106 protein-coding genes and 3 riboswitches (2 of these 109 running past the window's edge) are annotated in these 115,343 nt (G+C 53.8%); of the genes, 41 read left to right on the plus strand and 65 right to left on the minus strand.

All coding sequences use genetic code 11. The features are described 5' to 3' along the window. The 6 genes from NST23_RS23425 to NST23_RS23450 form a co-directional block, all read right to left on the minus strand. Positions 1-1,527: the 5' portion of an ABC transporter ATP-binding protein gene (locus tag NST23_RS23425; protein ID WP_122964427.1), read on the minus strand. 216 nt of this gene lie to the left of the window's left edge; the window shows 1,527 of its 1,743 coding nt (coding positions 1-1,527); its start codon is at positions 1,525-1,527; the stop codon falls past the left edge of the window. 97 nt (positions 1,528-1,624) lie between these two features. Next, positions 1,625-2,188, minus strand: a complete 564-nt coding sequence (locus tag NST23_RS23430; RefSeq protein ID WP_122964426.1) for a GNAT family N-acetyltransferase — start codon at positions 2,186-2,188, stop codon at positions 1,625-1,627. A gap of 153 nt (positions 2,189-2,341) precedes the next feature. Next, complete coding sequence (mtnA, locus tag NST23_RS23435) at positions 2,342-3,382, minus strand: S-methyl-5-thioribose-1-phosphate isomerase (protein ID WP_173596712.1); 1,041 nt, start codon at positions 3,380-3,382, stop codon at positions 2,342-2,344. Further along, positions 3,379-4,608 carry an S-methyl-5-thioribose kinase gene (gene mtnK, locus NST23_RS23440; RefSeq protein WP_122964424.1) on the minus strand — a complete coding sequence of 410 codons (1,230 nt, stop codon included), beginning with the start codon at positions 4,606-4,608 and terminating at the stop codon, positions 3,379-3,381. Before mtnK ends, mtnA begins: the two co-directional genes overlap by 4 nt. A 149-nt stretch (positions 4,609-4,757) precedes the next feature. Further along, positions 4,758-4,903, minus strand: a riboswitch (SAM riboswitch). A 92-nt stretch (positions 4,904-4,995) separates the two neighbouring features. Further along, entirely contained in the window at positions 4,996-6,213 is a 1,218-nt protein-coding gene (locus NST23_RS23445) for an anti-sigma factor (protein ID WP_328140083.1), read from the minus strand. Continuing rightward, positions 6,210-6,686, minus strand: coding sequence for a sigma-70 family RNA polymerase sigma factor (locus NST23_RS23450; protein ID WP_173596769.1), 477 nt, complete (start codon positions 6,684-6,686; stop codon positions 6,210-6,212). The genes NST23_RS23445 and NST23_RS23450 overlap by 4 nt, the downstream gene beginning before the upstream one ends. A 200-nt stretch (positions 6,687-6,886) precedes the next feature. Beyond that, a riboswitch (SAM riboswitch) is annotated at positions 6,887-6,987 on the plus strand. Between the two features lie 168 nt (positions 6,988-7,155). Here NST23_RS23450 and NST23_RS23455 point away from each other — a divergent pair. The 4 genes from NST23_RS23455 to NST23_RS23470 are packed head-to-tail and all read left to right on the plus strand — an operon-like array spanning position 7,156 to position 10,223. After that, a complete protein-coding gene (locus NST23_RS23455; protein ID WP_122964422.1) occupies positions 7,156-8,370 on the plus strand; it encodes a 2,3-diketo-5-methylthiopentyl-1-phosphate enolase in 1,215 nt (404 codons plus the stop codon). After that, positions 8,367-9,035: a 2-hydroxy-3-keto-5-methylthiopentenyl-1-phosphate phosphatase gene (locus NST23_RS23460; protein ID WP_122964421.1), complete on the plus strand. Its 669-nt coding sequence runs from the start codon at positions 8,367-8,369 to the stop codon at positions 9,033-9,035. Before NST23_RS23455 ends, NST23_RS23460 begins: the two co-directional genes overlap by 4 nt. Positions 9,036-9,038: 3 nt before the next feature. Continuing rightward, on the plus strand, positions 9,039-9,692 hold the full coding sequence (locus NST23_RS23465; protein WP_122964420.1) for a methylthioribulose 1-phosphate dehydratase: 654 nt from the start codon (positions 9,039-9,041) through the stop codon (positions 9,690-9,692). An 18-nt stretch (positions 9,693-9,710) separates the two neighbouring features. Beyond that, on the plus strand, positions 9,711-10,223 hold the full coding sequence (locus NST23_RS23470; protein WP_063227299.1) for a 1,2-dihydroxy-3-keto-5-methylthiopentene dioxygenase: 513 nt from the start codon (positions 9,711-9,713) through the stop codon (positions 10,221-10,223). A 72-nt stretch (positions 10,224-10,295) separates the two neighbouring features. On the opposite strand, the gene NST23_RS23475 is transcribed toward NST23_RS23470, so the two are convergent. The 3 genes from NST23_RS23475 to NST23_RS23485 are packed head-to-tail and all read right to left on the minus strand — an operon-like array spanning position 10,296 to position 14,052. After that, complete coding sequence (locus tag NST23_RS23475; RefSeq protein ID WP_122964419.1) at positions 10,296-11,411, minus strand: Ger(x)C family spore germination protein; 1,116 nt, start codon at positions 11,409-11,411, stop codon at positions 10,296-10,298. Continuing rightward, positions 11,408-12,508 carry a GerAB/ArcD/ProY family transporter gene (locus NST23_RS23480; RefSeq protein ID WP_173598513.1) on the minus strand — a complete coding sequence of 367 codons (1,101 nt, stop codon included), beginning with the start codon at positions 12,506-12,508 and terminating at the stop codon, positions 11,408-11,410. Before NST23_RS23480 ends, NST23_RS23475 begins: the two co-directional genes overlap by 4 nt. Then, positions 12,505-14,052 (minus strand): spore germination protein, encoded by a 1,548-nt coding sequence (locus tag NST23_RS23485; RefSeq protein WP_122964417.1) that lies wholly within the window; start codon positions 14,050-14,052, stop codon positions 12,505-12,507. The genes NST23_RS23480 and NST23_RS23485 overlap by 4 nt, the downstream gene beginning before the upstream one ends. Before the next feature lie 160 nt (positions 14,053-14,212). Between NST23_RS23485 and NST23_RS23490 the strand changes: the two genes are divergently transcribed. Genes NST23_RS23490 through NST23_RS23500 form a run of 3 tightly spaced genes read left to right on the plus strand, consistent with a single transcriptional unit; the run spans position 14,213 to position 17,965 of the window. Further along, positions 14,213-15,301, plus strand: coding sequence for an endospore germination permease (locus tag NST23_RS23490; protein ID WP_122964416.1), 1,089 nt, complete (start codon positions 14,213-14,215; stop codon positions 15,299-15,301). After that, positions 15,288-16,814: a spore germination protein gene (locus NST23_RS23495; protein WP_173596708.1), complete on the plus strand. Its 1,527-nt coding sequence runs from the start codon at positions 15,288-15,290 to the stop codon at positions 16,812-16,814. Before NST23_RS23490 ends, NST23_RS23495 begins: the two co-directional genes overlap by 14 nt. Next, positions 16,811-17,965, plus strand: a complete 1,155-nt coding sequence (locus NST23_RS23500; protein ID WP_229049748.1) for a Ger(x)C family spore germination protein — start codon at positions 16,811-16,813, stop codon at positions 17,963-17,965. Before NST23_RS23495 ends, NST23_RS23500 begins: the two co-directional genes overlap by 4 nt. Positions 17,966-18,081: 116 nt before the next feature. On the opposite strand, the gene NST23_RS23505 is transcribed toward NST23_RS23500, so the two are convergent. From NST23_RS23505 to NST23_RS23535, 7 genes are all read right to left on the minus strand, one after another. Beyond that, positions 18,082-19,860, minus strand: a complete 1,779-nt coding sequence (locus NST23_RS23505; RefSeq protein WP_173596707.1) for an acyl-CoA dehydrogenase family protein — start codon at positions 19,858-19,860, stop codon at positions 18,082-18,084. Positions 19,861-19,893: 33 nt separating this feature from the next. Continuing rightward, positions 19,894-21,078 carry an acetyl-CoA C-acetyltransferase gene (locus NST23_RS23510; protein ID WP_122964413.1) on the minus strand — a complete coding sequence of 395 codons (1,185 nt, stop codon included), beginning with the start codon at positions 21,076-21,078 and terminating at the stop codon, positions 19,894-19,896. A gap of 19 nt (positions 21,079-21,097) precedes the next feature. Then, the gene (locus NST23_RS23515) at positions 21,098-23,506 is read right to left on the minus strand and encodes a 3-hydroxyacyl-CoA dehydrogenase/enoyl-CoA hydratase family protein (RefSeq protein ID WP_173598515.1); all 2,409 of its coding nucleotides are present in this window, start codon (positions 23,504-23,506) and stop codon (positions 21,098-21,100) included. A 352-nt stretch (positions 23,507-23,858) separates the two neighbouring features. Beyond that, positions 23,859-24,974 (minus strand): S-layer homology domain-containing protein, encoded by a 1,116-nt coding sequence (locus tag NST23_RS23520; RefSeq protein WP_173598516.1) that lies wholly within the window; start codon positions 24,972-24,974, stop codon positions 23,859-23,861. 237 nt (positions 24,975-25,211) lie between these two features. Continuing rightward, entirely contained in the window at positions 25,212-26,873 is a 1,662-nt protein-coding gene (locus NST23_RS23525) for a putative ABC transporter permease subunit (RefSeq protein ID WP_122964410.1), read from the minus strand. Further along, on the minus strand, positions 26,866-27,591 hold the full coding sequence (locus NST23_RS23530) for an ABC transporter ATP-binding protein (RefSeq protein ID WP_122964409.1): 726 nt from the start codon (positions 27,589-27,591) through the stop codon (positions 26,866-26,868). Before NST23_RS23530 ends, NST23_RS23525 begins: the two co-directional genes overlap by 8 nt. 175 nt (positions 27,592-27,766) lie before the next feature. Beyond that, positions 27,767-28,183: a hypothetical protein gene (locus NST23_RS23535; RefSeq protein ID WP_122964408.1), complete on the minus strand. Its 417-nt coding sequence runs from the start codon at positions 28,181-28,183 to the stop codon at positions 27,767-27,769. A 198-nt stretch (positions 28,184-28,381) separates the two neighbouring features. Between NST23_RS23535 and NST23_RS23540 the strand changes: the two genes are divergently transcribed. The 7 genes from NST23_RS23540 (at position 28,382) to NST23_RS23570 (ending at position 34,291) form a co-directional block, all read left to right on the plus strand. Beyond that, positions 28,382-29,002 (plus strand): hypothetical protein, encoded by a 621-nt coding sequence (locus NST23_RS23540; RefSeq protein WP_122964407.1) that lies wholly within the window; start codon positions 28,382-28,384, stop codon positions 29,000-29,002. 350 nt (positions 29,003-29,352) lie between these two features. Continuing rightward, positions 29,353-30,453, plus strand: coding sequence for a glutamate 5-kinase (gene proB / locus NST23_RS23545; RefSeq protein WP_173596702.1), 1,101 nt, complete (start codon positions 29,353-29,355; stop codon positions 30,451-30,453). Between the two features lie 58 nt (positions 30,454-30,511). Continuing rightward, positions 30,512-31,780, plus strand: coding sequence for a glutamate-5-semialdehyde dehydrogenase (locus NST23_RS23550; protein WP_280648584.1), 1,269 nt, complete (start codon positions 30,512-30,514; stop codon positions 31,778-31,780). A gap of 21 nt (positions 31,781-31,801) precedes the next feature. Further along, complete coding sequence (proC, locus tag NST23_RS23555) at positions 31,802-32,644, plus strand: pyrroline-5-carboxylate reductase (RefSeq protein ID WP_122964404.1); 843 nt, start codon at positions 31,802-31,804, stop codon at positions 32,642-32,644. A gap of 59 nt (positions 32,645-32,703) precedes the next feature. Continuing rightward, complete coding sequence (locus tag NST23_RS23560) at positions 32,704-33,516, plus strand: hypothetical protein (RefSeq protein WP_122964403.1); 813 nt, start codon at positions 32,704-32,706, stop codon at positions 33,514-33,516. Positions 33,517-33,633: 117 nt separating this feature from the next. Continuing rightward, the gene (locus NST23_RS23565) at positions 33,634-33,942 is read left to right on the plus strand and encodes a ferritin-like domain-containing protein (RefSeq protein WP_122964402.1); all 309 of its coding nucleotides are present in this window, start codon (positions 33,634-33,636) and stop codon (positions 33,940-33,942) included. A gap of 16 nt (positions 33,943-33,958) precedes the next feature. Further along, positions 33,959-34,291: a spore coat protein gene (locus NST23_RS23570; RefSeq protein ID WP_122964733.1), complete on the plus strand. Its 333-nt coding sequence runs from the start codon at positions 33,959-33,961 to the stop codon at positions 34,289-34,291. Between the two features lie 108 nt (positions 34,292-34,399). Here the strand turns inward: NST23_RS23570 and NST23_RS23575 are convergent, their stop codons facing one another. Continuing rightward, positions 34,400-35,848: an aminotransferase-like domain-containing protein gene (locus NST23_RS23575; protein ID WP_340964684.1), complete on the minus strand. Its 1,449-nt coding sequence runs from the start codon at positions 35,846-35,848 to the stop codon at positions 34,400-34,402. Positions 35,849-35,992: 144 nt separating this feature from the next. Between NST23_RS23575 and NST23_RS23580 the strand changes: the two genes are divergently transcribed. The 4 genes from NST23_RS23580 to NST23_RS23595 all read left to right on the plus strand — a co-directional run bounded on the left by NST23_RS23580 (position 35,993) and on the right by NST23_RS23595 (position 38,959). Beyond that, complete coding sequence (locus NST23_RS23580) at positions 35,993-36,607, plus strand: LysE/ArgO family amino acid transporter (protein ID WP_340964686.1); 615 nt, start codon at positions 35,993-35,995, stop codon at positions 36,605-36,607. Positions 36,608-36,683: 76 nt separating this feature from the next. Continuing rightward, entirely contained in the window at positions 36,684-37,301 is a 618-nt protein-coding gene (locus tag NST23_RS23585; protein ID WP_173596698.1) for a DUF47 domain-containing protein, read from the plus strand. 18 nt (positions 37,302-37,319) lie between these two features. Beyond that, positions 37,320-38,327 (plus strand): inorganic phosphate transporter, encoded by a 1,008-nt coding sequence (locus NST23_RS23590; protein WP_173596697.1) that lies wholly within the window; start codon positions 37,320-37,322, stop codon positions 38,325-38,327. 104 nt (positions 38,328-38,431) lie between these two features. Next, on the plus strand, positions 38,432-38,959 hold the full coding sequence (locus NST23_RS23595; protein ID WP_340964687.1) for a GNAT family N-acetyltransferase: 528 nt from the start codon (positions 38,432-38,434) through the stop codon (positions 38,957-38,959). Here the strand turns inward: NST23_RS23595 and NST23_RS23600 are convergent. The 3 genes from NST23_RS23600 to NST23_RS23610 are packed head-to-tail and all read right to left on the minus strand — an operon-like array spanning position 38,880 to position 40,646. Further along, positions 38,880-39,620 carry a DUF4825 domain-containing protein gene (locus tag NST23_RS23600; RefSeq protein ID WP_340964688.1) on the minus strand — a complete coding sequence of 247 codons (741 nt, stop codon included), beginning with the start codon at positions 39,618-39,620 and terminating at the stop codon, positions 38,880-38,882. The two genes, NST23_RS23595 and NST23_RS23600, sit on opposite strands and share 80 nt — an antisense overlap. A gap of 1 nt (position 39,621) precedes the next feature. Next, positions 39,622-40,299 (minus strand): permease prefix domain 1-containing protein, encoded by a 678-nt coding sequence (locus NST23_RS23605; RefSeq protein WP_173598523.1) that lies wholly within the window; start codon positions 40,297-40,299, stop codon positions 39,622-39,624. Then, positions 40,299-40,646 carry a PadR family transcriptional regulator gene (locus NST23_RS23610; RefSeq protein ID WP_122964394.1) on the minus strand — a complete coding sequence of 116 codons (348 nt, stop codon included), beginning with the start codon at positions 40,644-40,646 and terminating at the stop codon, positions 40,299-40,301. The genes NST23_RS23605 and NST23_RS23610 overlap by 1 nt, the downstream gene beginning before the upstream one ends. A gap of 286 nt (positions 40,647-40,932) precedes the next feature. Here NST23_RS23610 and NST23_RS23615 point away from each other — a divergent pair, with 286 nt between their 5' ends. Then, the gene (locus tag NST23_RS23615) at positions 40,933-41,322 is read left to right on the plus strand and encodes a cupredoxin domain-containing protein (RefSeq protein WP_122964393.1); all 390 of its coding nucleotides are present in this window, start codon (positions 40,933-40,935) and stop codon (positions 41,320-41,322) included. Here the strand turns inward: NST23_RS23615 and NST23_RS23620 are convergent. From NST23_RS23620 to panE, 3 genes are read right to left on the minus strand one after another with little or no spacing between them, the layout of a single operon-like run. After that, a complete protein-coding gene (locus tag NST23_RS23620) occupies positions 41,312-42,532 on the minus strand; it encodes an MFS transporter (RefSeq protein ID WP_242774416.1) in 1,221 nt (406 codons plus the stop codon). The genes NST23_RS23615 and NST23_RS23620 overlap by 11 nt on opposite strands. A gap of 9 nt (positions 42,533-42,541) precedes the next feature. Beyond that, complete coding sequence (locus NST23_RS23625) at positions 42,542-43,477, minus strand: 4-hydroxy-3-methylbut-2-enyl diphosphate reductase (protein WP_173598525.1); 936 nt, start codon at positions 43,475-43,477, stop codon at positions 42,542-42,544. Positions 43,478-43,524: 47 nt separating this feature from the next. Next, the gene (panE, locus tag NST23_RS23630) at positions 43,525-44,454 is read right to left on the minus strand and encodes a 2-dehydropantoate 2-reductase (RefSeq protein WP_217022212.1); all 930 of its coding nucleotides are present in this window, start codon (positions 44,452-44,454) and stop codon (positions 43,525-43,527) included. 224 nt (positions 44,455-44,678) lie between these two features. On the opposite strand from panE, the gene glnA reads away from it, so the two are divergent. Further along, a complete protein-coding gene (gene glnA / locus NST23_RS23635; protein ID WP_063227267.1) occupies positions 44,679-46,097 on the plus strand; it encodes a type I glutamate--ammonia ligase in 1,419 nt (472 codons plus the stop codon). 487 nt (positions 46,098-46,584) lie between these two features. Here the strand turns inward: glnA and NST23_RS23640 are convergent, their stop codons facing one another. Then, positions 46,585-47,280: a hypothetical protein gene (locus NST23_RS23640; protein ID WP_173596693.1), complete on the minus strand. Its 696-nt coding sequence runs from the start codon at positions 47,278-47,280 to the stop codon at positions 46,585-46,587. A gap of 350 nt (positions 47,281-47,630) precedes the next feature. Here NST23_RS23640 and NST23_RS23645 point away from each other — a divergent pair, with 350 nt between their 5' ends. Next, entirely contained in the window at positions 47,631-47,831 is a 201-nt protein-coding gene (locus tag NST23_RS23645; protein WP_122964387.1) for a hypothetical protein, read from the plus strand. Between the two features lie 424 nt (positions 47,832-48,255). On the opposite strand, the gene NST23_RS23650 is transcribed toward NST23_RS23645, so the two are convergent. Further along, on the minus strand, positions 48,256-48,432 hold the full coding sequence (locus tag NST23_RS23650) for a hypothetical protein (RefSeq protein ID WP_217022211.1): 177 nt from the start codon (positions 48,430-48,432) through the stop codon (positions 48,256-48,258). An 18-nt stretch (positions 48,433-48,450) separates the two neighbouring features. Next, the gene (locus NST23_RS23655; RefSeq protein WP_173596691.1) at positions 48,451-48,945 is read right to left on the minus strand and encodes a hypothetical protein; all 495 of its coding nucleotides are present in this window, start codon (positions 48,943-48,945) and stop codon (positions 48,451-48,453) included. A 183-nt stretch (positions 48,946-49,128) separates the two neighbouring features. On the opposite strand from NST23_RS23655, the gene NST23_RS23660 reads away from it, so the two are divergent. Further along, positions 49,129-49,266: a hypothetical protein gene (locus NST23_RS23660; RefSeq protein ID WP_217022210.1), complete on the plus strand. Its 138-nt coding sequence runs from the start codon at positions 49,129-49,131 to the stop codon at positions 49,264-49,266. A gap of 52 nt (positions 49,267-49,318) precedes the next feature. Here NST23_RS23660 and NST23_RS23665 read toward each other — a convergent pair whose 3' ends face one another. The 6 genes from NST23_RS23665 to NST23_RS23690 all read right to left on the minus strand — a co-directional run bounded on the left by NST23_RS23665 (position 49,319) and on the right by NST23_RS23690 (position 53,877). Next, positions 49,319-49,483 carry a hypothetical protein gene (locus NST23_RS23665; protein WP_167470292.1) on the minus strand — a complete coding sequence of 55 codons (165 nt, stop codon included), beginning with the start codon at positions 49,481-49,483 and terminating at the stop codon, positions 49,319-49,321. A gap of 114 nt (positions 49,484-49,597) precedes the next feature. Further along, complete coding sequence (locus tag NST23_RS23670) at positions 49,598-50,452, minus strand: energy-coupling factor ABC transporter ATP-binding protein (protein WP_122964385.1); 855 nt, start codon at positions 50,450-50,452, stop codon at positions 49,598-49,600. A gap of 4 nt (positions 50,453-50,456) precedes the next feature. Beyond that, a complete protein-coding gene (gene cbiQ / locus NST23_RS23675) occupies positions 50,457-51,248 on the minus strand; it encodes a cobalt ECF transporter T component CbiQ (protein ID WP_173596690.1) in 792 nt (263 codons plus the stop codon). Then, positions 51,245-51,529 (minus strand): energy-coupling factor ABC transporter substrate-binding protein, encoded by a 285-nt coding sequence (locus tag NST23_RS23680; RefSeq protein ID WP_063230912.1) that lies wholly within the window; start codon positions 51,527-51,529, stop codon positions 51,245-51,247. Before NST23_RS23680 ends, cbiQ begins: the two co-directional genes overlap by 4 nt. Next, entirely contained in the window at positions 51,526-52,290 is a 765-nt protein-coding gene (locus NST23_RS23685) for an energy-coupling factor ABC transporter permease (RefSeq protein WP_063230911.1), read from the minus strand. Before NST23_RS23685 ends, NST23_RS23680 begins: the two co-directional genes overlap by 4 nt. Positions 52,291-52,438: 148 nt before the next feature. After that, positions 52,439-52,634, minus strand: a riboswitch (cobalamin riboswitch). A 151-nt stretch (positions 52,635-52,785) separates the two neighbouring features. Continuing rightward, positions 52,786-53,877 carry a quinone-dependent dihydroorotate dehydrogenase gene (locus tag NST23_RS23690; protein ID WP_122964383.1) on the minus strand — a complete coding sequence of 364 codons (1,092 nt, stop codon included), beginning with the start codon at positions 53,875-53,877 and terminating at the stop codon, positions 52,786-52,788. A 147-nt stretch (positions 53,878-54,024) separates the two neighbouring features. On the opposite strand from NST23_RS23690, the gene NST23_RS23695 reads away from it, so the two are divergent. From NST23_RS23695 to NST23_RS23705, 3 genes are read left to right on the plus strand one after another with little or no spacing between them, the layout of a single operon-like run. Beyond that, positions 54,025-55,125, plus strand: a complete 1,101-nt coding sequence (locus NST23_RS23695; RefSeq protein ID WP_340964690.1) for a GerAB/ArcD/ProY family transporter — start codon at positions 54,025-54,027, stop codon at positions 55,123-55,125. Further along, positions 55,115-56,497: a spore germination protein gene (locus NST23_RS23700; protein WP_173596687.1), complete on the plus strand. Its 1,383-nt coding sequence runs from the start codon at positions 55,115-55,117 to the stop codon at positions 56,495-56,497. Before NST23_RS23695 ends, NST23_RS23700 begins: the two co-directional genes overlap by 11 nt. Further along, positions 56,494-57,669 (plus strand): Ger(x)C family spore germination protein, encoded by a 1,176-nt coding sequence (locus NST23_RS23705; RefSeq protein WP_122964380.1) that lies wholly within the window; start codon positions 56,494-56,496, stop codon positions 57,667-57,669. Before NST23_RS23700 ends, NST23_RS23705 begins: the two co-directional genes overlap by 4 nt. 70 nt (positions 57,670-57,739) lie before the next feature. Here the strand turns inward: NST23_RS23705 and ald are convergent, their stop codons facing one another. The 3 genes from ald to NST23_RS23720 all read right to left on the minus strand — a co-directional run bounded on the left by ald (position 57,740) and on the right by NST23_RS23720 (position 60,887). Beyond that, positions 57,740-58,864, minus strand: coding sequence for an alanine dehydrogenase (gene ald / locus NST23_RS23710; RefSeq protein ID WP_173596686.1), 1,125 nt, complete (start codon positions 58,862-58,864; stop codon positions 57,740-57,742). Between the two features lie 129 nt (positions 58,865-58,993). Continuing rightward, positions 58,994-60,238, minus strand: a complete 1,245-nt coding sequence (locus tag NST23_RS23715; RefSeq protein WP_173596685.1) for a PucR family transcriptional regulator — start codon at positions 60,236-60,238, stop codon at positions 58,994-58,996. A 94-nt stretch (positions 60,239-60,332) separates the two neighbouring features. Next, positions 60,333-60,887: a helix-turn-helix domain-containing protein gene (locus NST23_RS23720; protein WP_173596684.1), complete on the minus strand. Its 555-nt coding sequence runs from the start codon at positions 60,885-60,887 to the stop codon at positions 60,333-60,335. Between the two features lie 505 nt (positions 60,888-61,392). Here NST23_RS23720 and NST23_RS23725 point away from each other — a divergent pair. Then, positions 61,393-62,379: an ornithine cyclodeaminase family protein gene (locus NST23_RS23725; protein WP_122964376.1), complete on the plus strand. Its 987-nt coding sequence runs from the start codon at positions 61,393-61,395 to the stop codon at positions 62,377-62,379. Between the two features lie 48 nt (positions 62,380-62,427). Here the strand turns inward: NST23_RS23725 and NST23_RS23730 are convergent, their stop codons facing one another. Beyond that, complete coding sequence (locus NST23_RS23730) at positions 62,428-62,781, minus strand: response regulator (RefSeq protein ID WP_122964375.1); 354 nt, start codon at positions 62,779-62,781, stop codon at positions 62,428-62,430. Between the two features lie 122 nt (positions 62,782-62,903). Then, positions 62,904-63,098, minus strand: a complete 195-nt coding sequence (locus NST23_RS23735) for a hypothetical protein (protein WP_122964374.1) — start codon at positions 63,096-63,098, stop codon at positions 62,904-62,906. A gap of 189 nt (positions 63,099-63,287) precedes the next feature. On the opposite strand from NST23_RS23735, the gene NST23_RS23740 reads away from it, so the two are divergent. Then, complete coding sequence (locus NST23_RS23740) at positions 63,288-64,298, plus strand: BMP family ABC transporter substrate-binding protein (protein ID WP_173596683.1); 1,011 nt, start codon at positions 63,288-63,290, stop codon at positions 64,296-64,298. A gap of 5 nt (positions 64,299-64,303) precedes the next feature. Beyond that, entirely contained in the window at positions 64,304-66,127 is a 1,824-nt protein-coding gene (locus NST23_RS23745) for a sensor histidine kinase (protein ID WP_122964372.1), read from the plus strand. Between the two features lie 10 nt (positions 66,128-66,137). Here the strand turns inward: NST23_RS23745 and NST23_RS23750 are convergent, their stop codons facing one another. Next, positions 66,138-66,965, minus strand: a complete 828-nt coding sequence (locus NST23_RS23750; RefSeq protein WP_122964371.1) for an alpha/beta hydrolase family protein — start codon at positions 66,963-66,965, stop codon at positions 66,138-66,140. A 5-nt stretch (positions 66,966-66,970) separates the two neighbouring features. After that, positions 66,971-67,861, minus strand: a complete 891-nt coding sequence (locus tag NST23_RS23755) for a LysR family transcriptional regulator (RefSeq protein WP_122964370.1) — start codon at positions 67,859-67,861, stop codon at positions 66,971-66,973. A 118-nt stretch (positions 67,862-67,979) separates the two neighbouring features. On the opposite strand from NST23_RS23755, the gene NST23_RS23760 reads away from it, so the two are divergent. Continuing rightward, positions 67,980-68,414, plus strand: coding sequence for a rhodanese-like domain-containing protein (locus tag NST23_RS23760; protein WP_122964369.1), 435 nt, complete (start codon positions 67,980-67,982; stop codon positions 68,412-68,414). A gap of 155 nt (positions 68,415-68,569) precedes the next feature. Here the strand turns inward: NST23_RS23760 and ssuE are convergent, their stop codons facing one another. From ssuE to NST23_RS23785, 5 genes are read right to left on the minus strand one after another with little or no spacing between them, the layout of a single operon-like run. Beyond that, a complete protein-coding gene (gene ssuE / locus NST23_RS23765; RefSeq protein WP_173598530.1) occupies positions 68,570-69,142 on the minus strand; it encodes an NADPH-dependent FMN reductase in 573 nt (190 codons plus the stop codon). Beyond that, complete coding sequence (locus NST23_RS23770) at positions 69,127-69,285, minus strand: hypothetical protein (RefSeq protein WP_173596679.1); 159 nt, start codon at positions 69,283-69,285, stop codon at positions 69,127-69,129. The genes ssuE and NST23_RS23770 overlap by 16 nt, the downstream gene beginning before the upstream one ends. 17 nt (positions 69,286-69,302) lie before the next feature. Then, positions 69,303-70,157, minus strand: a complete 855-nt coding sequence (locus NST23_RS23775) for an ABC transporter permease (protein WP_122964366.1) — start codon at positions 70,155-70,157, stop codon at positions 69,303-69,305. A gap of 15 nt (positions 70,158-70,172) precedes the next feature. Beyond that, complete coding sequence (locus NST23_RS23780; protein ID WP_217022202.1) at positions 70,173-70,946, minus strand: ABC transporter ATP-binding protein; 774 nt, start codon at positions 70,944-70,946, stop codon at positions 70,173-70,175. Next, positions 70,943-72,121 (minus strand): LLM class flavin-dependent oxidoreductase, encoded by a 1,179-nt coding sequence (locus tag NST23_RS23785; protein ID WP_217022201.1) that lies wholly within the window; start codon positions 72,119-72,121, stop codon positions 70,943-70,945. The genes NST23_RS23780 and NST23_RS23785 overlap by 4 nt, the downstream gene beginning before the upstream one ends. Before the next feature lie 391 nt (positions 72,122-72,512). Here NST23_RS23785 and NST23_RS23790 point away from each other — a divergent pair, with 391 nt between their 5' ends. Both NST23_RS23790 and NST23_RS23795 read left to right on the plus strand, forming a co-directional pair. Beyond that, on the plus strand, positions 72,513-73,856 hold the full coding sequence (locus tag NST23_RS23790) for an LLM class flavin-dependent oxidoreductase (RefSeq protein WP_287102206.1): 1,344 nt from the start codon (positions 72,513-72,515) through the stop codon (positions 73,854-73,856). A 41-nt stretch (positions 73,857-73,897) separates the two neighbouring features. Continuing rightward, on the plus strand, positions 73,898-74,932 hold the full coding sequence (locus tag NST23_RS23795; RefSeq protein ID WP_340964692.1) for an aliphatic sulfonate ABC transporter substrate-binding protein: 1,035 nt from the start codon (positions 73,898-73,900) through the stop codon (positions 74,930-74,932). A gap of 264 nt (positions 74,933-75,196) precedes the next feature. On the opposite strand, the gene NST23_RS23800 is transcribed toward NST23_RS23795, so the two are convergent. The 5 genes from NST23_RS23800 to NST23_RS23820 form a co-directional block, all read right to left on the minus strand. Next, positions 75,197-75,610: a S1 RNA-binding domain-containing protein gene (locus NST23_RS23800; RefSeq protein ID WP_063230894.1), complete on the minus strand. Its 414-nt coding sequence runs from the start codon at positions 75,608-75,610 to the stop codon at positions 75,197-75,199. Between the two features lie 128 nt (positions 75,611-75,738). Beyond that, positions 75,739-76,857 carry an acetate/propionate family kinase gene (locus NST23_RS23805; protein WP_122964361.1) on the minus strand — a complete coding sequence of 373 codons (1,119 nt, stop codon included), beginning with the start codon at positions 76,855-76,857 and terminating at the stop codon, positions 75,739-75,741. Between the two features lie 60 nt (positions 76,858-76,917). Further along, positions 76,918-77,424, minus strand: coding sequence for a VanZ family protein (locus NST23_RS23810; RefSeq protein WP_122964360.1), 507 nt, complete (start codon positions 77,422-77,424; stop codon positions 76,918-76,920). Positions 77,425-77,720: 296 nt separating this feature from the next. Beyond that, positions 77,721-80,978 (minus strand): efflux RND transporter permease subunit, encoded by a 3,258-nt coding sequence (locus NST23_RS23815; RefSeq protein ID WP_340964694.1) that lies wholly within the window; start codon positions 80,976-80,978, stop codon positions 77,721-77,723. Continuing rightward, positions 80,971-82,209 (minus strand): efflux RND transporter periplasmic adaptor subunit, encoded by a 1,239-nt coding sequence (locus tag NST23_RS23820; RefSeq protein WP_280648595.1) that lies wholly within the window; start codon positions 82,207-82,209, stop codon positions 80,971-80,973. Before NST23_RS23820 ends, NST23_RS23815 begins: the two co-directional genes overlap by 8 nt. Positions 82,210-82,535: 326 nt before the next feature. Between NST23_RS23820 and NST23_RS23825 the strand changes: the two genes are divergently transcribed. From NST23_RS23825 to NST23_RS23835, 3 genes are all read left to right on the plus strand, one after another. Beyond that, a complete protein-coding gene (locus NST23_RS23825; RefSeq protein ID WP_122964357.1) occupies positions 82,536-83,228 on the plus strand; it encodes a CoA transferase subunit A in 693 nt (230 codons plus the stop codon). Between the two features lie 48 nt (positions 83,229-83,276). Further along, a complete protein-coding gene (locus tag NST23_RS23830; protein WP_063230888.1) occupies positions 83,277-83,933 on the plus strand; it encodes a CoA transferase subunit B in 657 nt (218 codons plus the stop codon). A 190-nt stretch (positions 83,934-84,123) separates the two neighbouring features. Further along, positions 84,124-84,819, plus strand: coding sequence for an alpha/beta hydrolase (locus NST23_RS23835; RefSeq protein ID WP_122964356.1), 696 nt, complete (start codon positions 84,124-84,126; stop codon positions 84,817-84,819). On the opposite strand, the gene NST23_RS23840 is transcribed toward NST23_RS23835, so the two are convergent. Continuing rightward, the gene (locus tag NST23_RS23840; protein ID WP_340964695.1) at positions 84,782-86,002 is read right to left on the minus strand and encodes an MFS transporter; all 1,221 of its coding nucleotides are present in this window, start codon (positions 86,000-86,002) and stop codon (positions 84,782-84,784) included. The two genes, NST23_RS23835 and NST23_RS23840, sit on opposite strands and share 38 nt — an antisense overlap. Positions 86,003-86,127: 125 nt before the next feature. Here NST23_RS23840 and NST23_RS23845 point away from each other — a divergent pair, with 125 nt between their 5' ends. From NST23_RS23845 to NST23_RS23870, 6 genes are all read left to right on the plus strand, one after another. Next, positions 86,128-87,039: a LysR family transcriptional regulator gene (locus NST23_RS23845; RefSeq protein ID WP_340964697.1), complete on the plus strand. Its 912-nt coding sequence runs from the start codon at positions 86,128-86,130 to the stop codon at positions 87,037-87,039. Positions 87,040-87,162: 123 nt separating this feature from the next. Next, on the plus strand, positions 87,163-87,786 hold the full coding sequence (locus NST23_RS23850) for a hypothetical protein (RefSeq protein WP_340964699.1): 624 nt from the start codon (positions 87,163-87,165) through the stop codon (positions 87,784-87,786). Next, positions 87,786-88,346, plus strand: coding sequence for a hypothetical protein (locus tag NST23_RS23855; protein ID WP_254456824.1), 561 nt, complete (start codon positions 87,786-87,788; stop codon positions 88,344-88,346). The genes NST23_RS23850 and NST23_RS23855 overlap by 1 nt, the downstream gene beginning before the upstream one ends. Positions 88,347-88,560: 214 nt before the next feature. Continuing rightward, complete coding sequence (locus NST23_RS23860; protein WP_281868641.1) at positions 88,561-89,130, plus strand: TetR family transcriptional regulator; 570 nt, start codon at positions 88,561-88,563, stop codon at positions 89,128-89,130. A gap of 61 nt (positions 89,131-89,191) precedes the next feature. Then, positions 89,192-89,530 (plus strand): DMT family transporter, encoded by a 339-nt coding sequence (locus NST23_RS23865; RefSeq protein WP_063230881.1) that lies wholly within the window; start codon positions 89,192-89,194, stop codon positions 89,528-89,530. After that, a complete protein-coding gene (locus NST23_RS23870) occupies positions 89,530-89,844 on the plus strand; it encodes a DMT family transporter (RefSeq protein WP_122964350.1) in 315 nt (104 codons plus the stop codon). Before NST23_RS23865 ends, NST23_RS23870 begins: the two co-directional genes overlap by 1 nt. Before the next feature lie 149 nt (positions 89,845-89,993). Here the strand turns inward: NST23_RS23870 and purU are convergent, their stop codons facing one another. The 14 genes from purU to NST23_RS23940 form a co-directional block, all read right to left on the minus strand. Further along, positions 89,994-90,890: a formyltetrahydrofolate deformylase gene (gene purU / locus NST23_RS23875; protein ID WP_173596667.1), complete on the minus strand. Its 897-nt coding sequence runs from the start codon at positions 90,888-90,890 to the stop codon at positions 89,994-89,996. Between the two features lie 112 nt (positions 90,891-91,002). After that, positions 91,003-91,674 carry a TetR/AcrR family transcriptional regulator gene (locus tag NST23_RS23880; protein ID WP_173596666.1) on the minus strand — a complete coding sequence of 224 codons (672 nt, stop codon included), beginning with the start codon at positions 91,672-91,674 and terminating at the stop codon, positions 91,003-91,005. A 17-nt stretch (positions 91,675-91,691) separates the two neighbouring features. Next, positions 91,692-92,831, minus strand: coding sequence for an ABC transporter permease (locus tag NST23_RS23885; RefSeq protein WP_122964347.1), 1,140 nt, complete (start codon positions 92,829-92,831; stop codon positions 91,692-91,694). Next, a complete protein-coding gene (locus tag NST23_RS23890) occupies positions 92,828-93,586 on the minus strand; it encodes an ABC transporter ATP-binding protein (RefSeq protein ID WP_173596665.1) in 759 nt (252 codons plus the stop codon). The genes NST23_RS23885 and NST23_RS23890 overlap by 4 nt, the downstream gene beginning before the upstream one ends. Continuing rightward, positions 93,583-94,773 (minus strand): HlyD family secretion protein, encoded by a 1,191-nt coding sequence (locus tag NST23_RS23895; RefSeq protein WP_122964345.1) that lies wholly within the window; start codon positions 94,771-94,773, stop codon positions 93,583-93,585. The genes NST23_RS23890 and NST23_RS23895 overlap by 4 nt, the downstream gene beginning before the upstream one ends. A 277-nt stretch (positions 94,774-95,050) precedes the next feature. After that, complete coding sequence (locus NST23_RS23900) at positions 95,051-97,249, minus strand: DNA topoisomerase III (protein WP_242774339.1); 2,199 nt, start codon at positions 97,247-97,249, stop codon at positions 95,051-95,053. 286 nt (positions 97,250-97,535) lie between these two features. Further along, on the minus strand, positions 97,536-98,270 hold the full coding sequence (gene pyrH, locus NST23_RS23905) for a UMP kinase (protein WP_122964343.1): 735 nt from the start codon (positions 98,268-98,270) through the stop codon (positions 97,536-97,538). A 249-nt stretch (positions 98,271-98,519) separates the two neighbouring features. After that, positions 98,520-99,038 carry a DUF402 domain-containing protein gene (locus tag NST23_RS23910; RefSeq protein WP_122964342.1) on the minus strand — a complete coding sequence of 173 codons (519 nt, stop codon included), beginning with the start codon at positions 99,036-99,038 and terminating at the stop codon, positions 98,520-98,522. Positions 99,039-99,145: 107 nt separating this feature from the next. Then, a complete protein-coding gene (locus NST23_RS23915) occupies positions 99,146-100,552 on the minus strand; it encodes an amino acid permease (RefSeq protein ID WP_122964341.1) in 1,407 nt (468 codons plus the stop codon). Between the two features lie 110 nt (positions 100,553-100,662). Then, positions 100,663-101,136: a DinB family protein gene (locus NST23_RS23920; RefSeq protein WP_340964701.1), complete on the minus strand. Its 474-nt coding sequence runs from the start codon at positions 101,134-101,136 to the stop codon at positions 100,663-100,665. A 169-nt stretch (positions 101,137-101,305) separates the two neighbouring features. After that, positions 101,306-105,118 carry a helicase-exonuclease AddAB subunit AddA gene (gene addA, locus NST23_RS23925; RefSeq protein ID WP_340964703.1) on the minus strand — a complete coding sequence of 1,271 codons (3,813 nt, stop codon included), beginning with the start codon at positions 105,116-105,118 and terminating at the stop codon, positions 101,306-101,308. Then, positions 105,087-108,584 carry a helicase-exonuclease AddAB subunit AddB gene (gene addB / locus NST23_RS23930; RefSeq protein WP_340964705.1) on the minus strand — a complete coding sequence of 1,166 codons (3,498 nt, stop codon included), beginning with the start codon at positions 108,582-108,584 and terminating at the stop codon, positions 105,087-105,089. Before addB ends, addA begins: the two co-directional genes overlap by 32 nt. A 15-nt stretch (positions 108,585-108,599) precedes the next feature. Continuing rightward, positions 108,600-112,250 (minus strand): SMC family ATPase, encoded by a 3,651-nt coding sequence (locus NST23_RS23935; RefSeq protein WP_340964706.1) that lies wholly within the window; start codon positions 112,248-112,250, stop codon positions 108,600-108,602. Further along, a complete protein-coding gene (locus NST23_RS23940; RefSeq protein WP_173598547.1) occupies positions 112,247-113,488 on the minus strand; it encodes an exonuclease SbcCD subunit D in 1,242 nt (413 codons plus the stop codon). Before NST23_RS23940 ends, NST23_RS23935 begins: the two co-directional genes overlap by 4 nt. 169 nt (positions 113,489-113,657) lie before the next feature. Between NST23_RS23940 and NST23_RS23945 the strand changes: the two genes are divergently transcribed. Continuing rightward, positions 113,658-114,389 (plus strand): hypothetical protein, encoded by a 732-nt coding sequence (locus tag NST23_RS23945; protein WP_340964709.1) that lies wholly within the window; start codon positions 113,658-113,660, stop codon positions 114,387-114,389. 77 nt (positions 114,390-114,466) lie between these two features. On the opposite strand, the gene NST23_RS23950 is transcribed toward NST23_RS23945, so the two are convergent. Continuing rightward, positions 114,467-115,343, minus strand: the 3' portion of a protein-coding gene (locus NST23_RS23950; protein ID WP_122964334.1) for a COX15/CtaA family protein. It continues 38 nt past the right edge of the window; 877 of the gene's 915 nt are visible here — the last part of the coding sequence; the start codon falls outside the window, past its right edge; the stop codon is at positions 114,467-114,469.

A 115,343-nucleotide genomic window follows, 5' to 3' on the forward strand; every position in this document is an offset into this window, starting at 1 on the left:
CTCCGTGCGTGCGTCAACCGCCGACAAGGAATCGTCCAAGACGAGGATGCCCGCATCGAGCAGCAGGGCGCGGGCAATCGAGATTCGTTGCTTTTGTCCCCCGGAGAGCGTCACGCCTTTTTCTCCGACCATCGTTTTCAATCCTTCGCGGAATTGCATCAGGTCGCTCTCCATTTCCGCCAGCCGCATCGCGTGCAGCACTTCCGCCTCGCTCGCACCCGGCTTGCCGAACGAGACGTTTTCCGCAATCGTGCGGGAGAACAGCAAGTGCTCCTGGGGCACATACGCGATCTTTTGCCGCAGCGTATCAAAAGACAGCTCCTCAATCGGCACGCCTCCGACGAACAGCGTCTGACTTTTCATTTCATACTGGTGCAAAAGAGCGCGGCACAAGGTCGACTTCCCGCTCCCTGTCCGGCCGACAATGCCCAGCGTCTCCCCTTCGCGCAAAAAAAACGTAATGTCGGACAGCGCCAGCTTGTCACTGCCCGGGTAGGCGAACGAAAAGTGGCGAGCTTCTACTGTATGGGGTGTCTCTGCCGCAATCGGATGGTCAACCTCGTGCACATCGGGCTGCTCCACAAGCAGCTCGGACAGACGCTTGTGGGACGCGCCGCCACGCTGCAACACATTGACTAGCCAGCCAAAAGCGAACATCGGCCAGATCAACAGCCCGAGGTACAGGTTGAAGGCGACCAGTTCCCCCAAAGAAATCGCGCTCGTAAAGACAAGGTATGTTCCATAGCCAAGCCCGATCAAAAAGCTGAAACCTATAATGATGGCAATTGTCGGCTCGAACAGGGCGTCGATCCGCGACACGCTGACGTTTCGCTCCAGCGTTTTCTCGCTGACTCTTCTGTAGGCTTCAATATCTTCCTTTTCCTGCACAAACGCCCGCAGTACCCGCACGCCGGAAATCGACTGCTGGACGTGATCGTTCATCTCGCCGAACGCTTCCTGCGCCAAGTAAAAGCGCTCATGCAGCAAGCGGCCGTAATAGGCAGTCGACCAGGCCAAAAAAGGCATCGGAATCAAAGCGGCGAGCGTCAGCTTCCAGTCGATCGCGGTCACCATGACTCCGAGCGTCAAAAGCGTCATGAACAACGAATCGACCAGCGTGAGCACTCCGGTACTCGCCGTCTGCTCGATGGCGGGAATGTCGTTGGTTGCCACAGCCATCAAATCACCGCTACGCTTGCGATGGTAAAAAGACGGCGTCATCCGGGTCAAATGCCCGAAAAGCCGCTCTCGCAAAGTTCGCTCCAAAATCAACGCGCCGCCGTTCAGCAAATACCTCCAGGCAAAGCGCATCGCGTACAGCCCGACCCCAAGCGCGAGCAAAATCGTGACTGTCCGCGTCAAGTCTTGGGCAGTCAAAGAGCTGTTGCGCATCGCGTCGACAGTCTCGCCGATCAGCCGCGGCGGCCAGAGCATCAAAATGTCGATGAAAAACAAAAAGGCTATGCCGATCGTGTACCGCTTCCAGTGGGCACGAAAAAACCAGGATAGCTCCTTGAGTGTCTTCAAGCTAATCACCTCTTTTTATCGAGCAAAAAAGGGCGTGCGAATCGCGCAGCCCCTTTTTGCTTCCTTCATCGTAATTGACTGAATTTTCTTTGTCAATCTACCTTTTTTGTCTGGCTCTTTCCTGCCATTCTTCCTTCAACATGCTGTACACGGCATGGTCGACAAAATGGTCATACAAAAACTCATTGCGCCGCAGGATTCCCTCCAGTTGAAAGCCGAGTCTCTCGGGGATCGCTCTGCTTTTCGAATTGCCTGTCGCCGCCTGAATCGTGATTTTCTCCAAGTTCCATGAACCGAAAACAAGGTGATCCATATACGCCGCCACTGCTTTGGTCATCAGCCCCTTGCCCTGAAAGCCGGCGCCAAGCCAATAGCCCAGTGATGTCTTCTTGTTGATCCAGTCCAGATTGTGCACACCGAGAGTCCCGGCCATCCGACCGTTATACCAGATTCCGTAGTGAATCCCTTGATTGTCGTCATACTGTTGAATCGTTCTTTGGATGAAATAGCTCGTGTCATCCTCGCACTTCGTGTAATTCAGCCAAGGCAGCCACTCTTTGAGGTAGGATCGGTTCGTATCGGTGAGCCAAAACATTTCGCTGGCATCCGACAACTCCAACTGTTTGAGAAATGCTTCTTCGGAAATCGGGATCGTTCTCATGATAACCGCTCCTCCTTCTCATTCGCTTTCAACGGGCAAGCAACTTCTTACGCTCGATTATGCGGCTGGTTCCATAATTTAGCAAGAATCAGACGATCTATTCCTGAAAAAAAGCGCCCGCCATAAAAAGGCAGACGCTCCTGATACGACGGACTATTGTTTGCTTTTCGCGATCTCTTCCGGCTTGAAAATGCCCGTCTCTGTCACAATTGCGGTAATGTACTGGGCTGGCGTCACGTCAAACGCCGGATTGTACACCTTGATATCATCCGGTGCTACCTGTTTGCCCAAGCCGTGTGTGATCTCTTCTGCCGGACGTTCCTCAATCGGAATTTCCGCACCTGTCGCCGTCGCCAGATCGACAGAGGACAGCGGCGCCGCTACATAGAAAGGAATGCCATGCGCTTTTGCCAAAACGGCTACTCCATACGTGCCGATTTTGTTGGCGACGTCGCCGTTGGCCGCTACACGGTCTGTTCCCACGACAACGGCCTGCACTTTGCCTTGCGACATGACCATAGCTGCCATGTTGTCGCAAATCAAGGTGACGTCAATCCCAGCCTGCTGCAATTCATAGGCGGTCAGGCGAGCGCCTTGCAATACGGGGCGCGTCTCGTCGGCGTATACTTTCAAATCCCACCCGCGTTCTTTTGCCAAATAGAAAGGAGCGGTAGCCGTACCGTATGCAGCAGTAGCCAGCGCACCCGGATTACAGTGTGTAAGCACGCCCATGCCGTCTTGCAACAGCGTCAGCAAATGTTCGCCGATCGTGCGACATACTTCTGCGTCTTCTTTTTGAATCGCCAGTGCTTCGTCGAGCACAGCTTTTTTCAGCTCGTCAACGGGCAAGGCGGAGTTTTGTTGCACGCGTGCTTTGATCCGGTCAAGCGCCCAGAACAGATTCACAGCAGTTGGCCGGGACGTTCCCAAATAGTCTGCCTGGCTGTTCAGCTCTTGCCAAAACTGTTCATACGTTTGCGCTTCGCTGCCGCGGATTCCCAAATACAGTCCGTAGGCGGCGGCCATGCCGATTGCCGGTGCTCCGCGCACTTCCAGGCGGCGAATCGAGCCCCATACTTGTTCGGCGGTCGTCAGCTGCAAATAAATCGTTTCTACTGGCAAACGCGTCTGATCAAGCAAGACGAGTACGTCGTCTTCCCACTTGACTGGCGTTGTTTGTGTACTGGTTGTCATACTGTCGTTGCCTCCTGATAGTAGCGTGCGGTTACGTTGCGGACGATGTCCGTGATGTCTGTCGATTCCTCAATGTCGTTGCGTCCGAGAATCAGCGCTTCCCCGATCGCCAGCGCCAGTCGTTCTGCTTCGGCGCGTTTTTCGGCGTCTGCGATGGCATTCAGATCAGCCACTCCTGCCAGGCCGATCACACGGCGCAAAATTTTGCATCCGGCATAGCCTGCCGTATCCTGAATCAGTCGTTTCACGTAGCTTTGCCACAAGCCCTCGACATGAGCGCTGCGTTCTTTAGCCTGCTTGTGCCAGAGCTGGACAAACTGGGAAACAAATTCGTTCCAGACATCTTCAACCGTTTCCAGTAAGTATTCGCGGTAGGAGTCGCGTTCTCCTTGGTCATTTTGCAAGCCGTGCTGACCAGCGTAGTTGAGCAGCAGATTGGCGATAACGGCACCGATGTCAAAACCGATCGGCCCGTAGTAGGCAAATTCGGGGTCGATCGCTTTCAGGCTGCTCTCGGTGATGAAGATGCTGCCTGTGTGCAAATCGCCGTGCAAAAGTGCTTCTGCGCGAGTCAGGAAATCGAATTTCAGCTTGGCGATTTCCAGCTTGAGCGGCTTGTTGTTCCAGATGGCCTCTACTTCTTTGCGGATCAGCGGGTTAAAGTCGTTGGTCGGCGCATTTTCATACGGGTCGGTAAAGACGAGATCTTCTGTGATTTTGCATAATTCCGGATTTATGAATGTTCCGACTAGCGCTTTTTTGTCGTACGGATGCGCCCCCAAATCGGATGTGTAGAACAAGGTTTGCGCGAGAAAACGTCCGATCTGCTTCGGAAAAAGCGGGTAGCGCTTGCCCTCAATCAAGCCTTTGCGCATGATGACGTGGTCGCCTACGTTCTCCATCACCGTCAGCGCCAGCTCCTGATCGAAGTGGTATACTTCCGGCACCAGGTCAGGCACGTATTTGTGCTGGATGCGGAGCGCTTCACTCTCGATGCGGGCACGGTCAATCGTCAGCGGCCATGATTCTCCCACGACTCTCGCAAACGGCAACGCTTGCTTCACGATGACTTTTTTTCCGGTAGCCGGCTCCTGGATATCGAACACGAGGTTCAGATTCCCGTCACCGATTTCGCGGCTGGTCAGCTCTGCTCCTTCTGTAAACAGACCCGGCAAGCCTTTTACGTACTCTACTGCTTCCTGCTCAGTCAATGCGCGGTATGCCATGATTGATTACTCCCCTCACAAATCGTTTTTTTCTCTATCTCGAACGGAATGACAAAATGGTCAGGAATCCGTGTCCAAACGCACAAAAAAGACCTCTTTCCCGAAGAAAAGAGGTCGCTGTCGCCACGTATAATAAACGTGTCATGTCCCCCTTATCTTCCAGACCACTTTTGTTTCTGCAGGAATTAGCACCGTGCACGTCGCTTTTTGTTTCAGCCGCTGCTCGCGTTGAAATAGCGTCGTGTCGGTTGCCGGGTATCATCGGGCCAGTCCCTCCACCTTCTCTGGATAAGGTATCCAAACGTATGCGGTTTTGATTTAGTTTGAATCATACAACCTGCCGTTCCACGATGTCAACACCCTTTTTTCGCAAACCGCGCTTCTCTCCTACCAGACGTGCTGAGTGCCGGAAGCAGCCGGGCGATCCCAGTTCCACCAGTCAATTTGGCCGACAAAGGCAGCGGTAATCGACTTCTCATCCTTGAGTTTGAGCAGTTCCTTCGTCGGTCCGGTCAGGACTGCTCCGTAGAGGCGAACGCCTTTTTCCTGCAAGTAGCGATAGCGCTCCTCGACTTGCGGATCGCTTCGCGAGACCAAATATTGTCCCATGTCGCGCGCGAGGCTTTTTTGCTCGACAAGGTAGGCCATTTCCCCCAAAAAGGCTGCCATCCGTCGGCTTCCCTCTCCGTTGACCTGAATCGGAGCCGCTCCGTAATTCAGCTCGTGCTCCGCAAATCCCCATGCTTCTCCCGGCCCCAAGAGCAGGTAGCCGTCTTTTTGGTCTTCGTGCCTGGCTTCCACTCCGGTGTCCACTGCCAACCAGACCGTATCCTGGTTGGCGGAGCTGATGTAGCGGGAGATTCGCTCATAATACTGCTCGTACGTCAAAAAATCAGCAAAAGAGACAGCCAGCTGGGCAACGGTTCCTTCGGGGAGCTTCTCCAAAGTCGTCCAGGCTGGCGTGCGCCAATGCGCCAGTTCGTCTGCGTCCGGTTTTTGCCCGCTTTGAAGCGGATAGCGGAAAAACAGCTTTTGCTCCCTGACTCCGTTGGTCCATTGCGGCTTGGCGTTGACGTTCCACAACACGTTGGTGCTTTCAAAGCGGCCCGCGTTTTTGATGTCCGCCCCTACTCGCTCGCGAAGTTCCATCCGGATGCTGCCGTACAGCAGTCCCACCTGCGAGCCGCTGCTGCCCACGCTGACACCCGGCTGCGTAAAATTGACCATGTCCTTCGCTACCCGGTGCAGATCATCGTGCATCGACGACCCTACCCATCCGTTGACGCCCAGAAATACCACGCCAATTACAAACGGGATGGCAAAAGCGTACACGGAACTGAGCAAGCGATTTTTCCATTTTCCCCGCCGGACAATCGCCCTCTGCTTCGCTTCGGAAAGCTGGCTGTGCCCGCCCTCGTCCAGCGCGTCGAGTTCCCGTGGTTGCTGCTCTCCTTCTTCGCCCAGCAAAAGCCGCTCCAGCCGCTCTGCGCATGCCTCATCGGCTGCCAGCTCCTCGCCAAGCCGCTTTGCTTCTTCCCCTGTCAGTTCCCCTCTCAAATAAGCGAGCAGCTTTTGCTCGCGATCATGACCGTTTTGGTGCGTCATGGCCCTTCCTCCTTCCACAGCTTTCGCATCTTTTGCCGACCGCGAAACAGCGAGCGTTTGACGTCCGCCAGTTCGATCTCCAACACCTCTGCCATTTCCGCGTAGGAAAATTGCATGGCTGACAGCAAAATGACCTGTCGTTGCTTGGGCGGCAATTGCTCCAGATGCGCATATGCCTCTTTCCACAATTCCTGAGCGACCAACAGTTCCGCCGGGTCGCTCGCGGATGCGTCCGGTCGTTCCGGCATCTTTTCCATGTAGTCGACTGGCCGCCGCTTTTGCTTGCGGTGCCAATCGATAAAAGCGTGGTAAGCGACCTTGAACAGCCATGGCCTGACCTTTTCGCCGCGGTAGTCTTCCAGGGAGGCATACGCCCGGAAAAAAACCTCCTGCGTCAAGTCCTCCGCATGCCTGGTATCGCGTGTCAGCCGGAAAAGGTAGCGGTATATGTCGTTTACATGCATCTGGTACACATACTCCAAGCCTACTTTCCCAATGCCTCCACATCCCTTCTTTACGTACCACGCCCTCTAGCGAAAAAAGTTTCACTTCCGGCCACTTTTTCCCTCTCTACAGAGAGCACATTCCGGCAAAAAACAAAGATTGACTACGGACAACAGAAGTCATATCATGGGTGTAGCACACACGGCTGACTGGCCTGTGAACCACATAACTCTTATCGCGAGCTGGCTGAGGGACTGGCCCTATGATGCCCGGCAACCGGCGCTATTTTTTCTTGAATAGCGAAACGGTGCTAATTCCAACGGATAAGAGTCGGTACGAGAAGCGGCATTGCTGCGTCTTCTGTCCCGACTACTGACCCGAGAGATGAGAGGAGACGAGACGTTTTTATAGTCGACAACCGCCTCCCCGCTCTGGGGAGGCTTTTTTACATGCCCGAAAGCTTCACGAAACTTTTCAAGCTGCCCAAGGAGGACTAGCATGAGTGATCAACGCATCCTCGTCACTTATTTGACGCAAGCCAAAGACTTACACAAAAAAGCAGCCGCCATCGCCGTTGGCATGACGGTCGGCTCCTGGACGGATTTGCCCGCAGCGAAGCAAGCTGAGCTGGCTCCTTATCTCGGGGAAGCCGTGAGCGCTACGCCGCTTGAGACATTGGAAAACGGCGAGACGCGCGGACTGATCACCGTCAGCTACCCGACGCGCAATTTTACGCACGACATTCCTTCGCTTTTGACCGGAATCTTCGGGAAACTGTCCATGGACGGAAAAATCAAGCTGGTGGACATCACTTTCCCTGAGTCGTTTCTACAAGCTTTTCCCGGACCAAAGTTCGGCATTGACGGACTGCGCGGACGTTTGGATGCACAAAACCGCCCGCTGTTGATGAGCATTTTCAAATCTTGCCTCGGTCTTCCCTTCGAAGATTTGAAGACGCAATTCCGGGCACAGGCGCTCGGTGGCGTCGATCTGGTCAAAGATGACGAAATCTTCTTCGCAGACGATCGCGCGCCGTTTTTGGAGCGTATCCGCGCCTTCAAGGAGATCGCGCAGGAGACAGAAGCGCAAACTGGCAAGCCTGTCCTCTACGCGGCCAACCTGACTGGCCCGATCAACGAGCTGAACGAAAAAGCAAAGCGTGCCGTGGAAGCTGGCGCAGATTGCCTGCTGTTCAACGTCCTCGCTTTTGGCTTCGATGCCTTGCACCGCCTGGCAGCCGATCCGGACGTCAACATCCCGATCATGGCCCACCCCGCTCTCGCTGGCGCTTACTATCCGTCGCCTGATTACGGGATCGCCACTCCGCTTTTGCTCGGCACCCTGATGCGAATTGCCGGAGCAGACCTGGTGCTGTTCCCGTCGCCATATGGCAACGTCGCCCTGGACAAAACAGAAGCGCTGCAACTGGCGACCAACTTGACCACTCCGTTGGAAGGCGTGCGCCGCTCGTTCCCGGTTCCATCAGCCGGCATCCATCCGGGACTCGTCCCGCAGCTTTATGCGGATTTCGGTCTGGACCAAATCGTCAATGCTGGCGGCGGCATTCACGGACATCCGGGCGGCGCTACCGCAGGGGCCAAAGCGTTCGTCGATGCAATCGCAGCAGTCACGGCTGGACACACCCTGGGAGAAGCGGCGAACCAATCGCCTGAACTGGCGGCAGCCCTGGAGAAATGGGGTGGCGCACGATGAGCAAAAAGCTCGTGCTGTTCTGCGATTTTGACGGAACCATTACGGAAAAAGACAACATCGTCGCGATTGTAAAAAAATTCGCTCCCCCTGAGTGGGAAGCTCTTACCGAACAAATTTTGTCGCAAAAAATCAGCGTACAGGAAGGCGTCGGCAAGCTGTTTCAGCTCTTGCCCTCCTCCCTGCGCCAGAACATTGTGGACTACATCGTGAACGAAGCGACCATTCGCCCCGGCTTTGCCGATTTTGTCCGCTTTTGCCGCGAGGAAGGCATCGAACTGCTGATCACGAGCGGCGGCATCGACTTTTTCGTAAAGCCGATCCTCGCTCCGTTTGATTTGGATCATGTCCCGATTTACTGCAACGGCAGCGACTTCTCCGGAGAGAACATCACGATTACGTGGCCGCATTCCTGCGACGAGCATTGCACAAACGGCTGTGGCATGTGCAAGACAACCATTATTCGCCGCTACGATCCCGCCACTCACTATCGTGTCGTCATTGGTGATTCCATCACTGACCTGGCTGGCGCCAAAATTGCCGATTTCGTGATCGCCCGCTCCTTCCTCGCGCAAAAAGCCGAGGAACTACAGCTGTCACACAGCACTTTCGCCACCTTCCACGACGTGATCGCCACACTTACGCAACTGAAACAGGAGGTTGTCTGACACATGACCGCAACACTCGAACAGCGTCTGGACGCGTTTCGTCGTCTCGATGACGCCAAGCTGACATTTGCCCGCCGGGACTGGTTTCCCGGCACAAGCGGCAATCTCTCCATCAAGATTCAAGACGAGCCGCTGCAATTTGCCGTGACGGCAAGCGGCAAGGACAAGACGAAGCTGTCGCCGGAAGACTATCTGGTGGTCGATCAAGACTCCCGTCCCGTGGAGGCAACCTCGCTCAAGCCGTCCGCCGAAACGTTGATCCACGCAGTCGTCTATCAAAAGTTTGCCAAAGCAGGTGCCTGCTTCCACGTCCATACGGTCTGGAACAATCTCATCTCCGAGCTGTACTTCGGCCAACGGGCTTTCACCATTCAAGGCCAGGAGCTGATCAAGGGCCTTGGGATTTGGGAGGAAAATGCGCGGATCACTGTTCCGATTGTTGAGAACTTTGCCGATATTCCGACCCTCGCAGCCGCGATCGAAAAAGTCATCACCCCGGAAATTCCGGGTGTTCTGATCCGTAACCACGGCATTTACGCCTGGGGCGGCAACGACTTTGAAGCGAAGCGCCACCTGGAAGCATTTGAATTTCTGTTTGAGTACCACGCCCGCTGGCTGCAACTGCGCCAAGCTGTCGTGTCCACTACATCCAACTAATCAAGGGAGGCAAGCATCATGGCACAAATTCGTTTCCACGACAACAACGAGTACATTTCCGCTCCGGAGGAAGTCATTTCCTTCCTGGACACCCAAGAAATCATTTATGAAAAATGGGATGTAGCTCGCCTCGATCCGAAGCACCGCGACAACTACAGCCCGACAGACGAAGAAAAGCAAGAAATTCTCGACACCTTCAAGCCGGAAATCGATGCGATCAGCCAACGCCGCGGCTACTTGACTGCCGATATTATCGTCCTCTCCGACAAAACGCCGAACCTCGACGAGCTGTTGGTAAAATTCAAAGGCGAGCATCACCACACAGATGATGAGTGCCGCTTCTGCGTAGACGGGCACGGCATTTTCGCGATCAAAGGAAAAGACGGACGTTACTTCGACGTTGAGCTTTCCCCTGGCGATCTGATTTCGGTACCGCCGAACTTCCGCCACTACTTCACGCTGATGGATGACCGCAAAATCAAAGCGATCCGCCTGTTTGTCACACCTGCTGGCTGGGAAGCTATCTACTAATACAAAGTGCGGAATGCGAAACACCCTGGAGCGAATGCTGCACCAGGGTGTTCTTGTTTCTTTTAACGTATTTTAGCGAATGACGCCGTTGCCCTTGATCGACAGCTCCGGCACGAACTTCACTTCCGCCTGGGCAAAAGCTTTGGGCCAATTATCTTGCACCTTTTTCCACTCCTGATACGCATGCGCTCGCGCGTACAACCCGAATCCGAATGGATCGACTTCATTTTGCTGGCACTTCACGACCAGTTTCTCAAATTCTTTGCGCAGCTCCGCATTAACCATCTGCTCCATGTCCTTATAATCCTTTTCCATGTCAAAAGGGAACAATCTCTCCGAAATACCGCCGCCGAACTTCATCTTTACTTCAAAATGAAACTTGCCGTCCCGAAAGGTCGTCTTCACTTTTTTGGATGCTTGCTTTGCGATGAGGCTGACTCTGTGCTTGATCATCTTTTTGCTGTCATTGGGCGCAGGGATCGGCACCGTAAAGGTCACTTCGCCCTCTTTTCCGTGCAGAAACAACTGGAGCAGCATCGTTTCCTGACTTTGCAGCAGCTCGACATACGTGCCCTCCTTGCTCAGCACCGCTGTTCCCAAAATCTTGATCGCTTTTTCTTTGCCCACAGCCGTGATGGTTGGATTAATCCCTTTTTCAAACATTTGCCGATGAAAATCTTGCGCCCTCGTCCGCACGGTCAAATTCCGCTGATTAGCGGTATCGATCAGCTTGGTCAGATGCAGGGACAGCCTCGGCTTGTCTGGCGGTTGAAAGTGAAACAAGTCACCTACCTCGCCGTCAAAATAGACCATCCGGGCGTTGACCGTAAAGCGCGCATCGCGGAAAATGACGTCGAGAATCTTGAACCAGTCAGGGTGCTCCAAAAGTCGCTTTCCCAGCACGATCGCCTGGATTTTCCCTGAAAGAGTAAGCCCCGTCACCATCTCGTCCAATCGTGCCCGCGCCTGTCGGAAAGACTCCGCTTTTACGCCAAATTCTTCGCTTTTTTTCTTCGCTTCTCGGCTGAAAACCGGACTGGATAAATAAAACAGCAGCTCATCCTTCTCATTCACGTCAACTCCGGCCATCAGCGTAATCGTCGCATCTTCCAGATCGATTCGATCCATGCAGCCTGACAAAAAGAAAAACAGCGCCGAGATCAACAGCAGCTTTCCGGCTTTGCTCATCCCTTTTGCCCCCCTTTTCCGCGCCGAAACAACTGGATCGCCAGCCACCAGATCACGGGGATGATGTATCCGCCAACCATTCCAGTCATGCTCCACACCTCGCTCCACTTTTTCAGATCGATGAACGTGGGCGTATACAGCCAGGCTCCCACGACGATCAGGATCATCAGAATGAACAAGTGCTTGCGATGATCGGCTGACCCGACCATTTGGCTCGTCGTGAACACCGTAAAATACATGTACGGCAGCGTGGTCGTCGACAAAAAGAACAAGTAGAACGCAAGAAAAATGATGTCGATTCGCTCCAGAAAGCGATACTCGATTACTTTCCACAAATTGAGTGTCGGCCACGTATATTGCGTGATTTCATCCGGACTAAAAAAGGAAAAGCTGAAAACAGTAATATGCATAAAAATCAGCATGGACAATGTGTTTGCCACCACAATTCCCAGCGAAGCATACTGTTTTCGCTGCAAAAACGGGTACAGAAAAAACGCCAGCTCAAATCCGAGAAAGGACAAAATCGTCGATTTGGTTGCGGAGAAAACCGGCATCCACCCTTCTTTTAGCACAGGCAGCAAGTGAAGCCAATTGGAATACGGCAAGATGGAAAAGACAACGATCGGCATCCACAGCGTCAAGTAAAAAATCAACTCGGCATACCGTCCCAGCACCCGCAGCCCGCCCTGCACAACCATATAGGTAGGGATCACCGTCAATATCGCCAAAACGTATCCTGGCGTCTGGGACAAAATCCACACGTTCACAATCCCGATCCCGTTGGCGATTACCGTCATGGCGGCAAGGGCGCAATAACAGGCGACAAGCGCGGAAACGACCATTCCCAGCCATTTGCCAAAAAAGACGGGAATCAAATCGACGATCGTTTTGCCCGGATAGCGCTTCATGATGTTCACAATGAGGAGGCTTGCCACAGTAGCGCATACCCAGCCAATGAGAATGGAAATCCATCCGTCCGTTCCCGCTTCCTCGGCCAACTCTCGCGGCATGGACAAGACTCCGATCCCCACTTGTGTTCCATGAATAAAAAATACGTACTGGAGGACAGTCAGCTCGTTAAATGCGTATTTTTTCATTCGCCATCCCCCCGAGGACGGTTATCCCCCTGACGCTTGGACTGGACGACGCGGGCGCTGGCCGGACGATTTTTCATGCTCCACAACGGCAAGCGCAGAAACAAGTCCTTCCAGTCTGAAAATCGTACGGGTGCCAGCGGACTTCCGTAAGGCACGCCCAAAGATTCCAGCGAGATCAAATGACCGATCAGCCCCATCATCCCGATCACAATGCCAATAATCCCGAACATCGCAGCCAGTCCCATCATCAAAAACCGCAGCAGCCGCACTGCTGACGCCATGTCGTAGTTCGGGATGATAAAGGAAGAGATCGCAGTAAAAGCGACTACAATCACCATGATGTTGCTGACGATCCCGGCCTGTACAACCGCCTGTCCGATAACGATACCGCCGACGATGCCCACCGTCTGTCCGATCGGCGCAGGCAGCCTCACCCCGGCTTCCCGCAACATTTCCAGCGTCAGTTCCATGATCATCGCTTCCAGCAAGGGAGGAAATGGCACTCTCTCCCGCGACTCTCCCACTGACAAAATCAAGTCGAGCGGAATGACCTCGTAGTTAAAAGAGATCACCGCGATGTAGACGGCTGGCAAAAAGGTAGCCACCAGAAACGCCATAAAGCGCAGCAGCCGGATAAAAGTGGCAACCAGCCAGCGGGTACTGTAGTCGTCCACATTTTGAAAAAACGAGGCAAAAGTCGCAGGGCCGATCAAAACGCTGGGAGAGCGATCGACGACAACGGCAACCTTTCCCTGCAAAATGTGCGAAGCAACCGAGTCCGGCCGTTCTGTCATCATGAATTGCGGAAAAGGCGAGTACGGGTTGTCCTCCACCAACTCCTCCAGCTCTCCCGTGTTCAAAATCGAATCGATCCGAATCAGCTTGATTCGATCCTCAAACTCTTGCAGCACCTCGGGATGAACCACATCTGCCAAAAACAGCAGCGACACTCTTGTCGGCGCCCTGTCCCCCACCCAATACTCCTTGATCTTCATCTCCCGATTGGGAAGATAGCGGCGGATCAAGGCGATGTTTTGCATCCCTGTCTCGACGAAGCCTTGATGCGCTCCCTTCAAGGACGCTTCAAGCTGAGGGTCCTCGATGGCGCGCTGCGGCCAGCCATGTGTCTCGACAGCGAGCGCTTCTTTGCGCCCCTCGATAAACAGCAAGCTGCTGCCATCGAGAATCTGCCTTTCGACCTCGTGAAAATCGTATATATTAAACACTTTTCCTACGGACAAAAGATCGTAGATGCTGGCAGGCCCTTCGCTTTGCTGGGAAAGAAGCGGCCGAAGCACATTGTTGTTCACCGAGCTTTTGTCTACCAAACCCGTCAAATAGACCAGCGCGACGCTTCCCTCGACAAACTTGCTCTCGAACGTACGGATTACTAGATCGGGCGTCAGGGTAAACATCGTGCGCAACTCTGTGATGTTATCGCTTAAACTGTCACTGATCTCACGCGCAGGCACCGGGACAGAAGAGTGACTGAATCTGTCTTTTGCCGATGCCCTTCTTCGTCTCAGCCATCCTCTCATCCCCATCTGTTTTGGTTCCCATCCTCTGCGTAGTTTGTTGTATTAGCGTTCGTGACTGATTCCAAAAATATGCATTCAACTTCTCACAAGCGAACGCGAAAATCGCATAAATCCAAACGACCTGCAAATACTGACAGGAGAACTGGAACAGTTTGGCGGGAGACTCATGAAAAATGGACTAGCCTTTACCCAAATCGTAGTGATGCTGATGCTGACAAATGGACTGATGAATCACGTTCTGGTCATCCCCATGATGTTGGACTCGGCCAAAAGAGATTCCTGGATATCCGTCCTGTTTGCAGGCGTCTTATACCTTATCTGGACGGCTCTGCTCTATTTCATTTACCGCAAAACAGGCAGCGAGCCGCTCCTGCAATGGATGAAGCAGCGCTATGGCCCGGCTGTCGCTTACTTTCTGGCCATCTTGATCTCGCTCTATTGCTTTGTCATCGCCACGACCACCTTGACGGATACGGTCACGTGGATCAATTTATCCTTTGCCCCGCAAACCCCGCTCTCTGTCCATGCAGGTCTGTTCGCCCTGCTTTGCCTGGGAAATGCTTTGCTCGGCATCCGGTCGATTGCCGTGACTTCGACCGTTTTATTGCCCTTTGTCGTAGTGCTCGGATTTTTCGTGATGGCGACCAATTTCCAAAACAAAGACTACAGTCTGCTGCTCCCGATCATGGAAGATGGCCTGGCGCCTGTAGCCAAAGGCATGGTGTACGCAGGGGCAGGCTTTACCGAGATGATCCTGTTTTTGCTGATCAAACATCACTTGCGCGCTCCAATGCCCTACTATCAAATTTTTTTGCTTGCTGTCATCTTCATCGGTTTGACCATCGGACCGACCATTGGCGCCATCGTGGAGTTCGGGCCGCTGGAGGCGACCAAGCTGCGCTATCCGGCTTACGAGGAATGGCGGCTGGCCAACATTGGCCTGTACATTGAGCATCTGGACTTTTTAAGCATCTACCAGTGGTTTAGCGGAGCGTTCACACGCGTCTCCCTATCCCTGCTCCTCATTGTCGATGTTTTTTTAATTCCAAAAGGACGCTCGCGCTTCTGGTGGCTGCTCGGACTTTGTTTCCTCGCGACCGTGCTTTCGCTCTATCCGATCAGTACGATTGAATTTTACAGTTTGCTGTCCAAGCTGATTCTGCCTGCCATGCTCGTCCTGGCTGTATCGCTTTCCCTTTTGCTAGCGCTCCTGACAGCCTTTGCCCCAAGGAGGAAGCCACATGAAAAATCGTAGGTTTGCCAAGGTGAAGCAGGTGCTGGAACACTCTACTGCCACAGCGGACCATGCAGAGCTTTCCTCCCTTAGCATGCGGTCTTTTCATGAGCTGTTTACGGACTGCAATGACGTTTGCATCGAGGAACATACATTGATCCCTGGCCCCGAGCCCTGCTATGTCTCCTTCGTATACTCCGACTGCATTTGTGACCTGGACCGGATCAGCGAATATTTGATGCCGCAGTTGACCCGGCTGTTTTCCGACGAGGAGATCAGGAGCGCGGATGATTTGCGCGAGAAAAAGCTGTTTTTCATGAACGAGTTGACGTACCCGACCGATATTGACTGGATTTGCAGGCACGTCTTTAGCGGAAACCTGCTCATGGTGTTCGAGGAGTTTCAAATCGCTTTTTACGTCGAGACAGGCAATCCGCCCAAGCGCGATCCCGAAGAGTCCAATACCGATGTGTCCATCCGCGGACCTCGGGATGGGTTCACGGAGGAGATCAGTACGAATCTGGCTTTGATTCGCAAAAGAATGCGGACACACCAGTTGAAGTATCTCCCATACATCCTGGGCAGCCACACCCACACACGAGTCGGTCTCTTGTACCTGAAAGACCAGATCGCGCCGGAGCTGGAACGCGAGATATGCTCGCGCCTGGATAAGTTGGGCAGCAAGGGCATCATCAGCGGGTTGCAAGTAGAAGAGAATTTGTCCCACACCCCACTGACACTGCTCCCGGAGTACCAATACTCGGGAAGACCTGACTACGTGACCAACGCTTTGTTAAAAGGACGTTTTGCCATTTTAGTTGACGGTTCCCCGACCGCCTTGATCGGCCCTGTCAACTTTTCCATGCTGCTGAACGCCGCAGAAGATGCCAGCTCCTCTGTCTTCTCGATCGCCTTTGTCCGGTTTCTACGGATTTTCTGCGTGCTGATCGCCCTGTTTTTGCCCGGCTTTTGGGTCGCCCTGATCACTTATCATCAGGAACAGCTGCCCTACACATTGATCGCCACCATCGTAAAATCGCGGCAAGGAGTGCCGTTGCCTGCTGCCCTCGAAGTGTTGCTCATGGTGCTGCTGTTTGAGCTGTTCAAGGAGGCTGGCCTGCGTCTGCCCATGGCGATCGGCCAAACGCTTTCGGTCGTCGGCGGATTGATCGTCGGACAAGCTGCGATTTCAGCCGGACTGACCTCTACAGGCAGCCTTGTAATTGTGGCGCTTTCTGTCATGGCAACGTTCACCCTGACGAACCAGCACATTGTCGGAACGATCACCTTGCTCCGGCTTGGCATCAGCGTAGTCTGCTCGCTTTTGGGGATGTTCGGTTTTATGATCTCGGCTCTGGCGACACTTTTGTACTTTGCCAACATGCGTTCCTTTGGCTTGTATTACTTGTCTCCGCTCGCACCGACTTTCTGGCCCGATTTGTACAAAACCGTGTTTCGCACGCCATGGCGCAAAGCCGAACGAAGTCCCGAGTTCCTGCACGACCCTTCGGAAAAGGGGGAGGGCCAACGATGATGCCCCACCTTCGAGCGATTGCAATCACACTCGTTTTCCCTGTTTTGCTCTGCGGTTGCTGGAACGCGCGGGAAATTGAAAATTTGCTTTACGTCAACGCCCTCGGCATCGATTACGTTAACGATGAGTTTGTCGTGTACGCGCAAATCTTGAGCTTTTCCAGCATCGCCAAAACAGAAGCTGGCGGCGCGCGCTCCACCAGTGGATCGGCTGTGGCCAAAGGAACTGGCAAAACGTTCGTAAACGCGCTGTTCAACATTTATCCCACCAGCCAAAAGCAAATGACCTGGAGCCATATCCGCTCCATCGTCTTTAGTGAAAGCGCCTTGGAAAAGAAACATATGGAGGAGATTTTGGACGAGCTGGACCGTTTTTACGAGTTTCGCTACACGCTCTGGACGTTTGCCACCAAAGACCCGATTATCGACATTTTCAATGCAAAGCAGGTGTTCGATTTGCCTGTGATTTACTCGCAACTGGCGAATCCATCCGATCTGTATGAGCAAAACTCTGTGCTGCGTCCGATGAAGCTGTTTCAATTCATCGCGAGAAGAGATGAACCGAACCTCGTTGTCTACGTCCCGATTCTCTCGATCAACCGAAACAGCTGGAGCGAAGACAAGAAAGCGTTGCCCAAATTAAAGATGATCGGCGCATGCCTGCTGCAAAACTTGGAGTCCCGAGGCTGCTGGCCGCGCTCAGACTTGCTGGGGCTGCGCTGGCTCGATGAACACACCGTCCGGACACTGCTAGGGATCAGCAAAGGAGGGCAACTGCTGGCGATGACCATCCTCGAAAAGCCCAAAGTGAAAATCGAGCCACGATTGCAAAACGGCACCGTAACCTTCGCCATCGACATCCACGCCACTGGCTATATCACGCAGGTAGTGACAGTCGGGCCGATCAATGAAATCGAAAAGGAAGCAGCGAAAAAAATCGAGGCGGAAGTACGGGCGCTTTTTGCAAAGGGCCGAAAACATAACATCGACACCTTGCAGTTGGGACACGCTCTCTATCGCAAATACCCGCAAGAGTGGAAACGATTGCAGAAAAACAACGCGCTCCCGCTTTCGCAAGAATCGCTGTCTGCCGTCAACGTTCAGGTGAAGCTAAACAACGGGGGCATCTCGAAAGTGAAGCAAGCCAACTGAGGCAATCCGTCGACTGCAAGCAAACATCTCCCGTATCAGAAAAGTCGGCGGGACATTTTTCGCACACAAAAAAGAGCAGAGATATGTCCCTGCTCTTTTTTCGTGCCTGTTTTAGCTTATACGACGTAGCCGCCTGCTTCGATCACGCGATCAGCAATCGCCCGTTTCAATCCAACGGTGTTGATCGGTGTGCGGCGAGTCAGTTTTTTCAAAATGGAGAGACGCAGGCGCAGTTCATCGCCTTCTTCCATCGCAGCGAGCGCTTCTTTGGCCCACGCCTCAACGCGGTCAAACGCTTCATGCACATACACTGCTGTCAGCGCGAGCTTGTGCTGCTCGGCTTCCAGTCCGTTTGCGGCAACCGCTTTTTCCGTACGCTTCACGATGCTGTCCATCGCGTACAGCTCGATCAGCATGTCGGCAGCAAAAGCGAGCAGCTCCTGTTCTTTGGAGATCGCTTGCTGGTATTTCATCAGCGCAGAGCCTGCGACCATCAAAATGATTTTGCGAGTCATGCCGAGCAGATGCTTCTCGACAGCAAGCGGCGCATCCTCGATTTCCTCCGGGTAGTAGCTCATCAGCTCGGCTTGCAAGCTCGTGGCTACTTGCATGAGAGGCAGCTCGCCTTTCATCGCCTTTTTCACCAGCGTATCCGGGATGAGCAAGCGGTTGATTTCATTCGTCCCTTCAAAAATCCGGTTGATCCGCGAGTCGCGGTACATGTTCTCAATCTCGTATTCCGACATAAAGCCGTAGCCGCCGTGGATTTGCACGCCCTCATCCACGCAGTAGTCCAGCACTTCCGTAGCAAACACTTTGTTGATCGAGCATTCGATCGCGTAATCGGCAATCGCCTTCGCTACTTCCGCGCCGTCATCCGCTTTCTCGCCCAAGCGGCTAAGCGCGGTGTCGAACAAGCCTACTGTCCGGTAGACGGAGCTTTCTGCGGCGTACGCTTTGGTAGCCATGTTCGCCAGCTTGTTTTTGATCAGCGTGAAGTTGGCGATAGGTGTTTTAAACTGCTTGCGTTCCTTCGCGTAGTTCGTCGCCAGCTCCAATGCTTTTTTCGCCGAGCCGACCGCCCCAACAGCCAGCTTGTACCGGCCTACGTTCAAAATGTTGAAGGCGATGACGTGGCCTCTGCCCGGCTCGCCCAACAGGTTGGCTACCGGAACAGGCACATCCTGCAAAATGACCGTACGAGTCGAGGAGCATTTGATGCCCATTTTCTTCTCTTCCGGGCCAAACGATACTCCCGGGAAGTCCCGCTCCACGATGAAAGCCGTGAACTTTTCGCCGTCAATTTTTGCGTACACAATGAACACGTCTGCAAAGCCTGCGTTGGTGATCCACTGTTTTTCCCCGTTGAGAATGTAATGGGTGCCGTCTGCGGAAAGAGTCGCTGTCGTCTTGGCGCCAAGCGCATCAGAGCCGGAGCCTGGTTCGGTCAGGCAGTACGCTGCGATCCGTTTTCCATACGCCAGATCGGGCAAGTAGCGCTGCTTCTGATCCTCGTTCCCGAAGTACACAATCGGCAAGGAACCGATTCCTACATGGGCGCCGTAGCTCAGCGCGAAGCCGCGTGCGAGCGAAAATTTCTCGGTGACGAGCGCGGTGCTGACTTTATCCAGACCAAGCCCATCGTATTTCTCCGGCACATCGCCAGCCAAAAGTCCCAATTCCCCTGCTTCCTTCAGCAACCGCACGGAAATGTCGAAGCTGTGCTTTTCCAGTTCCTCCAGATGCGGGCGAACTTCATTGACGACAAAATCTTCCGTCGTTTTCGCGATCATTTTTTGCTCGTCGCTGTACTCCTCCGGCACGAATACATCGTCAGCCGAACCAGCATCAATCAAAAAGCTCCCACCGCGGATCAATTCTTTTGTATCTGCCATACTATCCCTCTCCTTTTATGAAAATAGACGTACCTACTCCCCGACCATTTCAAAAACGCCAGCGGCCCCCATTCCTCCGCCAATACACATCGTAACCACTCCGTATTTGCCGCCCCTGCGCTTCATTTCGTTCAGAAGCGACACGGTCAGCTTGGCTCCGCTGCAACCGAGCGGATGGCCCAGTGCGATAGCGCCGCCGTTGACATTGACCTTTTCCGGGTCGAGTCCAAGCTCGCGAATCACCGCGATCGACTGGGACGCGAACGCTTCGTTCAGCTCGAACAAATCCACATCTTCCAGGCCGATTCCTGCCAGCCTCAAAGCTTTAGGGATAGCGACAACCGGACCGATTCCCATCACATCCGGGTCGACCCCGCCTACCGTAAAGGAACGGAATTTGGCAATCGGCTGGACACCCAGCTCGGCTGCCTTTTCGGCTGACATCACCAATACTGCTGCCGCTCCATCGCTTGTTTGCGACGAATTTCCGGCCGTTACGCTGCCCTGGACGTGAAAGACAGGCTTCAGCTTGGCGAGCGCTTCCAGGGACGTATCTGCACGAGCACCTTCATCCTTGTCAAAAATAGCTTCACGAACATGCACCTTGCCCGCGTCATCGACGGAGTAATTTTTCACAGTCAGCGGAACGATTTCGTCCTGGAACTTGCCTGACGTGATCGCTGCCGTCGCTCGTTGATGGCTGCGGAGGGCAAATGCATCCTGCTCTTCTCTCGTCACGTTGTATCGTCTTGCTACTTCCTCTGCCGTGTGCCCCATGCTCATGTACGCTTCCGGCTTCGTTTCGACCAGCGCCGGATTCAGCGCGACCTTGTGGCCGAGCATCGGCACCAGACTCATGCTCTCCACCCCGCCTGCCACCAGGACGTCAGAGCTGCCGACCATAATTTGCTGCGCTGCATAGGCAATAGTCTGCAAGCCCGAGGAGCAAAAACGGTTGATCGTAATTCCCGCTACATTCGTCGGCAACCCGGCGCGCAATCCGATCAGTCGCGCCATATTCATGCCTTGCTCCGCCTCCGGTACGGCTGTTCCCATAATGACGTCCTCGATGTCCGCCGGGTCCAGCTGCGGGACGCGCCGCAACAAATCGGAAACGACCGCCGCTCCCATATCGACTGGATGCACGTCCCTGAGGCTTCCTTTTTTCGCTCGGCCGACCGCTGTGCGGGCTCCTGCGACGATAACTGCTTCTCTCATCGTTATCCCTCACCCTCCCCTAGTTGCGCAAAGGCTTGTTTTTCGTCAGCATATGCTGCATTCTTTGCTGGGTTTTCGGCGTCTTGATCAGGGCAAGGAACGCTTGCTTCTCCAGCTCCAAAATGTAGCTTTCTGTCACTTCCGTACCCGCCGGCACATTTCCGCCGGACATGACATAGGCGATTTTGCTTGCGATCAGCTCATCGTGCTCGGAAATGTAGCCGCTCTTTCTCATCGCGTAAATGTTTTGGCGCAAATTGGCGTAGCCCGTCTCCCCGATCACGCGGATTTTGCGCGGCGCAGGCGGCGTGTAGCCTTCTTGGTCCATCGCAAGCACAAGCTGTTTCGCATCGTACAAAAGGTGGTCCGCATTGACACTGATCCGGTCGGTCGGCCGCAAATAACCGAGATTGATTGCCTCCTGTCCGCTGGTCGACACTTTTGCCATCGCAATCGTTTCAAAAGCTCTTGCGACGAACGGGAACGGATCAACTGGCATGCTGCCTCCTTCCGGCACGTTTTCCATCGCCCTAAACAGCATTTCCTTCGTTCCCCCGCCGCCTGGCAACAGCCCGACACCGACCTCGACGAGTCCGAGGTACGTTTCTGCCGCTACTTGTACACGGTCAGCGAGATAGGTCACCTCGACGCCGCCACCGAGCGTCATGCCGAAAGGTGCTGCGACGACTGGACGGTGCATGTAGCGAATCGCGCGAGCGGCTTTGTGGAAGTTGCTGACGAGCATGTCTAGCTCCAGCCAGTTTTCATCCTGCGCCTCCATCAAGGCCATCGCGAGATTCATCCCGACGCAGAAGTTTTTGCCCTGATTGCCGATGACCAGACCCGCGAAGTTTTTTTGCACCTCTTCCGCAGCCTGGTTCGCCATTTGCAGCACATCCAGACCGAGCGCGTTATGGGGAGAGGTAAATTCCAGACACGCAACGCCGTCGCCAAGATCGATCAACGCCGCGCCTGCATTTTTCTTGATCAGCTTGCCTTGTTCTTTGAGGGCAGCGAGATTGATATTTTTCTTGTCTTCCTCTATCGCTTTATACTTGCCGCCGATCGAAAAGGCTTCGCGCCGTCCTTCCGCTTTCTGATAGAACGTCGTTTTTCCACTTGCCAAAAGCTCCTCGACCAGCGCCGGAATCTGTTCGTTCTCCGCGCGCATTTTGGCGACTGATTTTTCCACGCCGATCGCATCCCACGTCTCGAACGGACCAAGCTCCCAGCCGAAGCCCCATTTCATCGCCTGATCGACTGCGACGATGTCATCCGCGATTTCGTAAGCTTTTTCAGCGGAATACAGCAAAACTTTCTTGAAGACGCTCCAGACAAACTCGCTGCCCTTGTCCTTGCCGTATGCGAGCGCGCGCAGTTTTTCCGGCAACGTTTTTGCCGTCTTCGCAGCATCTAGGGAAGGGTACTTCGGCTTCACGCTCGGGCGATACTCCAAGGTGTTGATATCGAGCGCCAAAATTTCTTTTCCTTGCGCCGACTTGACCTGCTTGAAAAATCCTTGCCCGGCCTTTTGACCGATCCAGCGCTTCTCCACCATCTGCAAAACAAACTCCGGCACCGCAAAAACAGCCCGTTCCGCTTCATCCGTGCTCTTGTTGCGGACGTTCCCCGCCACGTGCACATAAGTGTCCAGACCGACGACATCCAGCGTGCGGAACGTGGCGCTTTTCGGCCTGCCGATGACCGGACCAGTCAACGCATCGACTTCATCCACTCCCAGGCCGAGGCGCACCATCTCGTGGATCGAGACTTGCAGCCCGTATGTACCGATGCGATTGGCGATGAAGTTCGGCGTGTCCTTGCAGACAACCATGCCTTTTCCGAGCACATGCTCCCCGAATTGCTTCATGAACGAGACGATTTCCGGATCGGTATCATGCCCCGGGATCAGCTCCAAAAGCTTCAGATAGCGCGGCGGGTTGAAAAAGTGCGTGCCGAGAAAATGCTTGCGAAAATCGTCCGAGCGCCCTTCTGCCATCTCGTTGATCGACACACCGGATGTATTCGAAGTGACGATCGTCCCTGGCTTGCGATGGGCTTCTACCTGGGCGAAGACGCTTTTCTTCACATCGAGATTTTCCACGACTACTTCGATGATCCAGTCGACTTCTGCGAGGAGTGGCAGATGATCCTCGAAGTTGCCTACCGTGATCAGTTCCATGTTCTTTTTATCGTAAAGCGGTGCCGGCTTTTCTTTCAAAAGCCTGTCTTTGCCCGCTTGTGCAATCCGGTTTTTGACGACAGAATCAGCCAGTGTCAGTCCCTTTTTGCTCTCGTCCGCCGTCAATTCCCGTGGCACGATGTCAAGCAAATAGGTAGGAATCCCGACGTTTGCCAGATGAGCTGCAATTCCCGCACCCATGACACCGGAACCGAGAACCGCCGCTTTGCGAATTTTGCGTTCCATCTCCAAATCCTCCTTTAGAAATCCTCTGTCGAGGCTACTCACCGTTGTTGCCATAATCCCATAATTTTCTGACTACTAGATCATTTTATTTACTTCTACCATTCTTAAAGATATTCCTGTATGCAAAAGCTCATGTCTTAGTTGAATGAATACTCATTCAGTAGATGGGCCAAAAAATACATCTCGCATATTGGCTAAAGTTCCCGCCTTGAGATGTCAGATCCGGCTGCCACTTACTGAGTCACCGTTCAGTTTTATTGTAATCGAAAATTCTGTCATTTGCAATCGTCACTTGTCGGTGCGGCATTTAAAAAAATCAGGGCATCCATCGCGAATGCCCTGATTGCTTTGTCTATTTTTCGCTGTAGATTACCGCAGTAATTTTGCGTCCAAATGCATTGGCGTCTGCCTGCTCCAGCTTGTATTCGATTTGAAAATCTCCTTTTACCGGATCGGGATAAAAACCGATCAGCCAGAGAATTTTCGGATCATTGATGTCTACTTTGCTCGTGATCGTTACCGGGCCGTTGTACTTGGGAACTTGCGGGAGCGCGGCCATGCTTTTCAATGCGTCAGGACTAAATACGACGGACAAACGGGCCTGATCTTTTTTCTCCCAGGCCAAATTGGCTGAACGCAAATACAACTGAGCGATTTTTTGCTGCTGATTGATCGCGGCACGAAATTGGGCCAGCGTGTCTATGCGATAATAATCAAGCAAGCGCTTCATGACTACAGCGTATTCTGCCCGCGTCATGACCTTGTCAGGCGAGAATGTCTTTTCCGTCAAAAACAGCTGAAACTCTCGAATAGCCAATGGGTAAGGCGAGTATGTATCGCGGTAATACCGATCCTGCTTCCACTCATAGAAGCTGTCGAAGTACGTAGCCGCGTCCTGTGGTTTTAGATTGGCTGTTCTGAATTTTTGCGGTGCAAGCACATGGAAGAGCAACAGGCTGGCCTCTTCTCTAGACAGCGACTGCTGCAAAGCTGCACTGGACAGCCACCATTTCGGATTTTCTTTCTGTTGCTTTTTGATCAACTGACCGCTTTCAGCGAGATACAAGTAATAGAGCATCCTGTCGCCAGGATCGTACGTCGACAGGGCATTTGTCTCGACTTGCCAAACCGTTTTCATATTGACCAGCAGCTGTTCTACTTCCCCCCGGAGCAGAAAGTTGTAGTCAAGATTTTCCTTCCGCTGCGGAAGATCGAGCGAACCGTATACTTTCTCAACAACGCGATTGAGCAGCGCCAAAGCTTCGCCGCGTGAAATCGGCTTGTTGGGATAAAACAAGTGTTTGCCGTTCGACTTGATAATCCCCAGGCTCGCCAGTTCATTAATTTGTTGCTCTGCCCAGTGTCCATCGATGTCGTCAAAACCAGCGGCGGCATTCGCTCCGCTCGTCCACACAGCCTGAACAAGCAGCCATGCCATCAAAAAACAGAGAGCAAAACGCTTCATCATGTTTGCAGTTACTCCTTTCTCCTTTGCCAGAGTCTTTATTCCCTTTTCCCTTGCGAGCGTCGCCCCGGAACCGACTATAGTCCCGAATGCAAAACGATCTCCCTTACATGTATCGGGCGGTATCACGCACTTCTTTATACCCTCTTTTCGCAAAATGTGCTCGGTAAAACGTCATAAGCAAAAAAAGCCGCGCTCCATCAAGGGGAGAACGGCTTTTGCAAGCATCCTAGCGTATCCTCACTCTTCGATCTTTTCCAGCCATCCTGGTCCTTTGGCAACAAGCAGTCTGTAAATCAAAAAATCGAGGAGTACAAAAAGCACAAAAAGTCCCAAAGCCGTGACCCAAAGCGAAGCCCCGATCAGGAAGTTAGCCACAACGACCAACCCTCCCGCCACCAAGCCGATCATAAACAGCAGCAACGTATTCATGTTTTGCTTTACTGCTTCCTGTTCTGAACCCCATCCAAGCTTGGGATGAAGCAGATCAATCGCGATGCCTGCCAGGTTGATGAACAGCACGGACGGAATCACGCACAAGGCAGCGAACAAGAGGAACTCGCCAGGCAGCGCCAGCAGCCAGGCAGCTTCGGCCAGCAGCACAAGAACACTGATGCCACTGAGGAGCAATCCCGGCAGCACCTTCGCCAATATCAGCTGCCCAGGCCCGATCGGCAATGTTTTATTGTAAAAAAACCCTTGCCCATCTCTAGAGATGGCTGTTACCGATGTACTATTCATGCTGCCCAGTATCAAAAACGCCCCGAACACGATCGCCAGGCCGATCCCGCCCGCCTGCTCGCCTTGCATGAGGCTTTGCAAATGCGCAATCAGCTTTTCGCTATCCTCTCGTGCCAAAAGCGGCAGCAAAACAAGGAGCGGAACGAGGATGCTGGATAACGTACAATTCAGCAAAAACGCGGGCGTTCGCCAAAGTATTTTCCATTCTTTTAAAAAGTAAGACGCAAGCCTGGAGCGCTCACGGATCAGCTTTTGAAAAGCGGCCGCACCGACCATTTTTCGCTTGGCCACCGCTTCGCTGATTCCCATTACCCCGGCAAAGTAAAAACGGTTTCCAATCACCAGAAACACGCCGAAGCTCGCCAGTGCCACCAGCAGGAAACTGGCGAGAAAGCCCCAGGAGAGCAACGTTCCGCTGTTTTGCAGGGCGAGGGCTGCCAGCTTGCTTGCCGGAAAGAACTGCGTAATCATGTTCAGCAGTCCGTTTTCCTGGCTGACGATCATCTGTTGCAACTGTTCAATGCTGTCCGCCTTGCTGCTGACCTGACGCTGCACAAACATCTGGAAGCCGAGCGCGACACCAATCGCCAGCAAACCGCTGATCAAGCGGAAGCGTTCCTTGCTTTTGCCTACGTTTGTGAAGCGCATGAACAGCATGACGACGAGAGCCGCCATCACGAGCGGCAAGATCGGCACCAGCAAAAAAATGAACAGGGCAAACAAATAGTAAAAAAAGCCCCCTCCGCTCTTCACTCCGTATGTTATCAGAAGCGGCCCCAGCAAGACCAGTGCCGTAAGATACTCATAGACCAGTGCAACCAGGAATTTTGCACTGAGAATGTGCCCAGGCGACAGAGGCAAAGGCAATAGCTGCTCCACATCCTGCGAGTAGTAAAAAACGCTCAGAACGTACAAAATTCCGAACATAAAAATCGCCAGGGAAGCCACTGTCACCCCGAGTCCGAGCAATGCGGCCTGCTGCCCGATCAGTTCCAGCCCGTCATATAGCGCGGAAAGAAAGACGACAGCCCCGAGAATCATCGGGATCATTCCCATGGCAATCGCAATCATAATCAGGACCGTCTTCCAGGCGCTGGCTTTTTGCTTCGTCCCTCCTGCGTTTTTGAGCAGCACTTTTGTCAAACCCACTACTTTATTCATGCTTGGTCAACTCCAGGAACAAGCTTTCCAGCGACACGTCCGACTGAAAATGCTGCTGCATCTCTTTAAAGGTGCCACAAAACAAAATTTTCCCCTTGTTGATGATCGCAACCCGATCACACAACTTTTCGGCCACCTCAAGCACGTGGGTGGAGAAAAAGACGGTCCGTCCACTGTCTGCATGCTCCCGCATCATTTCTTTCAACGTAAACGACGATTTCGGATCAAGTCCTGTGAGCGGTTCATCGAGAATCCACACTTCCGGATTGTGCACGAGCACGCCCATGATCATGATCTTTTGCCGCATGCCGTGCGAATAGCTCTGAATGGAATCGCCCAGTGCGCTCGTCATGTCGAATCTTCTGGCCAGCTCCATGATTCTCTGCCCCCGCACTTCTTTTGGCACCTGGTACATATCGGCCATGAAGTTGACGTACTCCAGCCCCTTGAGCCGCAAAAACTGATCGGGACTATCGGGCACATAGCCAAATTGCTGTTTGGCTTCAAGCGGGGTCGTGCCAATATTTTTTCCGTTAATCGTGATCTCGCCTTGGTCGGGGCGAATCACTCCTGTCACCATCTTGATCGTCGTTGTTTTTCCGGCGCCGTTTGGGCCAAGAAACCCGAATATCTCGCCTTTTGGCACGGTCAGCGTCAACTGGTCGACTGCTTTTGTCGCACCGTTGTAGCTTTTTGTCACATTCACCAGTTCAATCATGTTTGTCCCTCCTAGCCCGCGCTCTTTTCCAGCCTGTTTCCAGCAGCTTCCACCTTATGTATACGAACGGTCTTGCCCAAAAGTTGCGAATACGCAAAAGAGCCGTCGGTTTCTCCCACGGCCCCTGATGTATTCTGCCCGGCACGAGCCAGCAGATACCTTACGTTTTTTCGTTTTAGTTTTGCGGCACAAAGCTGCCGTCGCGCAGCATGGTCAACTCGCCCATGATAAAAGCCAAATCCTCGGATTCTCCCATCGCTCCGCTCTCATCCAACGCTTCCAGACGGCGCAGCAGCATATTGGCGAAGTCAGGAATTTGAATAGGATGTGCTTCCATGTCAGCATCGTCGAGCACGTCATAGCTGGTCAGCGCTTCCAGATGGGTAACGATCCGGAATCCGCCGATTTCCCCCAAAAACTCTTGCTGGTTGATTTTCGATTTTTCCAGTTTTTGCAGCATAGACAGTACATCATTTGCTACTACGCTCGGAAAAGCTACCTGGTAAAAATTACGGTTTTTGGCATCGACCGTTTTGATGATCAAAATATCAATACCGTCCGGTTTTTTTGCCTTTTTTCCAAATCCAAACATTTATTTTCCACCTCAATTGTTCGATCTGCACAACTCTCTTCATGATAGACATAATCCGTGTGTCAGACAACCCCTATCCTGTTTCCTTTTTCCGCGCAAACCTCATCCTTTGGCAACTGGCAGCTTTTCTCTTGGTTATTGATCTCTTTTCCCACACACGCTAACAGGAAACTACCGTTTTTTCAAAAGAGGTGCGCCATGAAAAACAACTGGAAAAACTGGGTGATTTTTCTTTCTCTTTCCTTGCCTCTGTTCTCTGTCGGCTGCACGATGCCCGCCAAAGAGGAGAGCAAAAGCAAGACGAAAGCCCAAAACAAGCCTGTGAAGCTGTCCGCTATTCAGAAGCTCGGCGACAACAAAATGGACGTTGTGCTGTTTTTGAACCGCGCAGAGCATGTACTGGAAGAAGTGTATTTCGCGGCGCTCGACAACGCGAAAGGCAAAACCGTCTACGAAGATGGGCTGGTCTTCCGGGAGCTGCCGAAGCAATTTGAGAGCAAAGACAAAATCGTCGGCTACTTCGGTCGTTATTGGAGCATGCCGCTTGCTCTGTCCATGTACGACAAGCTGACTACCAAGCTGATCAAGGACAAAGTATTTGTCGCCATTCCGCGCGTGGACTATCCGGTTCTCATCTCCGTGCGCAATACGACAGTAGCCAAAAGCAACGGCGAGTTGGATGTCACGGTGCAGGACGCAACCGATTCGTCTTTTGCCTCCGACCGCACGCTGCGCTACCGTCTCGTCCGCGATCAGAAGACGAAGCGCTTCGAGATCAAGGCCAGGTCGGGAGCATATGGCAGCGAACAATTTCAATAACCCTCTTGACATTTCTTGTGGGCCTACAGAATAATAGTGAATTAATAAGCGCATAGTGATCGGCAATGACGGGGAACAGTAAAACCGCCCTTCAGGTCCAGAGAGCGAAATCCAGCGGCTGAGAGGTTTCGCCCATGAATCGGTTCGAACCCACCCCAGAGCATCCAGGGAAGACCTGGACAGGTTTCTTTCACCTGTTATCAAAGAAAGAGAGCCGGATGTTTGCGACTGGACTTCCCTGTCCGCAAACGTCAAATAAGGTGGTACCGCGTAAGGCTAAACATGCCCTTTCGTCCTTAATCAAAGAGACGATTGGGCTTTTTTTATTGTCCTAGCTAGGAGGTTAAAGCATGAAGAAGGGAAAATTGCGTCTCGTTGTCAAAGTGGGCAGCAGCTCGATTGCCGCTGTGGGCGGTGGAGTTGATCCCGCAAAAATGTCGCTGCTCGTCGCAGCCATCAGCAAGCTCCGCGCGGCCGGGCATCAGGTTGTACTCGTTTCTTCGGGAGCAGTCGCAAGCGGTTATCAAAGTCTCGGCTATCAGCAGCGCCCCCGCTCGTTGGCAGCAAAGCAGGCTGCCGCAGCCATCGGCCAAAGTCTGTTGATGCAAACGTACACGCAAATGTTCGCTGCCCACCACTTCAGCGTGGCGCAAATTTTGCTGACGCGGGGAGACTTCTCGCACCGGGAGCGCTATCAGCACGCTTTTCAAACGCTGTCGCTTTTGCTCGACAAAAACATTTTGCCGATCATCAACGAAAACGACACCGTATCGGTCGCAGAGCTGACCTTTGGCGACAACGACATGCTCGGCGCACTGGTCGCAGGCTTGGTACACGCCGATTTGTACATGATTCTCACCGATACGAACGGACTGTATGACAAAGACCCTCGCCATCATCCTGACGCCCAGCGGATCAGCTCGCTTGCAGAAGTCACGGACGAAATCGAGGCACTGGCAAAAGGGGCGTCGCAGCTAGGTACTGGCGGGATGCGCTCCAAACTGATTGCAGCGCGAACGGCGCAAGGTCTGGGGATTCCAAGCTTTATCGGAAAATTGGCGCAACCAGCAGATCTCGTGCAAGCGCTGGCAGGCAACGGCGATGGCACTTATGTCGGCTATCACCCGGAAGCTCCTTCCTCCTCCGGCGTTTCTACCCGCAAACAATGGATTGCGCTGCACTCCCCTGTTCGCGGCACGATCACGGTCGACAGCGGAGCGGCAGAAGCGATTTTAGAGAAAAGCCGCAGCCTGCTTCTCGCGGGGGTGCGCGAAGTCTCAGGGAAGTTCGCGGAAGGCGAAGTCATTGAAGTGTATTGCGACGGTTCCCTGATCGGACGGGGCGTCAGCAGATATGGCGCTGACCAGTTGCTCGCTTCTCTTTCTCCTTCCAACTTGACGCGACGCAGCGGCACAGTCATACATCGCGATGAATGGACACCGACACGGTAAGCGTTTTTTAGCGCCTTTTTATAGACAAAGAGACAAAGAACAAGGAGTTGGGGAGAAAATGAAAAGCTTGAAGGAAAACGTGCTGGCACAACTCTCACTGGCAAAGCAGGCTTCGCGGCAGATGGCTCTGCTTGGCCGAGCGGAAAAAGACAAAGCTCTCACGGAAATCGGGAAAAGGCTGCTGGCAGATACAGAGATCATTTTGGCAGCCAACGAACAAGATATCGCCAAGGCGGAAGCTGACGGGCAACCCGCTTCCTATCTCGATCGCTTGCGTCTGACGCCTGCGCGGATGACAGATTTGGCAGACAGCCTGACTTCGCTGGCGGCTCTTGACGATCCCGTCGGGCAGCAAATCGACTCATGGACCCGGCCCAACGGTCTTGTCATCGAGCAAGTTCGCGTTCCGCTTGGCGTCATCGGCATGGTGTACGAAGCCCGGCCGAATGTCACGGTAGATGCGGCAGCGATCGCGCTCAAAACCGGGAATGCCATCGTCCTGCGTGGCAGCCACAGCGCGGTTCACAGCAATCTGGCGCTCGTCCGCTCGATTCGCGAAGCGCTGGCGGTCGCTGGCCTTCCGCAAGAAGCTGTCCAATATTTGCCTTTTGCCGAACATGAATCTGTCGACGTTTTATGCACCGCCAACGGACTCGTGGACGTCATCATTCCTCGCGGCGGCGCCGGGCTGATTCAGCGGGTGCTAAAGCTGGCAAGCGTGCCTGTGTTGGAGACAGGGGTGGGCAATTGTCACATCTACGTGGATCAAGCCGCCCGCTACGACATGGCGGAAGCAATCGCGGTCAACGCCAAAACAAGCCGGCCTGCCGTTTGCAACGCTGCGGAAACGCTGTTGATCCATGCAAGCTGGGCGCACGATTCCCAGCGCTCCCTTTTGCAGAAGCTGCTGGCAGCCGGGGTCGAGTTGCGCGTCTGCGAAAAGACGCGAGCAGTTCACCACGATCTCGCCGACTTGTTGGTCAGCGCTGAGCCGACTGACTGGGATACGGAATACTCCGATCTCGTCCTGGCTGTCCGCACGGTGGACAGTCTGGCAGAAGCGATTGAGCACATCGCCACACATAGCACAGGTCATTCCGAAGCAATCGTGACGGAGGACTTGGAGGCAGCCCGGCACTTTTTGGCTTCCGTCGATGCTACTGCCGTCTATCACAATGCGTCTACCCGCTTCACCGATGGCGGCGAATTTGGCTTCGGGGCCGAGATTGGCATCAGTACGCAAAAATTGCACGCTCGCGGGCCGATGGGACTGCCTGCTCTCACCTCTTACAAATACGTCGTGCGCGGCACGGGACAAATCCGCTAGTCCAAAAGGAGGATAACAGCTATGAGCAACCAAGCAACCGCCATCACAAACGGACGAATCGGCTTTCTCGGAGCCGGCTCCATCGTCGAAGCGATGCTCTCGGGAATTTTGAAAAAAGGCTTGATTCAGGCTGAGCGAATGACGGTGACAAACCGGAACAACCTCGAACGGCTGGAGGAGCTGGCTACTGCCTACGGCGTAAGCACCTCGACGGACAAATTCGATGTAGCCCGCACATCTGATATTTTGATTTTGGCAATCAAGCCAAAAGATGCGGGGGAAGCGCTGATGGAGCTTCGCGGAAAAGTGTCTCCCCATCAGTTGATCATTTCCGTAGTCGCTGGCGTTTCCACCAGTTTGATCGGGGAATGGCTGGGCGTTGACTGCCCGATCATTCGCACGATGCCCAACACTTCTTCTGCTGTCGGGCTGTCCGCAACCGGGATGAGCGCCAACGCTTTTGTTCAGCCAGAGCAGCTTACTCTCGCTACGCGCCTGTTCGAAGCGATTGGCACCGTGTACGAAGTCGCGGAAGAAGAGCTGGATATTATCACGGGTCTGTCCGGCAGCGGTCCCGCCTACATTTACTACCTGGTCGAAGCCATGATGGGCGCTGGTGCGACAGCGGGACTGGATCGGGAAATGGCCCGCCAACTGACGCTTCAAACCGTAATCGGAGCCGCTACGATGCTGCTGGAAACAAGAGCGGAGCCAGCCTTGCTGCGCAAGCAAGTGACCAGTCCGGGAGGAACGACGCAGGCTGGGCTTGCCGTGTTGGAATCGTATCAATTTCAGGAGGCCGTCACCGCCGCGATTTTGCGGGCGACAGAACGGTCCAGAGAAATGGGTGCCGAGTACCGCTGAGCTTTTGTCCCTCTTCTGCTTCTTGTATAATAGAAAAAAACAGTCGAAGGAGGGATTCCATGGAAATCTACGCCCTGTACGGAACCAGTGGCACAGGAAAAAGCTCCAGCGCACTAGAACTCGCCCATCGCATGAACATCGACGCCATTATTGACGATGGCATCCTGATCTACCAGGGGCGCAAGGTGGCCGGAACCTCCGCCAAATACGAAAAGACGAAAATCCAGGCTGTCAAACGGGCGATTTTTCATTACGAGGAGCACGCCGAGGAAGTGCGGCGCAGTCTCGAACAGCATCAACCGGGACGGCTGCTGATTCTCGGGACGTCCCAGCGCATGATCACCCGGATTGTAGAGGCGCTGCATTTGCCCGCTTCCATCGAATACATTCCCATCGAATCGATCAAACCGCCGCAGGAAATCGAAGCTGCCCGCTATGTACGGGAAACGATGGGCAGACACGTCATTCCGATTCCGCGCGTCGAAGTGGAAAAAGACTTTTTGCAACGGCTGATCTCCTCCGCCACCCAAATATTCAGTTCGAAAAAAGAGGTCATCGGAGAATCGACCGTCGTGCATCCGCCTTTTTCCGGCGGACGGATCGTCATTCACCCGCAAGTTTTGCGCAAAATCGCTCAGGCTACATGCAGCCGCTACGAGGAAGTCAGCCAGGTCGTCAAAGTGCTGTTCTCGTTTGAAGATTTGCCGCGGCTTCAAATTACATTGGCGCTCAAGCTGCCTTATTTGACGGATATAACCAAGCTCGTCCGCGACATTCAGGAGGATTTGCACAAGGAAGCAAGCTTTTGCCTGAATATCGCTCCTGCCAGCATCGACATCCAGGTCGCCTCGCTGGAGCTGTCTCATTCGTAATATATGGAACCGATCCTGCGCTGATCGGTTCTTTATTTTTTGCCGGAAACAGGCAGGGTTACTTGCTTCCGAGTTGTCCATCCTATACATGTATCTCAACATGAAAGGAGCAATCAGATGCCATCCATCATGTCTTCCCTGCCTTTTACGCAAGCGCCGATTCCCGAGCCGCCCAAAGTCATTTCGACAAAAGACTTGAGCTATATAAAGGACGCGCTCTCCTGGGAGCTGCTTGCCTTTAAGAAGCTGCATTTCTTTGCCCAGCAAGCGACTGACCCGGATGTAAAACAATGTCTGGAGAAAACCGGACGCATGCACCAACAGCATTACCAGAAGCTGCTCTCCCATCTCCAGAACAACAACACAGCGATCATGGCTACCTTGCCGCAGACGCAATCCCAACAACAGCAGCAACAAATGCAGTAAGGGAGGGAAAATGACGATGCCAAACCAAAATCAGATCGCCAATCCGCAATCCGGTCAGCTGCCACAAGTCAAAGGTCCGCAAATGAACGACCGCGACTTTATCAACGACTGCCTGGCAACATGCAAATACGTGACCGACGGCTTGAACGTCGCTGTTCGTGAAGCGAGCCACCAACAGCTGCACGCCGATATGATGCAGATGCTGGATGAGACGCACCAATCAGCGCGGGAAGCGTACAATTTGATGTTCCAAAAAGGCTGGTACAAGCTCGAAGCGGCAGAACAGCAAAAGCTGGAGCAAGCGTACCAGCAGTTCTCCGGGTATTCCACCCAGTTCCCTTATCATTAAGCCTGCTCACGCAGCATCCGTCTTGGACAGCCACGGCCCGTTCTGTTTTGCGGGTCGTGGCTGTTTTGCGCTGACAATCTGGCGCAATTCATTTTTATTGATCGCTTTTCACTCGCTTGCCCTCAATAGCTTGGCGACAGTGTGTAACGCCCGCTCCATTTCTGCCTCATCTGCATACGCATAAGACAAGCGCAAATGCTGGCTGTCCGTCTGGTCGTACACATAGCCAGGATTGAGCAAAATGCCTTCCGCCAAGGCTTGGGTAAACAGCTTGCGCATCGACACAGCCTGGCGCAAGCGGAGCCAGACGTAAAATCCCCCTTGGGGAACATGCCAGTCAGCCAAATCGCCAAACCAGCGGGCAAGCAGCTCGCACATGCGATCTCTTCGCACACGCAAGGACTGGCGAATGTGCCTCAGATGACGCTCGTAGCGTCCTGACGTCAGCCACTCGGTTGCGGCCCATTGCGAGAGGGCGCTGGAGCCGTAATCAATCTGCATTTTCACATCAGCCAGCCGTTCGATGACCGGCTGCGGCCCGACAATCCAGCCGATACGCAAGCCAGGACTAAGCGTTTTGGACAAGCTGCCCATGTAAAGCACCAGCCCGCTTTGATCACTCGCTTTCAGCGGAGCAGGTCCCGGCGCGTCCAGCCACAGCTCCCCGTACACATCGTCTTCCAAAATCGGCAATTGCGCTTTTTCGCATGTCGCCATGATCTGGCGTCTGCGCTGTTCGCTCATCAAAATGCTGGTCGGATTGTGAAAGGCGGGAATCGTATACAACAGCGCCCCGTTGTGAAGCTGCTTTTGGCGTGTGAGGGCTTGTGGCGATATTCCTTGTTCATCCATCGGAACACCTGCCAGTCTCATTCCCGAAGACTGAAACAGCGGCAGCGAAAACAAGTAGGATGGCTGTTCAAGCAAAATCGTCGAGCCTTTGTGCAAAATGCCGAGAGAAATCAGCTGCAACGCTTGCAACGCTCCCGATACAACCAAAATCGATGCTGGCGAAGCTGCGATTCCTTGCTTGAGCAACTGCGCGCTGATGGCTTCGCGCAACGGAAGCAGCCCTTTTGGTTCCGGGTAGCCAAGCTGCGTCATTTTTCCCCGCAAATCAGCGAGAACATCCTCCATCTCCGCTGTCGGAATCAACCGTGGCGACAGCTCTCCCGTTCCCAGCCGGATGTAGCGCGGATCTGGCTCGTAGCGATTAATGTCTTGAATCGTCGGCAAATTGGGCAAATGCGTGCCCGACTGCACGTACCCGAGCCAATCAGGAGGCGGCGTAGTGGCCAAGAGCGACCACGAGTTATTGCAGACGACCGAACCGCTGCCGACCGTCGCTTCAATCAGTCCTTCCGCTTTCAGCTCCTCCAAGGCGGTCACAACCGTGCTGCGGTTCACTCCGAAAGCTGCGGCCAAAGCGCGCTGCGCAGGCAGCTTGCTGTTGATCGGCCATTCGCCCCCGGCAATCTTCCCTTTTATATAGGCGACAATCTGGGCATACACAGGCATGTCTCCCGCTTTGTCCGGCTTCCAGTCAATCGTCAGCATCCGTTCTCTCCTCCTCTTACGTCCATTTTACAAATTGGTTGGGATGCGAGCAAACCAATTGGCTGGAGACATTCCGCCCTTCCTCCGCCATAATGTCGGTAACGCAATCACTCATGTGCTTATGGGAAAAAGGAGGAAGAAATCGTGGCCGAAGCCATTTTGCACGGTTTTGTGCTCGCCTTTGGGCTGATTTTGCCGCTTGGAGCGCAAAACGTGTTTGTATTCAATCAAGGAGCTTCGCAGCCTACGTTGTGGCGAGCCGCACCTGTCATTGTTACGGCTGCCGTATGCGATGCCATCCTGATTTTGCTCGCTGTTCTCGGCGTATCCTTGATCGTGTTGACTGTGACCTGGTTGAAAACGGTCTTGTACATAATCGGCGTCTGCTTTTTGCTGTACATGGGCTACTTGACCTGGCGCAGCCGTCCCGATCCGGAAAACAGAGAGAAGGAAAGCTTTTCCGCGAAAAAGCAAATAATGTTTGCCGCTTCGGTGTCGCTGCTCAATCCGCATGCGATCCTCGATACGATCGGCGTAATCGGGACCAGCTCGCTCAGCTATGCAGGCACGGAAAAGTGGGGCTTTACGCTCGCCTGCATTCTCGTATCCTGCCTCTGGTTTTTCGGCTTGGCGCTGGCAGGCAGAATCACGGGCAAGCTGGATCGCTCCGGCAGCTTGCTGCGCACATTGAACATCGTTTCGGCGCTGATCATGTGGGGTGTCGCCGTTTACATGGCAAGCCAGCTCCTTTCGCTCTAGATTTGCGAAAAGTGAATAACGAAACCCGCCTCCACTCACACTATGTCTAGTCGACTTACGATGTGGAGGTCTTTTTATGCTTTTTACCAAATCGGATGCCCTTTTGGACGACTTGTACGAAATCGCCAAAAACGTGCATGATTCCGCTGTGTATTTCAACCAATATAAAATCAATTCGCTGGACACCTTAAAAAGCTTTGCCGAGGAAATGAAAGTGTTCGAGTCAAAGGGCGACAAGCTGATCCACGAAATCATTGTGCGCATCAACAAGACGTTCATCACGGCAATCGAGCGTGAAGACGTGATGAACCTGGCGATCAAGCTGGACGATGTGCTGGACGGTCTGGAAGGGTGTGCGGCTCGCCTTTACATGTACGACATCATGGAGCCGGATGAAACGATGGTGCGGTTCGGCCAACTGATCGAGGATTCTACCCAGCAAATTTTGCTCGCCATCGAGCTGTTGCAAAAGCAAAAGCTGCCAGGCATGAAGGAGTACATTATTCGGATCAACGATTTGGAAAGTACCGGGGATGAGCTTGAGCGGGAAAGTATTCGCCGGCTGTTCAAAGCGTCGAGCGATCCGATTCACATTATGCAGTTCAAGGAGATTTACGAGGTACTGGAGGACGTCATGGATCATTGCGAGGATGTCGCTGACGCGATGGAGACTGTAATCATGGGCAATACATAAACCAAGGAGGCTACTCTCATGCATACAAGCCTGCCTCTTGTTGTGGCTGTTATTGTGTTGGCTGTTTCTTTTGACTTTATCAACGGCTTCCACGATACGGCCAACGCGATCGCCACCACCGTCTCGACAAAAGCATTGCCGCCGAAAACGGCTATTGCGCTGGCTGCCGTGATGAATTTTGTCGGCGCTCTCGCCTTTACCGGAGTCGCCAAAACGATCGGAGGAAAAATCGCCGATCCCGCCAAGCTGGAATTTGGCGTATTGATCGTGCTGGCTGCGCTGTTGGCCGCGATCTTCTGGAACTTGGTTACGTGGTGGTACGGCATTCCCAGCAGTTCTTCCCACGCGTTGATCGGCTCAGTCGTGGGAGCGGTTCTCACTTCAGCCGGCGTGCAGCAAATTAACTGGAACGGCTTCATCGAAATTTTCGAGGCGTTGATTTTGTCGCCGATCATCGCGCTCGTCGCCGCTTTTGTGTTGATGAAGCTCGTTTACGCCGTGTTTCGCAGCATCCACATCCCGCCCGCTAAAGTGAACCGGGGCTTTCGTTACTTTCAGATCGTCACCGCCGCCCTGCAATCTTTTACACACGGAACGAACGATGCACAAAAAGCGATGGGCATTATCGTCTTTGCCCTGGTAGCTGCTGGCTTGCATACTGATACGGCGACCATTCCGTTTTGGGTCCAGCTGATTTGCGCGATATCGATGGGGCTTGGCACCTCTGTCGGCGGCTGGAAAATTATCAAGACCGTCGGCGGCAAAATTACGAAAATCGAGCCGATCAACGGCGCTACCGCCGATTTAAGCTCCTCCACGATCATTTTTACCTTTACACAGCTGGGGCTTCCGGTCAGCTCCACCCATGTGATTTCGTCGGGAATTATGGGCGTCGGGGCGGCAAAACGGCTGAAAGGGGTCAACTGGGGCGTCGCCAAGCGAATCATCATTACGTGGTTTATCACCCTCCCCATCTCCGCGCTGCTTGCTGCTTTCTTTTACTACGTGTTAAGCCTGTTTTTTTAATGGGGGGTGCTGTATTCAAAGCCGCCTTCGCGAATGTGATCGCCAGTACGCCATCTGAATCAGCTTGATGTACAATGGGGAAAAGACATTCGGAGGAATAGATCATGCCGATTCGTGCAGAAAAACCGAGCGATTATCTCGCAACCGAGCAAGTAGTACAAGCCGCCTTTGCCGATGAGCCTTTCAGTGATCACAGCGAGCATCTTTTGGTTTCGCGCTTGCGAGCATCCGACGCATTCATCCCTGCCCTGTCACTCGTCTATGAAGAGCACGACAGCATCGTCGGACATTTGTTGCTGAGCAAAATCGAGATCGTTCACGCTGGCGGCTCCTCCCATCAGGCGCTCGCCCTGGCTCCCGTCTCCGTCCTCCCTTCCCAGCAAGGAAAAGGAATCGGGACTGCGCTGATCAACAAGTCGATCGAGATCGCCAAAGAGCTTGGGTATACAGCGATCGTCGTGCTCGGACATGCGAAATACTACCCCAAGTTCGGCTTCCGTCCCGCTTCGCAATGGGATATCCGCGCTCCTTTTGAAGTGCCGGACGAAGCATTCATGGCGCTGGAGCTTGTTCCTGGCGGTCTGGATGGCGTCCATGGAACGGTTCGCTATTCTCCAGCGTTTTTTGCCTAAGGCAAGCGCAAGCGGCCCTCAAGCCTGCTCCCGGCCAAACAGAAAAAGCAAGCCTTCCCCTGCTTGCCGGGAGACGGGACTGACCCCCAAACAGAAGACTTCTTGCTTTTCCCACCTCTACTGCCGCTTTTCTTGCAGCAACTTCACACTCTCTGCCAAAAACGCCTCGTCCCTGCACTTCGGACCGCCACTTATCTGTCGTCAACAGCGCCTTCAAATCGTCTCCAAACGCTTTTTGAATGTCGGCGCGGGCAATCGTCAGCGTCTCGTCCACGAACTGGTACTCGATGATTTGCAAATTGTCAATCAGGGCAAAAGCCGCAACAGAATTGTACAGCAGAGCTTGCCTGATCTTTTTCTCGTCGGAACGCAACTCGCTGGCTTCGTACTTGACCTCAATCGCAAATTGCTCGGGACGCAGCTGAAACGAGCGCCGCTCATTGCTCAACGGCAAATGGTTGAACAAATTCAGGTTAGAAACCGCCCCCATGTATTTGTGCTTGTACGGCAAAATCGTTTGCAAATCGTGTGTCAGCGGATTTTGCTGGTCTTCCAAATACTGTTTGGCAGCAAGCTCTCTGTCAGGAATGATGACGCCTTGGATCAAGGCGAACATGCCCAGACCGATTACCGCGAGCAAAACAATCAGCTTCGTTCTCATCTCAATCTTCCTCCCTCGCTTCGCACTGCATCATCACATCTGGGACGACGTGCAACAACAGCGGCACGATGATAGAGACGAGGGGCAACACATACTCTACGGCGACCGTGGCGAACTGATACGGCCCGGACAGGCTGATCTCCCTGGCGAACCAAATATCGCTGCCAAAATGCAGCGCTGTCGTATACGCAACCGATACAGCCATGTACAATCCCCACAGCAACCAGGCCGTTTTTCGCAAGGTAAAAGCAGAGCGAAGGCTCAGCTCGACAGCTTTTCGCTTGCCAGTCTTCCGATTTATCCCGAGCAAAACAGCAAACACAGCTCCTTCCAGCAAACAAAGGGCAAGCAAACTGTGATTCAGCAAAATGCCCATTCCCCATATCCGCAGCGGCATCGTCAGCACCCAGGCGACCAAGGTGTACAAAAGCGCGCGCTGTACCAGCTCCTGCAAAAAGATCGCGACGTATACCTTGCGCTTTTCCCCGACGAGCTGATCCGCCGAGGGAAGCTGCTCGATGGCGACACGCATCGCTTCTTCCAGCTCCATCCCGTCTGCGACCAAATCCGCGACTCGCGCTTCCAGATTGCTCAGCATTTCCCACTTCAACTCTTCTATCTGGTTGCTCTTTTTGTATTTGTAAAACAGCTTTTCCACATGAGCTTGCAGATGTTCCATCACGCTTCCTCCTGTCTGGCGATCAGCTTGTCTATCAACCGTTTGGCGACCTGCCACGAAGCGAGCGCGCTTGCATATGCCGCCCTGCCTTCTGCGGTGATCTGATAATATTTGCGCCTGCCGCCCTGACTTTCATCGCCCCAATATGACGAAATGAGCTTTTGCCCCTCCAATCTTTTCAGACTGGTGTACAGGGAAGGCTCCTTCAATTCATATTGCTGCTCGCTGTTTTGAAAAATCGTTTTGATGATCTCATATCCGTAACTGTCTTTTTCACACAAAACCCGCAGAATGATCGTATCGATGTGTCCGCGGATCAAATCGCTGCTAATGCCTTTGTCACTCATCCGGCTCACCTCATAAGTACAGCATAGCACATATTACTATGTATGACAAAGTAATATGCGTGAGATAGATTGAATCGCTCTGTTCCGCAAAAAGAAAAAGCCCTCTTTTTCAAGAGAGCTTTTCACTATTCACTCCTGCAAGACACAGACCATTCGCCCGCGATGGCAGCATTTCGCCTTGCGTTGAGGGCTGAGGAAAAATGTGTTTATTGGGCAATGACTGAGGACAGGATAATAGTACAATCTACAACCACCATGTTATTGCCGCAAAGGAGCTGAATGCAAAATGTCTCGTCAATGGTTCCGGCAGCTTCGCTATCCACTCCTCGCACTTGCCGTGACATTAACGCTGCTTTGGACGCATCATCATCAACACATGCTTACTTCCTACGCCGCCACAACGCGGACGCACACCGTCACGATTTCCGGCGCCGGCTTTCTCCCCAGCCAGCTGTCTGCCAAAGAAGGCGAGCGAGTCTCCCTCATGATCGTCAACACAGACACCCGGCCGCACAATCTGTCCATACGCGAGCTGAACCTGGCTTCCATGGAGCTGAAGCCTACCCAGTCGACCATGTTGCAGTTTTCCGCCGCTAAAAAAGGGCGGTTCTTCTTCGTTTCGGATGCACCTGGCTATCCGGAAAGCGGCTATCAGGGCATGCTCATTATTGAGTAACCTCCGCGTCCTCGTCGAACGAACGCTGCTTCCACGGCCCGAATTTGATCATCACCAACGGAATGATCCCGATTACCGTGATGATCCCGAAAAACAAATAAATGCCTAGCGTGGAATAGGAATCTTTGATCCAGCCAGCCGCCAGATTGCACAGCATCGTTCCCAGCCCGCCTCCCACGGAAAAGAAGATGGCCAGCGCCGTCACCTGGAGGGAAGCGGGCGTATTTTCGCGCACAAATTGGGCGGATGTCGCCAAGTAAAATCCGACCGAAATTCCTTGGACGAAAAACATGGCGATGACTAGCGTCGTGCTTGGAGCCGAGCTGTACCAAAGCCAGCGTGCCGCTCCGAATACAGCGGCGAGCAAAAGCGTCAGCTCCAGCCCCCACCTCCGCACGATCATGCCTGCCAGCTTCATGAACGGCGCTTCACTGCCTGCGAACAACAGAAAAGCCAGCCCTACTCCCGCCACAGTGCCGCCAATCTCCTGATAAAACAGCGAAAACCAGATGTTGTTCGCGTTCACAGCTCCGAGCACGCAAAACGACGCCAAAAGAAACAACAAATAGCGCGGCATCCGCAGCAGATCGCGCATGCCAGCCAGCATGCCAACCCGAAAGCGCGGCGTCTCCTGCGACTCATCCGGTACGCGCAACACAAGCAGCACGGCGATCAACAGCGCGAAACAGTAAGAATAAAAGAGCACGGACGGCCCCAGCTTCTCAACCAGCAGCCCTGTGACAAATGCCGCAAGCGCAAACCCTACCGCTCCCCATAAGCGGATGTCGCCGAATTGCAGCCCGTTTTTTTTCGCATATCCCAACGCCAGACTGTCGGAGACCGGGATAATCGCGCTTTGAAAAAACGACAGGATCAGGTAAAGCAAAAAGACAAAAGCAAAGGCAGACGTCCCGATGAAAAACAATCCTACCAATCCCGAGACAACAAGTGTCAGAATCAACACAGTTTTGCGAATTTGAAAGCGGTCACAAAAAAGGCCCCACATCGGCTGAGCGATAATCGAAACGACTGGGGCTACGGCACTGATCAATCCAATCTGGGTGCCTGTGAGCGAAATGGAATTGTAATACTGGGTAATGAGCGGAGAAAATGCCCCAAACCCGTAATAAATAAAAAGGTAAAGGGCGCTGAGACTGAAGTATCTCCCGCCAGCGCCCGATAATCCGATACCGACCTGTGATCCTGGCATATGGCTCTCCTATTTCACCCTCGGCAAAATTTTCGTCATGTCAACAGTCCGTTTCTTTTCCCATGTAGCCGGGTTGAACTCATCAAATTGCTCCAGGAACGAAATGACTTCCTTGGTCAAAGGAGTTGGCGTAGACGCCCCGGACGTAACCGCCACGTTTTTCTTTCCGCGCAGCCATTCGATGTCCAGCTCGGACAAATCGGCAATCCGATAGGACGGCACATTCGCGATCTCCTCCGACACTTGGGCCAATCGGTTCGAGTTGTTGCTTCGCGGATCGCCCACGACGAGACACAGATCGGCTTCTCCTGCCTGGCCAGCCACCGCTTCTTGACGAACTTGCGTTGCCAGACAAATCTCGTTGTGCACTTCCACCCCCGGGAAGCGCTCCAGAATGGCGTCCATCAAATGCTTGACATCCCACTGGCTCATCGTCGTCTGATTGGTCACGATGAGTTTGTCAGTCGGTACGTCGAGCTGCTTCAGCTCTTCGATTTTTTGCACGAGATGCACGCGATCCGGCGCAATGCCGACAGCGCCCTCCGGCTCTGGATGCCCCTTTTTCCCGATGTAAATCACATGGTAGCCGTCCGCGATTTTTTCACGGATCAGATCGTGTGTTTTGGTCACGTCCGGGCAGGTCGCATCGACTACTGTCAGCCCTTTGTCCCTTGCTTTTTTCCGCACCTCGGGAGAGACGCCGTGCGCGGTGAAGATGACGGTTCCTTCGTCGATCTGATCCAAGAGAGCCATCCGGTCTTCTCCGTCCAACGTTTTGACGCCTTGTTTTTCAAACGCCTCAACGATGTGGGCATTGTGTACGATCATGCCCAATATGTGAATCGGGCGGGGAAAGTCGAGATTGTTGGCTGTACGCGCTGCCAAGACCATGGCCTCGACAACACCATAGCAATATCCGCGGGGGGAAATCTTGATGACTTCCATCTATAACCCCTCCTAAATTTCTAATGATGTTCGCCCACTATTATACCTTATTTGCCTTCTTCCCGCTTCAGTTCGTAAACCTTCAGATTATTGTAGACAACTTTCAAAAGCGGAGTGGACAAGCCTCTTTGCTCGGCTCGCTCCAAAAGGTAGCCTTGCAGATGGTCGGCTTCGACCGGAAGCCCTTTTTCCATGTCGCGGAGCATGGAGGACTTCGTCTGCGGGCGCTGGTTTTGGAAAGTCTCCATTTGCTTTTCGACGATGTCCGGCTTGATCGGTGCTTCCAGAGCTTGCATGACCGAAACGATTTCCTCAGCCAGCTGTCTTGTCAGCTCTACACCGTACGCCGCTTCGCGAATCGGACCGACAGCGGAGTTCATGAGCGTAGTGATCCCGGAGAACGTCGCAATGAACAAGTATTTGTGCCAAGCCTCTCGCTGGATGTTGTTGCTGGCCCGCATCGTTCCATTAATATTGGCAAAAGCTTGCTCGATCTTCTCGACACGCTCGCTTTTTCCGCCCTCCCATTCCCCGAACACCGCATCGTGGATCGGGCTGGTTTGCACGACATCGCCCTCTGCATTCAGCGTTGTTTCAATAAAACAAAGCCCTCCCAGCACACGCTCGCGCCCGAAGCGATCCCACAGCAGCTCCATGTGAGCGATTCCGTTCAGCAACGGGATGACGACCGTATGTTCACTGACGTAGGGAGCAATCGCGTCGATGCTTTCTGTTAGCGTGTACGCTTTGTTGGACAACAATACGACGTCAAAAGGCCCCGCAGCTTCCCCCGCCTGAATCATCTGCGGCTGTTCCAGATGCAAGTCGCCGTGAATGCTTTGCACCCGCAATCCCCGCTCTTGCATTTGCTTGTATCTACGTTCGCGCACCAGAAACGTTACATCCACCCCTGACTCCGCCAATCTGCCGCCAAAGTAACCGCCAATTCCGCCCGCTCCCAGTACCAATACTTTCATCGCCGTTCGCCTCCATTTATTCGTAATAGTTCGTCTATATTCTACAAAACCGGAACCAATTTCAAAACCCCGCAATATCATGTTAGAAAAACTAACATATAAAGTTAGAAAACCTCTTGACGAACATTGTTTGTTATCGCTATAATTCGAGATATAGAAATTCACGAAAACACGAACAATAATTTACCAAATACGAAAATATTTCGCGATTGGAGTGGGTTGTTTTGGATATGAAAACTGTTTTGTCCACCATTGATGCAGAGAAAGTGGAATATGTAGATTTCCGTATCGTCGATCTGCTTGGCCGTCAACACCACGTTACCGTTCCTGCTTACGCCGTAGATGAAGGCACCTTCCGCAATGGCGTTGCCTTCGATGGTTCCAGTCTCGTCGGCTACAAATCCATCGAGGAAAGCGACATGGTTGCCATGCCGGACCCGTCCACCGCTTTTATCGATCCTTTCGTAGAAGCAAAAACAATGAACATCGTCTGTAACATTGCCAATCCGGACAACACCACATACACTCGCGACCCGCGCGGCATCGCCCTCAAGGCAGAAGCGTACTTGCAACAAACTGGTCTGGCTACCGCAGCCTACTTCGGCCCGGAATCCGAGTTTTTCCTGTTCGACAGCGTGCGCTACGACTCCGGCCCATCCGGCTCCTACTTCCATATCGATTCCGAGGAAGCGTTCTGGAACACCGGAAAAGAAGGCCAAAACCTGGGATACAAAGTTCGCAACAAAGGCGGATACTTCCCTGTGCAGCCGACTGATTCCCAAATGGATATCCGCAACGAAATGTGCACCTTGATGACTCAGGCTGGACTTTACGTGGAGCGTCATCACCACGAAGTAGCTACTGCCGGCCAAGGCGAGATCAACTTCCGTTTCGACACCTTGACTCGCACTGCCGACAACTTGCTGCTGTTCAAATACATCGTGCGCAACGTAGCGGCAAAGCACGGCAAGACAGCGACTTTCATGCCGAAACCAATCGTCGGCGACAACGGCTCCGGCATGCACGTCCACCAAAGCTTGTTCGACGGCGACACTCCGCTGTTCTACGAGCAAGGCGGCTATGCAAACCTGAGCGAGACTGCGCTCCACTACATCGGCGGCATTTTGCACCACGCGCCTGCCCTGATCGCCTTGACTAACCCGAGCACCAACTCGTTCAAACGTCTCGTTCCTGGCTACGAAGCGCCAGTCAATCTCGTATTCTCCAAAGGAAACCGCTCCGCCGCTGTACGGATTCCGGTAGCAGCCGTGACTCCGAAAGCGTCCCGGATCGAATTTCGCACGCCAGACTCTACCGCCAACCCATACCTGGCCTTCGCTGCCATGCTGATGGCTGGTCTGGACGGCATCAAGCGCAAAATCGACCCGCGCGAGCTTGGCTACGGCCCGCTGGACAAAAACATCTATGACTTGACCGACGCCGAAAAACACGAGATCAAGCGCGCCCCTGGCTCTTTGGAGGAAGCATTGACTGCTCTGGAGCAAGACCACGCTTTCCTGCTCGAAGGCGACGTGTTCACGAAGGAAGTCATCGAAAGCTGGATCGCCCTGAAACGCGCCGACATCCAACAAGTCGAGCGCACGGTGAATCCGAAAGAGTTTGAGTTGTATTACGATCTGTAAGATTTAAGGGAGACAATTCGCGGACAAATACTGCAAATAAAGAACGCATGCTCCCGATAAATGATTAAGCCTTCCTGAATGGAAGGCTTTTTTTACATTAAACTAGGGTCTGTCGTTCAGCAGAGCTTCATGAGTTCCCATACCAAAGTTACCAACCCGAGTGCGAAGTTCTTTTTTGGGCAGTGCGCAGGCATTTGTTGTCGAGCTGGCACTGGCGGGCAGGTCGTGTCGCGAACGACTGAAACGATAGCGATCGGCGACGGGGCCAGGTTCGTTTACATGTCAGATTATATGGACAGGTACTGAACGAAAACAGCCCGTCTCCTTAAAACAGGGACGGGTGAGCTTTTTCTTGGATGCACTCTGGCAAATCGTTTTTGGGACTTCCTACTATAAAAGGAACCGGGTATGCTCGCATCTGAGATGGGCATATGGCATGAGCAGTGGCTGCAAAAGATTGGCGTCAAAGTTCTCCCGATCAATCTAGTTACAAAAAATCAACACAACACAACCACTGAGTAGCCCGCTTTATCCTGTCTTCATAATATTTTTTGTTAAAACCGTACTTTATCATCAATTCACTGAATTTTATAGTTTCTACTAGGATAAATTCGACAAATTCTTTTTTAGGCAGAATAGTTTTTATCTCAAAATCAAAAATGGAGTCAGCAGCTTTAACTGAATATTGAATTGTATTATTCGGAAGATCCTCTAGCGAGAAATAACTCTGTGTGCTAGTGAATTGAACATTAGCAAAATTAAACTTGATAAATCGACCCACAAGGGATAAAAGATCGCCCCACAGATCGGTATCGAAGACATGTTTATGCAACAATGTATCCTCGTTGAAGGTAAGTTGAATGGCTGTATCAACATACCGGCGACTTCTTTTACACGAGAAGTATTTATTCATTTCTTCACTATCACCTATCGGGACAAAAACTAAATCAAAGCAGTCAATTAAGGTTTTGTTTTCTTTACACATTTCTTCTTGGTCTATGAACTGATTTGGTTTTAAAATATATGTTTCTTGTGCAAACATATGGCGTTCCCTTTCTATATACCAGTCATAAGTGTAGCTCGTAATCAAAGATATATAAATCGTAGTATATTCCCCAATACTTTTTTCAATTTCTTCTGGATTAGCACGTTCCTCCGGGATAAAGGAATGTTTTTCCCCCAACTGAATAATCCTGTCCAATATTCTGAAGTATGAAGTGATATAGGTAATGTCTGTACGATTGCCTCTTTACGTCCATAATACTTTCGTTTCCTGCGAATGCGTGATTGGCTGCCCGACTCTGTAAGTGCAGCCACTGATAGTAACCACTGTTTGATACTTGAGCAATTTTGCATAGTAACAGAACTGGATAACGTTCCGCAAACGAGAGCAAGAAACCCCCACTTCCCCCTCAACCCCCACGCCATTTTTCCATTTCCGAGCACGACATTCACAAGCACTTCCATATGGAAAATTTAGACAAAAAACCCACCTGCTTCTGCTACCTTTAAGTGCGGAAGGAGGTGATTTTCATGACCCAGCATCTGTACTTCATCGTCAACCTTCAGGATGCGTTGCAATTTAGCCACGGGCTTACGCGACTAGGATTTACCCACTATTATCTCGTGCCCCGCGGCAATCAGGTCGCATTTGTTTTCGAACGGACTTCGACCCACAACCGCATCATCCTGAGGCGTTTCTTCGGTGCAGATGGCGTGTCCCCTCACATCTAGACTAGCATCCGACTGCTGCTCTTTTATCAGGGCAGCAGTCCCTATTCGTCCACACACATCCGCCATTTTTCGGGCATAGGATGCCTTATCCTGACGCCTCGCCTCTCAAACAACAAAGAAAGGATTGTCTGCTGCTTTTCACACCGCGCCCCCATACAGGCGAGGACGAAAGAAGTAACGCTGCCCTCATCTGCCAACGGACCACCCAGCTTATCGCGGCAAAAAAAATGGCGCCGACTATTCTGCACGATTAGTCGAACGCCTATCCCCAATTGCGAACTTATACTAGATGACATTATGTTTATCGGTTGCGCAAAAACTGGCGTTTATATATAAATAATGGAAAATACACACCGCAGCGAAAGTCCTTCCGCCTGATCCAAGAGAAACTTTTTGACGCTCGCTCCTCGCATTCGCCTTTTGCTCAGTTACTCTTCCCTGCTTTTTCCAAGCTTCCGACCCGTTTCTCCAGCTCAGCCAGCTTCTTGCGAAAACTAGACCAAACGGCAAAATAAGTAACAATTCCTACTGGCATCCCAATCAAAATCAAATCCAAGAAAAAAGATACCCAGTCAAAAGCGACAGCACCAAAGTCCAACATTCCCATTAACCTCCATGATCAAGCAAATCCCTTTTTCCACTGCTCCTTCAGTTCCCGATACGTCTCTCCATATTGGATGGCATGCTCGATATGCGAATATTTCAGCACCAGATCGTCGCCCTTGCTCTCACAGCACGCGAAAAACAAGCTTTCCATCAGGTTGTGGTTTTCAATGGAGTTGGTGATATGGATACACTCGTCCAGCGAATCGCTGTCGTCGCGCTTGTAAAACAGAAAAGTCCCTTCCTTGAACGGGCCTTTCTGGCTGGCGTCCTTCCAGATCAGCATGCCGAGCGTGATGAAATAGCCCTCCTTGAAGCGGATGACACCTGTAATCACAGAATCAATCGTGGTTGGAATGATCGCGATGGAGCTGCTCAACTGATGCACATATTCATACAAAGCTTTGTTCGTTTCCTTCAAGTCAAAGCCGGAAACGTGGACAAGCTCTTTTTCTCTCAATTTCTCCACAAGCTGCTGAACACAGAGCGTCTTATTCAAAGCTGAAATCACAATCTCACCACTTCTCCCGTTTTAAGTAGGTCCATTCTCTTTTATTCGCTAAAAACAGACATTTCCCTACAAAATCCGGCCGACATTTCTCAAGATGGCAAAGTTGTGCGTATACCCATTTCCGTCCGAACGGCTCCGCATATGATACAAGGGACAGATAACCTATGGAAGTGAGGCTGAACCATGAAGCAGAACAATGGTTTTTCTGCGGAAGACCTGGCGTTGATGGCGGCCGTTGTGGTTCTGCTGGGCGATTTCTTGGCCTTCTTGTCCATTTTGAAAGAACGGCAAGAAAAAGAAGACAAAGGGAACAACAACTGAGCAAAAAAGCCCCTCTCGTTCTTGTTAGCCGAGAAGGACCTTTCGGTAATGACTACGATTTTCCTGTCAAATATTCGTCTTTCGCTTTCTTTTCCTTTTCTTCGGTCGTCATTTCCTTTTCCAACACGTTGAACATGAGCTGATCTTTGACCTTCTCGGGAAACTCTTGTTGCTCCTCGCCAGCAAGCGAAGAACTCATCAACGAATCGTGCTCCATCAGGGATACCTCCAAAAGGAATTTTACGGATAGAATACCCTTGGATTGTTCTTGCCATGCGTCAAGAAATCGCGCACAACAAAAACGGCCGCCAGCGCGACCGCTTCTCCGTCGCTAACGGACAGCAACCTGTCCAGTCAGCAGACGCTTTTTCAATTCCTCCAGCGAACAAGGGACGCGCTCTCCAGCTTCTTGTCGCCATTCCTGCGGCAAAGCTTCCCACACGTCAGCGATGAGCGGCATGCCGAGATGCAGGCTTTCCAGCAGCTCCCTTTGTGCCAATGCCTCTTGCGGCTCCCCGGCAAATACGAGTTTGCCCGCATCCATCACGCAAATCCATTCCGCCCACTCAAACGCGATATCCATGTCATGCGTCGCCATTAGCACCGTCGTCCCGTTTTGGTGAATCGCATCAAGCTCGCGCAAAAGATTTCGCGTCTGATAGCGGTCGAGATACGCCGTAGGCTCATCCAAAAGCAACAGCTCCGGTTCCAGCACCATGACCCCGGCCAAAGCCAGTCGACGCTTTTGCCCCAGGCTCAGGTGATGAATCGGCACGTCAGCAAGCTCGGTCATCCCGAACGCCTGAAGAATCGCCTGTACCTTTTGGCGAATCACGTCCGCCGGCAGGTTCCGGTTGCACAGCCCGTAGGATACATCCTCCGCTACGGTACTGGCGATCAGTTGGTGCTCCGGGTCCTGGAAGACAAGACCGACTTTTTGCGTCATCTCCTGCAAGGCAGCGCGTTTGTAGCTGAGCGGCGTCCCTTTCCAGCTCACTTGCCCTTGCTGCGGCTGGATGATCCCGTTCCCGTGCAAAAACAAAGTAGATTTGCCGCAACCGTTTCGTCCGAGCAGCGCGCATTTTTTCCCTTCTGGAATGCCCAGGGACAGTCCGCGCAGCACAGGGCCGCGGCCACCCGGATAGGCGTAGTGCACGTCAGCAAATTCCAACAGCCATGATGTCAAAGCATTATCCCCCTGTCCACCACTCCAGCAAAATCAGCAGAACACAGCCTGCTATCGACTCCCATTCATATCGTCTGGAGCGGGAATGACTGTGCAAAGAAAGCACTTGCAAGCTTTCCCCGAAGCCTCTGGCTGCCATCCCTTTGTACAACGCATCGTATTTGCGCATCGCCCTGACGAACAGCTGGGCAGCCAGACCGCCGATGTCGCGCATCGTCGCGCGAAATCCCCGGTGCCCGCCACGCGAGCGCTGAGCAATCCACAACTGATGGGAGACGCCGAGCAACACGAAAATAAAGCGGTACATAATCATCAGCAAATCCGTAACGATGACCGGAAGCCGCAGCTTGCGCAACACCTGCAAAATCTCGGCAAACGGCACCGTAAACAAAATAAAGGAAAAGCAGGCAAGGCTGGCCATCGTTCGCCAAAACAGCACCCACACCTTGCTGATGGCGCTCATTGGAACGTATATCAAATAAGGGCCGACATGCCACGCCACTGCCATCTGAGTCACAGGAGCTGTCTCCGCCCTTGTCGCTTCCAGCAGAAGTGCAGGCAAACCCAAAACAAAGAACGAGAGAGACAAAAGAAGAAATCCGAAATAGAAACGGACGGGAATACGGGCATATCCGATCACCCATACTCCCATCCAAATGCAAATCGCCATTTGCAACCACTCATGTCCTGTCAAAACGAGCAAAATCAACGCGCTCGCAAACAGAAGCTTGTGTTCCGGCGGCAAAAATCTCAGACGGTTTTGATACGAAAGAGAGTCAAGCTGCTGCCAGTTCATTTTTTGTTTTTATCCAGCCGACCTTTGTACAAGCCCATCGCATAGCCGACAATGCCCGCTCCCAATGCCGCTTGCACGGCAAACAGCAAGCTCTCCGTCTCGCCTCCTGGCGGTTCAAGCAGCGGCTGGAACCACGGCTCGTACGCAGGGGCAATCTCCTTGATCGCTTCCTCTGCCGCTCCGTCCGCTCCGCCGAACTCCGAGTCCTGCACCAAAAGCAACGGCACGATCGCAAGCACGACGACACCCAGGAGCAGCAGCCAGTTCATTCCTTTTTTCACAGCGATTCCTCCCGTTTCAGCAAGCGCAGCTCCGCCAGCTCTTTTGCATTGTAAGATTGAAGCCAGTTCCAGACGAGCACGGTCAGAAGCCCCTCGCTGATCGCCAACGGAATTTGTGTGATGGCAAAAATGCCAGCGAACTTGGCGAAAGAAGCCAATACCCCGCCAGACTCAGCCGGAAAAGCCAGCGCCAACTGAACAGATGTCACTACATAAGTCGCCAGGTCAGCAAGAGCTGCCGCAGCGAAGACAGCCAAACGTTGTCCTCCGTTGGCACGGACAATCAGGCGGTACACCCCGTAAGCCACCATCGGCCCGACAACCGCCATCGAAACAGCGTTGGCGCCAAGCGTGGTCAATCCGCCATGCGCCAACAGCAAGGCTTGGAACAACAGCACCAGACTGCCCAGCACAGACATCACCCACGGGCCGAACATGATCGCCCCAAGTCCTGTTCCGGTAGGATGGGAGCTGCTTCCCGTCACCGAAGGAATTTTCAAAGCAGACAGCACGAAAGCAAAGGCACCTGATACGCCAATAAGCAGCTTCATTTGCGGGTGTTCTTTGACGATTTTGTTTAACGAACGAATGCCAAGAATGAAGAACGGAATAAATACTACCCACCAGAACAACGCCCACGACAGCGGCAAATACCCTTCCATAATGTGCATCGCGTAAGAAGTTTGCGGTTCATTTACGAGAAAGTAAAGAACAAAGCCCGCAATCAATAAACAGGTCGAGACAAAGCGTGATCGATTCAAGGCAACTTCTCCTCCTTTGCTGTTCTTTTTACCGTTTTTTCCAATCAAAAAAGCCCCATCCGATAGCAGACGAGGTATGCGCACAAAACAATAGACATGAACTTCTGTCCAATTGCTCCGTATTCACCGCTCCTTTCCGCGAAGGTCTCCAGGGTGTGGCAAGTAGGTAGGTCTCCTGGCTTTCAGATCGATGCGCTCTTTGTCCTTCCCCATATGAATATGAGTGGAACTTCATCAAAGAGAACTCCCTGATTACAGTGGCGGGACCGCTCGGGACTTTCACCCGATTCCCTGTTACCCTTCGTGCTCATGCACACAAAGGCACCTATTGCCGACAATATCCAATTGTTTGACAGTTCTTGCTTGTCCTACATTATTATACTCAATCGCCCAATCCAGCGTAAAGCTTATTATCAAAAGGCTCCTGCAACCGATGACCTTTTGGCGAATGTCATTGACTGCAAGAGCCTTGTTTTTGGTTCTACGTTTTTGATTCTACGCTTTCGCGTCCACGCCAACCGCTTCGCTGATGTGGGAAAAACCGTCCCGCTGCATCAGCTTGAGCAATTGCTTGTTGATCTGCTTCGAAATGCCAGGCCCTTGATAAATCATGCCAGTATAAACCTGAACCAGGCTGGCGCCTGCGCGTATTTTCTGATAGGCGTCTTCTCCGGTAAAAATGCCTCCGACACCGATAATCGGCACTTTGCCTCCGACTTCCTGATAAATCTCTTTCACCCACGCTGTCGATCGCTCTGTCAGCGGCTTTCCGCTCAAACCGCCCGCTTCCTCGGCGTACCGATGCCCTTGAACAGCTTCCCGCGACAGTGTCGTATTGGTGGCAATAATCCCGGAAATGCCTTCCGCCACAGCCCCTTGCACAACATCGCGCATATGCTCGTCAGACATGTCTGGAGCTACTTTGAGCAAAATCGGTTTTTTCTGAATGCCGCGCGCTTCCAGCTCAGCCGCTTTCTCGCGTATCGCCCGCACCAGCTGGCGCATGCTTTCTGTCTCCTGCAAGTCGCGCAAATTCGGCGTGTTCGGCGAGCTGATGTTAATGACGAAATAATGGCCGTACGCATAAAGCATGTCCAGACACTTGATATAGTCAGAAGCCGCTTCCTCATTAGGAGTGACTTTGTTTTTGCCAATATTGATCCCGATCGGAACATCGGAATAAGCGTAATCTACCAGATGCTGCGAAGCCAAATACGCACCGTGGTTGTTGAAGCCCATTCGGTTGATCACTGCTTCGTGTTCAGGCAAACGGAACAAGCGGGGCCTCGGATTGCCAGGCTGTCCCTGCGGCGTCAAAGTCCCGATTTCCACAAAGCCGAACCCGAGCGCACCGAGCGCATGATACACTTCGGCATTTTTGTCAAAACCGGCGGCGAGTCCTACCGGATTGGGAAAAGTCATTCCCCACAGCTTTGTCGCCAGACGCTCGTCCTTCAACTGGAACATCATTCTGAGCAAGCTTTTTCCCGGAGCAGAATCTTCCATCAGCTTCAAGGCACCAACCGTTTTTTCATGAATCTCTTCCGTATCCATCTGGAACAGATATTTTCTTATGAGCTTATACATCCCGGCTGCACTCCTTACTCCATTTTTACCTCATTGTAGAATACCACACTTTGTTTCTCGTGGGCTAACCTTTATACGCGATACATATTTCCAGTCGAGCAGACAAACTATAACAAAACCAGCGATTTAAAAGGGGACGTATGTTTCATGAAAGCAGACGGAAAAATCGGGATTGGCCAAGCGATCATGGTCATGATGCTCTCAATCGGAATAACCAACCATGTTACCCTTATTCCTCTGCTGCTCAGCAAAGCTGGGCGCGATGCCTGGCTGAGCGTCATTATTGGCGCCATCCCCTTTGCCGTTTGGGCATACGCCCTGTTTTTCATCAATAGACGGATCAAGCAGATGTCGCTGTCCCAGTGGCTTCTTTTGCGATCAGGAAAAACCGTCCGGCATCTGCTCCTCGCCCCGATCATCCTTTGCCTGTACTTGATGGCCCTCGTCAATTTAATCGATACGCAAACATGGACTACCGTCAACTATTTGCCGCAGACACCGGAATGGGTGACAGCGCTTGCCCTGATCATTTTGTGCGTGTTCGCCTCTTACGGCGGCATAGCCTCTGTCGGCATTACTTCCGGCATCCTGCTGCCTGCCGTTTCGTTATTGGGCATGTTCGTCGCGTTTGGCAACATTCCCAAAAAAGATTATACCCAGCTTTTGCCGCTGTTCCAAAACGGGCTTATGCCCACCCTGCACGCCATGGTGTTTGTAGGAGGAGGATTTACCGAGCTGTTCCTGTTGCTTTTGCTGCAACACCACATTCGCAAACCGCTTCGCGCCGTCCACTATATCGTCATGATCGCGATCGTCCTGATACTGACCCTCAGTCCGCTTACAGGAGCCATTGCCGAGTTCGGGCCTGTGGAATCGACGCGCCAGCGGTTTCCCGCCTTTGAGCAATGGCGGCTTTTGACGATCGGCAAAGACATCGAGAACATGGAGTTTTTCTCGATTTTTCAGTGGCTGTCCGGGTCGTTTATCCGCATTACGCTTTGCTTGCTGCTGCTCGGGGAGCTGCTCGTCCTGCGCACGAAAAAGCAAAGAAAATACGTCATGTTCGTCCTTGGCGCCAGCATGATCGCCCTGACCAGTCTTCCTTACAGCGACATGCAATTCGTGACGTTTCTCTCGAAGATTTACTATCCTTTTTACTTGCTGGTTATGGTAGTCGTCACACTCATCTTGTTCCTGCTGTCGCTGCGAAAACCAACCAGATTGGAGGATGTGAGCCATGACCCTTGAAGAGGAGCTGCGTGATAGATTTGCGCATTGTGCTGATGTCGTCTTCCTGCGGGCTGTCACCCCGAACGATCAGTCTGTGCTCATGCTGTACTGCGAAGGTTTGGCGGACGTACGGCATTTGCAGGAGACGGCTTTGCCTCAATTGGAGCACTGCGTAAATTCTGGCGATCTGCGCTCGCTTCCGCTCGTCCCTTTGTTCACCAATCCGGAGCTGTGGACTGAACGGCTCTTCGCGGGAGACTTGCTGATTTTTTTGGGGGATTCGCCGCCTTTTTCCTGGGATATTTCCAATCGGCCGCAGCGGGGGACAGAAGAAGCCAACACGGAAATTTCCATCAAAGGTCCGCGAGACGGCTTCGTGGAGGATTTGTCGACCAATGTGGCCCTCATCCGCAAACGCATGCGAACGATTACCCTCGCTTATGAGCCGTTCATTCTCGGCACCCGCTCCCGCAGCCGGGTTGCTCTGTTGTATTTGACAGACACTGCCGCTCCCGACCTGCTTGAGATGATTCGCGATCGGCTGATTGCCTGCGAAAACAAAAAAATATTGAACAGCGCGCTGTTGGAAAAAATGCTGAGCGACAATCGCTATTCCTTGTTTCCGCTTGTCGACTATACGGGACGCCCCGACTATGCGATTTACTTGCTTCTGCAAGGAAAAGCTATCGTGATGGTGGACGGCTCGCCCCTGGCCCTTATTGCTCCTGTCTCCCTCCTGGAGCTGATCAAATCTCCAGAGGACGATCAATATCCGATCACGTACGTATGGCTGGAGCGCATGCTGCGTCTCGGCGGTTTTTGGATTGCCGCTTTTCTCCCCGGGTTCTGGATTGCCTTGTCTGCTTACAACGTCGAGCAGTTTCCGTTCCAGTTGCTTGCCACGATTACCCAGGGACGAAAAGGCTTGCCATTTTCCGCGCCGATGGAGCTTTTCGTGATTTTGTTCATTTTTGAGTTTCTGCGGGAAGCGGGAGCCCGTCTGCCGAAAAACGTCGGGCAAACGCTGGCGCTTGTCGGAGCGTTGATCATCGGAGACGCCTCCATTCGCGCCGGGTTGACTTCGCCCTCGATGCTGTTCGTAGGCTCGCTGACAGTCGTCGCTTCGTTCACTCTCGTCAACCAGGCGCTGAGCGGTGCTGTCACGGTCACCCGTTTTGTTGTCTTCCTCCTGTCGTCGACGATCGGCATGTACGGATTCGTCATCGGAATGATTGCGATTATTTACTACTTGTCCACTTTGACCTCGTTTGGCCGTCCCTACGTGTTGATGGGCTCGTCCAACGTGCTGTCCAATCTGTATCTGGTCTTGTTCCAGCCGCTGATTTACTTTTTCCGCAAAAAGCCTGAAAAGGACGGGAACACCAAATGAAATACGCCCGAATCGCTTGCGCTTTGCTGCTGCTTGCCACAACGCTTTTGAGCGGCTGCTGGGATCAGAAATCGATTCAGGATTTGAGCTATTTGTCTGCTTTTGGCGTTGACTTTATCAACGACGAATACGTCCTCTACGCCCAGTCTGTCGACCTGTCCAGCGTCGCCAAACAGGAAACGGGAAGTCAACCGGATTCGCCTCCCGCTGCTATTTCGATCGGGAGAGGTAAGACGCTGATGTCCGCTTTTGACAACCTGCAAAAAAACTCGCAAGTGCCGCTGTTCCTCGGATTCGTCTCGTCTCTCGTATTTCACGAGCGCATCCTGCAAAAAGGCATAATCACGACGCATGACATCTTGAACCGCTACGGTTTGATCCGCTATACAAAATGGGTGTTCGCGACGAGGGAGCCGGTCGACAAAATTCTTGGCAATCACGCCCTGACTGGCTTCTCTCCGCTGACGTCCCTTTTGCATCAGCCAAAAGACGTGTATCAGCAGCGCTCCTTTATCGAGCCGACCCAGTTTTACCGCTTCATCAGCAACTTTTGGGACCCTTCGAATACCGTGCTGCTGCCCAATGTCACCATCTACACCCACTCGTGGAAGGAGAACAATCACTACACCTCGCGCCTGTCCATCGACGGGGTGCACGCGCTGCATCGCGGCAATTGGAAAGGCTATTTTCCCAGCCGCGATCTGATGGGCTTGCGCTGGATGAACAAAGACACCGAGTTTGCCGGCCTGATCATCCGCGAAAACAACACGCCCAAAGCGACAATCCGCATCAAGCACGTAGGACTGCAAATCGTCCCGCTCACCACCGGGCCGATTCCCCGCTATAAATTGAAGGTGCATCTGCTAGGCTTTGTTCGCGAGCTAATGAGCCCAGTCAGTCCTGCGCACATTCAGAAAAACTCGGAAGAACAGGTCCGGGAGCAAATCAGGGACACCTTTTTAAAAGGATTGAAAAAGGGCACTGACTTGTACGGCCTGGAAAAAGAGTTGTTCAAAAAAGACTACCGGGCCTGGCGGGCGTATGAAAAAGAGCATCGTACGGCGCCGACCGCAGATTCGATTGCCTCGATTCATATACAGGTGCATTTGAGCGACTCAGGCAAAATGAAGATGAACTCCTCCAAATACCCCGATCCACTCGGCCCTGAGTAAGTAAGGATTTGCCCACAAAAAAACTGCTTGCCAAAATTTCTGGCAAGCAGTTTCGTTTATGGAAGCGCGATTAGTTTTTCACCAGCAATACTTCTTCTACAGAAGCGTATGGCAGGTTGTGAGCATCTGCAACCGCTTTGTAAGCCACTTTTCCGTCGATGACGTTTACGCCTTTCGCCAGAGCGCGGTTGTCGCGGATCGCTTGTGCGTAGCCTTTGTTCGCCAGTTGAACAGCGTATGGAACCGTTACGTTCGTCAGCGCCAGAGTGGAAGTGCGAGCTACCGCACCAGGCATATTCGCTACTGCGTAATGGATTACGCCGTGTTTTTCATAAGTCGGGTTGTCATGCGTTGTGATGCGGTCGATCGTTTCGATGGAACCGCCTTGGTCGATTGCCACGTCTACGATCACGGAACCAGGCGTCATTTCTTTTACCATCGCTTCTGTTACCAGGCGAGGAGCGCGTGCGCCAGGGATCAGAACAGCGCCTACGAGCAGGTCTGCTTTTTTCACTGCGCTTGCGATGTTGAAAGAGTTGGAGATCAAAGTTTGTACGCGGCCTTGGAACAGGTCATCCAATTGGCGCAGACGATCTGCGTTCACGTCGATGATCGTTACATTTGCACCGAGACCAAGCGCCATTTTCGCAGCGTTCGTACCTACGATACCGCCACCGATGACAACGACTTCGCCTTTTGGCACGCCAGGTACGCCACCGAGCAGCACGCCTTTGCCGCCGTATTGTTTTTCCAGGAATTGCGCACCGATTTGTACGGACATGCGGCCCGCAACTTCGGACATCGGCATCAAGAGCGGCAATGCGCCGTTGTCGAGCTGGATAGTTTCGTACGCGATTGCGATTACTTTTTTATCGAGCAGCTCACGAGTCAATTCAGGCTCTGGAGCCAGGTGGAGGTACGTGAACAAGATCAGACCTTCACGGAAGTAGCCGTACTCGGCAGGAAGTGGTTCTTTTACTTTCATGACCATGTCAGCGGCCCACGCATCTGCTGCGGTCGCGACAATCTCAGCGCCTACTGCTGTGTAGTCTTCGTTGGTGAAACCGCTGCCAAGTCCTGCACCTGTCTCTACGCGAACAGAGTGTCCGTTTTGTACGAGGGCTGCTACGCCTGCTGGCGTGATGGCAACGCGATTCTCGTTATTTTTAATCTCTTTTGGAATGCCAACGATCATGATAGGTAGTCCTCCTTGGAAACGCCGATTTAATGAGAATACTAACATTGTACAGCGTTTACACGGGGCGTTTCCTTGGGGATTCCTTTAATTTTGCCATCCTTCTGTTTGTGAAAATCCACAAACGAACTATTGTTCCTGATCGAGCTTCGCCATTTTCAACTCCAGGTAGAGGGCGGCCCGCTGGTTCATGTTCTCCAGATCGACCCGCATGATCTCCTCAATCCGCCGCAATCGGTAGCTCAATGTGTTGATGTGGATGTGCAGACGCGAGGCGGTCACGTTCACCTTGCCTGCCGCGTCCAGAAACGTTTCCAATGTCTGCAACATCGCCGTCTGATTGTCCCGGTCGTATTGCCTGAGCTTTTCCAAGCGCTCGTTTTCATAGCCTTGCTCCGCCTCCCACTGCTTCAGTTGCAGGAGATAACGGTAAATGCCCAGCTCGTGATAGCCGTAAATGCCTTCGTTTTCCTTGGGAAACAGCTTCTTGATCTTGAGCGCGTGCAGCGCCTCCCTGTAGCTTTTCACAATCTCTGTATACGTCGACTGATAGCCGAGTCCGTAGCCTGCAATCACCTGTCGTCCTTCTGTGACATGGGCTTCCAGCTTGCCGAGCGAGTCGGCGAGAAACTGCTCGACTTTGCGGACGAGGACTTCCCGCACATCTTTTTTGACACTGCCGTCAAGGCCGATCAGCAAAATGATCTGCGAACCGTCGACAACCCACAACAGCTTGTCGCGCATGAGCAACGGGTACAAATACTGGTCGAGCCGCGCACCTGCCGCTTCAATAATGCAAATCAAATAAGCGGTCGGAAGCTGCATTTGCAGGCTGTCAGCTTTTTGCCGGATCGTGCTTTCGCTTTTGTGGTTGCCGAGCAACAGCTCCCACAAAAACTCCTTGCGCCGCTGCTCCTCCGCCTTGCGCTTCCCTTGCCGCTGCATGAGCCTTGAGACGGCTACCCGTGCCGCCTGACGCAAAATCTCGTCATCCTCGCGCGTGATCGGCCGATTCACTTCCTGCGCCCATATGTACCCGAGCACGTCACTGCCGCGCCTGATCGCGATCGCCACACGCTTGCCCAGGCCGACCTCATCCTTGGCCGGAATATGTACAGGGTCGTCTTGCGTCAACAGCTCCTGGAACACGCCGTCCTTCCACAGGCGGGTCAACACCTTTTCCGGCACCCGCCTGCCCATGATGGTCGACCAGCGCGCCTGATCGGTGCTGTCTCCGTGGGAGCTGTAGGCAATCAATTTGTGATCCGCATCTTCAACCGTAATCGGGTTTTGCAAAAGCTCTCCAATCACATCGGCTAGTTCGTCTATATCGGCATGCTGATACTGTTGAAAATAGTTAGGCTCAACGGACACATTTCCACCTCTTTACCGCGCATTCGTACGTGTCCTTTTATTATACAAGAAAGCGTAAGCAGGGCGCACTTTTTCCGCTTGCCGGACGCTCGCGCTACTGGTCTTTTTCCGCAGCGGAATTGACGCACAAAAAACGGACGACTTCCCCGGTACGATTCAGCCAGTTATGCGGTGTAGTCGAGTCCATGTGAATGCTGTCGCCCGGATGCAAATCGTGCTCTTCCTCTCCGAGCAACAGCGTCAATACCCCTTCCAGCACGTAGACGAACTCCTGCCCTTTGTGGACAAAAGGCGTCCCGCTGTCCTCGTGGGGCTGCAATGTGACGAGGATCGGTTCCAGCAAGCGGTTCGCCAAATCGCCAGACAAGTCCTCATACACGAAAGGAAAGCCGCTCGGCATCGCAGGCTTTTGTCCGCCTCTGCGCACGCGATCGCTCTGTGCCGAATGCTTTTCCGAAAAGAAATAGCTCGGACTCACTTCCAACGCCTCGGAGATTTTTTTCAGCGATTCCAGCGTAATCGACGATTTTCCCCGCTCCACCTGGGACAAAAAGCTTATCGAGAGTTCCGTTTTTTCAGATATTTGTTTCAGTGTCTTTTTTTTGCCAAGCCGCAGTGACTTGATCAAGACGCCAATCGTTGGTTCCATCCGCTATACCTCAAATCTCGCAAGATAGGTCTATCATACCGCTTGCGGGAAAATGGTGCAAAACGCTGTTGCGATGAATCCTTTTATCTTTTATAATCTTTACTATTATCAGACAAAAAGCGTTTTCACTTTTTTTATGAGCGGAAATTGAAGTGACGCTTCAATTCACGAAACGAAGGTGTCCCCCGCCCGCTGCTACTCGCACTCCAACGCCATTCTGCAAAGCATCGTCATTTACACACCAAGGGAGGATCTGCAACTGATGGCACTTCAACCACAAGCGGGAGTTTCCAAACAGGTTCAAAACAAGGCGTTGATCGCCAGTTTGATGGGCAGCTCCATCGAATGGTAGCACGCTTCCTGAAGAGCAGTTTTTGGCCTGGGGCTGGCGCGTTCCGTTCATTTTGAGCGTTGCACTCGTGTTTGTGGGACTGTGGATTCGCAACGGCATTGATGAAACAAAGGATTTGGATTTTGACAAATCCTGACCGAAAGGATGAGAGTCATGCTCATTTTGAGCCGGGAAAATATCGAGCAAATCTACACGATGAAAGATTGCCTGGAAGACGTGGAACACGTTTTTCGCGAGCATATGCAAGGAAACGTAACGACTCCGGTGCGCACCGCGGTTGACCATCCCAAATACGATGCGACCAGCTTGTACATGCCGTCTTACTTGGCGAGCGATGATTACGTCGCGGTGAAAATCATCAGCATTTTTCCGCAAAACCATAAACACAACATCAAGTCTTTGCAAAGCGTCATTGTGCTGACGGAAGCCAAAACGGGGCAGCACGTCGCCATGATGGATGCCAGCCTGCTGACCGTCATGCGGACCGGGGCGAGCAGCGGTGTCGCCACCAAGTATTTAGCCGCAGAGGATGCGGACAGCTGCGCGGTGCTTGGCTGCGGTGCCCAGTCGCTCGGGCAAATCCAGGCTGTCATGGAAGTACGGGCGCTGCGCCATATTTACTTGTACAACCGGACGCGAGCCAAAGCTGATGAAATGAAACAAAGCCTGCTGGCGCTCTATCCGGATTGGCACGGAGAGATCACGGTGGTGGAAAACGCCGACGAAGCCGTCTCGCTTGCCCGGATCGTCATTTGCAGCACCAAGGCGACCGAGCCGCTGTTTGCCGCTTCCAGCCTGCGTCCTGGTACCCATATCAACGCAATCGGCGCGTTCCTGCCGCACATGCGGGAAGTCGATTCGGCCACCGTACAAACCAGCAAAGTCGTCGTCGATACGCTGGAAGGTGCCGAGCACGAAGCTGGCGATTTGCTCATTCCAATCGCGGAACAAGAGTGGAGCTTTGCTCAATTGCACGCTGAACTGGGAGAAATTTTGATCGGGCAAAAGCCGGGGCGGGAAAATAACGCAGAAATCACGCTCTACAAATCGGTCGGAGTCGCTTACCTGGATACAGCGGTAGCCAAGACCGTGTACGAGCGGGCAAAAGCTGCCGGAATCGGCACTGCAGTCTCGTTATAGAACCGTACAGCCGCCAAAGCGCTTCAAGCTTGGCGGCTGCTTTTTTGCTTACAGCAGGCGGGTGATGGCATCGAGTATTTGCTCTTTCTGAAAAGGCTTGACGACAAAGTCGCTCGCGCCAGTCTTCATGGCCTCCAAAACCTTTTGCCGATGCCCGACTGCCGAACAGATCAACACTTTGGCATCCTGATCGTAATCGAGAATCTCGCGCATGGCCTCAATTCCATGCATGTGCGGCATCGTGATGTCCATCGTCACAATGTCCGGCTTCAGTTCCTTGTATTTCTCAACAGCCTCCAAACCATTGCACGCTTCTCCGCAAATCTCGTGTTGCTCGCCTAGCATATCTGTCAACATCCTTCTCGTGAAGGCTGCGTCGTCTACAATCAGCAACCGGGCCATGGTGTCCTATCCCCTCACATCTCGCTCGCATTTCTCTCTATTACTTTTGCAGAAATCGCAAGCCTTGTCCACGAGAGAAAATGACTTCTTTTGTCGAAATGAACATTCGGCGTTTTCGACGTTTACGGACGAAAACCGATCGGCTCCGTGGTTTCGCCTGAGCCTTGTTCACCTGTTGCTTGCCCCGCTACTACTTTCGCTGCCTGCGGACTCTCGGGCTTGGGATGAGGAGTAGTCTCTGTGATCTCTGGCAAATCGACTTGCCGTACTTCATCCGGTATATCCGGCTGCGGGATTTCCACGAAATCCTTCTCCATGCGAAAACGCCTCCCTTTTTCTCTGCTTTTTGCCTTAATAGGCTGTCCTGATCTTGCCTTTCCATGCACCCCCACTCCCGTCATTATTTTCCTCATTTTTTCATCGCGCTACTTTTCCGATATAATAGGAGTGCACTTGTTTACCGTCTCACGATCGAACGCTTGTTTTTTAAAAGGGGAAATTTTTCCATGCCAAAGCTGAAGCCTTTTTTCGCCCTGTTTACCTTCCTGGTTGTCGGGCTGCTTCTGCTCATTACCAGTCAGTTTTTTACCAGCATGAAACATTTGGACGAAGTGATCAATGACCGCGGGCCTTCTTCTGAAATATTGCGCGTTGCCTTGTTGCTGGAAGGGCCAACCTACGATCAGGGCTGGAACAGCAGCGCGATGGAAAGCATTACGGAGATGCAGAAAAGGTTCGGCTTTTCACTGGAGATTGCCAACAATATCAAAGCCGATCAAATCACGAATGTGGCGCAAAAATACGCAGCAAACGACTATGATCTCATTTTGGGGCATGGGGTGATTTTCTCCGAGCCGTTTACCAGTGTCGCACGCAAGTATCCGCAGACCCGCTTCATCTCCTTCAACGGTGAAGCCCCGCATTCCAACCAGACGACGATTCGCTACGACATGAAGCCTGCCGGTCAGCTCGTCGGCATGCTGGCGGCGAAAATGTCCCGCACGGGCAAAGTCGGCTATATTCTGGTCGACAAGCCGCCGGAAATGGCTCAGGCGGAAGGCTTTCGCGCAGGAGTCAAAAAAGCTGCGCCCAACGCGGAAATCGTGATCGGGAAAGTATCCGACTTCAATGACATTGAAAATGCCGTACAAAAAACGCGCGAGATGATCGCTCACGGTGTCGATGTCATCTACACCACCGGAGACAGCTTCAATCTCGCCGTCATTACCGAAGCACAGCGCTCCAAGGTGTATACGATCGGCTATATCGCCGACCAGCGCTACATCGCGCCGGACTATGTGCTCGCTTCCCTGGTGCAAGACGTGCGGCAATGTTATCGCATTATTTTCGAGCAGTACATGGCAGACAGACTCCCGAGCGGCAAGGTTGTCTACGGTCTGGCCGAAGGCGTGAACCACTTCAGTCCGTTTGGCCCGATGGTGCCCCCGGAGGTTCGCGCAGATATTGAACGGGAATTGCAGCACTTTATTTCTTCCCGTGGCTCGTTTGGAGGTTAATTGGCATGTCCCTGTTCAGCAATCTTGGATTTCAGAAAAAAATGATGCTCAGCTATCTCGTCATGATGCTGCTGATCGGCTGCGTCACTACCCTGTTCAGTTACCATATGACAAAGGTTACTTCCGACGAAGTGCACCTGACTCAAAACGTTTTGCCGCAAACGAGCGCTCTTTTAGAGGTCAAAAACCAGATATACACCAAGACATTCGCCCTGAACATGTACACTTTGACCCGCGACGAGTCTTATCTCGACCAGTATTACACCAATTTGATCGACACATCCCGTTTCGCCTCGCTGACGAAAACAGAGGAAAACAGCGGCTTGTTCTCCATCATTGAATCGATTTCCAAGCTGGATTTTCTGTTTTTGAACAAAATCAATCCGCTGCTCAAGGCAAACAATGTGCCCGCTGTCAGCTACGTGCTCAGCCAGGAAGTCCAGCCGTTGATCAACCAGCTGGAACGTGAATTGTCGTTCTCGCTCAATCAACTGGAGTACAAGACAAACAAAGAGTTTCAGCATACAAACGAAAGTATTCGCGTATCGCTGATTCTTACTTACACGGTCTCCGTAGCCGCGATTTTGTTCGGGTTTTTCTGCACCTTTTACTTCCGCAACGAGCTGCTTCGTCCGATCGAGTCGCTCATGAAGCAAGTACGCGAGGTGTCCAAAGGGACGTTTGGCCAGCAAATTATTTATACCCATCATGACGAATTTAGCGAGTTGGCCCAGGAGTTCAACAAAATGTCGAGCAATATCGCCAATTTGTTCGCCCAGGACGCCATGCAGCGTCAAATTTTGACGGAAGAAAAAAATATTCGCGAGCAAATTCTCAACTCGCTTCCTGTCGGGATCATCACACAGCCGCACGCCGGGGCGAGCATCCACGTCAACAAACTGGCACAGCATCTGGTCAAAGTCGACGAGGCCGGGTATCCGATGTCCAAAGCCGCTTCGTTCACGGCGTCAACAGACAGCGAGGATGCCCCCTGGTTCGTCAATCGCAAAATGACGCTGTACAAGCAGGATGACTCGCCGTTTACCGCTCTCGTCTCGTATGTGCCGCTGCACAACCAAAAGCACGATCAAGACTCGGGCTGGATGGTCGCTTTTCTCGATATTACGGAGCAAGAACAACTTCAAGAATACTTGAACCAATCGGAAAAACTGGCGATGGTCGGGCAGCTTGCAGCCGGAGCAGCGCACGAAATCCGCAACCCGCTCACCGTTATTTACGGCTTCATTCAATTGCTCGAACAGCGCTTGTCCGATCAGGAGCGGGATCGCTACTACCTGCCGCTGATCTTGCAGGAAATTGAGCGGGTCAACCGGATTGTGACGGAGTTGTTGATGCTGTCCAAGCCGTCCAAGCCGGACTATCGCGAAGTGAATCTCGCAGGTGTCGTCCACTCGATTCTGCCGCTGATGAATGCCGAAGCCATGCTGCACGGCATCCAGATTGTCGACCGCTGTGCGCCCAATATTCGCCTGCACGTCGATGTGGAGCAGCTGAAACAAATTTTGCTGAATCTGATGAAAAACAGTATTGAGGCCATGAAAGAAGGCGGCATTCTTTTGATCGAAAGCCACCTGGACGATAAAGCCGTGCATATTCATGTGAAAGATACGGGTGAAGGGATTCCGGCGGAGTTTCTCGTGCGGATTTTTGATCCGTTCTTCTCGCTGAAAGAAGACGGCACCGGACTTGGCTTGCCGATCTCGCGCCGCATGGTGGAAAACCACGGCGGCGACCTGCAAGTAAAAAGCAAGCTGGGGCAAGGAACAGAAATCATCATCACGCTGCCCCTCGACCCAAAAGTGGACTGAGTTACGCTGTTTACGCGTTAGCTGGCGCGATCCGCTCCTGACCGCGCTCGTCCAGCCAGGCGAACATGTTTCGTGTATACTTTTCGATTTCTTCTCCGACGAACAGATGGCTGGCCCCTTCCGCCAGCCATTTTTCGTGCCAGACGCCAGCCTTTTGCAACTCGGCTGCCAGCCTGTGGGCATGCTCGACGCTCACATTTTCATCTTCTGTGCCGTGGATGATCAACACCGGACAAGCGATCTCGCCTGCGCGATACAGCGGGGTGCGATCGCGGTACGCTGCTTCCTGCTTGGCGGGATGGCCAATCAGTCTGCGCAACATTCTGCGCATGTCCACCCGCTCTTCGTACGTCAAAAACATGTCGCTGACCCCGCTCCAAACGACAGCAGACAGCAAGCCCTTGCATTCCATCGCCGCAAACAAAGCCATGACCCCGCCGCGGGAAAAGCCGTACGCGCTGATCCGCCGGGAATCGACGATGTTCAGCTTGCGCAGCAGCTCGTAGGCTGAAAAGACGTCCTGCCGATCTGCCCCGCCAAATTCGTCCCGTCCCGCACAGCCTTCATTCCCCCGATAGTGCGGGGCGAGAACGACATAGCCAAAGGCAGCCATCTGGCTGATCCGCTCCGGTCTGACCCGTCCGATTCCTTTGATCCCGCCGCGGCAATAAAGCAGCGCGGGAAGCCTTGTCTCTTCCGCCAGAAAATGCTCCGGCACCGCCAAAAGCGCTTTGACCAGCAGATCGTCGCTATAATAGCTGACCGTATAGAGCGCGACCCCTGAGACGACGCTCTCTTCCGGCGCAAAAGCGACAAAGGGGGCAAAATCAACCTGCATCCTGCTCACGATTCCTCTCTCTGCTGCCCCGGCGCCAGCTTTTCCACAAGGAACTGCATGGACGGCGACAGCCATTTCTTTTTATGATGCACCACCTGAATGAAAAACGAAGGCTTGTCGCTGCGAAAAGGCACGCCAGCCAGCAAGCCTTCCGCCTGTTCTCTTTTCACAGCCATGGACGGCAAAAGCGCCACCCCCAGACCGCAGCGCACGCACTGCTTGATCGCTTCCGGGTTGCTGAACTGGCAGGCGATTCGCGGCGTTATTCCTTGCTCGCCAAGCACCTCCGTAAGCATCCCTCTGTACGTGCAGCCTTCTTCGGTGAGGATAAGCGATTCGCTCGCCAAATCGCGGGCTGTCAGCACAGGCAAGCTCGCAAGCCGATGTTCGGGAGGCATGACGATCACCAGCTCCTCCTGACGAACGACCTCTGCCACCAGCTCCTTGTCTGTACAGCGGCGATCGAAAATGATCCCGATGTCCAGGTAACCATCGCGAAGCTGCTGCAAAATCACCTCTTCACTCGCCGTCCGCAGCACGAGATCGACCGCCGGATATTGCTCACGGAAGCTTTGCAAGTACGGGGGCAAAAAGAAAGCAGCAAGCGTATCAATCGTGCCAATCGCAAGCGGGCCGCTCGCCTGACGGTTCACGATGTCTTTAGATTCCCCATATAGCCGGATCATTTCCCTCGCATACGGCAACAGTGCTTCTCCCGCCTGAGTCATGCGCAGCCTGCGTCCGTAGCGCTCAAACAGCGGCACTCCATAGGATTGTTCCAGCTTTTGCATCTGGGCAGTCACTGTCGGCTGCGCATAGCCAAGCTCCTCCGCCGCCCTCGTAAAGCTGCCCCATCTGGCTACCTCGCGAAACGTATGCAAATACACCAGCTCCATCGGCACACCTCCTGTTCAATCATAGAAATCACTGATGTTTATTATCAAATAGTATAGATAACTGTGATGATTCGATCAATGCTAAGCTGAAGTCATCCCGAATCAAGGAGGAATGAACGTGTCTGTCGTATTGCAAATTCCGGCCGCGCCCCCGGCGCAAGCCCATCGCCATTTTCTCGCCAAGCTCTCTTTGGAAACAGACGTATCAGATGTCTGGAATGACCTGCAAAACGGCGTGGCGAATTATATCATCGTCGATGCCCGCAGCGAAAAAGCGTACCAGGAGTGCCACGTACCTGGCGCCATCTCGTTGCCTCACGCGCTTATCAGCGGGGAAACCACTGCGTTTTTGGATCGCTCCAAGCTGTTGGTCGTCTACTGCTGGAGCCCTGCGTGCAACGGTGCGGCAAAAGCGTGCGCCAAGCTTGCGGAGCTTGGCTTTTCCGTCAAGGAGATGCTCGGCGGGATGGAATATTGGCAGCGTGAAGGGAATCGGATAGAAGGAAGCATTTTGCAGGAAAAAAATCCTCCCCGTCCGCTTTTTAGTGAATAGGCGAGCAAGCATTTTGCATCACACGCCGAGAATCGTTACCTTTGTCACCTTGTCTAAGAGCTACAGGTGCAAAGCGTGGAAGCGGACAAGTGACAGCGCAAAAGAGCCCTCCTGCACGAAGGGCTCCTTGCTTTGTTTAGGCTTTGGTTTTGGTTTTAGTTGACGTTGGCGACGTTGGGGACTTTGCTGCGCTCCGCTTGCCAGGAAAGCTCCTGCACGAGCTGCTCCACAGAATCTTGCAGCCGCTGCGCCGCTTCTTCCTCCAACGAGTTTGCCCCGTCCTCGCCTTTTTTCACCAGCGAATCGAGGATAAAGGCACCCGCCAGCAAATGTCTTGCGCCCAGTGCGGACAAGACTGGCTTGAGAGCGTAATCGATCGCCAGCAGATGGGCGATCGTCCCGCCGATTGCCACGGGCAAAATCACCTTGTTCTCCAAAGCTTTTTGCGGCAGCAGGTCCAAATACACTTTCAGCACACCGGAATACGCCGCTTTGTAAATCGGGGTCGCGATGACGAGCGCATCTGCCTCGGCGATCCGCTCGTTGGCCTGTACGATAGCAGGACTGTCAAAACGAACGTGCAGCAAATCGTCCGCAGGCAAGTCGCGCACATGAACCCAGTCTGTTTCGTGTCCAGCTTCCAGCAACAATCGATCTATGTAGGTCAGGACGGTGTCCAGTCTGGAGCCTGCATAGGGACTTCCTGATACAATCACGAGTTTTGCCATAGCTTGATCTCTCCTTTTTTATTTGGCAAGCAGCAATGTCCCTGCCTGCCGCGCAAGTTTGTCGATTCCCTCAGTTCCTGTGCCGCATCGGGCGTTTGGCCCGCTTCCTTTTCCCCGATCCGTTCTTGTTGCGCTGAATCCATGCCAGCCCTGCGGCTTTTTACCCGCTGTAATGCTCCCGCCATTTGAGCCATTTTTTCTCCAGGTAGCGCACCAGCGAATCCGTCGCCTTGCCGACCAGCGCAAAGATCACGATTCCTACAAACACAATGGACGTTTGCGAAAATTGGCGCGCATCCATAATCAAGTAGCCGACCCCTTCGCTCGAACCCATCAATTCTGCCACGACCAGTCCCAGCCAGGCAGCACCCAGAGACAGCCGGACACCGAGCAAAATATTCGGCAGCGCCGCCGGGATAATCAGCTTGGTAATTTGCTTCCAGCGGCTGAACTGCAACACTCGGGCGACGTCAAACAGCTTGGCGTCAACACTGCGTATCCCGAGAAATGTATTTACGTAGAGCGGAAAAAATGCTCCTTTGGCAATCAACAGCACCTTGGACAGCTCGCCGAAGCCAAACCACAAAATAAACAGCGGAATCACCGCCAGATGCGGAATCGTCCTGAGCATTTGCACCGATGGATCGAGCGAATGCTCCACCCGATTGGAAAAGCCTACCGCCAGTCCTGCCAGCAGTCCGATCGCTCCGCCGAGCAAAAAGCCTGTCGCCGCCCGCATGATGCTGATTTGCAAATGTCCAAGCAGCTCCCCGCTCGCCAAAAGCTCGCCCGCCGCAGTCAAAATTTGCAGCGGCGTCGGCAGCATAGTCGCCGACACCATTCCCAATTCGCCTGCCGTCTGCCAGACGATCAGGACAACGACGGGCAGGATCAAGCCTTTTAACCAGATCGCCAGTTTGGTGCTGTTGCCCGCCCTGGCTTTTGCTTTCGTCGGCAGGACGGGTTTGGCCGAAGCAGTCGCGGCGACCGAGATTCCCTCTGCTTGATTGCTCATTTTCTTTCACCTCCGTCAAATCCCTGAGCTATCGACCAATTCCAGTTCGTCTACCTTTTCGAACTCGTTCAAGACGAGATGGCGCAGCTCCTGAAAGGAACGGTTTGCCTTTTTCCGGGGAAAAGGCAGATCGACAGGAACGATGCGCTTGATGGAGCCCGGGTGTGCGTTCATGATCACGACCCGGTTGGCCAAGTAGATCGCTTCGTCGATATCGTGTGTCACGAAGATCATCGTCGTCTTGTTTTCCTGCCAAATGTCGAGCAGGACTTCCTGCATATGTGAGCGGGTAAAGGCATCCAGCGCTCCGAACGGTTCGTCCAGCAAAAGCACCCGGGGATTGCGCAAGAGCGCACGGGCGATCGCCACCCGCTGCGCCATGCCGCCAGACAGCTCGCGCGGATACGACTTGGCAAATCCTCCGAGCCGGACGAGCTGGATCAGCTCATCTACGCGCTCGCGAATCGCCGGATTTTTGAGCGACAGGTTGGCGGCGATGTTTTTTTCCACTGTCAGCCAGGGAAAAAGCCGCGGCTCCTGAAAAATGAAGCCTTTGTCGATACCGGGACCGCTCACTGGCTGTCCGGCAAGCTGGACGCTCCCGGCGTATTCCGTGTCCAGTCCCGCGACGATTTTCAGCAGTGTGCTCTTCCCGCAGCCGCTCGGCCCGATGACGGTGAGGAACTCGCCTTCCTTTACAGTCAGCCGGATGTCGCGGAGCGCCTGCGTCGCTCCTTTGGACGTCGCAAATGTCTTGTCGAGTCGGGTGATCTCCAGCAGCGCGGTCATACGCCGACTCCTTTTGCCTGCTGTCGTTGCTCCAGCTTCTGTTTGACGACAGGCAGCAACAGCTCGCCAGTGATCGCCGCTTCCTCCAGATGGGGGTACCCGGACAAAATAAAAGACGAGATGCCCAGATCGATGTATTCCAAAATGCGGTCGGACACTTGCTCAGGGGTACCTACCAGCAGGACGGCACCGCCGCCGCGCACGGTCGACAGGCCAGACCACAGATTGGGACCAATCACGTAGTTGTCTTTTTTGGAGCCTTCCCGCAGCTCGTTTTGCCGTTTTTGACCGATGGCATCCGTGTGGCTGAACCGCTGGCCGGACTGCTGGAGCGCCTGCGGATCTACCTTGCTGATGATTTCCCACGCTTCTTTCCACGCCTCTTCCTCCGTCTTGCGCACCAGCACCTGGGCGCGAAGTCCGTAGCGCAGCTCGCGGTCGCGGCCAAGCTCTCGCTTCAGCTCCTCCACCTCGTCAATCTGCTGGCGAATCCACTCCAGCGGTTCCGCCCACATCAAGTAGACATCGGCTGTCTGAACCGCAACCCGTTTGCCTGTGGGCGAGCTTCCCCCGTAGTAGAGCGGCGGGTGCGGCTGCTGCACGGGAGCAGGCAAGCTCGCCCCTCCCTTGATCTCATAAAAGCGGCCGGAATAGTGAAGCGGCTGCGCTCCCTGCTGAGCGGTCTGGTTGCTCGCCAAAAACCGCTCCGGCTGGGCGTGCGAATTTGTCCAGACGCTTTTGATAATCTCCAGAAACTCCCGCGTGCGCTCATAGCGGCCGTCGTGATCGTGGGCGAGCGGGTCACCCGTGGCGAGCAAATCTTGCGGGCTGCCGCCTGTCACGACATTAATCAGTGCCCTGCCGCCCGACACCTGATCGAGCGAAGCAGCCATCCGCGCAGCCAACACAGGGGCGATCAGCCCGGGACGCATGGCGACCAGCGGCTTGAGCACCTGTGTATTGGCAGCGATCGTAGCCCCGACGATCCAGGAATCGATGCAAGCTCCGCCAGTCGGAATCAAGGCAAAAGTAAAGCCTGCCCGCTCGGCTGTTTGCGCCACCTGAACCATGTAGTCAGCAGTCGACTCGCGCTCCGGCTCGACGCCGATATACTTGCCGTCTCCCGTCGTTGGAATAAACCAGCCAAATTCGACTTGTTGCTTTGATTTCCCCATCTGCTCCACTCCTTTGAATTGATTTGGAATGAAAAAGAAGGCACAGTCGCGGTCATCTCCGCAACTGTGCCTCCAGTTTTCTGGTTGGCAAAACTCAATAATTCACACTTGATTAGTCGGTATTGTGCGCAATCGTATCATCGGCTTCCAGCGGCTGTCAATAGGGTCAACAAAAAATTTGCTCCGCTATTCCGGCTATTCTTACTATATTGCATATTGGGATTGACTCTTCTCCCATTTGTTGCTATCATCCATTTCATACTTTGCAACTCGGAATTATCCTTTTACCGACCAGACCACTGGAGGTCTCCTTCCAACAGCGAACGATTGCTGTTTGGGACGAGGCCTTTTGTGCGTCCTGCACTCCCAATTTTTTTATGAGGTGATACACATGGGCAACCAAAAACGCACGCTCCACCTGAACTTGTTTTTGTCGAGCTTGGGTCATCATGAGGCGGCATGGCGCCATCCTTCCTCCCGCGTGGAGGACATCATCGACTTTTCCCACTTTCAGCGGCTGGCGCAAAAAGCGGAGCAAGCCAAGCTGGATTCCCTCTTTTTGGCCGACCGCTACGCCACATCGCGCAAAGCTGTCAAGTACGGGGCGATCAGCGGACTGGAACCGCTCACCCTCCTGTCCGCTCTCGCCGTTGTGACCAGCCGGATCGGGTTGATCGCTACGGTCTCCACGAGCTTCAACGAACCGTTCAACCTCGCCCGCCGCTTTGCTTCCCTCGACCATCTCAGCAAAGGCCGGGCGGGCTGGAACATCATCACGTCCGGAACAGATGGCGAGGCGCAAAATTTCAACTGCGAGCGAATCCCCGAGCATCACCTTCGCTACGAACGGGCGGCAGAATTTCTCGATGTCACTCTCAAGCTGTGGGACAGCTGGGAGACAGACGCGCTAATCCAGGACAAAGCCTCGGGCATTTACGCAGACAACAGCAAGGTGCACGAGTTCAACCACAAAGGCAAGCATTTTGCCGTGCGCGGCCCGCTGAACTTGCCGCGCTCTCCCCAGGGACGGCCACTGCTCGTCCAGGCCGGATCTTCCGAGGACGGAAAAGACTTCGCCGCCCGGTATGCCGAAGCCATTTTCACCGCACAGCAATCGCTGGCGGACGCCCAGGCGTTTTACGCCGACGTCAAATCGCGCGTCGCCCGCTACGGACGCTCCCCTGAACAAGTCGTCATCCTGCCTGGCATTTGCCCGATCATCGGCGAGAGCGAGGCAGAGGCAAAAGAAAAAGAGGCGCAGTTGCACGAGTTGACGCATCCCGCCTACAGCCTGCTGCAACTATCCAATCGCATCGGCTACGATCTGTCCTCCTACCCATTGGACGGCCCGCTGCCCGAGCTTCCCGCAACGGAACAAATCGCCGGGCATCAGAGCCGCGCCCAGCTGATCCGCGATTTGGCCGAGCGGGAAAGCTTGACGCTTCGCCAACTGCTGCTTCGTCTCGCCGGAGGTCGCGGCCATCGGACAATCGCAGGCACTGCCGAGCAAGTGGCGGACGAGTTGGAGGCGTGGTTTACCCAAGGCGCGGCAGACGGCTTCAACATCATGCCGCAGTTGACGAACGGAGGGCTGGAGGACTTCATCGACCAGGTCGTGCCGAAGCTGCAACAAAGGGGGCTGTTCCGCACAGAGTACACCGGGCACACCTTGCGCGAGCATTACGGGCTGGATGTTCCAGCCAACCAGTTTGCCAGTGCGCCACAAGTCCATTAGGACACCCATAGACCCACAGAAAAGAAAGGATGAACAAACATATGCAGTCTTCCCCGAAAACAATCGGCTGGCTTCGTCTGATCGTCGCCTTCTCCCTGCTGTTGCTGAGCGCTTGCGGCAAAGCAGCAGCACCCGAGCAGCAGCAGACCGTTGCCGCCAGTGCAGAGGCAAAAGAAAAAGTCGTCGTAAACATCGGCATTCAAGGCAGCACCGGGATTTTCTCCTACGCCAGGGACAAGGGCATTTTTGAAAAAGCTTTTGCCCAAGCCGGAGCCGAAGTGAAGTGGCATGAATTTGCCAGCGGTCCTCCCCATTTCGAAGCGATTGCCTCCGGGCGGCTCGACTTCGGCGCGACAGGCGGCACTCCGGTCGTCTCTGCACAAACCGGAGGTGTCGATTTCAAAGCGATCGCCGTAACGAGCGACGGCAAGCGCAACAACGCGATCGTCATTCCGAAAGGCAGCCCGATCGCCGACATTAAACAGCTCAAGGGCAAGAAGATCGCCGTCGCCAAAGGCAGCAGCGCCTACAACTTCCTGTACATGGTGCTGAATCGGGCCGGGCTGAACGACAAGGACGTGGAAATCATTCACCTTCAGCCGGATGAAGCGCGACCCGCCCTTGACACCGGAGCTATCGATGCGTGGTCGACTTGGGAGCCTTACGTGACGACCGCTGTCGTGCAGACGCAGGCCAAGACGCTCGTGACAGGCGACGATCTGAACATTTTCGCTCCCGGATTTTTGATCGCGCGCACTGGCTTTACCGCAGACCACCCCGAGCTGACGGTCCTGTTTCTCAAAACGTACGAAGAAGTGCGCCGCTACTACGTCAGCCACCTCGACGAAGTAACGGACGAATTTGTCAAAACCAAGAAGCTGGAGCGGGAGATCATCAGCAAGGTTTTGCAAAATTCAAGTCCCATCCTCTCCCCGATCACGCCGGAATTTGCCAAAGCGCATCAGGAGCAGGCCGATTTTCTCTTCTCCGTGGGCGCGATCAAAAAGAAGCTCGACACTTCCCAAGTATTGGAGAGCAAATTCGTCGAGCAGGCGTTGAAGGAAGTCGGGAACTAACCCTGCTGCCGTGCAATGCTAGGCGAGATTGGAGTTCCAAACACGTTACGATGCAAAATGACTTTAGGGATTTTCAGCGGGAAGGGAGATGAGACGGAGGCACTTCGTCATCGAGCGTGGTGATGCGCATAAGATGAATCTCTCGCAATTTGTTCGTTCAAAAATGCGCAAAAAAGACAGGGAAGCTCCCTGTCTTTTTGCTCTAGTGTCAACCTCGTAAAAAAAAGGACGGGATGTCCCGTCCTTTTTCTGTTATCACAAGGCTTAGTAGCCACGTTTTGCGTTCTTTTTGTTGATAGTCGCAAGGTTCTCTTCGCTGTGCTTCAACCATTTTTTCAATTTGTCCTCGAAGGAAGCTGCGTTGTCGCGTTTTGCATTTCCTCCGCGATCGCCTCCACGATATCCACCACCACGGCGCTCTTCACGCTCCGGACGCTCAGGCGCTGGGAGTGCGGCGCGAACCGAAAGCGAGATTTTACCTGCATCATCAATGGAGAGAACTTTTACCTTTACTTGTGCCCCCACGGTAAAGTGATCATTGATATCTTTTACAAAACCGTTTGCTACTTGGGAAATGTGGACCAGCCCCTGCTCGGTTTCGCTGACTGCTACGAACATCCCAAACGGTTTAATCGCTGTCACTTTTCCTTCGATGATGCTTCCCACTTGTACTGCCATCCAGTTTGCACTCCTTTTATTATTTCAGAAAAATGGTGAGAACCTCAAACCAGAAGCCTCATTCTCCTAGTATAGCAGAGAAATTCCAATACTGAAAAGCCTATTCTTTCTAGATGACGCACTTCATGCTAGTGAAAAGACAGCTGGTACGCGTCTGTAGCCATTACAAGCTCTTCGTTGGTAGGAATTACCATGACTTTGACCGGAGAATATTCCGTACTGATAAATGCTTCACCTTTGCTGCTGCGATTGGCTTCGCGATCCAGATTGACCCCGGCAAATTCCAGTCCGGTGCAAACCATTTCGCGTACGGTAGAACTATTTTCTCCAACACCTGCTGTAAAAATAATCCCGTCTACGCCATTCAGTCGCGCCAAATACAGCCCAATATGTTTATGCAAAATCGTTGTGAACAATTCCAGGGCAAGCTGGCTGCGATAATGTCCCGCTTCTGCCTTTTCCATAACGTCGCGCAAATCGTTGGACACGCCCGATACGCCCATCAGTCCGCTCTTGTTGTTCAAAATCGTAATCGCCCCGGCTGTATCCGTTTTTTCGATTTCTTCAATATACGGAATGATCCCGGGATCGATGTTGCCGCTGCGGGTTCCCATGGACAGTCCCGCCAAAGGCGTCATTCCCATCGACGTATCAAACGATTCTCCGTAGCGAATCGCGGTAATGCTGACCCCGCTGCCGATGTGGCAACTGATCAGTCGCAGCTGTTCTTTCGGACGGTTCAACATCTCTTCGGCGCGGCTCATGACATAGCGGTGAGACGTGCCGTGGAAGCCGTACTTGCGGATTCCGTAATGCTCGTAATACTCGTATGGCAGCGCGTATAGATAGGAGGATGGAGGCATGGTCTGGTGGAACGCTGTATCGAAAACAGCTACGTGTTTCACGTCGGGATAGATGCTTTGGGCGACTTCGATCCCGAGCAGGTTGATCGGATTGTGCAACGGTGCAAAGCGGGACAGGCTGCGAATCTCCGCTTTCACGCGATCGTCCACGACGACAGACTGTTTAAATGCTTCTCCGCCGTGCACGACCCGGTGGGAGATAATATCAATTTGATGTTGCTTTAATGTTTCAAACACGCTGCGAATCGCATCCTCGTATTCGTCGCGTTGGATTTGCTGCAAGTAATCCTGGGCAATCAGTTCTTTGCCCGGCATGGAGTAAAGCTTGTACTTAACCGAGGAGCTGCCGCAGTTCAGTACGAGCACGTTCTTTTTGTCTGACACGAATCTCATCCACTCCCTAATCGTTCAATAAGCAGCTGCCCCGGTCAGGATGGCTGCCGCTCACTTCATTTTATAATGATATGTTCTTCGTGAATACATGTAATTGAGAAGAATTATCAACAACATCGTGACAGATCCGGCTAAATCCAGCAAGACGTCATTCACCATACCTGTCCGATCCGGGGTAAAAGTCTGATGCCACTCGTCCAGAACAGCCACAAGCAGGCTGCAAAAGGCGCTCCATGGCAGGGCGACCGCAAACGAAAGACGGTGGGAAAAAACGCGATAGAAGCTGAAAGCCAACAGCGCGAACACGGTAAAATGCGTTCCCTTGCGAATAAAAAACTCGATAAAGCCCGCCGCTCCCTTGTTCTCGACGCTGATTTCCTTGCCGGCATACGGAACGGATACCCCTTCCATCCGCTCATTCCAGCTTTGTTCATCGACTACCTTGGATATCGTACCCCGCAAATCTTGTTTGTAGTATGGCTGGGAGGACGACAGGAACAGTCCCACCAAAATCGCAGCCAACAGCAGATAATCCAAAAGCTTTTTCAATCGGCGCAAGCCAGGGTTCCCTCCTACACTCGGTTCTCCTCTCATCTTACCCGAGATTTCCCGAAAAGTCCTTGCCGAGCCTGTGAACAAAACCGTCGCGGCGGTTTTTCCTCTTTTCGGGAGCAAAAGTGGTGGGCGCAGGCGGTCGCGGCGGCTTTCCCTCTCTTCGGTAGCAAAAGCGTTGACCGCAAGCAGACGCGGCTGCTTTCCCTCTTTTCAGGAGCAAAAGCGTTGACCGCAAGCAGACGCAGCTGCTTTACGAATGCCGCTGAGCTGTTTTCACAGCAAAAAAAAGACGCCAGCCGTTACGGCTTGACGTCGTCTGTTCCCGTTGGCAACGGCAAGAAGTCCTCTTTTGCCAACTCTTTTTTCTTGTTTGCGGAACCATCCTGCGCTTCCTTGCGCATTTCTTGCGCCAGTTGCTGCTGTCTCTTTTTCCGCGCTCGTGCGTCACTGCGGCGAATCCGCTCATTTTCCTGCCAGTCCCGAATGCGGCGCACCAGGACGGGAATCGACACATCCGACTGGGCAGCCTCTCGCCATTCAGCCGCATGCTGCATGCCAGGCACAAGCACAAGAGTGGCAAACAGCGCGAACAATGTCCCGAACAACAAGGCACTGGCGAACGATACGAATGTTTGCCCATCCGCGAGCGAGCCTGCGGCAATCGGCAAGCTTGCCAGCACGATGGCGATCGCTATCGCTGCGGAAGTGGCCCACGAGCGCTGCATGCCGCTGCGCACTCCGTTCCAAATACTCGACTGCTCGCTGCTTGCTGCAAACATGTCATCGAGCTGAACCAAGGCCAGCGAGAGAAGCACAGCGCAAGCCGCAGCCACTCCGTAAAAGCCCATCAAATTCATCGGATGATCCAGCAAAAGCAGTCCCAGCGTGACGCCGCCCGACAACACAGGCAGCAAGAGGAGAGCAAACCAGCCATCCCGCGCCCGTCGTTGCACCAGAAGGCTGGTCAAGAGCACAAGCGCGACCATGGCGAGCATGACGATCAGACGTCCGCTCCAGTCTTTGTCATCGGACTGCTCTTCACGCAGTTTCTTCAGCTCATCCTCGTTCAGTATGGTGTAGCCTTTTGGAACCGTGATTTTTTCTTGCATGGCCAGCGGCAGATTGTACGCCATGCTGTCAATCCATCTTGCATCTGCGATGGCGCTGCTGACCTTGAACACGTACATGCCATCCTCCCGCTGATAAACCTGCGGCTGCTCCCCGCTCGACCAGTCGACCAGATCAGACAGGCGAACCGCCCCTTGCTGCGTGCGAATCAAAATATGTCTGACTTGTTCGGAATGGTCCATCCACTTGTCGGGAAAGCGGGCAACGACTGAAATATTGCGGTCGTTGACGAAAATGCTGCCCGCCTGTTTTTCCCCGAGATAGCTTTGCAGCTGGCGTTTGATTTCTTCCTCACTCACACGATAGCGCGCCAGCATGTCCGGTTTCGGGCGAATATCGATAAACGCGGTATTTTGCGCCGGACCGATCCGCTCATCTGTGACGATTTCCCGATTGTCTCTGTCCCGCCAGCTCATTTTTTGCAAGTAAACGAGAATTTCCTTGGCAATATGCTGCGTCGTCTCCATGGAAGGTCCCTTGACCGTGAACTCCAGGCGCGTCTTTTGCTCGCTGTTGACGACGAGCGCGAACGGGTCTGTCTGCGGAATGTCGCGGAGCTGCTTGTCCAGCTCCTTTTCCAGATCGTATACGGAGCGAGTCCACTTGGATTTGTCTGTCAGCTTGACATGCATGGTCAAGCGCTCGCGGGAGGCATCCGTATACAGATCAGCTACTTCCGGCAGTTGGCGCAGCCGTTCCTCCGCACTTTTCGCCGCTTTGATGGCATCGTCGATGTTGCTTTCCTGAACCATCGGCAGCGACAGTGTCTTCTCTTTTGGCGCTACTTGGGCAAAAGGATCGACTAGCACAAACGATTGCAAAAGCAAAACAAAAACAACCGATGCGACGAGTGTGAGTCCAAACGGCAAGTAGCCTTGCTGCACCATTTTCTCCCAACGGACCGTCAGAGCACGCGTCACTTTTCCCGGCGTTCGAGGGATGCTCTCTCCTGCGTCAGCTGGCTCCGGTTCCGCCAGCCATGTCGCTGTCAGTACCGGGATGATCCAGCCATACACCAGGGCAAAGCTCGCTGCGCCGAGAACGATGACAGGCCAGGCGTCAAACAGGACGGCTTTATCCTCCGCTTTGAGCATGTCTGTCATGACGATGGTGAACCAGGCCGCTGCCATCACCACGAGCGCGAGCAGCAGCGGCTTCACGACCGTCCAGGCTGTTTTCAGGCTTCCCGGGAGCGAATAGGCGCCAAGCCTGTCCAGGCGGGAAAAGAAAGTCGCGCCTGCGACGAGGTAGACAAGCACAAACACAAGCAGCGGCCCCAACGCGGAAAAGGTAAACTTCATTCCAAAGAGCCACATCGCCCCCAAAACGGTTCCGCTTGCCATGAATACAGCCAAAAGCGACAAGGCGGCAGGGCCGATCCTTTTCAAGGAAGCGAGCAGATAAAGCGCGATGAGAACAGCCGCCACGCCGACAAGCAATGTCAGCTGAGCAACCGCCGCAGAGATCGGTTGCGCCCGATCGTCGAACAATGTCAGCTCGTATTTGCCGCCTGCATCGGTATTCAGCTCCGCCATCATCTTCGCAGTCTCTTGCCGGATGGCAGGAACTTGCCCCACTTCCGAAGCGTAAACCGATATGCCGACTGCCGGAGAACCTTGATAAACGCTTATCTCCTCGCCTTTGCTTCCTCTTGTGTCGCGAATATCAGCGAGCGTTTTCAGCGGCACATACCCTTTGCCTGTAGAAATCAGTTGCTTGCCCAGCCCCTGCGGCCCTTCTGTCTGACTCGTCCAGGTAAAAGCTGTGCGATCCGCCGTCTTGCCAACCGTCCCGATTTGTTCGCGAATCACATCCTGCGGAAGCTGGCCCAGCACATCCTCAGGAGTCAAACCGTACGCCAGCAGCATCGACGGGCGAAAAACGATCTCGATCTGCTCCCGGACGGCTTGACCGTCGATCTCGACGCGAGCAATGCCCTGCGCCTGGATCAACTTTTCATAGACGGTATACCGCGCCACATCGGAGAGCGTCTGAACATCGCTGCCGTGAAGCAAGTAAAACCCGACCAAATTGTCTCCGAGCTTCTCCTGGCTAATGCTGTATTCCTTGACAGGCAGTGTCTTCATGATCTCGGACACCTTCTGCTCCAGGCGGTCCTTGTAGTCAGAGCCGAGATTTTCTGTCGTTTTGACCGTAATCGTTCCCGATCCGGCACGAGAATCAGAGGAAATCTGCACAGCACTGCCCAGCGCGCGTACCGCCTCCTCTACCTTCCGCGTTACGGATGACTCTACCTGATCCGCTGTCAGTCCTGACGCAGTCAGGTGAATCGTATACTCCGGCAATCCCCTGTCGGGAAACGTCGCCACATCCAGTCTGAACAAGGCGCCAATCGCGAGCAGACAGAGAAGCACGGCCTTCCAGCGGGCCAGAGCAGGCGCAATGGCTAAAAACGTTTTGTTATTCATCCGCCACCTTCACCGCCTCGCCGTCCACCACATAGGAAAGACCCGCCCCTACAATTTGGTCGCCCGGCTCAAGTCCCTCCAGAACTTCATAAAACGTACCGTGCAGCGCCCCTACTTTTACAGGCGTCTTTTCCACTGTGTTTTCCTTGATTTTCATTACGTAATATTCTTCATCGGAGATGCCGATGCTTGCGACCGGAACGATCGGCGCATTTTTTCCGGCTACCGGGTAGTGGCAAGTCACGGTCATGCCGCCTTTCCAGTTCGCGGCGCTTCCGTCGACGGTCACTTCAACCGGATAAGCCCCCACATTTTGATCCATGACAGGTGAAACAAAAGTCACTTTCCCTTCCGCCTCGCTGCCATCTGCCGATTTGACCTGCACCGTTGCTCCGGTTTGCCACAAGCCGATCTGCTCGCTGTCTACCTGAAGCTTGACGATCCAACTGCTCGTATCGACGAGGCGAATAACCTCGCTGCCCGGTCCGGTTTGTTCGGACGAAAGCTGCGAGACGGCTGCGACGACACCGGAAAAAGGCGCTTTCAGTACAGCATCGGCAGCCTCTTGCTTCGCGCGGCTGAGCTGAACGTTGGCCTGGCTCACACCGACCTGTGCCTCTTCGACATCCAGTCGGTCTGCGCCCTTCATCAGTTTGTTGTACGCGATCTCCTCTTCCTCCAGGCTGAGCTTGGCTTGCTTCTGTGCCAGAGCCAGCCTGTCCAGCTCGTCTTTGGCGATCGCCCCGTTTGCAAACAGAACAGTCGCTTGCGCATACTCCCGCTCCGCCTTCGCCGCAAGCTCCTTCGCCTTTTCCACCTGGAGCTTTCTCGTCTGAATCTCGTGGCTCTCCGGGCCTGACAGTGCCTTGCTGCGCCGGATATTCGCACTGGCTACTTGCCCGGCTGCCGCCTGAATCCCCGCTTGCAAACTGGATTGATCCAAGGTCGCCAAAGTTTGGCCCGCTTTCACGCTCGCCCCTTTCTGGACGAGAATGCTCGCGATTTTCCCGGAGGTGCCAAACGAAAGCCCCAGCTCCTGCTTCGGCATGACCACGCCTGCTGTCTCCAGCATTCGCGCTTCCTGGTTCTCTACTACTGTGTAAGCACTTACCGTTTTCACCTTGATTACAGTCTCTTCTTCCATCCGTTTAAGTTCTCCGGTTCTTTGATCCAGCTTTTCGCAGCCTGTCAAAAGCAGGACAACGATCGAGAGGCTAATCCATTTTTTCATACTTTCACTCCTGCACCCTTGCGTAATGCGCCTCCTGGTGGCAGCGTAGCCCCTGCTGACCCTTCGGCAAAAATCAACGGTTCTGAGCAATCATTAAGAAAAATAATTGACAAAATATATTTTACAGAAAATAAAAACAGTTGTATCACTTTTCTGTAATTTTTTATATTTTTTTATTATCGGCCGAACTTTCGTCACTTGTTTGTAACTCGTATCCTGTATGATGAAAGGGCGGAAATATTCAAGCAACTGTCCACTTGCTTGTGAGCGCTTACAAACTCTTTTTCTCGCGTCAACGACATTTTTTCATGGTGGGAGTGATCGTCATGGCAAAAATTTATTCTTCTTATGCGGACATCGTGGCTGATATTCACGATGGAGCTACACTGCTGGTAGGCGGCTTCGGGCTGGTCGGCATTCCGGAAAATCTGATCATCGCACTTCGCGACAAGGCCGTTAAAAATTTGACTGTCGTCTCCAACAACTGCGGCGTGGATGATTGGGGCCTCGGCCTGCTCCTGCGCGAAAAGCAAATCAAAAAAATGGTTTCCTCCTACGTCGGGGAAAACAAGGAATTTGAGCGTCAATTCCTCTCGGGAGAGCTTGAAGTAGAACTGACCCCGCAAGGTACGCTGGCAGAGCGCATCCGGGCTGGCGGCGCAGGCATCCCTGCTTTCTACACTCCGGCTGGCGTCGGCACCCCGATTGCCGAAGGACGGGAAACGCGTTCCTTCAACGGCAAGGAGTATTTGCTTGAGCATGGGATTACGGGCGATTTTGCGCTGATCAAAGCGTGGAAAGCTGACAAGATGGGGAATCTCGTCTTCCGCAAAACGGCGCAAAACTTCAATCCGATGATGGCTGCCGCCGGAAAAATCACGATTGTCGAAGTGGAAGAAATCGTGGAGACAGGCGAGCTGGACCCGGATCACATCCATACGCCAAGCGTGTACGTCCAGCGTCTGATTCTCGCTCCTTCGTTTGAAAAACGGATCGAGCGCCGCACGGTCCGCTCCTGACCTGACGATCGGATCACATACAAGCTCATTTTTAGGGAGGAAACCATTATGTCGCTTACTCGTGAGCAAATCGCCACTCGTGCTGCACAAGAAATCGAGGATGGCTTTTACGTAAACTTGGGAATCGGGATGCCTACACTGGTTGCCAACTACATCCCGGAAGGAAAAACTGTCGTCCTGCAATCGGAAAACGGGTTGCTCGGCATCGGGCCTTATCCGACCGAAGACGAACTTGATCCTGATCTGATCAATGCCGGAAAAGAAACCGTTACGGCGATACCGGGCGCTGCTTACTTTTCCAGCGCGGAATCTTTTGCGATGATCCGCGGCGGCCACATCGACCTCGCCATTTTGGGAGCGATGGAAGTTTCCGCCGAGGGTGACCTGGCAAACTGGATGATTCCGGGCAAAATGGTCAAGGGCATGGGCGGAGCCATGGATCTGGTGCATGGGGCGAAAAAAATCGTCGTCATCATGGACCATGTCAACAAGCATGGCGAGACGAAAATTTTGAACCAATGCGCGCTCCCGCTTACAGGCAAAAAAGTGATCAACCGCATCATCACGGACAGAGCCGTCCTCGATGTCACACCGGATGGACTCGTTCTGGTCGAAGTCGCGGAAGGCTACACCGCGGAAGACATCCAGGCATGCACCGAACCGAAGCTGATCATCTCGCCTGAGCTGAAAACGATCGGTCTGTAATCTTGTCTGCTCTCCTGCGCCGGAAAATGAAGCGCAGATGCATCATCGCCATACCCTCGGCCCCGGCTACCGCACAGGTGACGGGGTCTTTTCTTTGAGAGCTGCACCCGCGCAGTCGCTTCCTTCCCTCATTCGGTATATAATACGTACACAAAACCAAATTCCCAACATTTGAGAGGAAGAGATCAAGATGTCAGGAACAGTCGGTTGTCTTCTCATCCACGGATTCGCAGGAGACATCAACGACATTTTGCCGCTCGCCAAAGTGCTGCGCGAGGCTGGCTACCAGGTGGAATGCCCTACTCTGGAAGGACACGGGACGACTCGCCGCCAAATGGCACGGAGCACGCGCAACGACTGGCTTCGCTCTGCCGAAGAAGGCTACAAGCGCCTGTCCATGCGCGCCGAGACGATCGTCATCATCGGCTTTTCCATGGGCGGCCTGCTCGCTTTTCATCTGACGACCCGCTACCCTGTCGAGCTGTTAATCACCATCAACACACCATATAAATACTGGGATGTAAAAGAAGCCTTGCACTATTTGCGCGAAGACTTCCCCACCCATTCGCGCCGCTACATAAGAAGCATCGGCCGCATCCCGGTCAGCAGCATGCTCCAGTTTCGCCGACTGTTGTCCGAAACAAAGCCGCTTTTGCGCCAGGTGAAGACGCCGTATTACTTGTTGCAAGCGATGCGCGACGATACGGTCCACGCCGTCAGCGCGCAACTGCTCGCAACCAGCGTGGACCAATCCGCTTCGCCGCAAATCACCTGGTACGAGCATTCGAATCACATGCTTTTGCACGGCCCGGACAAGGAAGCGGCGATTCACGATGTGCTCGCGACGCTCAAGGAACGCTTCCCTGACTCCCCTGCCCTCGTCTGACGCTCCAAGACAGCGCGATCAGGAAGAGCGCAATCGAGAGTCCGAGGTACATGACGGGCAGGCCCGCGTGCTCATCCAGCCAAAACGCAATCAGCGGACCCAAAGCAGCTCCGAGATCGGTAATGACGGAGTAGCAGGTCATCACGGCCGTGCTGTTTGTCTGTCCGGCTGCTTCGTCGGCCGCCAGCGTATCCATTACGGTCGTGATGATCGTCGCCGTCAACTGGATGCCGAGCAAAACCGCGAGCCACGCCTCCAGAGGCAGACCGCCCTGAATGCAGGCAAACAGGAGCGAGCCTGTCAAAAGGGTCGCGACGAACATTTTTCTCCGGCCGTATCGGTCCGCCAGCCTGCCGACTACCGGGGCTGCCCACGGTTCCCAGCACCAGCGAACGCCTTGGGCCAGACTGGAAAGAACAGCGGCTCCCAGCACCAAGCCCCCAAGCACAAGCAGCGGTGTTCGCTGCTCGATGAGCCTGCTCAATGTCGAGGCAAACATCCCTTGATACACCATGGTGACCAAAAGCGCGGTCAGCATGGTCTTTTGTATGCTTGCCTGCCGCCACAAACTTCGTGACGGTGACGCCCCTGTCTCCTCCACATCTACCGCCGTCCGGTTGGTGAAGCTCGGGCGAATAAACAGGAAGACGAGCACAAGGGCAACAAGCGAACAGCAGGCGAGCACGAGCGCAGCAGGCAACAGGCCATACCAGGTGGCGAACAGCGCTCCGGCGAGCATCCCGCCAAGGCTGCCCAGACGATACAAGCCGTTGTACAACCCCATCAGTTGTCCGCGGTTATGTCTTTCCGCCACCGTCACAATCAACGAGTAAGCTCCCAGCCGCAAAAACGTCCAGGCGACACCCCACAAGGAACGCATCGCCAGCCACAGCCAAAAACCTTGAAAGCCGTACGACAAAGTCGTCACAAAAGCCAAAATGACCGCCACCACCAGCCCGGCACGCCCGCCTGTCCGTTCGTACCATTTTCCGACCAGCGGGCCGAGCGGAACACGGATCAAGCGGTTGATCGACAACAGCACGCCTACTTCCCACAGCGAGTCCAGCCCGGCCTCCTTCCAATAGAGCGGCAAAACCACGTACAGCATGGAATCCCCCAGCATGCAAAGCGCTGTGATCAAAGCCACAGCGATGACTTGCCTTCTCCCGCTGATTTCTCTCATCTTTTGTTTGCTCCTTTACTCCTTGCCTTCTATCGCTTACCATACAAGGAATCATTCATCCGATCTAATACATATTCATACACGATTCATAAGTAATGATTATGAATGAAGGAGCGAGCAGCCAAATGAACCTGCATGCCTTGCGCATTTTTGTCGAAGTCGCCTCACACCAAAGTGTCACTGCCGCGGCAGAAGCGCTCGCGATCAGCCAGCCTGCCGTAAGCGCCCAAATCCGCAAACTGGAGAACGAGTTGGGCTTATCGCTGCTCGCTCCCGACGGGCGGGGAATTTCGCTCACCGATGAAGGGCGGTTTCTGTTTGAAAAAGCTCGCCGCATCTACGACTGGGAACGGGAAATCGAATCCCAGCTGGCCGAGATCAGACAGGGCGAAAAAGGCAAGCTGCGCATCGCTTCCACCTACTTGCCCTCGAACTACCTCGTCCCGAAGTGGCTGGCTGAATTTAAACAGCACTACGAGCATGTCGACGTGGAAATCCGCACCCGCAATTCGCTGCAATCGATTGAGCTACTGCTGAGCTGCCAGGTCGATCTCGCCATCGTCATCAAAGAAGCGTGGGAGGATGATCTGCCCATCGATCGCGTCCACATGACAGATGTGCTCTACTGGTTCATCCTCCCCGCAGCCCATCCGTTGGCAGGCAAAGAAATCAGCATCGAGCAGCTCTTCCAGGAACCTTTTTTGCTCCGCGAACAAGGCAGTTCCACGCGCGAATGGCTGTTCTCCCTCTGCCGCGAGTACGGCGTCAGACGCCCGCGGGTCGGGCTGCAATACCACGGACTGATCGAGTCGATCCAATCTGTACGTGCAGGGTACGGAACGATGCTGGCCCCGGCGCTTGCTGTCGAGGAAATGGTCGAGCGCAACGAAATCGGGCGCGTAACCGTGCCCGGCGTCGAGATCAAGCGCCCGGTCTACATCTGCACGCGTGCAGGGGAAAGCAGCCATCGTCCTGTGGTGGAGCGGTTTTTGGCGATGCTTGTTGGCAAAAACAATTCATTTGCAAAGCAAAAATAACCAGCAGAAAAGTGCCGTGGCAAGCAAAAAGCAGAAATTTCAAGAATGTGAATTGACTTTAATATTTTCAAATGTTAGTTTGAATAAATGGATTAAATTTACATTTTTTGGAAGGGTGATATTATGCTTTCAAGAAAGCTTGCTGCTTTTTCAATTTTAGTTAGTAGTTTATTGGTTTCTGGTGGAGGCTCTGCTTTGGCAGAAGCGCCAACGATTACGTACGATAAAATCAGAAACCTGGAAATCAAAGAAATAACCTGGAATACTCCTGTTGAGTACGATTTTCAACCTCTTCCCCCAAAAGAAGACCGTATAAGCCCAAGGGCTATTCCTGATGAAACTGTATATGAAGTGGATCGAAACGAAACATACAGAGTGAAAGGAACGACGTTCGAGCTTATCAACAGAGGAACTTTGCCAGATAGCCTGAGTAGAAGTGTTTCAAGAAAAACTTTTCTGACCTTTAAGGGTAGCGCAACGTATGAAGCTAAAGTGAACTGGGGCTTGATAGAGGGAAAAGCCGGGGTCACTGCTGAGGTGTCATTTGGAACCGATACTACTGAAACAACCACTATGAATTGGAATATTGCGCCTAAATCGATCACTGTAATCGAATACGGTTCAAAGGCTGTTAGATCTGTCGGAAATCTTGTTACGTATTCTGGAAAAAACGTGAAGAAAAAATCTTACGTAGATACCAAATATTCGTATATGGAGTACTCTGACAAGAGTCAAAGAGATCTCTAATGTTTGCACCCAAGATTACTTTTTCCATAATGGTATCCAGTTTATTTCTTGTAATTTCCCTTCTCATGAGTGGCTGTGAAATGTCCTCCTCTTCTGATTCTGCAGAAAAAATCAACGAAGCTTCGGTAGAGAAGAAACACTTCCGATCAGTCACGGATTACCATCAGGAAATAAATGGACAAAATCTAAAAAACTCTGTACTTGGCATTACTAAACAAGATGGAACGGCCACTTTAGAAATGACCATTCATATCTCTGATTATTTGATTGACAAAATGCTAAATACGGAAGAGCCTTACTATTTCACTTATGGAGATATGCCAGGAGAAAAAACAATCGCGAAATTGTTAGTGGAATCCCCTTCTGTATTAACTATAGAGTTAAATAGAACACAGAAGACATATACGATTTCACAACAAATCAAGTTAAAAGAATCCCTATCGGCGGAAGAGGAACAAGCACTTCTTTCTCCCCAAAACTACGTGTTACAAGTGTTAAATGAAGAAAAACTTGCTGTTTCCACTTTTATCGGTCTGGATATTGCAACTATTATCGAATAGCAGTGAAAGCAACCGCATCTATCCCCTTGTTTAATAGACTGCTCCCAAAGCAGGTCACTGCCTAGGAATCAGTCTTTTTCGTGATGAACTGGCATAAACCGCTGAGTGACGAACGATGATAGCCATCATGCTTTTCTCACCACCAATTGACTTCTCAACCGCCTTCCGCTAAAATGAATGATAATCAGTCATTTTCGATTGGAGAGTCGGACTCATGGATAAAAAGGAAAAGATCATTCAAGCGTCCATCGAAGCGTTCAAGGAAAAAGGCATCGAAAAAACCAAGATCGCCGACATTGCCCAAAAAGCGGGCATCGCGCATGGAACGTTTTATCTTTACTTCCCTTCCAAACTGTCTGTCATGCCTGCCATCGCCGAGCAGATGGTCGTGCAATTCATGAAAAAGATCGAGGCGGCGATTGCTCCCGAAGCTCCCTTGCAAGAGCAGCTGAGCCAACTCGTAGATGCCATTTTCCAGGTTACCGCTGAATACCGCGACGTTTCCGTCCTAATTTACGCGGGCCTGTCTACGACGGAACACATCAGCCAGTGGGAGACGATCTACACTCCCCTGTACGATCTGGTGGCTTCCATGCTGGAAGCGGACAAAAAGCGCAAGCTTGTCCGCGACACGCTGAATCCGGCTCTTGCCGCGAAGCTGCTGATCGGACTGATCGAGTCTGCGGCCGAGCAAGTCTACCTGTACGCAGGATATGACGCTGAAAACGAGGCCAAACAAAAAGCTGAATTGCTGACCCTCCTGGAACATGCTTTGCGTCCGTAAAGTATGTTTTCTTTTGAGGGAAAATGACTGAATATCATTCATTTTTTGAGGTGTATAGAAGATGAGAAAATACTGGATGTATGTGATGATGACGTGTTTGCTGGAAATGGTCTGGGTGTACGGCTTCAGTACCGCCCAGTTTTTGTGGCAGTGGGCACTGCTGGTGGCCGTGATTATTGTCGACTTCTACTTTTTGACCAAGTCGTGTGAAGGCTTGCCGACAGGCACCGTATACGCGATCTTTGCAGGCGCTGGCTCTGTCGGAACCGTGCTCATGGACTTCTTTTTGTTCGGCGGCAGCATGAACGTGCTGAAACTGCTCTTCATCGCGCTGCTCGTGCTGGGAGTCATCGGCTTGAAGCTGGCTGACAATCGAGGAGAAAAAGAGGTGCATCAATAATGGGTTGGCTGTTTGTCTTTCTCGCTGCTAGTTGTGAAATCGTCGGAGTGGTAGGCTTGAAGCTGTTCAGTCAAAAGAAGAACGCGCTCCATACCGCTTTGTTTGCAGGCGGGTTCGCCCTGTCCTTCGCTTTTTTGTACCAGGCGTTCAACTACCTGCAACTGAGCGTGGCCTATGCCGTCTGGATCGGGATCGGTACGGCAGGCGCTGTTTTGCTCAATATGATTTTCTTCGGCGAATCGCGAAGCGTAGCCCGTATCGCCAGTTTGCTCCTGATCATCGTGGGCGTGACTGGTTTGAAGCTTGTGTCCTGACCTAAGTCCTAAGCCTAAAAGAAACGGTCGTCGAAGCGAGACTTCTTCCCCCTTTGGACATCGCCTTTAACGCGCCAAACAAAAAAGCTTCCCTGCCTGGGGAAGCTTTTTCCTGTTGATCCTGCTGAACGCCTAATCGCTTCAACCTGTTACGGGAAAACGATCGTCTTGTTGCCGTAAACCAGTACGCGATCTTCTAGATGCCAGCGGACAGCCCGCGCCAATACGGTGCGCTCTACCTGGCGTCCGAGCTGCTTCAACGCTTCCACATCCTCCTGGTGCGATACGCGTTGCACGTCCTGCTCGATAATCGGCCCCGCATCCAGCTCCTCGGTGACGTAATGCGCCGTCGCCCCGATCAGCTTCACGCCGCGGCGGTACGCCTGCTCGTACGGCTTCGCTCCCACGAAAGCCGGGAGGAACGAATGGTGGATGTTGATGATCCGCATCGCGTAGTCTGTGAGAAAACGCGGAGACAAGATCTGCATATAGCGGGCCAGGACGATCAGATCGACGCCCTCCGCCGCCTCCAGCTGCTCTTGCTCAGCCTGCGGCTTGTTGTCCTTCATCACCGGGATGCAGCGGTACGGGATGCCAAAAGACTCCACCGTCTCCTGCATGTCCGGGTGATTGCTGACAACCACCGAAATGTCTGCGTGCAGCTCGCCGGACTTCCAGCGCCAGAGCAGTTCCAGCAAACAGTGATCTTCCTTGGAAACAAACAGGGCGACTTTTTTGCGCTTGTTCGCTTCCACCAGCGACCAGTCCATGCTGAAGCTTTCCGCTACCTGACTGAACTCGGCCTTGATCGCTTCAAAGCGCTCCTCCAGGTTGATCAGATCAAATTCGATCCGCATGAAAAAGCGGCCTGTTTCCGGGTCTGTCGTGTACTGGTCAGACTGAACGATATTCGCGCCTTGCTGAAACAAAAAGTTCGATACAGCCGCCACGATTCCCGCGCGGTCCGGGCATGAAATGAGCATGCGCGCACGGTCTTTGTTTTTTTCCCGATACGCGAGCCAGTCTCTCTCTGATAACAAATGCATGGTTTCTCTCTCCTCCAAAAGCAAACAGCAAAAAGTTGTTTGCAATTATACCACTTTGCGGCCTTTCTGTTACAGCCAATTAGAGAGAAAACGTTCCCTTATCGATAAAATCTCATTTGCCAATTCCGTTCAACAAAATATCTACGGTCAAAGCGATCTGTTCTTCATCGCTATAATGGGCGTAATCTTCCTTGTCCAGCACCTGGCGGAACAGCACCATTCCGATCAAGGAAGACAGCACGACCCGAAACACAGCCTGGCTCGGCAGTGGACGCAGCTCGCCCGCGTCGATTTTGGCTTCGATCAGCTTTTGCACCATTGCTTTTGCGTCTTCAAATACGGTTGCGATCAGCGCTTCCCGAATCTCCGGATGGAAAAACGCCTCCTGCAGCAAGATGCGGATGTGCTTCTCGTTGGCACCGACCAGATTCAAGCGATTGCGGTACAGCTCCGCCACGATTTCTCCGAACGGCTTTTGCGCCTGCTCCCGGAAAATCTCGCGCAAGTCCTTCAAGATGAACGGTGCCGCGAACTTCACCAGAACAGGGGCGACAACCGCAAGCAAGATGTCTTTTTTCGATTTGTAATGACGGAAAATCGTTCCTTCGGCCACTCCTGCCTCTTTGGCGATCTCCGCGGTTGAGCTGGCGTGAAATCCTTTTTCCGCAAACAGCTTGACAGAGGCTCGCAAAATATTGCGCTGCTTCTCCGTCATCTCGCTCTCGTCCTTCAGCTCCTCCACATATTGCAACAGGCCCTCTTCAAACGATGGCGGCTTGTTCATACGTCACGTACGCTCCTCTATTCAATCTTCTTGCGGAACCTTCCGATGGCGACAGCCAAAATCAGCAGACTGAATGCTCCCATCCCGACGATGTCTTTCCAGAGCGCCTCGGCGCCCACGCCTTTCAAAAAGATTCCGCGCAGAATTTCCAGAAAATAAGTCAACGGGACCAGCCCGCCCAACCATTGTATCACGACAGGCATCGAATCGCGCGGGAACATGAAGCCGGACAAAAGCACGCTGGGCAGAATGAGTGCGAAAGCCATCTGCATCGCTTGCAGCTGTGTCTTCGCTACCGTAGAGATAAAAATCCCGAGGAGCAGCGTCGTCACGAGAAACAGGACTGACAAGGCGACCAACAGGCCGATGCTGCCTTTGACAGGCACCCCGAACCAGGCTGTTCCGACCAGGAGCACGAGACAAAAGGAGAACAGGCCGACACCGACGTACGGCGTAATTTTGCCCAGCATCAGCTCCAACGGACGAATCGGCGTCACCACGAGCTGCTCCATCGTTCCCCGTTCTTTTTCGCGCACGAGTGAAAAGGCGGTCAAGATCATCGTGACATTTTGCATAATCAGCCCGATCAAGCCCGGGATGTTGAAGACGATGCTTTCCATATTCGGGTTGAACAGCACCCGTGTATCCAGCTCAAGCGGCAGTTGCAGCTCGCCCAGCCCTTGTTTTTGCAGATTTTTTTCCTGGAGCGCGATCGCCTGATGCTGCACGATCAGTTGGGCGTTGGACATGGCGGTGCGCGCGATATTCGGATCAGAGCCGTTAATGAGCAGCTGGATGTGGGCTGGCTCGCCCCGATCTTTTTTGCGCGTGTAGTCCGGCCCGATCACCAAGCCTACGTCCACCGTGCCTTCGTCGAGCATCGCTTCCAGCTCGCGGTACCCGCTAACACTGGCTGTTGCCTGAAAAATTTCCGTGTGGACAAACTGCTCGACCAACTCCCGGCTTGCCGCAGAAGGACTTTGGTTCCAGACTGCCATCTTGATGTCGCTCACGTCTGTATTGACGGCGTAGCCGAACAAAAACAGCAGCATTAGCGGCATGACCAGGGCAATCGCCAGACTGGGCCGATCGCGCTTGATCTGGATCACTTCTTTTTTGACGACGGACCAGTAGCGCTCCCAGACGAACCGCTTCATCGCGCTCCCCCCTCTGCTGCCTGCCTCGCTTCCTCCCGCCGTACCAGCTCGATAAACACGTCCTCCAGATTGTTCGCTTCCATGCGCTCAATCAATTCCCCGGGAGTTCCTTCGGCAAGCAAATTGCCAAAGAAAATGAAGCCGATCCAGTCGCACGTCTGGGCCTCATCCATGTAGTGCGTGGTCACGAGCACAGTAATTCCTTGCTTCGCCAGCTCGTGAATGACGTCCCAAAAAATGCGCCGGGACACCGGATCGACTCCCGCGGTCGGCTCATCCAAAATCAACAGCTCCGGCTTGTGCAGCAAAGCGCAGGACAAGGCAAGACGCTGCTTCCAGCCGCCGGACAACGAGCCTGCCAGTTGCTTCTCGCGTCCTGTCAAACCAGCCATCTCGATCAGCTCGGCTTTTCGCTGCTTGCGCTCTGCTGCGCCAAGCTGATACACGCCCGCGTAAAAATCGAGATTTTCTTCCACTGTCAAATCTTCATACAGGCTGAACTTTTGCGACATGTAGCCGATTCGCTGCTTGATCTCCTCGCTCTGTGTCATCACGTCGTAGCCAAGCACCGTGCCGCTGCCAGTCGTGGGCGTCATCAGCCCGCACAGCATGCGAATCGTCGTCGACTTGCCCGAGCCGTTCGGGCCGAGGAAGCCGTAGATCGAACCTTTTGGCACTGTCAAAGTCAGCTGGTTGACGGCGATGCGCTCTCCGAAACGCTTTGTCAGTTGCTGGCACTCAATGGCGACGTTCATTGGGCGTTCTCTCCTTCTGGCAACAGCACGTCTGCTGGCATTCCCGGCTTGATTTTCTCCTGCCCTTTTGCCACGTCAATCGTCACCGCAAAAACGAGCTTCGTCCGCTCATCTTGCGTCTGCACATTTTTCGGGGTAAATTCCGCCTTTTCCGAAATCCGGCTGATCGTCCCTTTAAACGTCTCGTTCGGATACGCGTCCACCTGTATGCCGACTTCCTGCCCTTTTTGCACGCGATTCAGCTGCGCTTCCGGGATGTAGACGACAAGTTTGAGCTGATCGGCCTTCATCATCGTGAACAGCGTAGCTCCGGTTTTCGCCACTTCGCCCTGCTCGACGGAGGACCGCAACAACACGCCGTCCTCTGCTGCGACTACCCGGGTCTTGTCCAGTTGCAGCATCGCCTGGTCGAGCCTGGCCTGAGCCTGCTCCTGCGCGGCAAGCAAAGCGCGGATCGTATAGACCGTGCTGCCTTCCCGGGCCAAATCAAGCTCTGCCTGCGCCCCTTGCTCCTGCGCCTTGGCTGTGCCGATCTGGGCTGCCGCCGCAGCTGCCTCCTCCTCTGCCGAGCTGTACGCCGCTTTGACTTGCGCCACTTGTGCCGTCCACTGGTTCAACTGCGTCGTCGCCTGGTTCACCGCTTCTTTTTGCATGTCCAGGTCTTTTTGCGAGATCGCGCCTTTTTCGTACAGAGCCGTCACTTCCTGAAGCCGTTTTTGCTGAAAATGCAGCGTCTCCTCTGCTCCCTCGCGCTGCGCCTCGACCTGCGCCAACTGCTGTCTCGCTCTGGCAATCCCCGCTTCGGCCTGGCTGCTTCTGGCCTGTGCCAAGCGGATGTTGGCGTTCGCTTGCTGGACGGCTGCCACTCCCTTCTGAATCGTCTGGTCGCGGGAGCCTGCCTTCGCTTCCTCCAGTTTGGCTTTTGCCTGTTCCAATGCTGCTTTCGCTTCTGCGACGCTGATCTGGTAGCTGCGCTGATCGATTTCCGCCAGCACTTCGCCTTTTTTCACCGTGCTTCCTTCCTCGGCGATCACCCTCGTCACCGTCCCGCCTACTTCTGCCACGACAGGCCATTCATCTGCTTCAATCGTTCCGGACAAAGACGGCTGCTTTTCGCCGAACAGCCCGCAACCAGACAAGGCAAGAGCCAGACTGCCGATCCATACCGTGCGCAAAATACGCTTCATGCAACATCTCCTCGTTTCGTATAATAGTGAGCGCTCACTTTTACTGATGTGTAAAAAAAAGAGCGCGTTTTCGCTTGCTTTTGCATGTTCATGGGGGATTCGTTTATCCATGATGGCTGGTTATCATTTTGCAAAACACAAAAGCGAGTGATTACTCACTTTTATACTCTGAGTATATGCCCCTTCCGCCCGACATGCAATCGCTTTTTTTCGCTACTCAAAGAAAAAACGCCCCGGTCCATGAATGCGACCTGGGCGTTTGCGAGTTGTGCTGCGATTACTCGAACTTGAATTTGGACAAAGCGTCTTTCAGCGCAGAGTTGATGCCATCGTCGTCGGTATGCTCCTGCTTTTTCAAGTAGTTGGCCACTTCCTTTTTGGACAGCTTGCTGCCCTTTTCCTTGTCCCGGCGATCCTTGAAAGTAGACAGCTTCTCTTTGTGCCCGCACGCGCATACAAACATTTGCCCTTCTCCCTCACCGCGCATCTCCAGCCGCTTGTGGCATTTCGGGCATCTCGCGTTTGTCTGCTTGGAAATGCTTTTGCGATAGCCGCACTCCCTGTCCTGGCAGACGAGCATTTTGCCGCGCTTTCCGTTGACTTCCAGCAAAAGCTTGCTGCACTCCGGGCATTTGCTTCTCGTCAGGTTATCGTGGCGGAAGGCTTTGTCGCTGTTTTTGATTTCCTGCACCACTTCTTTGGCGTACGTTCGCATTTCCTCGATAAACGCTCGCTTGTTCAAGCTGCCTTTGGCGATTGCGGCAAGCTTTTGCTCCCACTGGGCGGTCAAAGTAGGCGATTGCATCTCGTCGGGAACAAGCTCCAGTAGCTGCTTGGCTTTCGCCGTCACAAACACATGCTTGCCCCGCTTTTCCAACAGGAAGCTGTTAAACAGCTTTTCGATAATATCTGCGCGCGTGGCGACCGTACCAAGCCCGCCCGTTTCTCCGATCGTCTTGATCAGCTCTTTGCTCTCGTTTGCCATGTATTTGGCCGGATTTTCCATCGCGGACAGCAGGCTTGCCTCTGTGAACGGCTCCGGCGGCTTCGTCTCGCCTTTTGTTTGCGCCACATTTTGAATCTGAAACCGATCGCCTTTTTCTATCTTGGGCAGCCATTGCTCTTTCAGTTCATCCTGACCTTCTTCGTCTGCCACATCATGGTCGTACGCTTCTTTCCAGCCTTGGGCCAGCACCGTTTTGCCTTTGGCGACAAACCACTCTCCGCCGATTTTTGCCTGGATCGTGGTTTGTTCGTATTCAAACGGCGGCAAAAGCACGGCAAGGAAGCGCTTGACGACCAGGTCGAAAATTTTGCGCTCCTTGTCGCTCAAATCCCCGAGAAACACCGCTTGCTCTGTCGGGATGATCGCATGGTGGTCAGATACTTTGCTGTCATCGACAAACGACTTCGCCGCTTTGATCGGCGACCGCAAAATTCTGGCTGCGAGTGGCGCGTACGGCTTCATCTGCACCGCCTTGACTCTGTCTGGCAGCGTCTCTACGATATCTGCCGAGAGATAGCGGGAATCGGTGCGCGGATAAGTGACGGCTTTATGATGCTCATAAAGGCTCTGCATGATGGACAGCGTCTCTTTTGGCGAATAGCCGAACATCCGGTTGGCGTCCCTTTGCAGTTCAGTCAAATCGTACAACTGTGGAGCGTACGTCTTTTTGTGTGCGCGGGTGACTTCGCTTACTTCCGCGCTTTTTTCCTGCTTCAAGGAGGCGAGCAGCTGGTCTGCCTTCTCTTTGGAAAACGTTTTGATGTCTTTCGTCTTCTGATCTTGCCATTGGAGCGAGATCGCCTGGTCTGTTACAGCTCTCAGGCCGTAAAAAGGCTTGGGCGTAAAGCGGCGAATTTCTTCCTCTCGGGAAGCCACGATCGCAAGCGTAGGCGTCTGGACGCGGCCGCACGACAGTTGGGCGTTGTGCTTGGTTGTCAAGGCGCGGGTCGCATTGATGCCGACGAGCCAGTCCGCTTCTGCGCGAGCGGCTGCGGAGGCGTACAGATTTTCATACTGCTTGCCGTCCTTCAGATTGCGAAACCCATCGCGAATCGCCTTGTCGGTCACGGAAGAAATCCACAGACGCTTGATCGGCTTTTGCACATGGGCCATCTCGATGATCCAGCGGGCGACAAGCTCGCCTTCGCGCCCGGCATCGGTTGCAATGACGATTTGCGAGACGTCGCTGCGCCGCATTTGCTGCTTCACAGTCTGGAACTGCTTGTTGCTCTCTCTGATGACGACAAGCTTCAAAGGCGACGGCATGATCGGCAAATCTTCGATGCGCCAGGAGCTGAACTGCTGCCCGTAAACCTCCGGATCGGCCAGCGTCACCAGATGCCCCAACGCCCACGTCACAATATATTTATCACCTTCCAGAAAACCGTTCCCTTTTTTCTGGCATTGCAATACTTTCGCGATATCTCGCCCGACGGACGGCTTTTCCGCCAGCACAAGTGTTTTGCTCATCTGTGACACCCTTTCAATCAGTCGCTATCTTTCCATTCTAAACAAAAAACCGGCGCAGGAGGACTTTATCTGCTGGTTATTTTTCCTAAGGGGGTCATTTCCGGTGCTTTCTTCTTCATCTGATAGTTCGCTAAGCTCAATTTTCAGTGGTAAAAAGTGCTTTTCTCCACGTCATCACCTTCCATGCTTCCTGTTCATTCGCAAAACAAAAGAAACTGCCTCACTAAAAAAAACCGCCCTTTTTTAAAAAGGAGCGGCCTTACTTCGTTTTGCCCTATATTGCCTATCACTTGTAAACGGCTCTGCCGTCTTTGCTGATAAACGTTCCGACCTGCTCTCCGCGACAGATTTGCGCCATCGCTCCAGGCTCGTTGAAATTGAAGACGTGCAGCGGCAAGCCGTAATCTCTCGCCAAAATCATCGCGGACTGGTCCATGACGCGCAGGTCTTCCCGGACTACCTCGTCAAACGATACTTCCACATATTGGCGTGCGGTCGCATCTTTGCGCGGATCGGCCGTGTACACGCCATCTACTCCATGCTTTGCCACCAGCAACGCATCTGCTTCCACCTCCAGGGCGCGTTGCACCGCTGGATAGTCTGTCGTCACGTACGGCTGACCGTTTCCGCCAGCAAAAATGATTACGTAGCCCTTTTCCAGATGATGCACGGCGCGCAGGCGGATATACGGTTCCGCGACCGCATTGATCGGCACAGCTGTCATGACCCGGACTTCCGTATTGACGCGAGCCTTTAACACCCCGCGAAGCATCAGGCTGTTGATCACGGTTGCCAACGTTCCGATGTTGTCTGCCTCGACCCGCTCGATCCCCCACTGGTCCGCCATGTTTCCCCGGAAAATGTTGCCGCCGCCAATGACGATTGCGACCTCGACGCCCATGTCCAGCAAAGAATAAATTTCCCCCGCGATATGCTCTAACTGAACCGGATCAAAACCAAACCCGTTCTCCTGCGCAACCGCTCCACCGCTCAATTTGACCAACACCCGCTTATACCTCATGGCGTCTCCTCCTCAATCCGCTTTTTCTTTTGCTTCCAAACAAGCGATAGCGATAGATGCCCTGCTCGCCTCCATCCCCTTTTACGGCTCAAAAAAAGAACGAAAGCAATGACAGCCTTCGTTCTTCACAAAATACAGGGGAATTGGACTTGCTTGCTTTGCATTGGCATTGTCATTCGGATTCCCCCTCCTTCATCTTCATCGTAAAATGGTCTGGAACTCATCCTCATTTTATGCACGTCTTGCCCATTATGCAAAGAAATTCGGAAAATCAAAAGCATCTCGCTTACCAGCCAAAATATCCCGCAGGAGCTGATCGGCAACCTCGGTAGCGAAGCTGTGCTCGTCGCTGTCAATCACACCTTTTTGCAGCGCTTCATCCAGTTCATCCTGGTCGAGCAAATACACTTCGCCCTGCGGCAGCACCACAATGTCGAGGTAAAGATCGTCATACCAGATATGACCGCTCTCGTCCTTGCCATGCGCCTTGCAGATGTCGATGTACCACTGGACGGTATTTCCCAGCTCGTCCATCATCTTCGTGACGGCATAAGGCTTTTCATGTGGAAAGTATTGCAGGTACACATACCCTCTGTCGCCTACGCACAGCAGCTTTTCCCCAACAGGCATGTAGGCAGGCTCCGTTACTTCGTCCAGAGTCAAACGAACAGCATACCCGGAAAAAGACAAAGCCTCTACCCACTTTTCCTGATAGCCCATTCGCTTGACGCGTCTCCATCCAGGTCGGTCTGCTCGTTTTCGCTTCATGGCCAGTGCTCCTCGTCATTTTGGTTCCTTTTACTCTACCACGAATTGGATGGTTTTGTCAGATGCAAACAAAGACATGTTCCCGCAAGAACATGCCTCATCTGTCGCTATTTGCCATCCCGCAAATGGCTGTGCCTGCGTCCGTACAAAAAATAGACGATCGCGCCAGCAATCAGCCAGGCGATGAAGCCGATTTTGGTAATAGACGGCAAGCTATACACCAAATAGCCGCAGAACAGCACTGCCAAAATCGGAACGAGCGGAACAAGCGGCGTGCGAAACGAGCGCCGCAATTCCGGATTCGTCCTCCGCAGCACAACCACACCGATGGAAACGAGAATAAACGCGAACAGCGTTCCGATGTTCGTCAGTTCAGCCAGCTTGTTAAGCGGCAACAATCCGCTGAAAATGGCGACGAGAATGCCGACGATGATTGTGCTTTTTTGCGGCACTTGCGTCTCTGGGTTCACCCGTGAAAACACAGCGGGCAACAAGCCGTCACGGCTCATGGCAAAAAACAGCCGGGTCTGCCCGTACATCATCACCAGCAGTACCGTCGTAATGCCGACAATCGCCCCGAGTGAAATGAAGCCAGCCACCCAGTCCTGCTTGACGTAATTCAAAGCAAAAGCTACCGGATTTTTCACGTTCAGCATGTCATAAGGCACGATGCCTGTCAGCGTCAGGGAGACGGCGATATAAAGCAAGGTGCACACCAGAAGCGAAGTAATGATTCCGATCGGCATGTCGCGCTGCGGGTTGCGCACTTCCTCGGCAGCCGTAGAGACTGCGTCGAATCCGATAAAAGCAAAGAAGACAGTAGCAGCGCCCGTCGCTACCCCGGCAAAGCCAAACGGCATGAACGGACTCCAGTTTTCCGGCTTGACGTAGCCGATCCCGACAATGAGAAACAGGAGAATGACCGCCACCTTGATCAGCACCATGACCGTGTTGAACTTGGCTGACTCTCGCGTCCCCTTCATAAGCAAAAGCGTAATGACAAAAATAATGACGACCGCTGGCAAATCGATGATCGTGCCTTTGGAAGTGTCGAATGCATTGGTCAAGGCTACAGGCAAATGAATGCCAAAACCGGCAAGCAGTCCTTGCGCATATCCCGACCAGCCGCTCGCCACCGCAGCCGAAGCTACCCCGTACTCCAAGATCAGGTCCCAGCCGATCATCCAGGCTACCAGTTCGCCAAAAGCCGTATAGCTGTAAGTATAGGCGCTCCCCGATACAGGAACCGTCGAGGCGAACTCGGCGTAGCACAAAGCGGCAAACACGCAGGCAAGCCCGGACAAGACAAAGGACAAGACCAGTGCAGGGCCAGCGTGCTCAGCCGCCGCCACTCCTGTAAGCACAAAAATGCCTGTACCGACAATCGCCCCGATGCCAAGCATGGTCAAATCAAACGCGCCCAGCGATTTTTTCAGCGCTCCATGCTTGCTCTCTACCTGCGCGAGCAAGCTTTCAATCGACTTTTTCCTCAATAACTGTTCTTTTAACGCCATATTGTGCGTACCTCCCGCCCGGACATTCCAGTTGCAATCGAAACAGTTGGAGTATGAGCAGGCAGGAGGAAAATTATGCATGCTTTCCCAAGCGGGATTGCGCTCAGCGCTTAGCCGTTGCTGCGCATAAGCCCTCTGCCGATGAAATTGGCAGAGACGGGAGGACGTCCAAGCTCTCTTGCCCAAACAGACAGCTGCCCCATATGGTGAATTTCGTGAGCGATCACATGGCGCAAGATTTCACCTTTGACGTATTCCTCCGTGCTCCATTCCACACGCACAGGCTCCGTCTCGCCAGCTTGTGTCCAACTGTCCAGAAACTCGCGCAGCTCTTCTCGCCACTCGTCTGACAGCGCTTTGATTTGCCCAAGCGATTGATGCTCCTCGTAGGACAACTGGACATCGGGCTTCCCCTGTACACCGCACAGCCAGCTGTACTCCACATCAGCTACATGAAACAGCGTGTACAAGATGCTCCCCGCTCCGCCGACTCTTTTTTGCAGCAATTCTTCGTCCGGCAGCTTGGCACACCATGCAAACCATTCATCCCGCACCAGCCAGTTGTAAGCAAACAGCTCTTTCATCCCCGATACCTCCCGCAAAAAAGTTTCCATTTCACTCATATTAGCACATACGTTCGCATTCGTGCTATCGGTAACGGATAAGCCTGCAAAAAAGCACCGCTTTCGACTGAAAACGGTGCTTTTCCTTTGAACCTCTGAGCCTCTGAGCCTCTGGTCCTTCATCCTGCGGCTAAGTAAAACGGATCGAGTAGCCTCCTGACAGCAAATACAGATGGCTTTCCACTTCCCGGGAAGGGTTGATAATTTGTTTGATCGCCCGAATGTAGAGACTGATTTGCCCATTGTATCTTCGTTTCATTTCTTCCATCGCGTTCGCTGAAGCTTCCTTCGCCATCCAGTCTGTCTTGAAGTCGATCAAAACAAGACCGCCGTCCTCTTCCTCCAACAGACAGTCGATCACCCCTTGGACGATGATTCTCTCGGCAGCAGCTTCGGCAAGCTGTGGCTCTACCTCATGGGCTGGAAGCGCCAAGGTAAATGGCAGCTCGCGGTGGACAGCCTTGGCCGCTTTCATGCGCTGTCCAAGCGGATCGGCAAAAAATCGGGCAATCTGGGCAATGTCTACCGCCTGTACCTGCTCCTCCGTCAAAAAGCGGCGCGCCGCCAGCTCCGCGACTTGCTCGCGAATATCCGCCTCATCCAGCGCTCGCTGCAAGTCAAGATGCTGGAAGACCAGGTGCGTGATCGTCCCTTTTTCAGCCGCCGTCAAACGATTCGACTTTTGTTCAGCCAAAAACTTCGGCTTTTCCGTAATGGAAGGCAAGGCGAACGGCTGACCATTTTTCGTGACCTTGGCCATTCGCGTAAGCTCGCTGACGCTCCACTTGGCTGCTACTCCGGGAGTGACCGGGTGCGGGTCAGACCAGCCGAGCCTGGACTGTACCAACTCTCGCAACGCTTCGTCGCGAGGCCGCTCCGCGATTGCTTCCCGTCTCGTCACTCGCTCCCACAAATTCATGTCGTCGCTGGCAGCTTCCTGTTGTGCCTTTAGCTCGTCTGCCTGGTAAAAATGAAAAGACCAGTCGGAGTCGTCGATAATCGTTCTGACCCGCACTGCTTCTCCTGCTCCTTGCGTCTGCGGATAAGCGCGCAAGTCTCCCGCTGACGGATGCCGCAGCAAGGCACGGCCGACCCAGTCAAAGTATCCTTTGGCCTGGATCAAATCTTCATCGCTGAGCCGCTCCCCGTCGCCTTGCCTGCCCCAATCTGTCACGCTTTTGGCCAAGTCTTTCGCCGAGCCGACGAGAATCAGCTTTTCGCGGGCGCGCGTCAAAGCGACGTACAGCACGCGCATTTCTTCCGCGAGCATATCCCGGCGCAGTTGCTGGCGAATACCCAATGCCGCGATGCTCGGGTAGCGAAGCTGCATGGACGGCTCTACGGCCATCGGGCCAAAGCCCAAGTCCTTGTGCAGCAAAAAGGCGCTTTTCAAATCCATCGTGTTGAACTGCTTGCCCATGCCTGCCACGAACACGACAGGGAACTCCAGCCCTTTGCTCTTATGGATCGTCATGATCCGCACGACATCCTCGTTTTCTCCGATCGTGCGCGCCTCGCCCATGTCATTGCCTGCTTCCTGAAGCCTGTCCACGAAGCGCAAAAAGCGGAACAAGCCGCGATAAGAGCCCGCTTCGTACTGGCGTGCCCGATCGTAAAGCGCGCGCAAATTGGCCTGCCGCTGCTGCCCGTTTTCCAGTGCCGCCACATAGTCGAGGTAGCCTGTCTCGCGATACAAGACGGACAACAGCTCGGACAGCGCCCCTCTGCGGGCATGCGTCCGCCAGCCTTCCAGCTTGTAGAAAAAGTGGCGCAGCCGTTTTTCCCACGCTTCTTGCGCCGCCCGCTCCTCTGCATACTGAATGACAGCCAGGTGAAACGGTCCCGTTGGATACTCGATGCGGATGTGCGCAAGCTGTTCCTCGCGCAGACCGACAATCGGCGAACGCAAAACGGCCGCGAGCGGAATGTCCTGCAAAGGATTGTCAATCACGCGCAGAAGCGACAGCATCGTCTCTACTTCTGTCGCAGCGAAATACCCTGCCGTCTGTTCGGCGTAAACAGGAATCCCCGCAGCGTGCAGCTCGTCCTGCATCGTCTGCCCCCAGCCAGAGGTCGCACGCAGCAGGATGACGATATCCCGGTACGCAAGCGGACGCATCCCGCCTGCTTTTTTATCAAAGACAAGCAGGGGAGACTCTCCCTCTCCCGGTTCCATCCAGCGGCGAATGCGGCTGGCGATCAGCCGCGCCTCCAGTTGGGCGACGCTCGCTTCTTCCACCGTCTCACCCGCCGTGTCGGGAACGCCTGCCGTCTCGCCCTCATCGCTCGCCTCTGCCGACCACGTCTGTCCCTGCTCTGGCTCGGCCGCGCTGCGATTGATCAGATGCACTTCCGCCTGCAGCCTGCCTGGCTCCGCTTCGGGATACGATGCGCGGTTGATCAGCTCGGCTGACTGATCGTAGTCAATCTCCCCGACGCCCGGAGACATGATTTGCCGAAACAAAAAGTTGACCGCATCGACAACCTCGCGTCTGCTCCGGAAGTTGGCTGCCAGATCGATTCGTCGTCCCGGATCGGCTTCGCCTGCTTGACGGTAAGTCAAATACTTTTCCAGAAACAGCTTCGGCTCAGCCAAGCGAAAGCGGTAAATGCTCTGCTTGACATCGCCTACCATAAAGCGATTTGCCACAGACTCGTTTGTTCCGTCGCGCGAAACCATGCGCAAGATCGTTTCCTGCACGAGATTGATATCCTGATATTCGTCGACGAGCACTTCCGCGAACTGATCGCGCAGCTGCTCGGATATGGAAGAAGCAACAAGCTCGCCAGCGTCATCGGTCGTCATTAAAATGCTCAAGGCAAGATGCTCCAGATCGCCGAAGTCCACCAAGCCGCGCGAGCGCTTTTCCAGCTGGAAAGCGTCGGAAAACTCGGTAACGAGTCGCGCCAGCGTCTTCATGTGCGGAGCAATCCGCTGCAAATCGGCAGCATACTGCTCGGCTGTCATCGAAAAATACTGCTCGATCAGCTCGGAAAGCTCCTTTTTCACGCCGTTGCGCAGCCCCTGAACCTGCTCCTTCGTATCCGGGTCCGTTCCCTTCACGGGTGGCAGCTTGGCAAACGTCACCCCGCAAACAGCCTGGCTCGCTGCTTCCCAGCCTTGCTTGCACGAAGCCGCAGCTTCTTTTAGCGCCTGAGCCTCCGCCTGCAAAAGCGGCAAGTACGCCACCGGACCTTCTGGAGACGCCGCCAGTTCCTGCGCCCTGCTCATTTTCCCCGCCATGCCGACGAGTTGCAGCTGCACAGATTGCAGCACGCTGTTGGCCCAGACTAGCCCGTCCAGCCCTTTTCCTGGCGGGATGTCAAACATAGCGGCTGCCTCGGCAAGCCATTGCTCCGGTGAGGGATGGCTGCGGGAAAACTCGTACAATCGCAACAGCAGCACAGCCAGTGACTGATCGTCCTGCCCGTCCAGCATGATATCTGCCAGCGCGTGAAAATCCGGGTCGGTTTCATACCAGCTCTCCAGCTGTTCCTCCAGAACGTCTTGCCGGAGCAGCTCGCCTTCCATCTGGTCGGCGATGCGAAAATCCGGGTCAAGCTCAAGCAAATAGTAATACTGCCGCAGAATGCCAAGGCAAAAGGAGTGCAACGTCGTAATCGTGGCCCGCTGCAAGAGCGCCAGCTGTCTGCGCAAATGCGCGGAATGCGGCTGCTCCTTGAGCGCCTTTTGCAGCGCATCGCCAATCCGGTGACGCATCTCGGCCGCCGCAGCATTGGTAAAAGTCACAACCAAAAGCTGGTCGACGCCGACAGGGTCGTGCTCATCCATGATGCGCCGGATAATCCGCTCGACCAGCACGGACGTCTTCCCCGAGCCTGCCGCCGCCGCGACGAGCAGATTGCTCCCGCGCTGAATGATCGCTTGCCATTGTTCATCCGTCCACTGCTCAGGCTTGGCCTGCATCGCTTGCTCCGCCATCCGTGGCATCCCCCTCTCCCGTCAGTTGCTGTTCGGCCAGCATGCTCCAGATTTGTTTGTTGTTCCATTTGGACAGCTGCCTGTGCTCATTGCCGCCCGTCTCCCCGTCAAACTGGCACACAGGCTTGTACGAACAGTAATCGCACGCCGTCATCGTCCCGTTGGAATAAGGCTGGATTTGTATTTCCCCGTCCGTCATCCGCGTGCTGATTTGCTTCACCGTATCGCGCACGTATGTCGTCAATGCCTGGAATTGCTCGGCTGTAGCCACAGAAGAACGCGAAGAAAGCGTCCCGTCTTTTTTCAGTTCAAAAGGAACCAACTCGGACGGGCCTTGCTCGACATATCCGTCCATCATCCTGGCCAGCTCCGGATCAGCCAGCATCAGCCCTTTCATGCGCAAACGCTTGGCCCGCTCCTTGGCTGCTTCGTCGGCTGTCAGCAACCGCTTGGCTGTCACAAACGGGTCCGCCACCTGGTAGTAGAAGACGCCGCCCATCTCCGCCTTTTTGCCCAGCCATGCCTCTGCATTTTCCACGACGACATCCAGGTAGACGAGCAGTTGCAAGTTCAGCCCGTTCCACACGTCTGAAAGCGATAGCTGCTTGGGACTTGATTTGTAGTCGATGACGCGCAAATACGGAACCTCACTGTCCAGCGACTGGTCCACACGGTCGATGCGTCCGATCAACTGCAACTCCACGCCGTTATCAAGCGTCAGCACCAAGCCTGGCAAATCCGAACCCGGCCCGAAGGAAACTTCCAGCCCTATCGGAGCAAAACGGCTGCGCTTCGCATGCTCCCCGAGCACGTAAATGGCGCGGCCGACCGCTCGCATCAGCTTGCCGGACAAATAGCGATAGCGAGCTGTCCGGGTGAGGATGCTGCTTCTCGTCTGCGGCACCAACTCAGACACGACTTCGCTGGCCAGCTGCATGCTGTGATCTTCCGTCAGCCTGCTCCACTCCAGATTTTCCTGATTCATTTTTTCCACGGCGCGTTTGAGCGAGGCGTGGAACAATTCCCCCACATCGAACCGCTCCAGCTTGTACATCGTCCGTTCGGACAGCCGCAAGCCGTGCGAGGAAAAGTGGGAAAACGGACACGCCTGAAAGCGTTCCAGACGCGACACGCTCATTTTCAACTGCTTTCCGTACAAAGTCGCGCTCGTCTGCCTGTCCAGCTCTTCCGGGAGATTGCGGTAGCGCAAGCCGCCCAGCAGCCATTTTTCCCGCAGCTCCTCTGTCGAGGAACGAAGGTACCAGTCGTACACTTCCCACCAGAAGACAGGCAGCTCGCCCGTCTTTTTCATCGAGCGCAAAAGGGTAAGCAGGTGGCGAAACACCCTTCTCGGCTGCCCAAGCAAAAAGGCGTCTGTATCCGCTTCGCCAGTCGGCTCGTTGTAAAACACTTCGTGCGACAAACCCGGCAGCACTTCCCTGATGCGCGAGAACACCGCGGACGGCAATAATGCCTTGCCCTCTTCATCGGCCAGGGCACAGCTCATCGTCAGCCGCTCGGACGGCCGCGTCATCGCCTGGTACAAAAGATACGGCTCTGCCATCAGCTTTTGCTTGGCACTTGGCGCAAGCGATTGTCCCATTTCTGCCAGCCGCTCGCGCTCAGCCTCATCCAAAATGCCTTCTTCTTTCGGGCGCAAAGGAATAATCCCTTCATTCACTCCGAGAATAAACAGCGCCTTGACGTCAGGCTGGCGGGAACGCTCCATGGCCCCGACCAGCACTTGATCCAGCGCGGGCGGTACAAGTCCAAGCTCAATCGACTCCAGTCCGCTGTCGAGGACACGCGCATAAGTAGCCAAATCCATGCTTTCGTCGCCCATGACCTCTACGACTTGATCCATCAGCTCGACAAGCCCGGTCCACACCTGACCATGCACCTGCGCCGCATCGAGATCGCCCTCTTTTTCAGCTTTTCGCTGCCAATATTCCAGCTTGTTTGGCACATCGAGAGCGATCAGCAAGTTGTACAGGGCGAGCGTCATGTCCCGAACGCTTTTGCCCGTGGCCTGCTTCAGCTCCCGTTCAAAGGCAAGCAGCGGAGCAGCGTACTTGCGCCTCAGCTCATCAGCCTGCGCATCTTCCGCAGCCCCGGCTTGTCCGCGAAAACGCCACGCAGACTCCTCCGCCCATTGGTAGCCGAATACGCCGTGTGCCAGCACATAGTTTTCCAATCGGTCGATTTCCTTGCGAGCCGTGCGTTCGTCCGTAATGTCCGTTACGAGCAAGTCTGTTTTCAAACAGCGAAAAACCGCGTCATACCGCCATTTCGTTGTGACGACCTCCAAAGCCGACCGCACAAGCTCCACCAACGGATGATTCATCACTGTACGCTTCTTGTCCAAAAAGTGCGGGATGCCGTAGTCGGTAAATACAGCCGAGATTTCATCGGCATACGTGCCGATTTCCCGCAGCAAGATCGCCATATCTCTCCAGCGGTATCCTTCTTCCCTGGCAAGCGCGACAATTTTCAGCGCGACGGCTTCCACTTCGGCCCGCCTGTTCACGGCAGAGAGCAGAGCTACCTCATCCGTGCGCCCAGCCTCACCGACAGGCGGCGGCGCTCCCCATTGGAAATAAGCCTGCTCAAGCTGGCGCAGCCACGGACTGCTCACAAAGCGCCTTGTCTCGTTCAAAAGCAGCGGTTTGGCGATGGAAACGCCCGCTTCTCGCGCCATAAGCGACAGCGCCTGATACGTGCGCAACGTCGGATGGAACAATCCAAGCTCATCGACAGAAGCATCCCGTTCGTCCGGGTCCAACGTCAGGGCAATCGTCACCTGTCTGGCATGCAGCATCAGTTGCTCGATGACTCTCAGCTCCTGGTTGGTAAAGCCGGTGAAGCCGTCGATAAAAATTTCCGCTTGTCGGATGTACGCGGAGTCAGGCACCATGACCGCTACCCGGTTCAAAATATCGTCCGCATCGCAGTAGCCCTCTGCCATGTATCCTTCATAGGCGTTCATGATCAGCCGCAAGTCGCTTATTTTTTGATTGAGGTTCGCTCCCCCCCAATCCACATTTTCCGATTGGGTAAAAGAAACGCCATACGACTTGCACTCGCTGATCAGACGGCCGAGCTGGGAGGCGAAGCCCGGCTGCATCGCAGACCGCCCGAATACTTGCAGCTCCTCTTTATGCCGCTCCAAAAGCATGCGCAGCACCATGTGCTTTCCGAGATCGTCAACCGCTACCGTCGTTAAATCCCCTAGTTCTTGTAGCAGCCGATGAGCCAGCCGTCCGAAGCTCAAAACTTGCGAGCCAATCACGCCACTCAGCCCGGGCAAGGTGGCGAGGGCGTATTCTTCCTGAAAGCTGGCCTGTTCCGGCACAAGCAAAATCATCGGCGTACCCAGCGGCTGTTCACGCAGTCGCTGTTGCATCTGCTGACGAATCGCTTCTGTCTTGCCCGTTCCTGCCCGTCCCAGTATGAATTGGACTGCCATGTTTTTTCCCCTTCCCTACTCCATTTCCAGCAGCAGCTTGCTGCCTTTGCCCATCGGCTCTGCCGGAGTCACTACCAGACGGCGCGGCATGCGCACACGTATTTCCGGAACGTGACTGATGACGCCAATCGTAAAATCGTCCATGCGCAGCCGCTCAAGCGCATCCATGACGACCTCCAGCAGCTCGGGATCGAGCGTTCCAAAGCCTTCGTCCAAAAAGAAAAATTCCAGTCTGCCGCCGCGCATCTGAATCTCCATCGACAAGGCTAACGCCAGCGACAGCGAGGTCAGGAACGTTTCTCCGCCGGACAAGGTGCTGACTGGACGGCGCATACCGCCTGCGCCCTCGTCGCGCAGGACAAACTCTCCCTCGTCGCCGATTTCCAATCCGTAGCGATTGGCCGTCATCCGCTTCAGATGGTAGGAAGCATCTCTCGCAATCGTCACCAGTTTTTCCTCGGCAATGAACTGGACAAACGCCTTGGCTTCAAACAGCTTTTTCAGTTCTTCCAGACGGCTTTGCTCATCTTGCTGCTCGACAATTTGCTGGTGCAGCTCCTGCCACTTGCTATGGTTTTTTTCCATGCGATCGACGTGCTCTTTCGCTACGGCGACTTGCTTTTGCGCCTCGGCAAAAGACTGCTCCCATGTGCCCCACGCCTCTTTGGCAGCGAGCAGTTCTTCCGTGCTGACCGTGCGCCCTGCAATGGCTTGCAGCAGCCTGTCTTCCTCGTAACGCAGCTGTGTCAAAGCACGCGTATACGCTTCGACCTGCTCCCTTGCTTGGGGCAATTGCCCGCGCTCTGCGTACCTTTCTTGTACCCGTTCCACGTTGGCGAAGCCCGTCTCCTGCAACCCTTGATACAAAGCCTCGTGCGCCTCTGACCGCTGTCTCGTCAAGACAGCCAGCGCCTCGGAATGCTTGACCAAATCGTTTTGAACCAATTGTCTTGCCTCGGCAGCCGTTTTTCGTTTGTCTTCTGCCTGTGCCAACGCTTGACGCAAAAGCGACAGCGCCTGCTCTGTCCGAGCCAGCCCTTCGCTCGCGGGAGTGCCGCCTGTCCGCTCCAGCCACTGGGCGTGCTTTTGCTCCCACATGCGCTTCCTGTCTGCCAGGCGTTCTCCGAGAGCAGCTTCACGGTTTTTCCAGTCGGCTCTGCGCGTCTTGGCTGTCTCTACCTGTGTCAAAAGCTGGCTCTTCAGCGCTTCCTGCTCGGCACGCGTGCGCTGCAACTGTGCCAGCAGCCGATCCAGACGGCCGATTTCCTCATACTGCTGGTCAATATCCTCAACAGGAATGTCTTGGCGCACCTCATTCAGCGCTTGCCATGCCTGGTTGGCAGCTTGCTGCACCACAGCAAGGCGGGCTTGCATTTCCGCTGCTGACTGCTGCGCCTGTTCGAGCAACAGCGCGCTTTTTTCCATTTGCCGCTTCTTGTCGGCCTCTGCCTCGCGGAGCACTTCCAGCTGCTTTTGCTGCTGCTCCCGCTCGGCTTTTGCCTGTTCCCGTTCGGCATGCTTGGCTGCCAACGCTTTTTCCTCGCGCTGGTACACACTGATCAGCTCTTCAAAAGTGTCGACTGCCCAAGGCTGTCCATGCCCGTGACACTCCGCCTTGATGGCGGTTAGCCGCGCCGCCAGCTCTTTGTGCTCTGCCTGTATCGCGGCAAGCCGCTCCTCGACGGCTGCCAACGCCCCTTTGGCAACGACCCACGCTTCTTTGTCTCCGGCTGCTTTCTGTTCGGCAGCCTTCCCTGCTTCCTCTGCGGCTTTGATGCGTGTACGCAGCTCATCGCCAGCGACTTTGGCTTCCCCGTCCGCCAATTGGTCCTGATGATCCAGCGAATGGTGCACGGAGCCACACACTGGGCATTCTTTGCCCTGTTCCAGACGCTCTCGCAAATAGCGCGCCATGTTTTCCTGCTGCCACTGCTCCCACGCCTGCCTAAGCTCCTCCCGCTCGGTCTGGCGCGCAAGAACAATCGCCTCGCTCGATTGAGCGGCCAGCGCCAACTCTTGGCAGCGCTTTTGCACCTGTATGTGCTCCTGCTCGATCTTTTGCCGCTTTTCCTGCCAGCCTTCCACAGCCTGCAAACCTTCCCGCCATTGGCGGCCGATCTGCTTCATTTCGCCCAGCACATTGCGGGACTGCTCCCACTCTGCATCGCTCATGACCGGCTTGTCCGCTGCTTTCGCCATCTGCTCCTTGTGCGCTGCCAGGTGGCTCTCTGCCTGCTCCCAGTCGCGCTTATCCGCAGCGGCCTTTTCGGTCAACACCTGCAAACGCTGCACAAGCGTCTTCTGCTCTGCTTCTTGCTCACGCAGCTTCGCTTGCTCCCGTTCCCACTGCTGTTTCGCTTCTCTCGCCTGCGTGATCCGATCTCGCCACTCCGGAGCAACCATGGCCTTTTGGCTTGTTTCCTCCAGCCTGTTCCACTCCTGTTGCCAGTTCTCCAAGGCCGCTTCGTCTTGCTGTAGCTGCTGTTCTGTTTGCAAAAAGCCACGCGAGACTTCCTGCCACTCCCGCTCCAAAGCGGTCTGTTCCTCGCGAATCGCTTTTAGCTCGGCTTCCCATTCCTGCGCTTGCACCAGTCTGCCTTTTTGCTCGATCAACTGCGGTTCCTGAGCGGCCAGCTCCGCCTGAGCCTGCGCATATTGAGCTTCTGCCTCTTCCAGAGCAAGCCGCGCCGCTTCCTGTTGTCCGCGGCTTTGTTCCAATGCCTGCCCGGTCTTGACCCACTCTTGGTCGAGCCGCTCGTATTGCTGCACCAGCGGCCACAAGCGGATGCTCGCCTCCCACTCGCCCATTCGCGAAGTCAAAGCAGCCATTTCCGCTTCCTTTGCCGTCTGCTGTTGCAACTGCTGCTGCACGCCCGTAAGCTCTGCCTGCCACTGGTGCAGCTGTTCCAGCTCCTTGAGCTTGCCCGTCAGCTCCTGCTTTTGCTCCGTAAATTCCCGCTCGATGCTGGCTGCCTCTGCGAAAGTTTGTCTCGCCTGCTCCAAAGCCTCTGGCCCCGCATCTCCCAAAGCCGCTGTCGCAAGCTGTAACTGATGCATTTGCTCTTTTACCTGATCAAGGGCGTACCGTACCCGTTCGCTCAGCTTTTCCCCGTAAATATGCAGCCGGAACATCCGTTGCAGCATTTCATTGCGCTCACTGCCTTTCAATGTCAGGAATCGCGAAAATTGCCCCTGCGGCAACACAACGGCACGGGTAAAGTCTTGCAGCGTCAAGCCAATCAAGTCCTCCACCGCCGCAGTGGCAGCCGTCGCCTTCGACTCCAGCACAACGTCCGGCTCTCCGGTCAAAGCCCCTGACTGAATCAGCCGCACTTCCGGCTGTCGCTTGTTTCCCTTTTTATCCAGGCCAAATTCCCGCTCGATCGTATATCGCTTGCGCTCATCCCCTGTGCCCAGCTCGAAAGTAAAAGAAACGAAGACGCGCTGCTCCAGCTGGTTCAGCACTTCTTTCGGATGATTGCCTCCGCCCAGACGAACGACCTGACCGTAAAGCGCCAGTGTAATCGCATCGAGGATCGTCGATTTTCCGCTTCCCGTCGGCCCGAAAATCCCAAACAATCCCGCCTGGCACAAAATTTCGAAGTCAACCTCCTGCATTTCTCGATAGCTGTGCATTCCCGCCAGCTTCAATCGTATCGGTCTCACGCTTCTTCCTCCTCTCCTCCGGTTTCTTGGAGCAAACGCTGAAACAAGGCAACAAGCCGATCGTCCGGGGCCGCTCCCCGCTTGCGCTCATAAAATCGCCGGAACAGCTGATCCGCTGTCAGCTCGGTCAACTCCACCCGTTGCGCCTCTTCTTCCTCGCGCTGCTCGCGTACGACGACCCGCTGGATTTTCAAAAAGTCATCCGATAGCTTGCGCACACGCTGGAACTCAGCAGGGTCGATGACATCCGAAACATGCAGCTCCAGATCAATCCAAGAGCCTGCATCCCGCCCTTCTGCCAGCCAGCGCTCGACCTGGGCGATTCCTTCCGTCGCCTTCCAGCGAGCCAACGGTCGACCGCTCGTCAAGTAAATGATCTCTTCTTGCACCGACTGCCCCGGCTGCACCTCGACCAGTACGACCGCCTTGCTCTGTCCCGCTTCGGAAAAGCTGTAGGAAAGCGGCGAGCCACTGTAGCGAACGAGCGGCTTGTCACTGAGCTTTTGCAGCCGATGCAGGTGACCGAGCGCCACGTAATCGGCGTTTTTCGGGAACGCCTGCGGCGACACCGTCAAGGCGCCGCCTATTTGAATCGGCCGTTCCGAATCTGTCTCCATGCCGCCCATGACAAACAAGTGACTGGTGACGAGATTCACCGTATCTTCGCGAAAATGCACGGACAAATCCGCAAACAGCTGGGCAATCCGCTCGGAAAAGGCGAGCTGCATCTGCTCCTGGGTAAAGCTCTCGCTGAGCAGTTCCTTCAAGCGCGACTCCGATGGATAAGGCAACGCAAGCACTACGGCATGGTGCTCGCAGCCAGGCACCTTCAACTCCAGCCAGGAAGGCCCGCCCTGAACGATCTGCACGCGATCCGCCGACACTTCCTGGGCGATCAACGGCGCTTCCTTCGGCAAGCCGAGCAAGACAATCCCTTGCTTCGTAGCGAGCGGTGCTGCTGCCCTGACCCGTTCCGGCTGATCGTGATTGCCCGCAATCACAATGACACCTCTCCGCCCTTCCGCGGACAACCGTTCCAGCGCTTCGTAAAACAGCTCCTCTGCCCATGCCGGAGGGTTAACCGAATCGTACACATCGCCTGCCACCAGTACCAAATCGACTTCGCGTTCCTCCGCAATCCGGCAAAGCTCGTCCACAAACGCCGTCTGCTCCACGCGTCGGTCCCGGCCTTCGAGCTGGCGGCCGAAATGCCAGTCTGCCGTATGTAAAATGCGCATGACTTCCATCCTTTCCTCACGATCATGTGTTTGCTTTTCATTGTAACAAAAGACAGCGCTGTTCGTGATTGAAATTTACGGTACTTCCCGGTTACTTTTGCGCGTTCTCGACGTCTTTTTACTAGAATCACCTATTCCCTGGTACATGAAAGAAAGGAGCACGCTTATTTTGTGGACGCGCCGCCTGTTGTTTTTCGCCCTCGCCGGACTGGCCTTGCCCAGCTTTGTACACGCTGCCGCTCCCCAATCTGCCAAACCCGCCACTCCCAACCCGGAGCAGGTCATCGGCTGGATCAATGCGAGCGCAAAAAATCTTGTCGCCTTGCCAAATTTTGATTTTCAACTGGCGAATCTGGACGATGACGCGGATTGGGAGATCGTCGCCAAACAAAATTCTACGGTACACCTCGGAACGTTTTACATCCTCGATCAAAAAGCGGATCGCACCTATTCGCTCGTCGCGGAAAAACCGTGGAACGTCCCGCACCTGCAACTGGAACGGTGGGACTTTTCCAGCGAGCGCAACCACCCGCAGCTTGATCCGCACGCTTCAGACGACTCTGCGGAAGTGGCGGGAAAACGCTTGTTTGAAACGGTTGACCATACAGGCGGAACCGGAATATCTGCCTATGAAGCCCATCTCTGGTACATGGAAAAAGGCAAGCTGGTCGAGGCCTGGAGCGGTGTTTTGAAGCAAACCTCATCCGTGCCAGGCGGTCAACTTTTCCAGACGCTTGGCAACTACCAGCAGCTTACTGACGACGAGCAGCACCCTGCACTCTACTATTGGACGACGGAACAGGAGCTTGACCCGGATACAGGCAGCCCGCTCTCTGGCAAATCGTCAACCAGGCTGCAAGTATACCGCTTTGAAAACGAGGCATTCACTCTCGCGCCCTGACGCTTTTCGCCACAGATGCACAAAGCCGCACTCCCGGTCGATCAAAGGGAATGCGGCTCTTTTTTTCATCTTACTGCTTATCGTTTCAGCTTGTCCGGCCGCGGTGATTTGAGCGACTGCAAGCACATGTAACAAATGACGCCAAACAAAATCGTGATGATCATCGAGTGAAGCAACGTCGCGTAGAGGTGGAGCTGGAACAAGACGACGAAGCCGCCGCTGAACACTTGAGCGATGACCAGCACAAAAGCGAGGATGCTCGCCCCGTACAGATCGCGACGCGTTTGTTTGAAATGACGGATAGCGTAGATCATCGTTGCCAACAGCACAATCGCCAGCACCAGCGCCCCCAGCCTGTGTGCGAATTGAATGCCGATCTGCCCGGACAGCTCGGGAATGATTTGCCCCTCGCACAGTGGCCAGTCACTACAAGCCATGCTGGAGCCGGTATGTCTGACGTACGCTCCCAGGTAGACCACTCCGTACGTGTAGGCTGCCACAGCCCAAATCCAGTTGCGGAATCCTCTCGGGGCTTTTGCCTGCACCATGCTCGCCATTTTGTCGCGCTGCAACACGAACCCGGTCAAAAGGAACACGCCCGTGAAGGCCAGAAGCGAAAATCCGAAGTGCAGAGCCAGGACGGACGACGACTGCGGCCAGATCACCGCGGAAGCGCCGAGAATGGACTCCAGCACGATAAAAAACAAACCGAACAGGGCGAGATTGCGCACTTCCTGATTGCCCCGGTAATGACGCCAGCAAAGTACGGAGAAAACGATTACCACAATGCCTGCCACGCCTGTTATCAGCCGATGCATGTATTCAATGATTGAAGCCAAGGTATACTCCGGAACCCATTTCCCATTACAGAGCGGCCAGTCGTTTCCACAGCCCAGGCCCGAATCCGTTTTGGTCACAAGCGACCCGGCGATCATGACGATAAACATGACGAGA

This window comes from Brevibacillus sp. FSL K6-0770, assembly GCF_038000275.1.
In the GTDB taxonomy this organism is placed as follows: Bacteria; Bacillota; Bacilli; order Brevibacillales; family Brevibacillaceae; genus Brevibacillus; species Brevibacillus parabrevis.

Excerpts from the sequence above, each read along its gene's own strand:
- NST23_RS23430 (WP_122964426.1), bottom strand. The coding sequence starts at position 2,188 with ATGAGAACGATCCCGATTTCCGAAGAAGCATTTCTCAAACAGTTGGAG.
- mtnA (WP_173596712.1), bottom strand. The coding sequence starts at position 3,382 with ATGACAACCAGTACACAAACAACGCCAGTCAAGTGGGAAGACGACGTA.
- mtnK (WP_122964424.1), bottom strand. The coding sequence starts at position 4,608 with ATGGCATACCGCGCATTGACTGAGCAGGAAGCAGTAGAGTACGTAAAA.
- NST23_RS23445 (WP_328140083.1), bottom strand. The coding sequence starts at position 6,213 with ATGACGCACCAAAACGGTCATGATCGCGAGCAAAAGCTGCTCGCTTAT.
- NST23_RS23455 (WP_122964422.1), top strand. The coding sequence starts at position 7,156 with ATGAGTGATCAACGCATCCTCGTCACTTATTTGACGCAAGCCAAAGAC.
- NST23_RS23460 (WP_122964421.1), top strand. The coding sequence starts at position 8,367 with ATGAGCAAAAAGCTCGTGCTGTTCTGCGATTTTGACGGAACCATTACG.
- NST23_RS23465 (WP_122964420.1), top strand. The coding sequence starts at position 9,039 with ATGACCGCAACACTCGAACAGCGTCTGGACGCGTTTCGTCGTCTCGAT.
- NST23_RS23470 (WP_063227299.1), top strand. The coding sequence starts at position 9,711 with ATGGCACAAATTCGTTTCCACGACAACAACGAGTACATTTCCGCTCCG.
- NST23_RS23475 (WP_122964419.1), bottom strand. The coding sequence starts at position 11,411 with ATGAGCAAAGCCGGAAAGCTGCTGTTGATCTCGGCGCTGTTTTTCTTT.
- NST23_RS23480 (WP_173598513.1), bottom strand. The coding sequence starts at position 12,508 with ATGAAAAAATACGCATTTAACGAGCTGACTGTCCTCCAGTACGTATTT.
- NST23_RS23485 (WP_122964417.1), bottom strand. The coding sequence starts at position 14,052 with ATGGGGATGAGAGGATGGCTGAGACGAAGAAGGGCATCGGCAAAAGAC.
- NST23_RS23490 (WP_122964416.1), top strand. The coding sequence starts at position 14,213 with ATGAAAAATGGACTAGCCTTTACCCAAATCGTAGTGATGCTGATGCTG.
- NST23_RS23495 (WP_173596708.1), top strand. The coding sequence starts at position 15,288 with ATGAAAAATCGTAGGTTTGCCAAGGTGAAGCAGGTGCTGGAACACTCT.
- NST23_RS23500 (WP_229049748.1), top strand. The coding sequence starts at position 16,811 with ATGATGCCCCACCTTCGAGCGATTGCAATCACACTCGTTTTCCCTGTT.
- NST23_RS23505 (WP_173596707.1), bottom strand. The coding sequence starts at position 19,860 with ATGGCAGATACAAAAGAATTGATCCGCGGTGGGAGCTTTTTGATTGAT.
- NST23_RS23510 (WP_122964413.1), bottom strand. The coding sequence starts at position 21,078 with ATGAGAGAAGCAGTTATCGTCGCAGGAGCCCGCACAGCGGTCGGCCGA.
- NST23_RS23515 (WP_173598515.1), bottom strand. The coding sequence starts at position 23,506 with ATGGAACGCAAAATTCGCAAAGCGGCGGTTCTCGGTTCCGGTGTCATG.
- NST23_RS23520 (WP_173598516.1), bottom strand. The coding sequence starts at position 24,974 with ATGATGAAGCGTTTTGCTCTCTGTTTTTTGATGGCATGGCTGCTTGTT.
- NST23_RS23525 (WP_122964410.1), bottom strand. The coding sequence starts at position 26,873 with ATGAATAAAGTAGTGGGTTTGACAAAAGTGCTGCTCAAAAACGCAGGA.
- NST23_RS23530 (WP_122964409.1), bottom strand. The coding sequence starts at position 27,591 with ATGATTGAACTGGTGAATGTGACAAAAAGCTACAACGGTGCGACAAAA.
- NST23_RS23535 (WP_122964408.1), bottom strand. The coding sequence starts at position 28,183 with ATGTTTGGATTTGGAAAAAAGGCAAAAAAACCGGACGGTATTGATATT.
- NST23_RS23540 (WP_122964407.1), top strand. The coding sequence starts at position 28,382 with ATGAAAAACAACTGGAAAAACTGGGTGATTTTTCTTTCTCTTTCCTTG.
- proB (WP_173596702.1), top strand. The coding sequence starts at position 29,353 with ATGAAGAAGGGAAAATTGCGTCTCGTTGTCAAAGTGGGCAGCAGCTCG.
- NST23_RS23550 (WP_280648584.1), top strand. The coding sequence starts at position 30,512 with ATGAAAAGCTTGAAGGAAAACGTGCTGGCACAACTCTCACTGGCAAAG.
- proC (WP_122964404.1), top strand. The coding sequence starts at position 31,802 with ATGAGCAACCAAGCAACCGCCATCACAAACGGACGAATCGGCTTTCTC.
- NST23_RS23560 (WP_122964403.1), top strand. The coding sequence starts at position 32,704 with ATGGAAATCTACGCCCTGTACGGAACCAGTGGCACAGGAAAAAGCTCC.
- NST23_RS23565 (WP_122964402.1), top strand. The coding sequence starts at position 33,634 with ATGCCATCCATCATGTCTTCCCTGCCTTTTACGCAAGCGCCGATTCCC.
- NST23_RS23570 (WP_122964733.1), top strand. The coding sequence starts at position 33,959 with ATGCCAAACCAAAATCAGATCGCCAATCCGCAATCCGGTCAGCTGCCA.
- NST23_RS23575 (WP_340964684.1), bottom strand. The coding sequence starts at position 35,848 with ATGCTGACGATTGACTGGAAGCCGGACAAAGCGGGAGACATGCCTGTG.
- NST23_RS23585 (WP_173596698.1), top strand. The coding sequence starts at position 36,684 with ATGCTTTTTACCAAATCGGATGCCCTTTTGGACGACTTGTACGAAATC.
- NST23_RS23590 (WP_173596697.1), top strand. The coding sequence starts at position 37,320 with ATGCATACAAGCCTGCCTCTTGTTGTGGCTGTTATTGTGTTGGCTGTT.
- NST23_RS23595 (WP_340964687.1), top strand. The coding sequence starts at position 38,432 with ATGCCGATTCGTGCAGAAAAACCGAGCGATTATCTCGCAACCGAGCAA.
- NST23_RS23600 (WP_340964688.1), bottom strand. The coding sequence starts at position 39,620 with ATGAGAACGAAGCTGATTGTTTTGCTCGCGGTAATCGGTCTGGGCATG.
- NST23_RS23605 (WP_173598523.1), bottom strand. The coding sequence starts at position 40,299 with ATGGAACATCTGCAAGCTCATGTGGAAAAGCTGTTTTACAAATACAAA.
- NST23_RS23610 (WP_122964394.1), bottom strand. The coding sequence starts at position 40,646 with ATGAGTGACAAAGGCATTAGCAGCGATTTGATCCGCGGACACATCGAT.
- NST23_RS23615 (WP_122964393.1), top strand. The coding sequence starts at position 40,933 with ATGTCTCGTCAATGGTTCCGGCAGCTTCGCTATCCACTCCTCGCACTT.
- NST23_RS23620 (WP_242774416.1), bottom strand. The coding sequence starts at position 42,532 with ATGCCAGGATCACAGGTCGGTATCGGATTATCGGGCGCTGGCGGGAGA.
- NST23_RS23625 (WP_173598525.1), bottom strand. The coding sequence starts at position 43,477 with ATGGAAGTCATCAAGATTTCCCCCCGCGGATATTGCTATGGTGTTGTC.
- panE (WP_217022212.1), bottom strand. The coding sequence starts at position 44,454 with ATGAAAGTATTGGTACTGGGAGCGGGCGGAATTGGCGGTTACTTTGGC.
- NST23_RS23645 (WP_122964387.1), top strand. The coding sequence starts at position 47,631 with ATGACCCAGCATCTGTACTTCATCGTCAACCTTCAGGATGCGTTGCAA.
- NST23_RS23650 (WP_217022211.1), bottom strand. The coding sequence starts at position 48,432 with ATGTTGGACTTTGGTGCTGTCGCTTTTGACTGGGTATCTTTTTTCTTG.
- NST23_RS23660 (WP_217022210.1), top strand. The coding sequence starts at position 49,129 with ATGAAGCAGAACAATGGTTTTTCTGCGGAAGACCTGGCGTTGATGGCG.
- NST23_RS23665 (WP_167470292.1), bottom strand. The coding sequence starts at position 49,483 with ATGGAGCACGATTCGTTGATGAGTTCTTCGCTTGCTGGCGAGGAGCAA.
- cbiQ (WP_173596690.1), bottom strand. The coding sequence starts at position 51,248 with ATGAACTGGCAGCAGCTTGACTCTCTTTCGTATCAAAACCGTCTGAGA.
- NST23_RS23690 (WP_122964383.1), bottom strand. The coding sequence starts at position 53,877 with ATGTATAAGCTCATAAGAAAATATCTGTTCCAGATGGATACGGAAGAG.
- NST23_RS23695 (WP_340964690.1), top strand. The coding sequence starts at position 54,025 with ATGAAAGCAGACGGAAAAATCGGGATTGGCCAAGCGATCATGGTCATG.
- NST23_RS23700 (WP_173596687.1), top strand. The coding sequence starts at position 55,115 with ATGACCCTTGAAGAGGAGCTGCGTGATAGATTTGCGCATTGTGCTGAT.
- NST23_RS23705 (WP_122964380.1), top strand. The coding sequence starts at position 56,494 with ATGAAATACGCCCGAATCGCTTGCGCTTTGCTGCTGCTTGCCACAACG.
- ald (WP_173596686.1), bottom strand. The coding sequence starts at position 58,864 with ATGATCGTTGGCATTCCAAAAGAGATTAAAAATAACGAGAATCGCGTT.
- NST23_RS23720 (WP_173596684.1), bottom strand. The coding sequence starts at position 60,887 with ATGGAACCAACGATTGGCGTCTTGATCAAGTCACTGCGGCTTGGCAAA.
- NST23_RS23725 (WP_122964376.1), top strand. The coding sequence starts at position 61,393 with ATGCTCATTTTGAGCCGGGAAAATATCGAGCAAATCTACACGATGAAA.
- NST23_RS23730 (WP_122964375.1), bottom strand. The coding sequence starts at position 62,781 with ATGGCCCGGTTGCTGATTGTAGACGACGCAGCCTTCACGAGAAGGATG.
- NST23_RS23735 (WP_122964374.1), bottom strand. The coding sequence starts at position 63,098 with ATGGAGAAGGATTTCGTGGAAATCCCGCAGCCGGATATACCGGATGAA.
- NST23_RS23740 (WP_173596683.1), top strand. The coding sequence starts at position 63,288 with ATGCCAAAGCTGAAGCCTTTTTTCGCCCTGTTTACCTTCCTGGTTGTC.
- NST23_RS23745 (WP_122964372.1), top strand. The coding sequence starts at position 64,304 with ATGTCCCTGTTCAGCAATCTTGGATTTCAGAAAAAAATGATGCTCAGC.
- NST23_RS23750 (WP_122964371.1), bottom strand. The coding sequence starts at position 66,965 with ATGCAGGTTGATTTTGCCCCCTTTGTCGCTTTTGCGCCGGAAGAGAGC.
- NST23_RS23755 (WP_122964370.1), bottom strand. The coding sequence starts at position 67,861 with ATGGAGCTGGTGTATTTGCATACGTTTCGCGAGGTAGCCAGATGGGGC.
- ssuE (WP_173598530.1), bottom strand. The coding sequence starts at position 69,142 with ATGGCAAAACTCGTGATTGTATCAGGAAGTCCCTATGCAGGCTCCAGA.
- NST23_RS23770 (WP_173596679.1), bottom strand. The coding sequence starts at position 69,285 with ATGGATTCAGCGCAACAAGAACGGATCGGGGAAAAGGAAGCGGGCCAA.
- NST23_RS23775 (WP_122964366.1), bottom strand. The coding sequence starts at position 70,157 with ATGAGCAATCAAGCAGAGGGAATCTCGGTCGCCGCGACTGCTTCGGCC.
- NST23_RS23780 (WP_217022202.1), bottom strand. The coding sequence starts at position 70,946 with ATGACCGCGCTGCTGGAGATCACCCGACTCGACAAGACATTTGCGACG.
- NST23_RS23785 (WP_217022201.1), bottom strand. The coding sequence starts at position 72,121 with ATGGGGAAATCAAAGCAACAAGTCGAATTTGGCTGGTTTATTCCAACG.
- NST23_RS23790 (WP_287102206.1), top strand. The coding sequence starts at position 72,513 with ATGGGCAACCAAAAACGCACGCTCCACCTGAACTTGTTTTTGTCGAGC.
- NST23_RS23795 (WP_340964692.1), top strand. The coding sequence starts at position 73,898 with ATGCAGTCTTCCCCGAAAACAATCGGCTGGCTTCGTCTGATCGTCGCC.
- NST23_RS23800 (WP_063230894.1), bottom strand. The coding sequence starts at position 75,610 with ATGGCAGTACAAGTGGGAAGCATCATCGAAGGAAAAGTGACAGCGATT.
- NST23_RS23815 (WP_340964694.1), bottom strand. The coding sequence starts at position 80,978 with ATGAATAACAAAACGTTTTTAGCCATTGCGCCTGCTCTGGCCCGCTGG.
- NST23_RS23820 (WP_280648595.1), bottom strand. The coding sequence starts at position 82,209 with ATGAAAAAATGGATTAGCCTCTCGATCGTTGTCCTGCTTTTGACAGGC.
- NST23_RS23825 (WP_122964357.1), top strand. The coding sequence starts at position 82,536 with ATGGCAAAAATTTATTCTTCTTATGCGGACATCGTGGCTGATATTCAC.
- NST23_RS23830 (WP_063230888.1), top strand. The coding sequence starts at position 83,277 with ATGTCGCTTACTCGTGAGCAAATCGCCACTCGTGCTGCACAAGAAATC.
- NST23_RS23835 (WP_122964356.1), top strand. The coding sequence starts at position 84,124 with ATGTCAGGAACAGTCGGTTGTCTTCTCATCCACGGATTCGCAGGAGAC.
- NST23_RS23840 (WP_340964695.1), bottom strand. The coding sequence starts at position 86,002 with ATGAGAGAAATCAGCGGGAGAAGGCAAGTCATCGCTGTGGCTTTGATC.
- NST23_RS23845 (WP_340964697.1), top strand. The coding sequence starts at position 86,128 with ATGAACCTGCATGCCTTGCGCATTTTTGTCGAAGTCGCCTCACACCAA.
- NST23_RS23850 (WP_340964699.1), top strand. The coding sequence starts at position 87,163 with ATGCTTTCAAGAAAGCTTGCTGCTTTTTCAATTTTAGTTAGTAGTTTA.
- NST23_RS23855 (WP_254456824.1), top strand. The coding sequence starts at position 87,786 with ATGTTTGCACCCAAGATTACTTTTTCCATAATGGTATCCAGTTTATTT.
- NST23_RS23860 (WP_281868641.1), top strand. The coding sequence starts at position 88,561 with ATGGATAAAAAGGAAAAGATCATTCAAGCGTCCATCGAAGCGTTCAAG.
- NST23_RS23865 (WP_063230881.1), top strand. The coding sequence starts at position 89,192 with ATGAGAAAATACTGGATGTATGTGATGATGACGTGTTTGCTGGAAATG.
- NST23_RS23870 (WP_122964350.1), top strand. The coding sequence starts at position 89,530 with ATGGGTTGGCTGTTTGTCTTTCTCGCTGCTAGTTGTGAAATCGTCGGA.
- purU (WP_173596667.1), bottom strand. The coding sequence starts at position 90,890 with ATGCATTTGTTATCAGAGAGAGACTGGCTCGCGTATCGGGAAAAAAAC.
- NST23_RS23880 (WP_173596666.1), bottom strand. The coding sequence starts at position 91,674 with ATGAACAAGCCGCCATCGTTTGAAGAGGGCCTGTTGCAATATGTGGAG.
- NST23_RS23885 (WP_122964347.1), bottom strand. The coding sequence starts at position 92,831 with ATGAAGCGGTTCGTCTGGGAGCGCTACTGGTCCGTCGTCAAAAAAGAA.
- NST23_RS23890 (WP_173596665.1), bottom strand. The coding sequence starts at position 93,586 with ATGAACGTCGCCATTGAGTGCCAGCAACTGACAAAGCGTTTCGGAGAG.
- NST23_RS23895 (WP_122964345.1), bottom strand. The coding sequence starts at position 94,773 with ATGAAGCGTATTTTGCGCACGGTATGGATCGGCAGTCTGGCTCTTGCC.
- NST23_RS23900 (WP_242774339.1), bottom strand. The coding sequence starts at position 97,249 with ATGAGCAAAACACTTGTGCTGGCGGAAAAGCCGTCCGTCGGGCGAGAT.
- pyrH (WP_122964343.1), bottom strand. The coding sequence starts at position 98,270 with ATGAGGTATAAGCGGGTGTTGGTCAAATTGAGCGGTGGAGCGGTTGCG.
- NST23_RS23910 (WP_122964342.1), bottom strand. The coding sequence starts at position 99,038 with ATGAAGCGAAAACGAGCAGACCGACCTGGATGGAGACGCGTCAAGCGA.
- NST23_RS23915 (WP_122964341.1), bottom strand. The coding sequence starts at position 100,552 with ATGGCGTTAAAAGAACAGTTATTGAGGAAAAAGTCGATTGAAAGCTTG.
- NST23_RS23920 (WP_340964701.1), bottom strand. The coding sequence starts at position 101,136 with ATGAAAGAGCTGTTTGCTTACAACTGGCTGGTGCGGGATGAATGGTTT.
- addA (WP_340964703.1), bottom strand. The coding sequence starts at position 105,118 with ATGGCGGAGCAAGCGATGCAGGCCAAGCCTGAGCAGTGGACGGATGAA.
- addB (WP_340964705.1), bottom strand. The coding sequence starts at position 108,584 with ATGGCAGTCCAATTCATACTGGGACGGGCAGGAACGGGCAAGACAGAA.
- NST23_RS23940 (WP_173598547.1), bottom strand. The coding sequence starts at position 113,488 with ATGCGCATTTTACATACGGCAGACTGGCATTTCGGCCGCCAGCTCGAA.